104 protein-coding genes and 1 riboswitch (2 of these 105 cut by a window edge) are annotated in these 114,348 nt (G+C 70.2%); of the genes, 53 read left to right on the top strand and 51 right to left on the bottom strand.

Annotated elements, in window-relative coordinates:
- Positions 1-150 carry the 3' end of a GNAT family N-acetyltransferase gene (locus tag AFR_RS44215; RefSeq protein ID WP_023561373.1) on the top strand. 804 nt of this gene lie to the left of the window's left edge, so only the last 150 of its 954 coding nucleotides appear in the window; its start codon lies beyond the left edge, outside the window; it ends in the stop codon at positions 148-150.
- Between the two features lie 4 nt (positions 151-154).
- Here the strand turns inward: AFR_RS44215 and AFR_RS34035 are convergent, their stop codons facing one another.
- Together AFR_RS34035 and AFR_RS34030 are read right to left on the bottom strand one after the other, a co-directional pair.
- Positions 155-1,096, bottom strand: a complete 942-nt coding sequence (locus tag AFR_RS34035; protein ID WP_084298230.1) for a YhfZ family protein — start codon at positions 1,094-1,096, stop codon at positions 155-157.
- Entirely contained in the window at positions 1,093-2,487 is a 1,395-nt protein-coding gene (locus tag AFR_RS34030) for an FAD-binding oxidoreductase (protein WP_023561371.1), read from the bottom strand. The genes AFR_RS34035 and AFR_RS34030 overlap by 4 nt, the downstream gene beginning before the upstream one ends.
- Positions 2,488-2,685: 198 nt before the next feature.
- On the opposite strand from AFR_RS34030, the gene AFR_RS34025 reads away from it, so the two are divergent.
- The 8 genes from AFR_RS34025 to AFR_RS33990 all read left to right on the top strand — a co-directional run bounded on the left by AFR_RS34025 (position 2,686) and on the right by AFR_RS33990 (position 8,790).
- Positions 2,686-3,453, top strand: coding sequence for an ATP-binding cassette domain-containing protein (locus AFR_RS34025; protein ID WP_023561370.1), 768 nt, complete (start codon positions 2,686-2,688; stop codon positions 3,451-3,453).
- Positions 3,450-4,445 carry an ABC transporter permease gene (locus AFR_RS34020; RefSeq protein WP_023561369.1) on the top strand — a complete coding sequence of 332 codons (996 nt, stop codon included), beginning with the start codon at positions 3,450-3,452 and terminating at the stop codon, positions 4,443-4,445. Before AFR_RS34025 ends, AFR_RS34020 begins: the two co-directional genes overlap by 4 nt.
- A 23-nt stretch (positions 4,446-4,468) precedes the next feature.
- Positions 4,469-5,464: an ABC transporter substrate-binding protein gene (locus tag AFR_RS34015; RefSeq protein ID WP_023561368.1), complete on the top strand. Its 996-nt coding sequence runs from the start codon at positions 4,469-4,471 to the stop codon at positions 5,462-5,464.
- Positions 5,465-5,488: 24 nt separating this feature from the next.
- A complete protein-coding gene (locus tag AFR_RS34010; RefSeq protein WP_023561367.1) occupies positions 5,489-6,334 on the top strand; it encodes a class I fructose-bisphosphate aldolase in 846 nt (281 codons plus the stop codon).
- An 11-nt stretch (positions 6,335-6,345) separates the two neighbouring features.
- Complete coding sequence (locus tag AFR_RS34005) at positions 6,346-7,188, top strand: carbohydrate kinase family protein (protein ID WP_023561366.1); 843 nt, start codon at positions 6,346-6,348, stop codon at positions 7,186-7,188.
- Positions 7,185-8,042 carry a PfkB family carbohydrate kinase gene (locus tag AFR_RS44210; RefSeq protein WP_023561365.1) on the top strand — a complete coding sequence of 286 codons (858 nt, stop codon included), beginning with the start codon at positions 7,185-7,187 and terminating at the stop codon, positions 8,040-8,042. The genes AFR_RS34005 and AFR_RS44210 overlap by 4 nt, the downstream gene beginning before the upstream one ends.
- 101 nt (positions 8,043-8,143) lie before the next feature.
- Positions 8,144-8,428, top strand: a complete 285-nt coding sequence (locus AFR_RS33995; RefSeq protein ID WP_023561364.1) for a hypothetical protein — start codon at positions 8,144-8,146, stop codon at positions 8,426-8,428.
- Complete coding sequence (locus AFR_RS33990; RefSeq protein ID WP_023561363.1) at positions 8,425-8,790, top strand: MerR family transcriptional regulator; 366 nt, start codon at positions 8,425-8,427, stop codon at positions 8,788-8,790. The genes AFR_RS33995 and AFR_RS33990 overlap by 4 nt, the downstream gene beginning before the upstream one ends.
- Here the strand turns inward: AFR_RS33990 and AFR_RS33985 are convergent.
- Entirely contained in the window at positions 8,787-9,224 is a 438-nt protein-coding gene (locus tag AFR_RS33985; protein ID WP_023561362.1) for a TIGR03618 family F420-dependent PPOX class oxidoreductase, read from the bottom strand. The two genes, AFR_RS33990 and AFR_RS33985, sit on opposite strands and share 4 nt — an antisense overlap.
- Positions 9,211-9,921, bottom strand: a complete 711-nt coding sequence (locus AFR_RS33980) for a tetratricopeptide repeat protein (protein WP_023561361.1) — start codon at positions 9,919-9,921, stop codon at positions 9,211-9,213. The genes AFR_RS33985 and AFR_RS33980 overlap by 14 nt, the downstream gene beginning before the upstream one ends.
- A gap of 55 nt (positions 9,922-9,976) precedes the next feature.
- Between AFR_RS33980 and AFR_RS33975 the strand changes: the two genes are divergently transcribed.
- On the top strand, positions 9,977-10,882 hold the full coding sequence (locus AFR_RS33975; RefSeq protein WP_023561360.1) for a coiled-coil domain-containing protein: 906 nt from the start codon (positions 9,977-9,979) through the stop codon (positions 10,880-10,882).
- Positions 10,883-10,895: 13 nt separating this feature from the next.
- Positions 10,896-12,167, top strand: coding sequence for a HEPN/Toprim-associated domain-containing protein (locus AFR_RS46930; protein ID WP_023561359.1), 1,272 nt, complete (start codon positions 10,896-10,898; stop codon positions 12,165-12,167).
- Here the strand turns inward: AFR_RS46930 and AFR_RS33965 are convergent.
- The 6 genes from AFR_RS33965 to AFR_RS33940 all read right to left on the bottom strand — a co-directional run bounded on the left by AFR_RS33965 (position 12,164) and on the right by AFR_RS33940 (position 18,793).
- Entirely contained in the window at positions 12,164-12,805 is a 642-nt protein-coding gene (locus tag AFR_RS33965) for an SDR family oxidoreductase (protein WP_023561358.1), read from the bottom strand. The two genes, AFR_RS46930 and AFR_RS33965, sit on opposite strands and share 4 nt — an antisense overlap.
- Before the next feature lie 10 nt (positions 12,806-12,815).
- Positions 12,816-13,535 carry a hypothetical protein gene (locus AFR_RS33960; RefSeq protein WP_023561357.1) on the bottom strand — a complete coding sequence of 240 codons (720 nt, stop codon included), beginning with the start codon at positions 13,533-13,535 and terminating at the stop codon, positions 12,816-12,818.
- A gap of 33 nt (positions 13,536-13,568) precedes the next feature.
- On the bottom strand, positions 13,569-14,615 hold the full coding sequence (locus tag AFR_RS33955; RefSeq protein ID WP_052359533.1) for a LacI family DNA-binding transcriptional regulator: 1,047 nt from the start codon (positions 14,613-14,615) through the stop codon (positions 13,569-13,571).
- Between the two features lie 100 nt (positions 14,616-14,715).
- Positions 14,716-15,987 (bottom strand): DUF1996 domain-containing protein, encoded by a 1,272-nt coding sequence (locus AFR_RS48150; RefSeq protein ID WP_023561355.1) that lies wholly within the window; start codon positions 15,985-15,987, stop codon positions 14,716-14,718.
- A gap of 99 nt (positions 15,988-16,086) precedes the next feature.
- Positions 16,087-17,790 (bottom strand): discoidin domain-containing protein, encoded by a 1,704-nt coding sequence (locus tag AFR_RS33945; RefSeq protein ID WP_023561354.1) that lies wholly within the window; start codon positions 17,788-17,790, stop codon positions 16,087-16,089.
- A gap of 388 nt (positions 17,791-18,178) precedes the next feature.
- Complete coding sequence (locus AFR_RS33940) at positions 18,179-18,793, bottom strand: alpha/beta hydrolase (protein WP_023561353.1); 615 nt, start codon at positions 18,791-18,793, stop codon at positions 18,179-18,181.
- A 121-nt stretch (positions 18,794-18,914) separates the two neighbouring features.
- Here AFR_RS33940 and AFR_RS33935 point away from each other — a divergent pair, with 121 nt between their 5' ends.
- From AFR_RS33935 to AFR_RS33910, 6 genes are read left to right on the top strand one after another with little or no spacing between them, the layout of a single operon-like run.
- A complete protein-coding gene (locus AFR_RS33935) occupies positions 18,915-20,153 on the top strand; it encodes an NAD(P)/FAD-dependent oxidoreductase (protein ID WP_041843098.1) in 1,239 nt (412 codons plus the stop codon).
- Positions 20,147-20,824, top strand: a complete 678-nt coding sequence (locus AFR_RS33930; RefSeq protein ID WP_041841351.1) for a DUF1365 domain-containing protein — start codon at positions 20,147-20,149, stop codon at positions 20,822-20,824. Before AFR_RS33935 ends, AFR_RS33930 begins: the two co-directional genes overlap by 7 nt.
- Entirely contained in the window at positions 20,821-22,059 is a 1,239-nt protein-coding gene (locus tag AFR_RS33925; RefSeq protein ID WP_023561350.1) for an SAM-dependent methyltransferase, read from the top strand. The genes AFR_RS33930 and AFR_RS33925 overlap by 4 nt, the downstream gene beginning before the upstream one ends.
- Positions 22,056-23,327 carry a class I SAM-dependent methyltransferase gene (locus AFR_RS33920; RefSeq protein WP_023561349.1) on the top strand — a complete coding sequence of 424 codons (1,272 nt, stop codon included), beginning with the start codon at positions 22,056-22,058 and terminating at the stop codon, positions 23,325-23,327. Before AFR_RS33925 ends, AFR_RS33920 begins: the two co-directional genes overlap by 4 nt.
- Positions 23,324-24,103, top strand: coding sequence for a DUF1295 domain-containing protein (locus tag AFR_RS33915; protein ID WP_023561348.1), 780 nt, complete (start codon positions 23,324-23,326; stop codon positions 24,101-24,103). Before AFR_RS33920 ends, AFR_RS33915 begins: the two co-directional genes overlap by 4 nt.
- Positions 24,104-24,151: 48 nt before the next feature.
- On the top strand, positions 24,152-24,685 hold the full coding sequence (locus AFR_RS33910) for a DM13 domain-containing protein (RefSeq protein ID WP_238547172.1): 534 nt from the start codon (positions 24,152-24,154) through the stop codon (positions 24,683-24,685).
- On the opposite strand, the gene AFR_RS33905 is transcribed toward AFR_RS33910, so the two are convergent.
- A complete protein-coding gene (locus AFR_RS33905; RefSeq protein ID WP_023561346.1) occupies positions 24,682-25,248 on the bottom strand; it encodes a dienelactone hydrolase family protein in 567 nt (188 codons plus the stop codon). The genes AFR_RS33910 and AFR_RS33905 overlap by 4 nt on opposite strands.
- 55 nt (positions 25,249-25,303) lie before the next feature.
- Between AFR_RS33905 and AFR_RS33900 the strand changes: the two genes are divergently transcribed.
- The 4 genes from AFR_RS33900 to AFR_RS33885 all read left to right on the top strand — a co-directional run bounded on the left by AFR_RS33900 (position 25,304) and on the right by AFR_RS33885 (position 29,115).
- On the top strand, positions 25,304-25,873 hold the full coding sequence (locus AFR_RS33900; RefSeq protein WP_023561345.1) for an ArsR/SmtB family transcription factor: 570 nt from the start codon (positions 25,304-25,306) through the stop codon (positions 25,871-25,873).
- Between the two features lie 26 nt (positions 25,874-25,899).
- Positions 25,900-26,718: a DUF72 domain-containing protein gene (locus tag AFR_RS33895; protein WP_084298486.1), complete on the top strand. Its 819-nt coding sequence runs from the start codon at positions 25,900-25,902 to the stop codon at positions 26,716-26,718.
- A gap of 108 nt (positions 26,719-26,826) precedes the next feature.
- On the top strand, positions 26,827-28,374 hold the full coding sequence (locus tag AFR_RS33890) for a M1 family metallopeptidase (RefSeq protein WP_023561343.1): 1,548 nt from the start codon (positions 26,827-26,829) through the stop codon (positions 28,372-28,374).
- Positions 28,375-28,620: 246 nt separating this feature from the next.
- Positions 28,621-29,115, top strand: a complete 495-nt coding sequence (locus tag AFR_RS33885) for a hypothetical protein (RefSeq protein WP_148308144.1) — start codon at positions 28,621-28,623, stop codon at positions 29,113-29,115.
- A 14-nt stretch (positions 29,116-29,129) separates the two neighbouring features.
- Here the strand turns inward: AFR_RS33885 and AFR_RS33880 are convergent, their stop codons facing one another.
- The 3 genes from AFR_RS33880 to AFR_RS44205 form a co-directional block, all read right to left on the bottom strand.
- Complete coding sequence (locus AFR_RS33880; RefSeq protein ID WP_148308143.1) at positions 29,130-29,663, bottom strand: hypothetical protein; 534 nt, start codon at positions 29,661-29,663, stop codon at positions 29,130-29,132.
- Positions 29,664-29,729: 66 nt separating this feature from the next.
- Positions 29,730-30,380 (bottom strand): hypothetical protein, encoded by a 651-nt coding sequence (locus tag AFR_RS33875; protein ID WP_023561340.1) that lies wholly within the window; start codon positions 30,378-30,380, stop codon positions 29,730-29,732.
- A 31-nt stretch (positions 30,381-30,411) separates the two neighbouring features.
- Positions 30,412-31,497 (bottom strand): S1 family peptidase, encoded by a 1,086-nt coding sequence (locus AFR_RS44205; RefSeq protein ID WP_023561339.1) that lies wholly within the window; start codon positions 31,495-31,497, stop codon positions 30,412-30,414.
- Between the two features lie 142 nt (positions 31,498-31,639).
- Between AFR_RS44205 and AFR_RS33865 the strand changes: the two genes are divergently transcribed.
- Positions 31,640-32,185 carry a hypothetical protein gene (locus AFR_RS33865; RefSeq protein ID WP_023561338.1) on the top strand — a complete coding sequence of 182 codons (546 nt, stop codon included), beginning with the start codon at positions 31,640-31,642 and terminating at the stop codon, positions 32,183-32,185.
- Here AFR_RS33865 and AFR_RS33860 read toward each other — a convergent pair.
- Genes AFR_RS33860 through AFR_RS33850 form a run of 3 tightly spaced genes read right to left on the bottom strand, consistent with a single transcriptional unit; the run spans position 32,174 to position 37,545 of the window.
- Positions 32,174-33,487 carry an MFS transporter gene (locus AFR_RS33860; RefSeq protein WP_023561337.1) on the bottom strand — a complete coding sequence of 438 codons (1,314 nt, stop codon included), beginning with the start codon at positions 33,485-33,487 and terminating at the stop codon, positions 32,174-32,176. The two genes, AFR_RS33865 and AFR_RS33860, sit on opposite strands and share 12 nt — an antisense overlap.
- Positions 33,477-34,721, bottom strand: a complete 1,245-nt coding sequence (locus tag AFR_RS33855) for a type III PLP-dependent enzyme (protein WP_023561336.1) — start codon at positions 34,719-34,721, stop codon at positions 33,477-33,479. Before AFR_RS33855 ends, AFR_RS33860 begins: the two co-directional genes overlap by 11 nt.
- Positions 34,722-34,761: 40 nt before the next feature.
- Entirely contained in the window at positions 34,762-37,545 is a 2,784-nt protein-coding gene (locus AFR_RS33850) for an EAL domain-containing protein (RefSeq protein WP_023561335.1), read from the bottom strand.
- A 191-nt stretch (positions 37,546-37,736) separates the two neighbouring features.
- Here AFR_RS33850 and AFR_RS33845 point away from each other — a divergent pair, with 191 nt between their 5' ends.
- On the top strand, positions 37,737-40,979 hold the full coding sequence (locus AFR_RS33845; protein ID WP_023561334.1) for a GH92 family glycosyl hydrolase: 3,243 nt from the start codon (positions 37,737-37,739) through the stop codon (positions 40,977-40,979).
- 22 nt (positions 40,980-41,001) lie between these two features.
- Positions 41,002-44,124, top strand: a complete 3,123-nt coding sequence (locus AFR_RS33840; protein ID WP_023561333.1) for an NACHT domain-containing protein — start codon at positions 41,002-41,004, stop codon at positions 44,122-44,124.
- On the opposite strand, the gene AFR_RS33835 is transcribed toward AFR_RS33840, so the two are convergent.
- From AFR_RS33835 to AFR_RS33825, 3 genes are all read right to left on the bottom strand, one after another.
- A complete protein-coding gene (locus AFR_RS33835; RefSeq protein WP_023561332.1) occupies positions 44,121-44,486 on the bottom strand; it encodes a VOC family protein in 366 nt (121 codons plus the stop codon). The two genes, AFR_RS33840 and AFR_RS33835, sit on opposite strands and share 4 nt — an antisense overlap.
- A 3-nt stretch (positions 44,487-44,489) precedes the next feature.
- A complete protein-coding gene (locus AFR_RS33830; RefSeq protein WP_041843090.1) occupies positions 44,490-44,918 on the bottom strand; it encodes a PPOX class F420-dependent oxidoreductase in 429 nt (142 codons plus the stop codon).
- Positions 44,919-45,001: 83 nt separating this feature from the next.
- Entirely contained in the window at positions 45,002-49,231 is a 4,230-nt protein-coding gene (locus AFR_RS33825) for a GH92 family glycosyl hydrolase (RefSeq protein ID WP_041843089.1), read from the bottom strand.
- A 293-nt stretch (positions 49,232-49,524) separates the two neighbouring features.
- Here AFR_RS33825 and AFR_RS33820 point away from each other — a divergent pair, with 293 nt between their 5' ends.
- On the top strand, positions 49,525-50,460 hold the full coding sequence (locus AFR_RS33820; RefSeq protein ID WP_023561329.1) for an aminoglycoside phosphotransferase/kinase family protein: 936 nt from the start codon (positions 49,525-49,527) through the stop codon (positions 50,458-50,460).
- Here AFR_RS33820 and AFR_RS33815 read toward each other — a convergent pair.
- Together AFR_RS33815 and AFR_RS33810 are read right to left on the bottom strand one after the other, a co-directional pair.
- Positions 50,440-51,123 carry a response regulator gene (locus AFR_RS33815; RefSeq protein WP_023561328.1) on the bottom strand — a complete coding sequence of 228 codons (684 nt, stop codon included), beginning with the start codon at positions 51,121-51,123 and terminating at the stop codon, positions 50,440-50,442. The two genes, AFR_RS33820 and AFR_RS33815, sit on opposite strands and share 21 nt — an antisense overlap.
- A 1-nt stretch (position 51,124) precedes the next feature.
- On the bottom strand, positions 51,125-52,237 hold the full coding sequence (locus tag AFR_RS33810; RefSeq protein WP_041843088.1) for a sensor histidine kinase: 1,113 nt from the start codon (positions 52,235-52,237) through the stop codon (positions 51,125-51,127).
- 160 nt (positions 52,238-52,397) lie between these two features.
- On the opposite strand from AFR_RS33810, the gene AFR_RS33805 reads away from it, so the two are divergent.
- Positions 52,398-52,943: a hypothetical protein gene (locus AFR_RS33805; RefSeq protein WP_041843087.1), complete on the top strand. Its 546-nt coding sequence runs from the start codon at positions 52,398-52,400 to the stop codon at positions 52,941-52,943.
- Positions 52,944-53,103: 160 nt separating this feature from the next.
- On the opposite strand, the gene ligD is transcribed toward AFR_RS33805, so the two are convergent.
- The 3 genes from ligD to AFR_RS33790 all read right to left on the bottom strand — a co-directional run bounded on the left by ligD (position 53,104) and on the right by AFR_RS33790 (position 55,520).
- Positions 53,104-54,060, bottom strand: a complete 957-nt coding sequence (ligD, locus tag AFR_RS33800; RefSeq protein ID WP_023561325.1) for a non-homologous end-joining DNA ligase — start codon at positions 54,058-54,060, stop codon at positions 53,104-53,106.
- A 4-nt stretch (positions 54,061-54,064) separates the two neighbouring features.
- Entirely contained in the window at positions 54,065-54,418 is a 354-nt protein-coding gene (locus AFR_RS33795; protein ID WP_023561324.1) for a hypothetical protein, read from the bottom strand.
- Between the two features lie 79 nt (positions 54,419-54,497).
- The gene (locus AFR_RS33790) at positions 54,498-55,520 is read right to left on the bottom strand and encodes a LacI family DNA-binding transcriptional regulator (RefSeq protein ID WP_023561323.1); all 1,023 of its coding nucleotides are present in this window, start codon (positions 55,518-55,520) and stop codon (positions 54,498-54,500) included.
- 236 nt (positions 55,521-55,756) lie between these two features.
- Between AFR_RS33790 and AFR_RS33785 the strand changes: the two genes are divergently transcribed.
- The 3 genes from AFR_RS33785 (at position 55,757) to AFR_RS33775 (ending at position 59,250) form a co-directional block, all read left to right on the top strand.
- The gene (locus tag AFR_RS33785; protein ID WP_023561322.1) at positions 55,757-56,857 is read left to right on the top strand and encodes an acyltransferase family protein; all 1,101 of its coding nucleotides are present in this window, start codon (positions 55,757-55,759) and stop codon (positions 56,855-56,857) included.
- Between the two features lie 88 nt (positions 56,858-56,945).
- Positions 56,946-57,974 carry a MerR family transcriptional regulator gene (locus AFR_RS33780; protein WP_041841349.1) on the top strand — a complete coding sequence of 343 codons (1,029 nt, stop codon included), beginning with the start codon at positions 56,946-56,948 and terminating at the stop codon, positions 57,972-57,974.
- A gap of 58 nt (positions 57,975-58,032) precedes the next feature.
- Entirely contained in the window at positions 58,033-59,250 is a 1,218-nt protein-coding gene (locus AFR_RS33775; protein WP_023561320.1) for an FxsB family cyclophane-forming radical SAM/SPASM peptide maturase, read from the top strand.
- A gap of 2 nt (positions 59,251-59,252) precedes the next feature.
- On the opposite strand, the gene AFR_RS33770 is transcribed toward AFR_RS33775, so the two are convergent.
- The 3 genes from AFR_RS33770 to AFR_RS33760 are packed head-to-tail and all read right to left on the bottom strand — an operon-like array spanning position 59,253 to position 61,940.
- Entirely contained in the window at positions 59,253-60,515 is a 1,263-nt protein-coding gene (locus AFR_RS33770; protein WP_041841348.1) for an MFS transporter, read from the bottom strand.
- On the bottom strand, positions 60,512-61,063 hold the full coding sequence (locus AFR_RS33765) for a winged helix-turn-helix domain-containing protein (protein WP_023561318.1): 552 nt from the start codon (positions 61,061-61,063) through the stop codon (positions 60,512-60,514). The genes AFR_RS33770 and AFR_RS33765 overlap by 4 nt, the downstream gene beginning before the upstream one ends.
- Before the next feature lie 46 nt (positions 61,064-61,109).
- Positions 61,110-61,940, bottom strand: coding sequence for an NAD(P)-dependent oxidoreductase (locus tag AFR_RS33760; RefSeq protein WP_238547171.1), 831 nt, complete (start codon positions 61,938-61,940; stop codon positions 61,110-61,112).
- A 116-nt stretch (positions 61,941-62,056) separates the two neighbouring features.
- Here AFR_RS33760 and AFR_RS33755 point away from each other — a divergent pair, with 116 nt between their 5' ends.
- Positions 62,057-62,923 carry a dioxygenase family protein gene (locus tag AFR_RS33755; RefSeq protein WP_052359863.1) on the top strand — a complete coding sequence of 289 codons (867 nt, stop codon included), beginning with the start codon at positions 62,057-62,059 and terminating at the stop codon, positions 62,921-62,923.
- Here the strand turns inward: AFR_RS33755 and AFR_RS33750 are convergent.
- The gene (locus tag AFR_RS33750) at positions 62,920-63,168 is read right to left on the bottom strand and encodes an SCO4226 family nickel-binding protein (RefSeq protein WP_023561315.1); all 249 of its coding nucleotides are present in this window, start codon (positions 63,166-63,168) and stop codon (positions 62,920-62,922) included. The two genes, AFR_RS33755 and AFR_RS33750, sit on opposite strands and share 4 nt — an antisense overlap.
- A 112-nt stretch (positions 63,169-63,280) precedes the next feature.
- On the opposite strand from AFR_RS33750, the gene AFR_RS33745 reads away from it, so the two are divergent.
- Genes AFR_RS33745 through AFR_RS33735 form a run of 3 tightly spaced genes read left to right on the top strand, consistent with a single transcriptional unit; the run spans position 63,281 to position 67,352 of the window.
- On the top strand, positions 63,281-66,055 hold the full coding sequence (locus AFR_RS33745; protein ID WP_023561314.1) for an ATP-binding protein: 2,775 nt from the start codon (positions 63,281-63,283) through the stop codon (positions 66,053-66,055).
- A 32-nt stretch (positions 66,056-66,087) separates the two neighbouring features.
- Positions 66,088-66,960, top strand: a complete 873-nt coding sequence (locus AFR_RS33740) for a hypothetical protein (RefSeq protein ID WP_023561313.1) — start codon at positions 66,088-66,090, stop codon at positions 66,958-66,960.
- Positions 66,961-66,998: 38 nt separating this feature from the next.
- Positions 66,999-67,352: an MmcQ/YjbR family DNA-binding protein gene (locus AFR_RS33735; RefSeq protein ID WP_023561312.1), complete on the top strand. Its 354-nt coding sequence runs from the start codon at positions 66,999-67,001 to the stop codon at positions 67,350-67,352.
- Between the two features lie 11 nt (positions 67,353-67,363).
- Here AFR_RS33735 and AFR_RS33730 read toward each other — a convergent pair whose 3' ends face one another.
- The 5 genes from AFR_RS33730 to AFR_RS33710 all read right to left on the bottom strand — a co-directional run bounded on the left by AFR_RS33730 (position 67,364) and on the right by AFR_RS33710 (position 72,094).
- The gene (locus AFR_RS33730) at positions 67,364-68,017 is read right to left on the bottom strand and encodes a 4a-hydroxytetrahydrobiopterin dehydratase (RefSeq protein ID WP_041843084.1); all 654 of its coding nucleotides are present in this window, start codon (positions 68,015-68,017) and stop codon (positions 67,364-67,366) included.
- A 1,098-nt stretch (positions 68,018-69,115) separates the two neighbouring features.
- Entirely contained in the window at positions 69,116-69,616 is a 501-nt protein-coding gene (locus tag AFR_RS33725) for a carboxymuconolactone decarboxylase family protein (RefSeq protein ID WP_023561310.1), read from the bottom strand.
- Between the two features lie 12 nt (positions 69,617-69,628).
- Positions 69,629-70,726, bottom strand: coding sequence for an epoxide hydrolase family protein (locus AFR_RS33720; protein WP_023561309.1), 1,098 nt, complete (start codon positions 70,724-70,726; stop codon positions 69,629-69,631).
- The gene (locus tag AFR_RS33715) at positions 70,723-71,526 is read right to left on the bottom strand and encodes an LLM class flavin-dependent oxidoreductase (protein ID WP_041841346.1); all 804 of its coding nucleotides are present in this window, start codon (positions 71,524-71,526) and stop codon (positions 70,723-70,725) included. Before AFR_RS33715 ends, AFR_RS33720 begins: the two co-directional genes overlap by 4 nt.
- 10 nt (positions 71,527-71,536) lie before the next feature.
- On the bottom strand, positions 71,537-72,094 hold the full coding sequence (locus AFR_RS33710; RefSeq protein ID WP_041841345.1) for a TIGR03086 family metal-binding protein: 558 nt from the start codon (positions 72,092-72,094) through the stop codon (positions 71,537-71,539).
- Between the two features lie 52 nt (positions 72,095-72,146).
- Here AFR_RS33710 and AFR_RS33705 point away from each other — a divergent pair, with 52 nt between their 5' ends.
- Positions 72,147-72,566 carry a MarR family winged helix-turn-helix transcriptional regulator gene (locus tag AFR_RS33705; RefSeq protein WP_238547170.1) on the top strand — a complete coding sequence of 140 codons (420 nt, stop codon included), beginning with the start codon at positions 72,147-72,149 and terminating at the stop codon, positions 72,564-72,566.
- On the opposite strand, the gene AFR_RS33700 is transcribed toward AFR_RS33705, so the two are convergent.
- The 3 genes from AFR_RS33700 to rnhA all read right to left on the bottom strand — a co-directional run bounded on the left by AFR_RS33700 (position 72,567) and on the right by rnhA (position 75,056).
- A complete protein-coding gene (locus tag AFR_RS33700) occupies positions 72,567-74,090 on the bottom strand; it encodes a multicopper oxidase family protein (protein WP_023561305.1) in 1,524 nt (507 codons plus the stop codon). It lies immediately after the preceding gene.
- On the bottom strand, positions 74,087-74,527 hold the full coding sequence (locus AFR_RS33695) for a hypothetical protein (RefSeq protein ID WP_023561304.1): 441 nt from the start codon (positions 74,525-74,527) through the stop codon (positions 74,087-74,089). Before AFR_RS33695 ends, AFR_RS33700 begins: the two co-directional genes overlap by 4 nt.
- Before the next feature lie 67 nt (positions 74,528-74,594).
- A complete protein-coding gene (gene rnhA, locus AFR_RS33690) occupies positions 74,595-75,056 on the bottom strand; it encodes a ribonuclease HI (RefSeq protein ID WP_041841344.1) in 462 nt (153 codons plus the stop codon).
- A 213-nt stretch (positions 75,057-75,269) separates the two neighbouring features.
- Here rnhA and AFR_RS33685 point away from each other — a divergent pair, with 213 nt between their 5' ends.
- The 6 genes from AFR_RS33685 to AFR_RS33660 all read left to right on the top strand — a co-directional run bounded on the left by AFR_RS33685 (position 75,270) and on the right by AFR_RS33660 (position 80,521).
- The gene (locus AFR_RS33685; protein ID WP_023561302.1) at positions 75,270-76,184 is read left to right on the top strand and encodes an ABC transporter ATP-binding protein; all 915 of its coding nucleotides are present in this window, start codon (positions 75,270-75,272) and stop codon (positions 76,182-76,184) included.
- Entirely contained in the window at positions 76,181-76,948 is a 768-nt protein-coding gene (locus tag AFR_RS33680) for an ABC transporter permease (RefSeq protein ID WP_023561301.1), read from the top strand. Before AFR_RS33685 ends, AFR_RS33680 begins: the two co-directional genes overlap by 4 nt.
- A 201-nt stretch (positions 76,949-77,149) precedes the next feature.
- The gene (locus AFR_RS33675; RefSeq protein WP_023561300.1) at positions 77,150-77,986 is read left to right on the top strand and encodes an ABC transporter ATP-binding protein; all 837 of its coding nucleotides are present in this window, start codon (positions 77,150-77,152) and stop codon (positions 77,984-77,986) included.
- Positions 77,983-78,783, top strand: a complete 801-nt coding sequence (locus AFR_RS33670) for an ABC transporter permease (RefSeq protein ID WP_023561299.1) — start codon at positions 77,983-77,985, stop codon at positions 78,781-78,783. The genes AFR_RS33675 and AFR_RS33670 overlap by 4 nt, the downstream gene beginning before the upstream one ends.
- Complete coding sequence (locus AFR_RS33665) at positions 78,780-79,907, top strand: sensor histidine kinase (protein ID WP_023561298.1); 1,128 nt, start codon at positions 78,780-78,782, stop codon at positions 79,905-79,907. The genes AFR_RS33670 and AFR_RS33665 overlap by 4 nt, the downstream gene beginning before the upstream one ends.
- Positions 79,904-80,521: a response regulator gene (locus tag AFR_RS33660; RefSeq protein ID WP_023561297.1), complete on the top strand. Its 618-nt coding sequence runs from the start codon at positions 79,904-79,906 to the stop codon at positions 80,519-80,521. The genes AFR_RS33665 and AFR_RS33660 overlap by 4 nt, the downstream gene beginning before the upstream one ends.
- Here the strand turns inward: AFR_RS33660 and AFR_RS33655 are convergent.
- Entirely contained in the window at positions 80,518-81,381 is an 864-nt protein-coding gene (locus AFR_RS33655) for an alpha/beta hydrolase (protein WP_023561296.1), read from the bottom strand. The genes AFR_RS33660 and AFR_RS33655 overlap by 4 nt on opposite strands.
- 61 nt (positions 81,382-81,442) lie before the next feature.
- A complete protein-coding gene (locus AFR_RS33650; protein WP_041843081.1) occupies positions 81,443-84,160 on the bottom strand; it encodes an AAA family ATPase in 2,718 nt (905 codons plus the stop codon).
- 149 nt (positions 84,161-84,309) lie between these two features.
- On the opposite strand from AFR_RS33650, the gene AFR_RS33645 reads away from it, so the two are divergent.
- From AFR_RS33645 to AFR_RS33620, 6 genes are all read left to right on the top strand, one after another.
- Positions 84,310-84,573: a hypothetical protein gene (locus AFR_RS33645; protein ID WP_023561294.1), complete on the top strand. Its 264-nt coding sequence runs from the start codon at positions 84,310-84,312 to the stop codon at positions 84,571-84,573.
- A gap of 1 nt (position 84,574) precedes the next feature.
- On the top strand, positions 84,575-85,489 hold the full coding sequence (locus AFR_RS33640) for an FAD:protein FMN transferase (RefSeq protein ID WP_023561293.1): 915 nt from the start codon (positions 84,575-84,577) through the stop codon (positions 85,487-85,489).
- Positions 85,486-86,061, top strand: coding sequence for a ferric reductase-like transmembrane domain-containing protein (locus AFR_RS33635; RefSeq protein ID WP_041843079.1), 576 nt, complete (start codon positions 85,486-85,488; stop codon positions 86,059-86,061). The genes AFR_RS33640 and AFR_RS33635 overlap by 4 nt, the downstream gene beginning before the upstream one ends.
- Positions 86,058-87,266, top strand: a complete 1,209-nt coding sequence (locus AFR_RS33630) for an NADH-ubiquinone oxidoreductase-F iron-sulfur binding region domain-containing protein (protein WP_023561291.1) — start codon at positions 86,058-86,060, stop codon at positions 87,264-87,266. The genes AFR_RS33635 and AFR_RS33630 overlap by 4 nt, the downstream gene beginning before the upstream one ends.
- Complete coding sequence (locus AFR_RS33625) at positions 87,263-87,484, top strand: ferredoxin (protein WP_023561290.1); 222 nt, start codon at positions 87,263-87,265, stop codon at positions 87,482-87,484. Before AFR_RS33630 ends, AFR_RS33625 begins: the two co-directional genes overlap by 4 nt.
- A gap of 494 nt (positions 87,485-87,978) precedes the next feature.
- On the top strand, positions 87,979-89,502 hold the full coding sequence (locus tag AFR_RS33620; RefSeq protein WP_084298225.1) for a sugar transferase: 1,524 nt from the start codon (positions 87,979-87,981) through the stop codon (positions 89,500-89,502).
- Positions 89,503-89,542: 40 nt separating this feature from the next.
- Here AFR_RS33620 and phoA read toward each other — a convergent pair whose 3' ends face one another.
- Together phoA and AFR_RS33610 are read right to left on the bottom strand one after the other, a co-directional pair.
- Positions 89,543-90,904 carry an alkaline phosphatase gene (phoA, locus tag AFR_RS33615; RefSeq protein ID WP_041841343.1) on the bottom strand — a complete coding sequence of 454 codons (1,362 nt, stop codon included), beginning with the start codon at positions 90,902-90,904 and terminating at the stop codon, positions 89,543-89,545.
- Positions 90,905-91,005: 101 nt separating this feature from the next.
- Positions 91,006-91,332, bottom strand: coding sequence for a TfoX/Sxy family protein (locus AFR_RS33610; RefSeq protein WP_023561287.1), 327 nt, complete (start codon positions 91,330-91,332; stop codon positions 91,006-91,008).
- A gap of 42 nt (positions 91,333-91,374) precedes the next feature.
- On the opposite strand from AFR_RS33610, the gene AFR_RS33605 reads away from it, so the two are divergent.
- Both AFR_RS33605 and AFR_RS33600 read left to right on the top strand, forming a co-directional pair.
- The gene (locus AFR_RS33605; protein ID WP_023561286.1) at positions 91,375-92,589 is read left to right on the top strand and encodes a hypothetical protein; all 1,215 of its coding nucleotides are present in this window, start codon (positions 91,375-91,377) and stop codon (positions 92,587-92,589) included.
- A gap of 372 nt (positions 92,590-92,961) precedes the next feature.
- Positions 92,962-93,041: riboswitch (cyclic di-GMP riboswitch) on the top strand.
- Positions 93,042-93,055: 14 nt separating this feature from the next.
- Positions 93,056-95,941: a Calx-beta domain-containing protein gene (locus AFR_RS33600; RefSeq protein ID WP_023561285.1), complete on the top strand. Its 2,886-nt coding sequence runs from the start codon at positions 93,056-93,058 to the stop codon at positions 95,939-95,941.
- A gap of 56 nt (positions 95,942-95,997) precedes the next feature.
- Here the strand turns inward: AFR_RS33600 and AFR_RS33595 are convergent, their stop codons facing one another.
- The 6 genes from AFR_RS33595 to AFR_RS33565 are packed head-to-tail and all read right to left on the bottom strand — an operon-like array spanning position 95,998 to position 107,027.
- A complete protein-coding gene (locus tag AFR_RS33595; protein ID WP_148308334.1) occupies positions 95,998-97,920 on the bottom strand; it encodes an ABC transporter ATP-binding protein in 1,923 nt (640 codons plus the stop codon).
- A 32-nt stretch (positions 97,921-97,952) separates the two neighbouring features.
- Complete coding sequence (locus tag AFR_RS33590) at positions 97,953-99,689, bottom strand: ABC transporter ATP-binding protein (protein ID WP_084298224.1); 1,737 nt, start codon at positions 99,687-99,689, stop codon at positions 97,953-97,955.
- A gap of 3 nt (positions 99,690-99,692) precedes the next feature.
- Positions 99,693-100,328: a TetR/AcrR family transcriptional regulator gene (locus AFR_RS33585; protein WP_238547169.1), complete on the bottom strand. Its 636-nt coding sequence runs from the start codon at positions 100,326-100,328 to the stop codon at positions 99,693-99,695.
- 46 nt (positions 100,329-100,374) lie between these two features.
- A complete protein-coding gene (locus tag AFR_RS33580; RefSeq protein ID WP_023561281.1) occupies positions 100,375-103,485 on the bottom strand; it encodes an NACHT domain-containing protein in 3,111 nt (1,036 codons plus the stop codon).
- A gap of 15 nt (positions 103,486-103,500) precedes the next feature.
- Positions 103,501-105,732 (bottom strand): hypothetical protein, encoded by a 2,232-nt coding sequence (locus AFR_RS46925; protein ID WP_023561280.1) that lies wholly within the window; start codon positions 105,730-105,732, stop codon positions 103,501-103,503.
- Entirely contained in the window at positions 105,729-107,027 is a 1,299-nt protein-coding gene (locus AFR_RS33565) for a tetratricopeptide repeat protein (protein WP_158510588.1), read from the bottom strand. The genes AFR_RS46925 and AFR_RS33565 overlap by 4 nt, the downstream gene beginning before the upstream one ends.
- A 177-nt stretch (positions 107,028-107,204) precedes the next feature.
- Here AFR_RS33565 and AFR_RS33560 point away from each other — a divergent pair, with 177 nt between their 5' ends.
- The gene (locus AFR_RS33560) at positions 107,205-108,602 is read left to right on the top strand and encodes a DUF4331 domain-containing protein (RefSeq protein ID WP_023561278.1); all 1,398 of its coding nucleotides are present in this window, start codon (positions 107,205-107,207) and stop codon (positions 108,600-108,602) included.
- 19 nt (positions 108,603-108,621) lie between these two features.
- Here the strand turns inward: AFR_RS33560 and AFR_RS33555 are convergent, their stop codons facing one another.
- Genes AFR_RS33555 through AFR_RS33545 form a run of 3 tightly spaced genes read right to left on the bottom strand, consistent with a single transcriptional unit; the run spans position 108,622 to position 110,107 of the window.
- Positions 108,622-109,374 (bottom strand): alpha/beta fold hydrolase, encoded by a 753-nt coding sequence (locus tag AFR_RS33555; protein WP_023561277.1) that lies wholly within the window; start codon positions 109,372-109,374, stop codon positions 108,622-108,624.
- A gap of 8 nt (positions 109,375-109,382) precedes the next feature.
- A complete protein-coding gene (locus AFR_RS33550) occupies positions 109,383-109,724 on the bottom strand; it encodes an SRPBCC domain-containing protein (protein ID WP_148308141.1) in 342 nt (113 codons plus the stop codon).
- 59 nt (positions 109,725-109,783) lie between these two features.
- Positions 109,784-110,107, bottom strand: coding sequence for an ArsR/SmtB family transcription factor (locus AFR_RS33545; RefSeq protein ID WP_023561275.1), 324 nt, complete (start codon positions 110,105-110,107; stop codon positions 109,784-109,786).
- Between the two features lie 96 nt (positions 110,108-110,203).
- On the opposite strand from AFR_RS33545, the gene AFR_RS33540 reads away from it, so the two are divergent.
- From AFR_RS33540 to AFR_RS33525, 4 genes are read left to right on the top strand one after another with little or no spacing between them, the layout of a single operon-like run.
- Positions 110,204-110,728, top strand: a complete 525-nt coding sequence (locus AFR_RS33540) for a PadR family transcriptional regulator (protein WP_023561274.1) — start codon at positions 110,204-110,206, stop codon at positions 110,726-110,728.
- Positions 110,725-111,411 carry an ABC transporter ATP-binding protein gene (locus AFR_RS33535; RefSeq protein WP_023561273.1) on the top strand — a complete coding sequence of 229 codons (687 nt, stop codon included), beginning with the start codon at positions 110,725-110,727 and terminating at the stop codon, positions 111,409-111,411. The genes AFR_RS33540 and AFR_RS33535 overlap by 4 nt, the downstream gene beginning before the upstream one ends.
- On the top strand, positions 111,408-113,621 hold the full coding sequence (locus AFR_RS33530; RefSeq protein WP_023561272.1) for an FtsX-like permease family protein: 2,214 nt from the start codon (positions 111,408-111,410) through the stop codon (positions 113,619-113,621). Before AFR_RS33535 ends, AFR_RS33530 begins: the two co-directional genes overlap by 4 nt.
- Before the next feature lie 7 nt (positions 113,622-113,628).
- The gene (locus AFR_RS33525; RefSeq protein WP_023561271.1) at positions 113,629-114,135 is read left to right on the top strand and encodes a DinB family protein; all 507 of its coding nucleotides are present in this window, start codon (positions 113,629-113,631) and stop codon (positions 114,133-114,135) included.
- Here the strand turns inward: AFR_RS33525 and AFR_RS33520 are convergent, their stop codons facing one another.
- On the bottom strand, positions 114,136-114,348 hold the end of the coding sequence (locus tag AFR_RS33520; protein WP_041841341.1) for a TetR/AcrR family transcriptional regulator. The gene runs 348 nt beyond the window's last position; only the last 213 of its 561 coding nucleotides appear in the window; its start codon lies off the right edge, out of view; the stop codon is at positions 114,136-114,138.

Here is a 114,348-nt window from a genome sequence, read left to right as displayed (position 1 = left end):
GCCGCGGTCGAGGCGGAGCTGGTGCACCGCGGTGTCCGCAGCCTGGGTCTCAACGTGCACGGCGCCAACGACCGCGCCCGGAAGCTCTACGAACGGCTGGGTTACGAGCTGCTGGCCCAGCAGATGGCGAAGGATCTGCCGGCTCTGTAGGAGATCAGTGCAGGCGCAGCGAGCCGGCGTAGCTCTCGGTCGCGGCCACCTTGAGCAGGCGGCTCTGCGTGCGGGCGACGTCGGCCGGTTTCACCTGGCGCAGCAGCGCATTGACGCCCGGGTCGAGCGTCCGGGTGACGATCACCGCGGGGGAGATCTGGCCGACGACGGCCCGCCCCGGTGCGGTCGCGAGCGGGCTGAGCCGGAGCCCGGCCAGCTCGGGCGGGATGACGGTCGGCATCGAGTGCCAGACCGCCACGTCGACGTCGCCGGCCAGGACCGCGGCCGGTGCCAGCACGAAGGGGCACTGGACGTACTCGGGGTCACGGTCGCCGAACTCGGCCTCGCTGAGCCGCTGGTGGTCGTCGGAGTTGCGGTCGATGCCGACCCGGAGGCGACCCTGCGGCTTGCGACCGGCGTGCTCGACCACCACCAGCGAACCGTTCGAGTAGAACGTGCCCGGGCCCAGGTCGAGGCCGCTGAGACCGGGGAGGTTTTCCCGGTGCCTGTCCAGGGCGCCGGCCGAGGTGACCGTGGCGTGGAAACGCTCCTGGTAGACGTCCTCGAGCCGGGTCCGCGCGCCGGGCCGGAACGCGGCCACGACCGAGACGCCGACGTCGTGCAGCGCGGCCTGCACGACCTCGAGAATGCCCTGCTGCTCGACCGGCCCCTGCGGCGGCAGGATCAACCGGAAGTTGCCGAGGGCGGCGGCGTTCCACAACTGACCGACGTCGCGGCCGGTGACGATCGTGCCCTGATGACCGCGGGCGGTCAGCGTCACCGCACCGCTGTCCTGGAGGTTGCGGAGTGCCTTCACCACCGTGCCGGTGCCCGCACCCGTGCTGAGCTGCAACTCCTGCACGGTCGGGATGCGCTGGCCCACCTCGCGGGCCAGCAGCACCTGCGCGACGTGCGCGCGGACGTCCGGTTTCACGGATGCGGTCATCGGCGGCCGAATCCGAGCTTGCCGGGGTTGAGCAGGCCGGCCGGGTCGAGACCGTCCTTGAGCTTCTGCAGCACGGGATAACCGGTGCCGAGGGACTCGCGGACCCACGGCTGCCGGGCCAGGCCGCCGCCGTGGTGGTGGGAGATCTCGCCGTCGTGCGCGACGACCACCTTCATGGCCCGGGCCCAGATCTCCTCGAGGCGGGCGAGCGCGGTCTCGTCGTCGTCCGCGCGGCCGAGCAGGATCATGTAGAGCGACGAGCCCTGGTCGTAGACGTGCGAGAAGTGGCCGAGCACCTCGGTCGCCAGTGGTGCGAGGGTTTGCTTCAGCTCGGCGTACATCGGGGCGAGCCGGCTCCAGACGTTGGCGACCTCGACGGTCTCGGCGTAACCACCGGGCTCGGCGAGCAGGTTTTCCACCGTGGAGAAGTCATAACGACGGCTCAGCCAGGCATCGACGGGTGCCGCCCCCATGCTCGTCCCTCCCAGCGACGCGACGATCGCGGTGGCCGCGGCGTGCTCGGCGGTCGCCACGGACGTCAGGCCCTCGTGCCCCAGGAACAATACCGGTGCGGAGATCTCCTCGTGGGGCACCGCGTGTGCCGCCTCGTCCCGGTCGTAGAAGCGCACCAGGAACGGTCGTAGCCCGCACTGGCTGATCTGCCGCATGGCGGTCAGCCCGGCCTCGACGTCCGGCAGCGTGAACGCCTCGACCACGCGGTGCTCGGGGTGTGCGAACACCTTGCAGGTGACCCGTGTGACCACACCGAGCGTGCCCTCGGAGCCGAGGAACAGCTGCTTGAGGTCCGGTCCCATCGCCGCCCGCGGGCGCTGGCCCAGGTCGGCCACGGTCCCGTCGGCCAGCACGACCTGGTAGCCGACGACCAGGTCCTCGATGCCGCCGTAGCGCGACGAGAACTGCCCGGTGGCACGGGTCGCGATCCAGCCACCGACGGTCGAGCGTCCCAGCGACTGCGGCGAGTGGTTCAGGGTCAGCCCTCGTTCGCCCAGCCACGACTCGAGATCGCTTCCGCGTACGCCCGCAGCGACCGTGACCGTGCGGTCGATCTCGTCCAGCACGGGCTCCGAGACGAGGCCGGCCAGGTCGAGCACGATCCCGCCCGCCACCGGCAACGGCTGCCCGGTCACCGACGAGCCGAGCCCCCAGGCGGTCACGGGCGTCCCGGTCTGCGCCGCGATCCGCAGCGTGGTCACCACGTCCTCGACGCTGCTCGCCCGCACGACGGCGTCGGGGCGGTGCGGGTGCCGGCCGAGTTTGGCCCAGACGGTGGCCACCGGCCAGGTGTCGTGGCTGCGTGCGTCCCGGTCCGCGTCGTCGGTGAGGACTACGTCCCAGCCGAGGCTGTCGCGGAGCTGGTCGATCACCGGCATGGGCGTACTCCCTGGTCGTCAGGTGGCGTGTGTTTCACGCTCGCTCAAAACTCAATACTCAAAAAATTGAATTGTCAAGGCGGTGTTGGGCTCTTGACATGCCGGAAACACGACTCCTAGCCTCAGCTCAGTAGACAGATTTCTGAATTTTCAGCGAGGGCCCACGGGCCGCCACCCGGCAAGGGAAGGTGAGAAGCGGTGACAAGCAACGCACTGCTCGAGGCGCGCGGGGTCAGGAAACGGTTCGGCGCGGTCGAGGCGCTGCGCGGCGCGAGCTTCTCCGTGGGCACCGGCGAGGTGGTCGCACTCATGGGCGACAACGGCGCCGGCAAGAGCACGTTGATCAAGACGATCTGCGGGGTGCACGCGCCGGACGAGGGCGAGATCCTCTTCCACGGCGACTCGATCGCCGGGCGTACGCCCCGCGACATCCACGCGATGGGCATCGAGACCGTCTACCAGGACCTCGCGCTCGCCCCCGACCTGGACACCGCGGCCAACCTCTTCCTCGGCCGCGAACTGTTCGCCAAGGGCCTGCTCGGCAAGCTCGGGGTGCTGGCCAAGAAGCAGATGGCCGAGAAGGCGCACCAGGTGCTCACCGACCTGGACGTCAAGATCAAGGATGCGGCGGCGCCCGTCGCCACGCTCTCGGGCGGCCAGCAGCAGAGTGTCGCCGTCGCCCGCGCGGTCACCTGGGCCAACGAGCTGGTGATCATGGATGAGCCGACGGCGGCGCTGGGCGTACCGCAGACGCGGGCCGTGCTGGACCTGATCCGCCGGGTCCGCGACTCCGGCCGCTCGGTCGTGCTGATCAGCCACAGCCTGCCCGACGTGCTCGCCGTCGCCGACCGCATCGAGGTGCTGCGCCTCGGCCGCCGGGTCGCGCGGCTGGTCACCAGGGACACCAGCGAGGAACAGATCGTGGGTGCCATGACCGGCGCCTGGACGAGTGAGGAAGACGCATGACCGCCACGACCTCGCCCCTGAAGAGCCGGGGCAAGCGGCTGCTCCTCGGCTCGGCCACCGACATCACCGCGATCCTGCTGGTGATCGTGGCGCTCTTCTCGATCCTCGACTTCGAGTCGTTCTTCACCAGCGCCAACCTGATCAACATCCTGATCAACGCCTCGCTGCTGATCGTCATGGCGGTCGGCGCCACCTTCGTGCTGATCACCGGTGGTGTCGACCTGTCGGTCGGCTCGGTGCTGGTCTTCTCCGGGGTCATCGCCGGCAAGGTCATGATCGCGATGGGCCCGCAGGGCTGGGGCGCGAGCCTCGTCGGCATCGTCGTGGCGATGCTGGCCGGAGGCGTCTGGGGCGCGATCAACGGCGTGGTCATCACCAAGCTCAAGGTGCCGCCGCTGATCGCCACGCTCGGCTCGTTCGGCGCGGCGCAGGGCCTGGCCCAGGTCATCACCAACGGCAACGACCTCAAGGACATCCCGAACGAGCTCATCGACACCCTCGGTGTCGGCCGGTTCCTCGGCCTGCCCTGGCTGGTCGTCGTCGCGTTGATCGTCGCCCTGATCGGTGGGCTGGTCCTCGCCTTCACCCGGTACGGGCGGCGCACCTACGCCATCGGATCCAACGCCGAGGCGGCCCGCCGCGCCGGCATCAACGTCGACCGGCACCTGATCAGCGTGTACGCCATCGCCGGTCTGCTCGCCGGTCTCGCCGGAATCATGAGCTACTCCGAGTTCGGCTCGACCACCCTGTCCGGCCACGGCACCGACAACCTCTCGGTGATCGCGGCGGTCGTGATCGGCGGCACCAGCCTCTTCGGCGGCGTCGGCACGATGTTCGGCACCCTCGTCGGCACCATGATCCCGGCCGTGCTCGCGAACGGCCTGGTCATCGTGGGCCTGAACTCCTTCTGGCGTGACTTCGCCGTCGGCGTCGTCCTCGTCGCGGCCGTCTACCTGGACCAGTTGCGCCGCCGCTCCCGCACCTCCCGTTGAAACAGATAGAAAGGACTCCCCCCATGCGTCTCAACCGTCGGAGCACCGCCGTCGGGGCCGCGGCCCTTCTCCTCACCTCCTCGATCGCCGCCTGTGGTGGCGGTGACGACGCCGGCAGCGGCGACAAGACCAGCGGCTTCAAGATCGCGCTGATCCCGGGTGTCGCCAACGACGCCTACTACGGCTCGGTCGCCTGCGGTGTGCAGGCCGCCGCCAAGGCCAGCAGCTCGACGGTCGACGTGCAGGCGCCGAAGTCGTTCAGCCCCACCGACCAGATCCCGATCCTCCAGGCGGTCATCGCCAAGAAGCCCGACGTCATCATCATCGCGCCGACGGACAGCAAGGCCCTCTACGCGCCGCTCAAGCAGGCCACCGCCCAGGGCATCAAGGTCGTCCTGGTCGACACCACGCTGGAGGACCCGTCGATCGCCGAGGCGCAGGTCAGCTCGGACAACATCGAGGCCGGCAAGACCGCCGCCGCCAAGCTCATCGAGCTGCTCGGCAGCAAGGCCGGCTCGGTGCTCACGGTCAACCTGTCCGCCGGTGTCACCACCACCGACGACCGGTTCAAGGGCTTCGCCGAGGGACTCAAGGCGGCGCCGCAGCTCAAGGACCTGGGACAGCAGTTCTCCAACAACAGCGTGCAGACGGCCTCGTCGATCGTCTCCGCAACCGTGGCGTCCAACCCGGACCTGATCGGCATCTTCTCCACCGCCGCGTTCAACACCGAGGGTGCCGTCGCCGCCCTGCGCGCCGCCAAGGATGACCGGGTCACGATCGTCGGCTTCGACGCCAACCCGCCCGGTGTCAAGCAGATCCAGGACGGCGAGGTCGCCGCGCAGGTGGTGCTCAAGCCCTACGACGAGGGTGTCGCCGCGGGCGAGCAGGCCATCAACGCTCTCACCGGCAAGCCCGTCACCAAGGTCATCAGCACCGGCGCCGTGGTCGCCACCAAGGACAACCTGACCAGCCCCGAGGTCACCAAGTACCTCTACAGCTTCGACTGCCCCGCGGCCTGACGGCCCGATCAGAAGAGGGACGACATGGATTCCCGTACGGGAAAGAAGATCCGCCTCGGCCGGTTGCTGGACCCCCGGACCGGCCGGGCGGTGGTGGTCGCCGCCTCGCACGGCGTGATGAGCGGACCGCCCGCCGGTCTGCGGACCCGCGCCGAGATCGAAACGGCGTTCAGCAAGATGGGCACGGCCGACGGCGTGATGGTCTCCCCGGGCATGCTGCCGCTGCTCGAGGACTTCTACGTCGGGCGCGGCCGGCCCGCCCTGGTCCTGCACCTGGACTGGAAGAACCACGGCCGCAAGATCTACACCCCGGGCCAGGACGGGCGGGGCGAGGGAGTGCTCGCGCAGCTGGCGTCGCTCGAGGACGTCGCGGCTGCGGGTGTCGACGCCGTGATGACGTACCTCTACATCGGTCAGCGGAACAGTGAGCTGGAGCGGGCGGAGATCGAGCGGAACGCGAGGATCGTGGCGGACGCCGCCAAGGTCGGCGTGGCCGTGATCATCGAACCCCGCTCCGCGCTGGAGGCCGAAGGGCCCGAGGCGCTGAGCACCGAGGTGCTCAGCCTGTACTGCCGGATCTCCGCGGACATCGGCGCCGACCTGGTCAAGGTGCTGTGGAACGGCTCGGTCGAGGCGTTCGCCCCGGTCGCCCAGACCTGTTACGCGCCGATCCTGGTGGCCGGCGGACCGGGCGGCGAGGACGAGAAGGACACGCTGCAGCTGGCCGCCGACTCGATCGAGGCGGGGGCAGCGGGTGTCATGTTCGGGCGGCGCGTGTTCCGGGCCGAACGACCCGAGGCGGTGCTGGCCGGGCTGCGTGCGGTGACCCATGACGGCGTTTCGGTGGACGAAGCGCTCGCCCGGCTCTGAGGATGACAAGCATGTTGCTGATCGTGGGTGAGGCGATCGTCGCGTACCAGCGTGAGGACGACGGCCCGTTCACCGGGCCGTGGCCGAGCGGCTCGCCCGCGATCGCCGCGTACGTGGCCGGGCGTCTCGGCGTACCGACGACGTTCGTGGGTGGGATCGGGCGTGACGACCACGGCCGGGTGATGACGGACGGCCTCGCGGCCGGCGGCGTGGAGACCGGTCACCTGGCCGTGTCCGGCGACCGGCCCACCGCGACCGCCTCCATCACCTACCGGGGCGAGGAGCGCGAGTTCGACTTCCGGGTCACCGGCAGCGCCGCCGTGCAGGTCACCGACCGGGATCTCGGTGACCTGCCCGAACGCGCCGGCTGGCTCCACCTGTCGGGCTCGGCACTGATCTTCGGGGAACCGCTGGCGGCCACCACGCTCACGGCTCTCCGGCGGGCGCGGGCAGCGGGGGCCCGCATCTCCGTCGACCCGAACGTCCGCCCGTCGGCGCTGACGCCGGCGACCCGGGACGCCCTGGTCGAGGTCCTCGGCCTCGCCCACGTGCTCCTGCCCAGCGAAGGGGAACTGGAGGCGCTGGGGCTCGACCCCGCCGGCTTCGGCGACGCGGTCGTCTGCACGACCTACGGCTCGGGCGGCGCAACCGTCCGGGACGCGTCGGGCAGCGTGCACCTCGACGCGCTCCCGGTGGACGCGATCGACACGGACGGCGCCGGCGACTCGTTCGCCGCCGGCTTCATCGCCGCCTCGCTGGCTGGCGCTTCACCGCTTGACGCAGCACGGGAAGGCATCCGCGTGGCGGCCGAGGCCGTCCAAGTGGTCGGACCGATGACGGTGCGGCCGCGGTGAGCCGCCTGCTGATCGTCAGCCTGGCACCCTCCCTCGACCGGTACGCGTGGCTCCCGGCGATGCGCCTCGGCACGATCAACCGGCCGTCCTCGGTGCTCGTCCGCGCGGGCGGCAAAGGCCTCAACGCAGCCCGCGCGGCGATCAACCTGGGCGTGAACACCCGGATCGTCGCGCTGGCCGGACCCGCTTTCCAGGCTGTGGCGACAGACTTCGACATCCGTTGTGTGGACAGCGGCGCGGCGACCCGCCAATGCTTGTGCCTGCTCGACGACGCGGGCGTCCTGACCGAGGTCTACGAGCCGGTCCTGCCCGTGCAGCCGACGGTCTGGCCGGCCGTCCTCGAGGCCGTCGCCGCCGAACTCCCGGCGGCGGATCTGCTCGCCCTGTCCGGCCGTGTGCCGCCGGGCCTGCCGGTCTCGGCACTGGCCGAACTCGTAAAGCTCGCTCACGCTCATCGTGTTCCGGTGGTGGTCGACTCGGACGGCCCTGCGCTGGCGGCGGCCGTCGCGGCCCGGCCCACCTTGATCAAGGTCAACGAGGCGGAAGCCGCAGCGGCCGACCTGTCCGGCCAGCAAACGATCATCACGACGGGTGCCACGGGAGCCCGCTTCGGCAGATTCGCGGTGACCCACGAGGCGATCCCGGACGCGCTCCCGGTGGGCAGCGGTGACGCGTTCCTGGCCGGACTGGCTGCCGACTGGCTGCGTACCGGTGCCTTTGATCCGGTCACGGCCCTGCCCTTCGCTGCGGCGGCGGCCCGCGCCAACGCCCGCCACCTCCCGGCCGGCGACATCACCCCGGCCATGGTCGAGGCCGAGCTCCCCGCGGTGAGCGTGACTACGCTCGACAAATGACCAACGCATCGGTGCTGGCCGGCCGAGCAGGTCGGGATGCCGGCGGAATTCTGGGATTGAGGGTTGCAACCGGTACCTGAGTACAGGCTTACCGTCGTGGCATGAGACCCGACGCCTGCACGCTGCCGACGGCCGAGGTGCCGATGCGGCTCGCCGAGTTCGACGCGCTCCTCGCCACGGCCCGGCTCCGCGACCGAACCGGCTCGACCCGCCTGCGCCTCGTCCTCGACGCGCCGATCGAGACCGTGCGCGACCTTGCCGCCCGGGAGAGCGAGTGCTGCTCGTTCTTCGACTTCGGCGTCACGCCGCTCGGTGACGTCGTCGAGGTGACCGTGACGGTGCCGCCCGCGTACGTGGGTGTGCTCGATGCTCTGGCCGCGCGATGATCCGCTCGGGTGAGCTGGCCGCCGCGGCCGGGGTGAACCCGCAGACGCTGCGCTATTACGAGCGGCGTGGGCTGCTGCCGAGCCCGGACCGCAGCCTGGGCGGGCACCGTCTCTACCCGCCGGACACGGTCACGCTGCTGCGCGTCATCAAGACCGCGCAGCGCCTCGGCTTCACCCTCGACGAGGTCGGCGCGATGACCGAGGGTGGTTTGCGCAGTCGCGCGGCGGACAAGCTCGCCGCGGTCGAGGCGAGGATCGCCGGCTTGCGGGCGATCGCGGACACCCTGCGGGAAGCCGTCGCGGCCGGCTGTGACGACCTGGACTCCTGCGCAGCCGACGACCGCTGCCCGCTGCCGTTCTAGTTGCTGTAGATGCGGGTCGGGGTGATCAGGACGGCGGTGCGGCCCTGCTCGGCCATGACACGGTCGTACTCGGACCAGTTGTCGTGGGAGCCGCCCGCCGCGGTGAAGATCTCGCGGAGCAGCAGGCGGAGGCCCTCCGGGTCGAGCCACGGCTGCGGGTCGGACGGGCCGGCCAGTTCCGCCTGACCCTCCACGGTCGCCCACTGCCAGCCCTTGCGGAACGCCGTGGTCACCTGCGGGCGGGCGCGGAGGTTCGCGAGCTTGACCTTCCCGTACGTGACGAAGGCCAGCACGGGCTCGCCGGTCGACGGGTGGGGCAGGACACCCGCGTTGACAAGCGAGGACTGGATCGTGGTGTCCTCGCGTAGCGTGGAGACGATCGCCAGGCCGCTCTCGTCGCGGACCAGGGCCCAGGCGTCCTCAAGGGCGGACATCGCCGGCCTCCGCCTTCTGGAGGAACTGCTCCATCCATTCGATCCGCTGCTGGCTGAGGCCCGCCGCGTGCGCCTCGGCGACCGCTTGGCGGACGTGCGCGAGGCCCTGCTCGCGGAGGCCGTCGGCCAGCTCGGCGATCCCCAGGGCCACCGTCCCGCCGGGGATCCAGCGGTCGTCGCCCAGTTCGGCGCGCAGGTCGTGGGAGATGCGCAGGTGGTCGAGGGCCTTGTCGGACTGCAGGTCGGACATCGCGTAGTAGAAGCCGACGTGGCGGTGCACCTCGGAGCGCAGCAGCAGGTCGCCGTAGCGTTCGGCCAGGTCCAGGGCCTCCCAGTAGTACGGCATCGCGGCGTCCCAGTCCTGACGCAGGACCTGGTGGACCAGGCCGACGCCGAAGAGGGACTCGGCTGTGCCCGCCGGGTCGCCGAGCTCGCGGCGGATCTCCAGGGCCTGCTGGAAGAGCGCTTCCTCACCCTCGCTGTCGGCCTGCTGCAGGTCACCCTCGAGCGCCTGGAAGTGCATCAGCATGCCGAGACGGTCCAGCACAGCGGCCTCGAGCGCCCGGTCACCGTCGGCGCGGGCCTGGCTCAGCAGCTCCTGGAACGCCCGCTCGGCCTGGTCGTAGTCGCCGGTCCGGAACGCCGCCTCGAGCATCGCCTCGTTGCCGGCGGCCAGTGTTTCCCCCGTTGTCCCCATGCTTCGGAGGCTACTGCCCCGGCCGTTGTTGCGGTGCCCTGATCGAATCGGGGGCGTGACCGACACCATCGAGGCCCGTCTCACCGACCTGGCCGGCATGCTGCGCGAGAGTCAGCTCCTCGGGCAGCGCCGCGCCGAACTCGACGCTCGCCTCACCCAGCAGGCCGCCGAACTCCACGGTCTCCGCGACCGGCACGCCGACGAGGCCCGGGACGTCGAGCGGCTGGAGAACCTGTCGTTGTGGGGCACTCAGGCCCGGGAGCTCTCCCGGGAACAGACCGAGGCCCTGCAGGTCCGCTACCGCCTCGCCGAGGCGGAGAACAGGCTGGCCGCGATCCACGCCGAGCGCGAGGCCGTGGCCGCGCGCCTGGCCGCGTTCGCCGACCTCCCCTCCCGGTACGCCGCAGCCCTCGACGACAAGGAACGGCACCTCCGCGAGTCGGGCGGCCCGCACCTCACCCGTGTCCTGGCCCTCGCGGAGGAGCGTGGCCGCACCGAGGCCGAGCTCCGCGAGCTGACCGAGGCGGCCGGAGCCGCCGACGCCGCCCTGAGTGCCCTCGGCGAGGTGCGCCGCCAGCTCGACCTGGCCTCCAGCAGGCAGACCGCCGACAGCTGGCTCGGCGGCGCCCTCCTGGCCGGCAAGCCGCACTGGCTCGACGGCATCGCCTGGGCCGCCGGGCACGCGGACCGGTGCCTGGCCGTGCTGCACACCGAGCTGGGCGACGTGGGCCTGCAGCAGCCGCTCGGCCGGGTCCTGACCGTGGCTCAGCCGACCGGGCTCTCCCAGGTGTTCTTCTCCGATCTGACCCTCCGCGACCGGATCAACCACGCGATCCGCGCGACCGACGACTCGGCCTCCCGGGTGGAGCAGGTCCGCCGCCAGGTCGCCGCGGTGACCGCTGCCGCCCGCACCCGCTGGGACGCCCTCATGCGCGAGCGCCGCGACCTGCTCACCGCCTGACAAGATCGGACGCGTGGGTAGCTACGGATATCTGAAGGTCGACTCCCTTGTCCTCGGGACCTACAAGAACGGCGTGCCGGCTGAGCTGCTCGCCATTTTCCGGAACGACATGTTCGGCACCCGCCAGGTGTCGAGGACGGACTACTTCGACGACGCCGACGAGGACGAGGGTGTTCTCGACGTCGTCGAATTCCGCGCCCCGGCTGCGGTGATCGCCGACCGGCTGGACGTCATGGGCTTCGAGCCTGCTGCTGCCCTCACCCTGCTCGAGGAGGCACTCGACCGGCACAAGCTGCTCGACACGGATCCCGGGATGGACGTTCGCAGTGAGTATTCGCGTGCCTGGAGTGAGGCATTGCGGCCGCTGACCGCCGACCGCTGGGTGACACAGCTGGCGGCCGCGGTTCCGGGGACCGGATCGGCGCACGAGCAGGGCCGTGTCATCTCCAGTGCCGCCTGGCTGCTCGATCTTCTCGACGAGGAGTACGACCCGGACGGCCGGTTCCTGCTCCGCCTGGTCCTTCTGGCCCGGCCCGCCGGTGAGGTGATCCTGGATGTGACGGATCTGGCCGGTGGTGGCTGGGTCCCGGAACGGCCGGCCGAGTTGCCTTCCGCGGCGATGAGCGACATGCGCGGTGTCGCCGCCACCCATGCGCCCGTGGTCGTTCTGACCGAGGGCAAGACGGATGCCGAGATGCTGTCGGGGGCGCTGGCTGTCCTGTACCCCCATCTCACCGACCTGGTGCGGTTTCTCGACTTCGATCAGAAGCTCGAGGGCAGCGCCAGCGCGTTGGTCCGGATGGTGCGGGCGTTCGCCGCGGCGGGCATCGCGAACAAAGTTGTCGCGATCTTCGACAACGACGCGGCTGCCCGCGAGGAACTCACCACCCTGAAGGTGGCCGGACTGCCGGACAACATCCGCGTCCTGCGATATCCGGACATCGGGCTCGCCTCCGACTATCCGACTCTCGGGCCGCCCACTCTCGAATCGCCGGACGGTTCGCTCGCGCGGGCGGACGTGAACGGGCTTGCTGCCAGCATCGAGCTCTATCTGGGCGAGGACGTGCTGACGCTGCCGGACGGCTCGTTCCGGCCGGTGCAGTGGGGTGCGCTCAAGAAGAGCGGCTATCAGGGTGTGGTCAGCGAGAAGGGCGAGATCCAGCGCTTGTTCAGGGAGAAGCTGGCCCGCGCGGCCGCGGACAGCTCGATCGTGCCGAGCCAGGACTGGACCGGGATGCGGATGATCCTGGACCAGATCCTGACGGCGTTCCGGGCACCTCGCTAGAGCTTGAACAGGGCCTCGGCGACGGGGGTGTCGCCGGTGAAGAGCTCGAAGGTCTTGCCGATCGTGGCCGGGGTCGCCAGCGTCGCGGCGAGCACGGCGGCCACGTCGTCGCGGGCGACCGGGCCGCGGTTGCCGAAGGTGGTGGAGACCTTGACAAGGCCGGTGCCCGGGTCGTCGGTCAGCGAGCCGGGGCGCACGATCGTGTAGTCGAGACCACTGGCCTGCACGTACTCGTCGGCTTCGGCCTTTGCCTGGAGGTAGGCGCTCATCGACTCGCCGCCCGAGGCCGGGTCGTGGGCCCCGATGGAGGAGACCAGCACGTACCGGCGTACGCCGGTGGAGCGGGCCGCGTCGGCGAGCTTGACCGCGCCGCCCAGGTCGACCGTGCGCTTGCGGGCGGCCCCGCTGCCCGGGCCGGCACCGGCCGCGAAGACCACGGCGTCCGCACCCTGCACGTACGCGTCCAGGGTCTCGTCGTTCTCGAGGTCGCCGATGACCGGGACCGCGCCGACGGCGGTGAGGTCGCCGGCCTGGTCCGGCGAGCGGATCAGGCCGCGGGCGGTGTGTCCCTGGCCGGCGAGGAGCTTGAGCAGGCGGAGGGCGATCTGGCCGTGGCCTCCGGCGACAAGAATGTCCATGCCTACCGTTCTACCCCGCGGGGGCCGGGGCAGCCTCGAAGGCGACGTCGGTCACGTCGGCGACGACCTCGGTGAAGTCGGTCCCGTACGCGGCCGGTTCGACGATCCGCAGCACGAGGCAGAACGGCTGGTCGGCGCCGTACTGGCGTTCCAGCTGCCGGTGCCTGTTCGCCAGGTAGCGCGCGGCGGCGAGGTTCGCACCGGCGGTCAGCCCGGCGAGCAGGAAGACGGGACGCCCGCGCCCGGGTCCCCAGAAGCGCGCCAGCACCACGTAGGTCGTGTCGGGGGTGCGCACGTACTCCTGGCCGGCGGCGGTGAACGCCAGCCGGACGTCGGCCGCGTCGAAGGCCGCGAAGGTGATGCCGCGCAGGATGGTGCGCAGGTGAACCGTGCTGCGGGGGTTGGCGGTGCCGGGGCCGCCGACGCAGAACTCCGTCTGCCGGCCGATCTCCCCGGCGGGTTCCGCCTCGCCGACCCGGTCGGCGCGGGCGCCGCACTCGCGGGCGATCGTCGCCAGCTCGACCAGCGCGGCGACGTCCCGGCGGTGGACGCTGTTCTCGCTGGGGGAGGACGCGTGCCGGGAGGCCACCAGCAGGCAGCTCGCGCCCTCGGTGAGCCCGAAGAACGCACGCTCCCGGTCGAGCCGGCGGCGCCGGAGCAGGTGTCCGGCGAGCCACACGGCCGTACCGGCGATGACGCTGGCCAGCAGGTTGATCAGGAGGTCGGCCACGCAGTCATGATGGCCGATGCGGTCGAGCGCGGGTCAGGCGGACTCGCGGATCACCAGGGTCGGCTGGAAGGTCACCGAGCGCGGCAGCCGCCCGGGTGCGGCGATGTGGGCCATCAGCACCTCGGCCATCTCGGCGGCCATCTCCTCGACGGGCTGGCGGATCGTGGTCAGCAGGGGCCGGCAGTCGAGCGCCGCGCTGCTGTCGTCGAAGCCGACCACGGCGATGTCGTCCGGCACGCGGCGGCCGAGGTCCTGCACCGCTCGCAGGGCGCCCTCGGACATCAGGTCGCTGGCGACGAAGAGGCCGTCGATGTCGGGGTACAGGCCGAGCAGCTGCCGGGCGCCCTCCTCACCGCCGTTGCGGGTGAAGTCACCCTCGACGGCCGGGACGTCACCCATCCCGCGGTTGGCCAGGTACGACCGGAAGCCGTCCAGGCGGTCCTGCCCCGACGGGATGTCGAGCGGCCCGCTGATCGTGGCGAGGCGGCGGCACCCGCGGGCGAGCAGGTGTTCGGCCGCCAGCCGGGCACCCAGGCGCTGGTCGACGTCGACGAAGCTGGCGGCCAGCGGTGACGCGGGCCGGGCCGAGACGACTGCCGGGATGCCGAGCTCGTGGACCTGGCGGGGGAGCGGGTCCTGCTCGTGGCTGCTGATCAGCAGCACCCCGTCGACGTGGCCCTGGCGCAGGTAGCGGAGGACGTGGTGATGGTCCGTCGAGTCGGTCGGGATGATCACCAGGTGGATGTCGTGCGGGCGGAGCGCCCCCGTGGCGCCCGCCGTGACCCGGCCGAAGTACGGGTCGGTGAAGATCCGGTTCAGGAACGAGGAGTCGTACGGCCGGTCCGGTTCCGAGATCACCAGAGCGACGGAATTGGACTTGCGGGTCACCAGGGACCGCGCGGCGACATTCGGGACGTACCCCGTGTCGGCGATCGCCCGCTGGACGATCTCGCGGATCTTGGCGTCGACGCTGGGCGCTCCGTTGATCACCCGGGACACGGTGGCCCGCGAGACACCGGCCGCCTCAGCGACCTGGTCCATCGTCGGGTTCTGCCCTCCGCGGGCGGGCCGGGTATTCATGGCGTCTGTTATAGCACCAGGCATTTTTCGCCTGAGAGCGCTTTCACGCCCCCGCGAGCCGCCGGGGCCACCTCGCGCCCCGGCGGCTGCGGTGGTCATGTCACGGACGCCCGTTCGTGCCGCACTTGACGATGATCCGGATGCAGTCGTTGACCCGGCGGGCCATCTCCTCCACCGGCCACGCGTTGAAGAAGTCGCCGTGCATCGTGTAACCGGCACCGGACGCGAGGCGGAAGCCCGCCGTGCTGCCGTTGACCGGGTACCGCATGACCTGACGCAGCTTCGGCACGACCACCGGGTGGCTGGCCGGGCAGGCGTTGTTCACCGGGTACGCCATGTGGCTCTTGTGGTCGGGCGAGTCCAGGTTGACCCCGTCCCAGCAGTGCGGGAAGTCGAGGTACGACTCCAGCATCGTGCCGGCCGGGCAGGTCACGAAGTCGTGCGACGAGCCGACCTCACCGGCGTGCAGGCAGGACCAGCGCGAGATGGTGTTGTCGCTCGGGCCGGTCGCCTTGGCGTTGCCCGCCACGACCCGCAGGCCGAGGGGCAGGGGCTGGGTCTGCGCGATCAGCGCGTCGCTGACCCCTTCACCCAGGTAGTAGAAGATGCCCGTGGTCGGCTCGACCGGGACGTTGTTGTTGTAGAACGTCGGGATCCAGTACGAGGACTTGTCGATCGACGGGTTGCAGTTGCTGTTCGCGTTGAGCAGGTCGTTGACGTTCGAGTACGCGTTGGTCACCGTGCTGCCGAAGAAGCTGTGCATGTGCGACGCACCCGGCATGTTCGGGAACACGATCGGGTCGTCCGGCAGCCGGTGGCTGTACGGGCAGTCGGCCAGGAACTCCGACACACGCACGGCACCCGGTGGGATGGTCGGCGGGGGAGCCGTGCCACCGCCGCTGCCGTACACCTCGAACTCCGCCAGGGAGACACCCCACTGGGTGGCCCGGGCGGTCGACTGCAGGCGCACGTACCGGCCGGAGCCGCTGACGGCGACGGTCTGCCGTCCGCCCGTACCCGTGACGTTGGCCTTGATCGTGGTCCAGCTGCTGCCGTTGGCGGAGGTCTGCAGGTTGAAGGTGCGGGAGTACGCGGATTCCCAGTCCAGGATCACGGACGAGAGAGTCGCGGTGCCGCCGAGGTCGACCTGGATCCACTGCGGGTCGCTGAACGCGCTGGACCAGCGGGTGCCGGCGTTGCCGTCGACGGCGTTCGAGGCCGGGAAGGCCCCGGACTCGGTCGACGACGCGGTGGCGGGGCGGTTCTGGGAGAGCAGTCCGTCGGCGGCGCTGGCACCGGTCTGCGTGCCCACGACGTACGTGGTCAGGACGGCCGCGACGGCGGCCGCGATGGTCAGGGATCTTCTTCTCATCGGGGATTCCCTCCAGGAGTGGCGGTGGAACTTCTGGGAGGTGATGCGCCGGAGCGGGGATGGGGACCCCGCTCCGGCGCTGTGGACGCTGCCGTCAGCTCACTTGTAGACGCGGACGTAGTCGACGAGCATCCGGGCGGGGAACGGGGTGGAGGCGTCGACGGGTCCGGGGAAGTCGCCACCGACGGCCAGGTTCAGGATGATGTAGAACGGGTGGTCGAAGATCCACGGCCCGCGGGTCGCCTCGACGGTCGCCTTGCTGGCGTAGAACACCTGCGTGCCGTCGAGCAGGAACCTGATGCCCTTGCTGTCCCACTCGGCCGCCCAGACGTGGAAGCCCTGGGAGAGGTCGGCCGCACCGGGGGTCGTGTACTTCTGGCCGTAGCCACCGCCGCCGTTGTACTGCGGCGCGTGCAGCGTGGAGTATCCCTCGGTGGTGTTGCGGCCGAGGACCTCCATGATGTCGATCTCGCCGTTGTAGGGCCAGGGCCGACCGGTGAGGAAGTCGTTGCCCATCATCCAGAACGCGGGCCAGAGACCGTTGCCCTTCGGGACCTTGATCCGGGCCTCGACCCGGCCGTACTGGGCGGTGAACTTGCCACCGGTGTTCATCCGCGCCGAGGTGTACTCACGACCGTTGGAGGCTTCCTTGCGGGCCTCGATGACGAGGTTGCCGCCACCGTCCATCTGCGCGTTGTTGCTGTTCTCGGTGTAGTACTGGACCTCACCGTTCTGCGGGACGCCCGGGTCGTACGTCCACTTCGCCGTGCTCGGCTTGGTGCCGGCCGGGTCGTTGAACTCGTCGTTCCAGACCAGGTTGGTGGCCGGGAACGTCGGGTCGGCGGGCCGCGCCGGCGGGGTGTTCGGTGCGCCACCGGTGCCGTAGACGTTGAAGTCGTACAGCGAGTAGCCGTAGGCGCTGGACCGGGTCGTCCCGTACATCCGGACGTAGCGGCCGGTGCCGGAGACGTTCAGGACCTCCTTGAAGCCCTTGCCGGTCGTCGTCGAGTAGATGTCGGTCCAGGTGCTGGCGTTCGGCGAGACCTGGATCTTGTACGCGGTCGCGTACGCCGGGTCCCACTGCAGCTCCACGCGGCTGATCTGCGCGGTCGCACCGAGGTCGACGTAGATCCAGCCCGGGTCCACCCAGCCGGTGGTCGAACTGGTGGCCCAGCGGGTCGCCGGGTCGAGGTCGAACGCCTTGGGCACGGTGCACGGGTTGCAGTTGACGTCGTTCTGCTCGCTCGACGCCGCACCCGGCTTGTTGTAGGAGAGCAGCGTGGCGCCCCCGGCCGGCGGCGGGGTCGTCGGGTCGGTCGGCGGCGTGGTGCTGCCGGCGAACACCTGGAACTCCCACAGCGAGTAGCCGTAGATCGCCAGGGCCCGCTCGGTCAGGTTGAGCCGCACGAACCGCGTGTTGCCGGTGACGGCGATCGTCTGCTCACCGGCGTTGCCCCGCAGCGTGCCGGTGGCGTTGGTGAACGTCGTGCCGTTGGTGGAGAACTGCACGGTGAAGGCCGTCGCGTACGCGGCCTCCCAGTTGAGCTTCACGCTGCTGACGGCCGTCGTGGCGCCCAGGTCGACCTGGATCCACTGGTTCGCCGCGAAGGCGCTGGACCAGCGGGTACCGGTGTTGCCGTCCGTGGCGGAGGAGGCCGGGGTGCCTGCCCATTCCACGGAGGAGGCGGTGGTCGGCTTGCCCTGCGACACGACCACTTCGGCGGCGTCGGCGGTGCGGACCGTGGCGACCAGATAGGCGGCGAGCAGACCGAGCAGCGCGGTGGTGAGGGCGATGACCCTCACGGGCGCGAGCCTGCGCCCACCACCTCGGAAAACGGCGGAACTCATGAACGGGTCCTCCTTGCGGGGAATCAAGAAGTTGGGGATGGGGATGTGTCAGTGCGGTTACCGAGCGGCTACAGCTATGAGAAAGCGCTCTTTGGTACGTCACTTTGAACCCCGTGTTAACGAGTGTCAATGCCTGGTGGAGGCTCGGGAAGCGCTTCCTCGACCGCGTTCTTGGCAGGTTTCTCCGGACGCGCGCCGGATCGGCGCTCGTCTCCGCAGGTGGGCGCGCTGATGGCCGGCGCGACGGCCGATCAAGGCCGGGCCGCAAAGTCGTGGTTCCGGAACTTCGGGCACCCGCCCGCCGGTAATGTGAGCCCTGTCCGTAACAGGGCTTATGAGAGGGTCAGTGGGCGTGCGATTCCACGTCGAGCGCCGACGTCACGAAACCCGTGACGAGCCGGTTCCAGAACACCGGGCGGCGCAGCAGCGCGTGCGACTCCCCGGGTACCGGTACGAATGACGCACCGATCCGGGCCGCGTACGCGGCCGCCGACGCCGGGTTCGTCACCTGGTCGTCCTCGCCGTGCGCGATCAGCACGCTCGCACTGTGCTTCGGTGCCGGCTCGCCGGCCTCGATCCACGGCGCCAGCGCGCACACGCCGACGACGTCCGGCTCACCCGCGAGCCGCAGGGCGACCCGGCCACCCATCGAGTGCCCGACCAGCACGATGCGCGCGCCCGGATGCCGCCGCCGAGCCTCCTCGAGAGCCCAGCGGGTGTCGGCGACCGGGTCCTCGGCGGCGCCGTTCCAGCCGCGCACCCGGTAGCGCAGCGTCCAGACCGCGACCTTCCGGCCCCGGGTGGACCAGGCGATCGCCCGCGCGAACGGGACCATCCGCAGCCAGGCCAGCCCACGGCGTGCCGGCGCGACGCTCGTCGCCCGTCCGCCGTGCAGCACCAGGACCACGGCGTCCGCGTGCTCGCGAGGTCCGGAGATGTCCAGCTCAGGGGTCGTCACGGCAGGGATTCGACGCCGTACCCCGGTCGGGTGGGTGTTCATCCGGTTCCAATCCGTTGCGCGCCCGGTGCCGAATCGCCACCAGTCCTTCATCTGTACCCCGACCAGCTGGGAGAACTCCGTGAGATCCGTAGCTGTCATCGGTGCGGGTGTGTCCGGCCTCACCGCCGCGTACGTCCTGCGTGACGAATGGGACGTCACGCTCTTCGAGGCCGATACGCGCCTCGGCGGACATGCGCACACTCACGACGTCGCCGACGCGGGCGGTGCGCTGGCGGTCGACTCCGGCTTCATCGTGCACAACCGGCGGACGTACCCGCTGCTCCTGCGGCTCTTCGCCGAGCTGGGCGTACCGACGCAGGAGACCGAGATGAGCATGTCGGTGACCTGCCGCGGCTGTGGTCTGGAATATGCCGGGGCCAAGGGCCGGCAGGGGTTGTTCGTGCAGCCACCGAAGCCTCGCTACCTGGCCACGCTCGCCCAGGTCCCGGTCTTTCACCGGCGTGCCCGGGCGCTGCTCGCCGGCTCCGGCAACCCGACGCTGGGGGAGTTCGTCGCGGACGGCCGCTACACGCGGCACTTCGTGCGCCACTTCGTCGTGCCGCTGGTCGCCGCCGTCTGGTCCTGCGGACCCGAGGTGGTCGCGGACTATCCGGCCCGTTACCTGTTCACGTTCCTCGCTCATCACGGCATGCTCAGCGTGACCGGCTCACCGACCTGGCGGACGGTCAGCGGCGGCTCCCGCACGTACGTGGACCTGCTGGCCAAGGAGCTGACCACGGTCCGGGCCGCCACACCCGTACGGTCGGTGACCCGGTCCGGCACGGGTGTCACGGTCCGCGACGACGGGGACGATCTGCACTCCTTCGACGCGGTGGTGGTCGCCACGCACGCCGATCAGGCGCTGGCACTGCTCACCGACCCGAGTGACGCCGAGCGCCGCACGCTGGGGGCGTTCCGCTACTCCAGCAACACCACCGTGCTGCACGGCGACGAGTCCGTGCTGCCGTCGCGGGAGAACGCCCGGGCCAGCTGGAACTACGAGCTGCCGGGCTGCGCGCCGGACGCCGGGCCGCCCCGGGTCACCTACGACATGAACAGGCTCCAGCGCCTCGACGCTCACGGCCGCTACCTGGTCACCCTCAACGCCGGAGACCGCGTACGCGAAGACACGGTCCTCGCCCGCATGACGTACGACCACCCGATCTACACCCCGTCCTCGGTGGCGGCGCAGTCCGGTCTGCCGGGGCTGAACGACGGCCGGACGGCGTTCGCGGGGGCGTACCACGGCTGGGGTTTCCACGAGGACGGCTGCCGCTCGGGCGTCGCCGCGGCGCAGTCGCTGGGTGTGACGTGGTGAAACCCGCGGTCTACGAGAGCACCGTCCGGCACGTGCGCGTGAGCCCGCTGCGGCACGCGTTCAGCTACCGGACCTACCAGTGGCTCGTCGACCTGGACGAGCTGCCGCGCAACCGCTGGTACGCGTCGTTCGAGGCCCGCGATCATGTCGGAAATCCGCAGCACAGCCTCCGCCGCAATGCCGACGAGTACCTCGCCGCACACGGTGTAAACCTCGAGGGCGGCCGGATTTTGCTGCTTACCAACGCCCGGACGGCCGGTCATGTCTTCAACCCGCTCAGCGTCTACTGGTGCCGGCACCGCGACGGCAGTCTCGCCGCGGTCATCGCCGAGGTGCACAACACCTACGGCGGGCGGCACCGCTACCTGATCGAGCCCGGGCAGACGCGCGTCGCCAAGGAGTTCTACGTGTCGCCGTTCTTCGCGGTCGACGGCTCGTACCGGATGACCCTGCCCGAGCCGGACGACCGGCTCGCGCTGACCGTCGCGCTGGACCGGGCCGGTGGGCGGCCGTTCGTCGCCACCGTGCGAGGCCGGCGCCGGTCGCTGCGAACTGCCGTGCTGCGGAACCCGTTCGTGACGCTGGCCGTCGCGGCCCGGATCCGGTTCCAGGGCATCCGCCTCTACCTGCGCGGCCTGCCCGTCCATCCCCGTCCTCAGGAGACGCCGTGACCACCGTGCTCTCACCGGTCGCCGACCGGATCGACCCGGGCCGCTGGCCCGACGTCGCGGCCACACCCCGATCCCGTACCCGGGGAGTCGTCGCCGCCGCCGTGTTCCGCCGCATCGTCGAGCGGCTGCCGCTGCGGGTCGCGTACCCGGGAGGGGCGGTGACGGGATCGACCGGGCCGACCATGCGGATCCACCGGCCGCAGGCCTTCTTCGCGCGTCTCGGCGCCGACGGCCTGATCGGTTTCGGCGAGTCCTACCAGGCCGGTGACTGGGACGCGGACGATCTCGTCGGTGTGCTGACCGTCTTCGCGCAGCAGATGGGGACGCTGGTGCCGCCGCGGTTGCAGTGGCTGCGGCGCTTCCACGGCCCGCGGGCACCCCGCGCCGAACGCAACACGGTCGAGGGGTCGCGGCGCAACATCCACCGCCACTACGACCTGTCGAACGACCTCTTCGCGCTCTTCCTGGACGAGTCGATGAGCTACTCCAGCGCGCTCTTCGACCGGAGCCAGGACTTCACCCTCGCCCAGCACCGCAAGATCGACCGCCTGCTGGACGCGACTGGTGTCCGCTCCGGCACCCGCGTCCTCGAGATCGGTACGGGCTGGGGTGAACTCGCGATCCGTGCGGCCCGCCGTGGCGCCCGGGTGCTCAGCGTGACGCTCTCCACCGAGCAGCGGTCCCTCGCGCTGCGCCGGGCGGCCGAGGCCGGTGTGGCCGACCGGGTCGACGTGCGCCTGCGTGACTACCGCGAGATCGAGCCCGTCGCCGGCGGGTACGACGCGATCCTCAGCGTGGAGATGATCGAGGCGGTGGGGGAGGCGTACTGGCCGACGTATGCCGCGACGCTGGAACGCCACCTCGCCCCCGGCGGTTCGGTCGGCCTGCAGACGATCACCATGGCCGACGACCGCCTGGCCGAGACCCGCAACACCTACACCTGGATCCACAAGTACGTGTTCCCGGGCGGCCTCGTCCCGTCGGTGCCCGCGATCGAGGCCGTGCTGGGCCGGGCCGGTCTCGCCGTCCGCGACCGCCTCGACTTCGGGCTCGACTACGCGGAGACGTTGCGCCGCTGGCGGGCCACCTTCAACGCCCGCCGCGGCGATGTGGCCGCGCTCGGCTTCGACGCGACGTTCCTCCGCACCTGGAACTTCTACCTCGCCTACTGCGAGGCCGGTTTTGCCGCCGGATACATCGATGTCTCCCAGCTCGTGTCAGGACGTGTGAAGTGACCGCTCTCGCCGTGGAATCCGGGATCGCCGGACAGCTCGCCGCCCTCGTCTCACCCCTGGCCGGTGGTGCACTGCCCGTGCGGCTGCGGGCCTGGGACGGCTCGGAGTCCGGTCCCGCCGGCGGGCCGGTGCTCGTGATCCGCGACCGGAAAGCGTTGCGGCGCCTGATGTGGAGCCCGGACGAGCTGGGGCTGGCTCAGGCGTACATCGCGGGGGAGATCGACGTCGAGGGTGACCTCGGTGCGGGTCTGCGTCAGGTGTGGCAGCAGGCGCGGGCGCGCGGTCTGGCCCGCGGCGGCGTCCGCGTGGGCCTCGGCGACAAGCTCCGGGCCGTCCGGACGCTGCTGCGGCTCGGGGTCCTCGGGCCGAAACCGCCGGCGCCCGACGTGCAGGCGCGGATCGTCGGCGACCTGCACTCCCGCGAACGGGACCGCGCGGCGATCAGCTACCACTACGACCTCTCGAACGAGTTCTACGCGCTGATCCTGGACGAGCGGATGGCGTACTCGTGCGGGTACTGGACGTCGGACGCGCCCGGGTACGGCCTGGCCGAGGCGCAGACCGACAAGCTCGACCTGGTCTGCCGCAAACTCGGCCTCGAGCCGGGCATGCGGCTGCTCGACGTCGGCTGCGGCTGGGGTGCGCTCGGCCTGCACGCGGCGAAGAACTACGGCGTGACCGTCACAGGCGTGACGTTGTCCCGCGAACAACTGGCCTTCGCGCAGGCTCGCGTCGGTGGCCTCCCGGTGGACTTCCGCCTGCAGGACTACCGCGACGTCGCCGACGGCCCCTACGACGCGATCTCGACGATCGAGATGGGCGAACACGTCGGCCAGGGGCAGTACCCCGTCTTCGCCGCCCAGCTCCACCGCCTGCTGCGTCCCGAGGGCCGCCTGCTCGTCCAGCAGATGTCGCGCGGCGCGACCGCACCCGGCGGCGGCGCGTTCATCGAGTCCTACGTGGCGCCCGACATGCACATGCGGCCCGTCGGGCAGACCGTCGACCTGCTCGAGCAGGCGGGACTCGAGGTGCGTGACGTGCACGCGTTGCGCGAGCACTATGTGCGTACCGTCGGGGTCTGGCTCGAAACGCTCGAAGCGCGCTGGGACGCGGTGGTCGCGCTGGTCGGTGAGCCGATGGCCCGCGTGTGGCGGCTCTACCTGGTCGGCGGGGCGCTGACCTTCGAGGAGGGCCGGATGGGCGTCGACCAGATCCTCGCGGTCCGTCCGACGGAGACCGGCGTCAGCGGCATGCCGGCCACCCGGTGATCACCCTCTTCCTCGGTACGGCCGCAGCCGCGCTCGCGGTCCTCCTGGTGGCGTTCGTGATCGGTGTCCGCACCGGCAAGCACAAGGGTGTCGACGTCGCCTGGGGGCTCGGCTTCGCGGCCGTCGCGGTGACCGGCCTCGTCATCACCGGCTTCACCCCGGTCGGCTGGCTGGTGACGGCCCTGACGGTGATCTGGGGCGTCCGCCTCGCCACACACATCGGCCTTCGCGGCCGCGGCGCCCCGGAGGACCCCCGTTACGCCGAGCTGCTGTCTCAAGCCCCCGGCAACCCCACCTGGTACGCGTTCCGGATGATCTACCTGCTGCAGGGTGCACTGGTCTGGTTCGTGTCCCTGCCCGTCCAGCTCGCCCAGAAGTACGCCTCACCGTCGTGGTGGCTGATCATCGGGGTGGTGCTGTGGCTGGTCGGCTTCGCCTTCGAGACGATCGGTGACGCCCAGCTGGCACGCTTCCGCTCCTCACCGTCGTCGAAGGGCCAGGTGCTGGACAGCGGACTGTGGCGGTACACCCGGCACCCGAACTACTTCGGCGACGCGTGCGTGTGGTGGGGCCTCTTCGCCCTCGCGTGTCTGCATTGGACAGGCTGGCTGACGCTGCTGTCGCCGCTCGTGATGACGTGGTTCCTGGCCCGCAAGACCGGAAAACCGCTGCTGGAGACCCATCTCGCCCGTACCCGCCCCGGCTACCCGGACTACGTCGCCCGGACGAGCGGCTTCTTCCCGTGGCCACCGCGGCGTTCCGTAAGCGATCGGTAATCCGCCTGCCCCTGCCGCCGCCTGCCCGGCCCGTGTTGAATCAACGGTGTGAAAAAACGTCTCCTGGCTGTCGCGGTGCTGGTGCTCGTCGCCGGTGGTCTCTACTGGTTCCAGCCTTGGAGGCTGGTCACCAGCACGACGGTCGACGAGGCGCTCACGCCGGTCGCCGCACCTGTCTCGTCCGCACCTGTCTCGTCCGCGCCCTCTTCCTCTTCTTCTCCTTCTCCCGCTGGTCCTGTGGTGGTCAGCGAGGGTGACTTCGTCACTCACGAACACACCACCAAGGGCACCGCTCGGCTCGTCCGCAAGCCGGACGGCCGCCACCAGATCGAGTTCGCCGGTCTGGACACCTCGGACGGCCCGGACCTGCGGGTCTGGCTCACCGATCAGAAGGTCGGCACCGGGCAGTCGGCCTGGCAGGTCTTCGACGACGGCAAGTACGTCGAGCTCGGCAAGCTCAAGGGCAACCGCGGCGACCAGGTCTACACGGTCCCCGCGGACGTCGACGTGGAGAAATTCCGCAGCGTCAGCATCTGGTGCAAGCGCTTCTCGGTCTCGTTCGGCGCGGCCGGCCTCAGCTAGAGCGCGGCCAGGAAGTCCTTCACCCGGCGGCTGACCAGCTCGGTGGCCTCCGCGTCGAAATCCGCCAGGCCGGAGTCCAGGAACAGGTGCTCGTTCCCCGGATAGACGAACAGCTCCGCCCGCGGCGCCGAGGCGACCAGCGCCTGCGCGGCCTCGAGATCACCGTCGTCCACAAAAAACGGGTCGGCCTCCTTCGCGTGGATCTGCACGGGCACGTCCGCCGGCCAGGCGTCACCGAACTCCTCGACCGGCAGGCAGGAGTGGAAGAAGAGCGCACCCCGGGCACCGGGCCGGGTCTGCGCCAGCTGCTGCGCCGCCATGACACCGAGCGAAAAACCGCCGTACACGAGCCCGGTCGGCAAGTCTGCGGCGGCGCGAACCCCGCGCTCCTGCACGCCGACCTTCCGGGCGTACGCGAGGCCTTCGTCCACGGTGGTGAAGGTGTGGCCGTCGTAGAGATCCGGGGTGTGGACCGTGTGACCGGCCTGCCGGATCCCGTCGGCGAAGGCGAGAACACCCTCGGTCAGGCCCAGCGCGTGGTGGAACAACAACACCTCAGCCATGTCGCCTCCTCGGCTCTTGCTTACCGATGAACCAGAACTTTAGACTGATCCAACAATGTCGAGCAATCAAGAGTTCCCCGATTACGACCTGCCGGACACGGTCTCGGTGTCGACCCCCGCCCAGCTCCGGGCCATCGCCGACCCGCTGCGCACCACTGTCCTCGACTTGGTGCTCGAACGCGCCGCCACGGTGGCCGAGCTGTCCGCCGCGGTCGGCCGGCCCAAGAGCACGGTCGCCCACCACGTCAACGTCCTGCTCGAGGCCGGTCTCCTGCGTGTCGTCCGCACCCGGCGGGTCCGGGCGATCGACGAGCGCTACTACGGGCGTACCGGTAGGACGATCCATGTCGGTGTGGTCCGCCGCCCGGGCGAAACCGAAACCCCGGTCTGCGTCAACGGCCTGTCCGTCGCCGCCGCCGAGTCGGTCCCGGCCCACGAGGACGATCGCCTCTACACCACACTGCGCCACGTCCGGATCGCCCGCGAGGACGCCGCCGCCTTCTGGCAACGCGTCGAAGAACTCGTCCGCGACTTCACCCAGCTGCCCCGCTCCGGCGACACGGTCTACGGCCTGGTCGCCGGCCTCTACCCGACCGAACACCCCACCCTCCCGGAGTCCGCATGACCCAGAGTCTCCACGTGGGCTGCGCGATGTGGACCCTCAAGTCCTGGCAGGGCCGCTTCGTCGAACACCCGCTCCCTGCCCAGGAACGCCTGCGGGCGTATGCGGGCTGGTGCAACGCCGTCGAGGGCAACACGACCTTCTACGCCACCCCGTCACCCGACACGGTCGCCTCGTGGGCGGAGCAGACCGACCCCGGCTTCCGCTTCGTGCTCAAACTCCCGAAGCACATCACCCACGAACGCCGCCTCCTCGAAGCCGACGAGCCCCTCCGCATCTTCCTCGAGGCGATGTCACCGCTCGGCCCCCGGATCCACACCCTCTGGATCCAGCTCCCCGGCTCCTTCGGCCCCGCCGACCTCCCCACCCTCGACCGTTTCCTCCAGGGCCTCCCACCCCGTCACCGGTACGCCGTGGAGGTCCGCCACGCGTCGTTCTTCGAGAACCCCGGCCCCCTCGAAGAAGTCCTGTCGGCCACCGGCGCCGAGTGGATCCCCTTCGACACCACCGCGTTCTTCGAGACCCCACCCACCAGCGACGCCGAACGCGAAGCCTGGACCAAAAAACCCCGCATGCCCCGCCGCACGGTGGCCCTGACCGACCGCCCGATCGTCCGCTACCTCGGCCGCGACTCCACGGCCGAAACGGTCGCGGGCTGGCAGCCCTGGATCACCACCGTGGTCGACTGGCTCCGCGAAGGCCGCTCACCCACGGTCTTCCTCCACACCCCGGACAACGCCGACGCCCCCGACCTCGCCCGCCGCTTCCACACCGAGGTCCGCACCCGATTCCCGTCCTTGGCGCCCCTCCCGGACCCCACCCCCATCGCCCCTCTGACGCTCTTCTGACCGCAGGGCGGGTGACACCACCGGGACGGGGCGGCTACCTCGGTCGTGCCCGTCCGGCTCACGGACCAGCATCAACTCGACGACATTCGTCCGTTGAGGGGGATCACGATGCGACGCAAACTCCTGTGCGCGGTGCTGGCCGGCGGCTTGGCGATCACGCCCGGCGGTCCGGCGGGTGCCGCACCGGCCCGTGACTACCGGCCGGGCTCCGCCGGGTTGGGCGACGTCTGGTACCCGCTCGAAGGCAACGGTGGTTACGACGTGGCGCACTACGACCTCAGCCTCTCCTACGACCCGGGCAGCGGCCGCCTGGACGGCACCGCCCGGGTCGACGCCGTCGCGACCCAGAACCTGTCCCGCTTCGATCTCGACCTTCAGCAGCTCGACGTGACCAGGGTGCTCGTCGACGGACGCCCGGCCTCGTTCCGGCGTGACGGCCAGGAACTGGTGATCACTCCCCGTCGGGGCATCCCGGCCCGCTCCCGGTTCCAGGTGGCGGTGACCTACGGCGGTGTGCCGCAGCCGCTGGGCGGGCCGACACCGTACGGCTTCGTCCGCACCGGTGACGGCATGGTCACCCTGAACGTGCAAGACGGTGCCTCCACCTGGTTCCCCGGCAACGACCACCCGTCGGACAAGGCGACGTTCCGCTTCACGATCACGGTGCCGGACGGGCTGGACGTGGTCGCCAACGGTCGCCGGGTGTCGACGCGTACCCATGGGGGCCGAACCACCCACGTCTGGTCCGAAACCGCCCCGATGGCGACCTACCTGGCCACCGTCGACGTCGGACGCTGGCGGGTCCGGAAGGGCCGAACCCCGGGCGGCATCCCCGAGTACGTGGCGGTGGACCCGGCTCTCGGCACGGGGGCCGACGACCCGATGCCCCAGTTCTGGAACCGCACCGCCGAGGTGGTCGACCGGTGGACGCAGATCTTCGGCCCGTACCCGTTCGACTCGACCGTGGCGATCGTGGTGCTGGCCCGGCACAACGGCGTCCAGGTCCCGTTCTCCGCGGAGACCCAGACCCGGCCGGTCTACTCGGCGGCCGACAGCGACGAGATCATCGCCCACGAACTGGCCCACCAGTGGTTCGGCGACAGCGTCGGCATCACCCGCTGGAACGAGGTGTGGCTGAGCGAGGGCTTCGCCGTCTTCGCCAACTGGTACTTCGACGAACTCCGCGGCGGAACCACCGTCCACGACCAGGCCCGCCAGGTGTACCAGGCCCACCCGGCCGACGACCCCTTCTGGACCATCCCGCTCACCGGCCCGGACCGCCCCACCGACGCAGCCGGCGAACGAATCTACTTCGGCGGCGCCCTGGTGCTGCAGATGCTCCGTCAGGAACTCGGTGACCCGACCTTCTTCCGGGTGCTACGCGCCTGGACGCGGGACCACCGCCACGGCACGGCCACGACGACCGATTTCATGGAGACAGCGACCCGCACCTCCGGCCGAGACCTCGCCCCCTTCTTCCGCACCTGGGTCTACTCGCCCACCCGGCCCGCCCTCCCGGACAATGCCGAGCAACCGCGTTCCTCCGTCGCCCACGATGGCGCGGAACGTCAACCATTTCCCCGTCATCGTCAGTCTTCTAGCGACGCACCGTCGCCCGGACTTCATCCGGAAGGAACGCCACCTGGTCGATCATGACGGCACTCTCCTGACGACACAGGCCGGGCACAGCGCGTCCTGCGTCTGAAACGAGGTCCGCGCTTAATTCCCCGCCTTCGTCCCACTCCCGGCCCCCACCCCTCACACTCTTCTGATACGAATCCCGACCGGCCGTGGTGGCGCGCGACCGTGCTGCTCTCCGTCGCGGCTCACCTCCACGCCTACGGTTCGACCCCACCCACCACCGACTGACCGCGACTCGCCTGCATGCCCCACATTGGGGTCATGACTGCAGCGTTAATGATCAATGTCGTCTCGTTGCTGGTAGCCCTCATCGCGGTCATCGTGTCGTCGACACTGACCTGGCGCGCGCTCACGATCGCGCGGAACGCCAACCATTTCCCCGTCATCGTCAGTCTTCTAGCGCCGCACCGTCGCCCGGACTTCATCCGGAAGGAACGCCACCTGGTCGATCACCTGGGAGATCATGATCCCGAACTGACGCTGGAGGGCCTGCCGGAACCGATCCGGACCTATGCGATCGAGGTCTCCGAGCAGTACCACATGCTCGGTTACGTGGCGGCCAACGGACTTGCCGACGGCACTCTCCTCACGACACAGGTCGGGCATGGCGCGTCCCGCGTCTGGGACGCCGTTCAACCCTTCGTTGCGGTCGAGCGGCGCAACCGCGGCGGTGAGTACAGCTTTTTCAACTCGTTCGAACTCTTTGTCGAACTGGCCAGGAAGATCGACACCAGCGTTCCTGACGCGCGGCGCTAGATTCCGGGTTGTGGTCAGCGCAGGCGGAGTTTGCCGCTGCGGCGGACCAGGCGGCGGGTGGCGGCGTCGATGTCCATGGTGGCGACCAGGCCGGCGAACTCCTCGTAGGAGTTCAGGAACGTGTTGTGGCCGCCGCGGAGCACACGTTCGCCTTCCACGTGCTCGCGGAGTGCCTCCCAGGTGCGGAGGAGCCGGTAATGGGTCTGGACGGCGATGAATTCACCGTCCGCGATGCCGTAGAGCGACGTGTAGCTGAGAACCTGGTAATAGGTTCCGACCTCGATCGCATGACTCATGATCGGCTCGGGCAGGCCGAAGAAGCCCAACTCCGCCGGGTGGTCGGACAGTTCTTTCCAGAGCAGCGTCTCCTTGCGGACGAAGTCCGGTGTCCGGTGCGGTTTGAGGACTTCCAGAACTACCGGCATGTGATTCATGTTCTGGTTGACGCGGATCGCCTGCCAGGCGAGGAATGAGGAGGTGAGCGCCGCGATCACCGCCGACGTCAAAGCAGCCAGATTGATCAGATCTTGTCCCGACACAGTCGTCACCGAGCCCTTTACGCATGCAGTTGTCGAGTCCCGCGATCAGAGTGGGGCTCGGCGTCAATGCATGGTTCAGGAGGCCGGGATCGGAAGATCTCCGGCCGAGACCGTGATCGGTGCGTTTGCGGGGAGTTCGAGGATGCGCAGGATCGCCGCCCGGGCCGCGGCGGGGTCGTTCGGTGCGGTGACCGACGTCAGGCCGGAGCGGGGGTCCACACCGGTCGTGGCGATCCGGATCCCGGCGCCGCGCAGCGTTTCGGTGGAGGCCATCACCCGGTCGGCGAGCTGCCGGCCGGCCCGCTCGGACTGAACCACGGCGAAGACGTCGATCTGGGTGCCGCCGGCGAGCCGCCGCAGTGCTTCGCGATGCTCGCACCAGCCGGAGGTGAAGCCGGCGGAGATTCCGCTGCCGTTGATGATGAGGCTCCCGGCGACGTCCGGGTGCCCGTCGAGATAGCGCTGGACCCGGCCCACCACCGCGTCGTCCGGCGGGCTGCCCGCCGCCGGTGCTGTCGCCGGAAGGTCAGGCGGTGTTGTGGTGCAGGGCTCCGGTGACGCGGTCGCCAGATCCGGTCCGGCGGCGCCCGCGGCTCCGCTCGAAGGCGGCACAACCCGGGGTAGCTCGTCCTCGACCGGCGTACACGCGGTGAGCAGGAGCAACGCGGACAGCAGACCCGCCAGCCCCGGGAAGGGGCGGGCGGGCTGCCGCTGTGTGCCGGTCATCGTGGTGAGAGCCTCTGGGTGCAAGACGGGATCAAGGCGTGTACCGCGCGCTGAAGCCGACGGCCTGCATGCTGGCGTTGATCGTGCTGAAGTACGACCGTGTGCTCGACGTGCAGTTGCCGCTGGAGTTTAGCCCACCCACCGACGAGCTGATGCCGAGCAACAGCCCGCCGGAGAAGAGCGGCCCGCCGCTGTCGCCGGGAATCACGCAGGCCGTGGTCTCGAACTGGTTGGTCAGCTGCGTGACGGTGCCGTCCTCGTCCGCGACGTTGACACTGACGTTGAGCCGCGTGAGGGTGCCGCTCGTGATGCCGGTCGTGATGCCGCTCTTCTGCACCGCCATGCCGACGCTGCCGCCACCGCCCCCGGTGATCCGGCGGCAGTCGCTCGAATAGATGTAGACGCAGTTGTTGAGGTAGTTGTAGGCGGTGTTGCCGGTCGACCAGCGGATCGCCTCGGCGTCGACGTTGCCGGAAAAGCGGCGGCTGCTGACGGTGCCGAGCTGATAGCCGCCGATCTCGGGGTTGCTGCGGCCCGCGTAGACCGGGGCGGACTGGTCGAAGCAGTGTCCGGCGGTCAAGGTCGCATTGGCCGGGCTGCCGCTGACAGTGCCGAGGACGGTCGCGGTGCAGTGGTAGTAGGAACCACCCGACTGACCCTCCAGGAGCACGCCGCCCCGGGTCGGTGAGCAGTACGTCTCGTTCGCGCACAGCCCTTCGAGAAGCGGCGTGACGGCGTCGGCCCTGCTCAGCTGGGCCTGGCTCTTGCTGATGCGCAGCCGGGCCAGTCTCGGGAGCTCACCCGGCCGGACGACCAGATCCGCGCCGTAGCGGTCGCGGAGCTTGCCGGCCAGCTTGTCGCTGTAGTTGGCGAGCGTGATCGTGACAGCCCCGTCGGCAGGGTCGACACCGCTCGACGCGACCCTCGCCCCGAGCGCATTCTTGCCGTACGGCAGCTCGCCGAAGATCTGCTGGGCCCGGTCGTACGCCGCCTGAAGTGCGGTCGCGTCCGGGGCGGCGGCAGCGGTGGTGGCGACCGCGAACCCGCCGAGAAGGATGCCGGTGGCCGCCGCCGCGCCTGCGCGCAGGGCAAGGGCCTTCCATCGCAGTAATGACACTGGTGTCCCCCTGTGAATGTGTCCACTGTAGAGGCGCGCGCCGGGGCCGAGATTAACGGCACCCATAGCTACGTGTCAATGCGCTAAAGATCGAATTGCTTCACTTTCCTACGCTGGCGGTGGCGCGGAAAAGGGAGAGATCATGGATGTCGGGGCCCTCTACAATTCGATCACTCTGTCGGTTTCACTGACGGCATTGGCGATGTCGTCGGTGTTGACCGTGCGGCAGCTGCGGACAGCCCGGACGGCCAGTCAGGACGCCAATATCACGCAGGCGTTGCTGTGTCTGAACGGCGAATATCGCAGTGACGAGTTCCGGGAGAGCGAAGATTTTGTTCTGCATCGGCTGGCCGAGGAGTGCAGTTCCGATCTCGGCGTTGCGGATCTTCCGTTCGAGGCGCGGCGGCACGTCTGCCGGGTCGGCCATTTTTACGGGGACTACGGGATGCTGGCGGCGCTGCCCACTTACGACCAGGCCCGCATCCTCGGCTGTGTGCACTACCGGGTGCGGGAGGCCTGGTCGGTGCTCGAGCCCTTCGCCGTCGCGGAGCGGCAGGTTCGGGGCAACTCCTACTGGAGCTACTTCGAGAACCTGGCTTTCCTCGCGACGAAGGTCGACAAGCAGCAGGTGCTCGACAGCCAGGGTCTGCGCCGGTTCGACGGGGCCCGGTGGCCGTCAGTCGGCTAGGGCCGCGGGTCGGCGGTTGAGCCAGGGCATCGAGGTCAGTGCCCACAGCAGGAGCGACGCGATGCCGAGGACCAGGACCGCCGCGCTCACCGCCTTGTCGATGGCCTGGGCCGTGACCAGGACCGGGAGGGTCTTGACCGCGATCGAGCCGCCCAGTGCGCGGGTCGCCGCGCTGTACGCCAGAGCCGTCGTGATGCCGTCCGGGGGTGCCTCGTCGGCGACGGCCGCGTCCATGTCGCCCTCGAAGGCGGTCTGACTCAGGCCGGCGAGGAACTGCGCCGCGAGCACGTTCGCGGCGTGCAGGGGTGCGCCGATCCAGCCGACCAGCATGCCCAGGCCCCACAGGGACCAGCGGAGGACTGCGGGGAGGCGCATGTTGCCGATCGTCTCCACCGCGACCGTGGCGAGGAGGCAGCCGATGCTGAAGGCGACCGCCGCGCCGGCGACCCAGTGGCGGCCGTGGAGTTCGGTGGTCAGGGGGACGGCCAGGAGGGTGGGGCCGGAGGAGAGCAGCATGATGCCGCCGCCGGCCACGAGCAGGCGGGGTGACACGGGGAAGCGGCGGCTGCGGCGGTGTACGGCGGAGGGGCGTTTCAGGACGGGGCTGCTGAGGCCGTACCCGAGGATCCGGGCGGGAGCGATCCGCCCGGCCGCGCCCTGGGGGGTCATGCGGGCGCGGCGGGCGACGACGATCGTCGGGATCAGGGAGCCGGCGTAGACGATGAAGATCGCGATGAGGGTGCCGCCGGTGGGGTGGCCCTCGGGCCCGGACGGGAGGAGGGCGCCGAGGCCGGTGCCGGCGGCTTCGACGGCGGCGATCGCGAGGGCGTAACGGGTCATCGCGCGGGGGCGGGCGTCGACCGCTGCGACCTCGGCGCGCATCGCCGCGAAGCCGACCCAGGCCGCCACGTGCATGGCGACGATGAGGAAGGCGATCAGCCACGACGGCAGGCCCGCGATCAGGCCGGCGAGGGCGGCGACACGCAGCACGATCTCGATGCCGGCCGCGCCGCGCAGCAGGTGGCGGCCGGGCAGGCGCCGGGCCAGCCAGCCGGTGACCGGCGCGGAGAGGACAACACCGATGAGCATCGCGGCGTTGTAGAGGGCGGCCTCGGCGAGACCACCCCGGGAGACCGCGAGCAGGACGAGGATCGTCCAGCCGAGTGCCATGCCGAACGAGTCGGCGACACCGGAGACCAGCAGCTCACGGAGACGGCCGGCGCGGCGCAGGCCGACCGGTCCGGCGTGGCGGTGTCCGCCGCCGCCGTGGGGTTGCCTGCGCCGCGTCTGCTCAGCGCTCACCGGGGATACCGGCCCGGGCCGGCTCACCCGTCGTCTGCCGGGGGAGCGTGGCGGGGCCGCCGACGAAGAGCGGGGTCGGGGGCGGGAAGCCGTTGAACGCCGACGCGTAGCTCAGCGTGTAGGCACCCGTGGAGCCGATGTAGATGATGTCGCCGACGTCGATGCCCGCGGGCAGCAGCGCGCCGTAGAACATGGTGTCGGAGCTGTCGCAGCTCGGTCCGGTGATCGTGAACGGGAGCTCCGCGATCTCGCCGTGACCGGCCACCGACGTCCACATCGGGAAGTCCCAGCCGGTCGGCAGCTGGATGGTCTCCATCATGCCGTTGTAGGCGCCGACGTCGACGAAGAGCCAGTTCTCGGTCCCGCGGACCTCGCGGCCGATCACGCTCACCGCCATGACCGAGGCCTCGGCGACCAGGTGACGGCCGGGCTCGGCGACGAGCAGACCCGGACGGTACGGCAGCAGCTCGTCCAGTGCGGGCAGCACCATCTCGCCGATCTCGCCGATGGTCGGCACGTCCTCGGTGTAGCGGGCGGGGAAGCCGCCGCCCAGGTCGAGCAGGTCCAGCCGGATGCCCTCGTCGAGGAGGTCCGCCATGATCTGACCGACCGCGCCGATGGCCTCCCGCCAGGCCGCCGCGTTGCCGCACTGCGAGCCCACGTGGAACGTCACACCGTACGGGCGCAGGCCCAGCCGGCGCGCCAGGACGAGCAGGTCGCGGGCCTCGTGCACCTCGGCGCCGAACTTGCGCGAGAGCGGGAACGAGCTGGCGCTGTCGTCGACCCGCAGCCGCAGGTAGACCGCGCTGCCGGGCGCGTGCTCGGCCAGCTTGCGCAGCTCGTTGGGCGAGTCGAAGCTGAACCGCCACAGACCGGCGGCGTGCGCGGCCGCGATGTGCGCCGGCGGCTTGACCGGGTTGCTGTAGAGCACACCGGCCGGGTCGACGCCTTGGCGCTGCAGCATCTGCAGCTCACCGAGCGAGGCGATCTCGAAGCCGGCACCGTGATCGCGCATCGTCGCCAGGATCTCGGGCGCCGGGTTGCACTTCATCGCGTAGAACGGCAGCACCCCGGGCAGGGCGGCGGTGAACGCCTCGAGCCGGCGTACCACCGTGTCCAGATCGGTGACCAGGTACGGCGTCGGCATGTCGATGACCTCGAGGCAGTCCGGGGACAGCGCTGCGGGCCACTGGTCCGGAAGCTGTGAACGGGTGCCGGTGAGGGCGGCGGTCATGCAGAACTCCTGCACTGTGCTGAGGGGGTGGACGGGGGGATCAGGCGGCCGAGGACGCTTCGGCGCCCTGCAGCAGCAGCCGGCCGGCCTCGCCGGCGGGTACGGGGCGGGAGAAGTAGAAGCCCTGGGCGAAGGTGCAGCCCATGTCGCGCAGCGCGGCGAGCTGGCCGTACTCCTCGATGCCCTCGGCGACGGTCGACATGCCGAGGCTCTGCCCCAGCTGGACGATCGTGCTGGCCAGCGCGGCGTCGTCGCTCTGCTCGCCGAGACGCTCCACGAAGGAGCGGTCGATCTTGAGCGTGTCGACGGGGAAGCGGCGCAGGTACGCCAGCGACGAGTAGCCCGTACCGAAGTCGTCGATCGCGAGGGTGACCCCGAGCGCCTTGAGGCGGACCAGCTGGGCGAGGTTCTCCTCGGTGTCGGTCATCAGGACGCTCTCGGTCATCTCGAGGCAGAGCTGGTCGGCCGGCATGCCGGTCTCGGTCAGCACCTCGCGGACGACGGTCGGCAGGTCGCTCCGGTCGAACTGTCGCACCGACACGTTGACGGCCATCTTGATCGGGCGGCTGTTGTCGCGTTCGGCCCACTCGACGGCCTGACGGCACGCCTCGGTGAGGACCCAGCGGCCCAGCGGGACGATCAGGCCGGTGGCCTCGGCGATCGGGATGAAGTCGAGCGGGTTGATCAGGCCGCGGGTCGGGTGCTGCCAGCGGACCAGCGCCTCGAAGCCGATGACGCGGCTGTCGTTCATGTCGATGGTCGGCTGGTAGTGCAGCTTCAGCTCGCCGCGGTCCAGGGCCAGGCGCAGGTCGGCCTCGAGCTCGAGCCGCTCGACCAGGCCGGCCAGCATCTGCGGGTCGTAACTGGCGAAGCTGCTGCCACCGGCTGCCTTGGCCTTGTACATGGCCAGGTCGGCGTTGCGCATGAGCTGCTCGGCGTCGTCGGCGTCGTCACCCTCGGCCAGAGCGGCGAACGAGGCGAGGCCGATGCTGCCCCGCACGTGCAGGTCGCGGGTGTCGATGCGGAACGGCTCGTGCAGCCCGTCGACGATGCGCTGTGCGACCAGTTCGGCCTCACCGGCGTCCCGCGGCGAGGAGATCAGCACGGCGAACTCGTCGCCGCCGAAGCGGGCCACGACGTCACCCTCGCGGACGCAGGCGCGCAGCCGGTCCGCGACCTGCACCAGGAGCTGGTCGCCGGCCAGGTGGCCGAGGCTGTCGTTGACCTCCTTGAAGCCGTCGAGGTCGAGGAAGAGCACGGTCACGTCGTCGGCGTCGCCGCGGGTGTCGAGGGCGTCGGAGACCCGCTCGCGGAAGAGCGCACGGTTGGCGAGCTGGGTGAGGGCGTCGTGGTACGCCTCGTGCACCAGCTGCTCCTGGAGCTCCTTGCGCTCGCTGATGTCCCGCGTGTTGAGGACCAGGCCACCGACGTTCGGGTCGCCGAGCAGGTTCGTGATGGTGATCTCGGCCTGGCGCAGCCGGCCGTCGCGGTGCCGCACGGTCAGCTCGAGCACCGTGGTCGCGTACGGGCGGCCGCTGACCGAGCGCAGGGCGTCGGCGAGGCGGGTGGCCGCCTCGGGCTCGATGACGCTGGTGAGGCGGCGGCCGGTGAGCAGCTTCGGCGAATACCCGAAGACCCGCTGGACGGACTCGCTCTGGTAGAGGACCTCGGCGTCGGTGCCGACGACGGTCACCACGTCGGAGCTGTGCTGCACGAGGGCGTGGAAGCGCTGCTCGCTGGCGTAGAGCTCGGCGGTGCGGTCGGCGACGCGGGTCTCCAGGTTACGGGTGAGGTTGCGGTTCTCCAGCAGGGTGAGCAGCTGCCGGCCGACGATCAGCAGGATCAGGGCCGACCGCGTGTACGCGACGAACGCGCTGCTCTGCCCGGTCCGGGCGAACCACACGACGCTGGTCAGCAGGGCGGCGAGCACGGCCACGTACGGCAGCAGCACACCGAACGGCTGTCCGCCCTCGGTGTCGGCGACCTCCGCGGAGGGGGCGGTGGCGCCCGTGTCGACCGGCTTCGTGGCGGCCAGCAGGATCAGCGAGAAGCCCGCGAACCAGCCGATGTCGGTGACCCCACCGGAGTGGTACGCCCCGATCAGGCTCAGGTACGCGTACCCGATGTCGGAGATGGAGAAGGCAGCGATGCCGGCGCCGACCAGGGCGAGGTGGGCGAAGTTGCGCCCACGCCGCCGCTGCAGGGCGAGCATGTAGACCACGATGGTGACCATGACGACGTCGCCGAGCGGGTACGCGAGGCTGACGTAGAGCGCGAGGGCGCTGTCGCCACCCGCCTCGATCAGCGGCTCGATGACGAAGATCCAGGCCATCAGGACCAGCGACGCGGCGACCATCAGGCCGTCGAGCACACTGCGGGCGCGGTTGGCGAGGGCCTGCGCGGCGACCGGCAGCACGAGCAGCCCGGCCGAGGCCAGCAGGATCATGCCCAGGTAGCCGATGTCGGCCTGCGACGGCAGCGGGACCGAGCCGGTGAAGGTGTCCAGCCAGACGGCCGCCATCTGGCCGACACCCCAGGACAGGACGCCGAGACCGACGAGGGCCCAGCCGGCCCGCATCCGCCCGCGGAACAGCGCGGCCCGGAAGAGGCAGGCGACAGCGGCGGAGACAGCGGCGAGGCAGAGGCCGAGGTTGGAGATCGTCTTCGAGACCACGGCCCCGCCGGCACCGGTGCTGAGCACCACGCCGAAGGTGGCGACCACGACGGCCACGGCGATGCAGATCCGGGCCCAGCGTCGTACGGCGCTGGACGTGCGCCGCTCCGTGGCTCCGGGCGGCGCCGGCGATTGCTTGCTGGCTGCCATCAGCTCATCTCCGGTCGGTGATCCGCCCTGGGCAGGGTGGTCGTACCAGCAGAGATCGGGTCCGGACGGCCTGACATGAGGCGGACGCGGGTGCAACTCGGGTGCCCGGAGCTGGGATTTCATTGACACGGGTCACTGACACGTGACAACGTTGTCACCGGACGATGACGTCGTTAACCGGAGGTTTGTCGATGACCCGTCGGTTCCTGGTCGCGGTTCTGCTGGCCGCCTCCGCGCTGTATGCGAGCCCCGCGCAGGCGAGAGCCGCCGAGGACGACCCCGTGGATCTGGTGCACCCGTTCGTCGGGACCCAGAACTTCGGCAACACCTTCCCGGGTGCGAGTGCGCCGTTCGGGATGGTCCAGGTCAGTCCGGACACCGGCGGCCAGGGCGGCTACGACTACCAGCAGTCCAGCATCTACGGCTTCAGCCAGACGCACCTCTCGGGTGTCGGCTGCGGCGTCGCGGGTGAGCTGCCGATGCTGCCGACCACGGGCGCCGTCACCACCTCGGACCCGAACGCGTACAGGTCTCCCTATTCGCACGACGAAGAGGACGCCGAGCCGGGCTACTACCGCGTCGGCCTGTCGAAATATCAGACGAAGGCCGAGCTGACGGCGACGCCGCGCACCGGCTGGCAGCGTTACACGTTCCCGGAGACGGGCGCAGCGAACGTCCTGTTCAACACCGGCAAGGCCAACCAGTCCGTCTTCGACTCCGAGATCCACGTCGTGGATGACCGGACGGTCGAGGGCCGGGTCCACGCCGGCAACTTCTGCGCCGGCAAGGACGACCACACCGTCTACTTCACGGCGAGCTTCGACCGGCCGTTCAGCACGACCGGCACCTGGCGCGGCTCGACACTGACCCCCGGCGGCAAGGACGCGTCCGGCACCGGCGGGAACGGCGCCTGGGTCACCTTCGACGCCACCCAGGACCGCGACGTCGTCGTCAAGGTCGCCCTGTCCTACACCGGCCCCGAGGGCGCGCGGAAGAACCTCACCGCCGAGACGGCCGACTCCTACGACTTCGACGCCACCCGCGCGAAGCTGCGGGCCACCTGGGCGGGCGAGCTCGACCGCATCAAGATCGACGGGGGAGCCGCCGACCGGCGCAGCGCCTTCTACACCGCGCTCTACCACTCGCTGCTGCACCCGAACCTCGCCGGTGACGTCGACGGCCGCTACGTCGGCTTCGACCGCGAGGTGCACACCGCGCAGGGCTACACGCCGTACCAGAACTTCTCGCTCTGGGACACCTACCGCCCGCAGAACCAGCTGCTGGAGATGCTCGCACCCGACGTCGCCCGCAACGTGGCGCTCTCCGTGGTCGCGATCGGGCGGGACGGCGGCTGGCTGCCGCGCTGGGCGCTCGCCAACAGCGAGACCAACATCATGACCGGCGACCCGGTCACCCCCTTCCTCGTCGAGGCCTGGTCCAAGGGCCTGCTCTCCGGGTACGAGGAAGAGGCGTACGCACTGCTGCGCAAGAACGCCACCGCGCAGCCACCGGCGGACTCGCCCTACAACGGCCGTACCGGTCAGGACTACTACGCCGACCGCGGTTACATCCCGTCCGGGCTCGAGCTGGGCAAGGACTGTGTCGACAAGGGCGGCGACAACGACTGCGACCACCCGGCGTCCGCGACCCTCGAGTACGCCGCCGCCGACGCCTCCCTGGCGCTGATGGCCGAGGGGCTCGGCAAGGAGGCCGACGCGAAACTCTTCGCGGGCCGCGGCCAGTGGTACCGCAACCTGTGGGACTCCTCGATCCAGCAGTTCCGGCCGCGGACCGTCGACGGGACCTGGCTCACGCCGTACGACCCGATCGCGGCGGGGGAGCAGTTCCACGAGGGCGGCGCCCACCAGTACCAGTGGCTGGTGCCGCAGGACCCGGCCGGACTGGTCCAGCTGATGGGTGGGCGCAAGGCCACCGAGAAGCGCCTCGACGACTTCTTCGTCTACGACAAGCTGCTCACCGACCCCGCCGGCACCGCGCGCACCGACTGGATCGCCAGCCCCTACGACTACTACGCCAAGTCCACGTACAACCCCAACAACGAGCCTGACCTGCTGGCGCCGTACATGTATCACTGGGCGGGTGACCCGGCGAAGACCGCAACGGTCGTCCGGGCCGCGATGACGCTCTTCACCACCGGCCCCGACGGCATGACCGGCAACGACGACCTCGGCACGATGAGCGCCTGGTACGTCTTCTCGTCCCTGGGCCTCTACCCGACGATGAGCGGCGCCAACTTCCTGGCGGTGTCCAGCCCGCAGTTCCCCCGGGCCACGGTCAAGGTCGGCACCAAGCGGCTCGTGATCGACGCACCGGGCGCCTCGGACGCCAACCGCTACATCCAGCGCGTCCGGCTCAACGGCGTACCGGTCGCCAAGAGCTGGCTCGACTGGTCGGCGGTCGCCCGCGGCGGCACGCTCTCCCACACGCTCGGCACCAGCCCGTCCGGCTGGGGCACGTCACTCCTGGCCCAGCCGCCGTCGGTCAACAACAAGGCCCCGGCGGACAACCGCACCCACGTCGACGCCTCGGTCCGCCCGGCCAGCGCGGCTCTGGCCGCCGGGTCGGCCACCGCACAGAAGGCGGCCTTCGAGGTCGACGTCGTCGGCCAGGCGCCCCTCGCGATCGCACCCCGCGTGACCGCCCAGGCCCCGGCCGGCTGGAAGGTCACGGTCGCCCCCCGCGTCCCGACCCTCCTGCTCACCCGGCACCTCCCGGTCGGCACGACCGCCAAGGTCACCGTCGAGGCCCCCGCCGGTACGCCCGCAGGCACGTACCAGGTCGACGTGTCGGTCTCGGCGACCGGCACCGAAACGGTGAAACGCACCGTCACCATCACCGTCCGCGAACCGGTCACGTGCGCCTCCACCGCCGGCACCGCCTGCCTCGTCGACCTCGGCACCGAACGCACCACCGACGGCACCGCCACGGTCGCCGCCACCACCGAGGGCAACTTCGACGGCGGCGGCTGGAGCTACGACGCCGACCTGCTCCCCGCAGCCGGCCCGGTCACCTGGGGCGACGTCCCCTACCAGGCCCCGGACCCCACGGGCACGGCCAAGAACTTCGTCCAGTCCCGCGGCCAGTCCCTGCTCCTCCCACCCGGCAACCACCCGGCGGTCAACCTGGTCGCCACCACCCACAACGGCCCGGTCACCGCCGCCCTGACCATCGGCTACACCGACGGCACCTCCGCCGCCGCCACCGTGACCGTCGCGGACTGGTGCGGCACAGCCTCGGCCGGCACCACGGCCGTCCTGTCGATGTCCCACCGGATCAAGGCCGGCCAGGGTGTCGACGGCCCGCCGGTCAGCCTCTTCGGCCTCGACCTCCCGGTCACCCAGGGCAAACAGATCCGCTCGATCACCCTCCCGAACGACCCTCGCCTCTACCTGTACGCCGTGACTCTGTCCTGACCGTTGCGCTACGGTCCGTGAGATGGGTTCCCGGCCTCTCAGCTACGCCGACGCCGCCCGTCTCCTGGGCGTCCACAACAACGCCGTCATCAAGGTCCTCAGTGGGGTGAGCGGTGGCGCAACCGCCGCCCTCACTGCGGGTTCCTTGGCTGACGTCGACTTTTTCGCCCTGCGCGGTGAGGTCATCAGGTGGGGCAACGAGGCCGTCACCGGTCTGCGGGAGCGGGTCACCGGCGTTCGCCGCTTCGACCGCACTCTGAGACTCGAGGCGGCGCACGCCGTCGTCGTGGTGACCGCGTTCTACGAAGCTGTGGACGCTGTCCTGCCCGATGCGGATCTGACCGCGGGGGAACAGGTCGCCGTCATCACTTCGACCGCGCTCAGGGCGCGGTACGCGGATCTGCTGCAGATCCTGATCGAGACGCCGCCCCCGATGCCCGCACCGCACCGTCCTTTCGAGACGACGGTCGCCGACCTCCGGGTCTACTTCCGGTCGGCAGCGGTCGCGGTGCGAGGGTTCCTGAGCGGGCTGAGCGCTTTCGAGGACAGGGTGCCGGCGCGTCTGGAGGACGAGGTCTGCAAGATCGCCGTCCGCCGGTACATCGAGGCGTACCGGCGGCTGACCACCGAGGCGCCCGAGTTTGCCGTCTGGGCCGCGATGATCGAGGCCCAGGCGACCCGCACGCTGCTGCGGAACGCGCTGGACGACCTGCGTTCGGTGTCGGGCGGTGCGACTGTCGACGCCGTTCTGGCCGGACTAGGTAAGCGCTACCGGGCCGGGCTGGATCGCGCCATCATCACCTCCGCGTACGCCCCGGCCCACGTCGTGCTGCCGACCCTGAGCGAGGGTTACCTCGATCCGCACGGCCGTGTTGCGGTGGCCGGTCCGCAGGATCTCCCCGCCACCGAGAGCTGGTGGGAGCAGGCGGTCACGGTGGAGGACGTCCATGGTTTTCTGCTGGCCCACCTGACCGGGCCGGACGCGGTGACGGGTCCGCTCGTGGTGCTCGGCCAGCCCGGCTCCGGCAAGTCCGCGATGACCCGCATCCTGGCCGCCCGCCTGCCCCCGGCCGACTTCCTGGTCGTCCGGGTCGAGCTGCGTACCGTGCCGGCCGAGTCGTCGATCCAGTCGCAGATCGAGCAGGCGCTGTTGCAGATGCTCGGCGAGCACGTCTCCTGGGCGGACCTGACCCGGCGGGCCGGTCCGGCACTGCCCGTGGTGATCCTCGACGGCTTCGACGAGCTGCTGCAGGCGACCGGCATGAACAGGGCCGATTATCTGGAGGAGATCCGCCGGTTCCAGAGTCGTGAACAGGAGCTGGACCGTCCGGTGGCCGTCCTCGTCACCAGCCGGACCGTCGTCGCCGACCGCGCGCGGATTCCGGACAGCACCGTGGTGCTGCGTCTCGAACCGTTCGACGAGACGCAGATCAACGCCTGGCTCGCGGTCTGGAACGCCCACAACGCTGCCGGGCTCGCGGCTCGTGACCTGCGGCCCTTACCGCCGGCCGCCGCCCTGGCCCACGGTGAACTCGCGGTCCAACCACTGCTCCTGCTGCTGCTCGCGCTCTACGACGCCGGTGCCAACGCGCTCCAGACCGCGGGTGACGACCTGCGCCGGGTCGACCTCTACGAGCGGTTGTTCACCGACTTCGTCGTCAGGGAGGTCGGCAAGCACAGCCGAGATCTCACCGCGGACCAGCACGCGGACGAGATCGAGGTGGAATGGCGACGGCTCGGCGCGATCGCGATCGCGATCCTGAACCGGGGCAGTGACGTGATCCTCGAGCCGGAGCTGAACGACGACATCCCGCGTCTGCTACTGGAGTCCGACCTGCGCCGGGCCCACGACACCTCGGCCCATCGTGCCCTCGGTGCGGGCCAGCTGATGGTCGGCCGGTTCTTCTTCATCCACGAGTCCCGGGCCACCCGTGACACCGCGGGTCCGGAGCGCAGCTTCGAGTTCCTGCACGCCACCTTCGGTGAGTTCCTCGCCGCCCGGCGCATCGTCTCCCTCCTCGTCGACCTCGCGGAGGAACGCCTCCACCAGCGGCGCCGCCGGGGTGTCATCGATCCCGGCCCGCTGTACGCCGCCACCTCCTTCGTCACCATCGCTCGCCGTGCGCCGCTGTGGGAGATGTGCCGGGAGATGCTCGCCCACCTGGATCCGCAGCAGCGACAGGATTGCCGGGCACTTGCCCTCGAGCTCCTGGCCGACGCCGGGTACGCGCATCCGACCTGGACCGGCCAGGACTACGAGCCCCGGCGCACACCCCTGGCGGTACGCCACGCGGCGTTCTCGGCGAACCTGGTCTGCTTCGTGCTGCTGCTGAGCGACGGGCCGGTCGACGCGATCGACCTGGTCGGGGAGCCGGTCGTCACCAACTGGCGGCGGCAGGCGTTGCTCTGGCAGAGCCAGCTCGAACCGGAGGACCGCAAGCGGATGTGGCAGACGCTCCGCGTGGCCTGGGATCTGACAGCGGACCCGACCCGTCTGACGGTCCGCATCGAGGACGGCGCCGCGGTCGGTGTCTACGAGTCCGTTCCGTGGCCGCCCGATACGCATCCATGGACCGTGAGACCGGACGACCACCCGCATCTCCTGGCGCCCGACGTCTCGGTCCGTGCCGACAGCCGCATGGGGCGTTCGCTGCGGCGGTCGGCATTCGTGCAGACGGCCCACGACGTGCGGGAGATCCTCTACGACCTGATGCCGTACTGGGAGCACGTGGGCACACCGCGCCTGCATCGGCTCGACGATGAGCCGGTCCTGGTCTCCGAGGCCGCGCTGTTCTTCGAGCTGCTCCTGGCGCCGGCCGATGCGCACTCACCGGACGAACGCGCTCGCCGGTACGCCTGGGCCTTCAAGCTCATCCAGCTCCCGCGCCAGCGTGATCTCCTGATCCGACAGCTTCTGGAGGACGGGCCGGGCTTGACCGACGAGGGCTTGGGCCAGATCTTCCACACCCTCGGGACCCCCGACATCCACCGGAACTACGAGACCTTCGAGAACCTGCTCAGCGCCGTCCTGGAGCGCGACGACGGTCTCGCCGTGGCGGCCACCCTGCTGCTGAATGCGGACGAGGATCCGCTGGAGGAACGTATGGCGCAGCTTTACGGAAAGCTCGGCATCGAGGTCTACTAGTCGTCGGTTTTCAGCAGGCAGAACTCGTTGTCCTCGGGGTCCGCCAGCACGGTGAGCCCGTCCGTCTCCCAGAGGAAGCGGGCGCCCAGTCCGGTCAGGCGCTTCAGCTCGGCGACCGGGTCGTCGGCCGTCAGGTCGAGGTGGATGCGGTCCTTGACGGTCTTGGGTTCGGGCACCTGGGTGAACCAGAGGCGTGGGCCGCCGCCCGGGCCGGGCAGCACCAGCACCGTCGGGTCGTCGTCCGGGTCCGGGTCGTTCTCGCCGTAGGGTGCGATCTCGTAGTCGTCCAGGACCTGCACCCACCAGCGGGCCAGGGCCGGGGCGTATGCGCAGTCGACGACGATGTCCCTGATCCTGGCCATGGGTCACATCACCCAGCCGTAGAGGCGTTCGACGTGGAGGGTGAGGACGATGCGGCCGTCGGCGACCATCGCGCGACGGTAGTCGTCCCAGTCGGGGTGGTCCTCGCCGCGGATCGAGCGGTAGATGTCGACCAGTTCCTCGACCGTCGCGTCGTGTTCGTCGGCCGACGGCGGTGAGAAACTCGCGCGGACCTCGGCGGCGACATATCCGCCGCCGCCCGGGCCGATGACGCGGATGCTGCCGCGCGGGTCGCGGCGCAGGTTGTGGACCTTGGCGAGGGTTTCGCGGGTGGAGATGCGCAGGACGCGGGTGGGGGTGTCGGCCGTGTAGTTCACGTCGGACAGCTGGGGCCGGCCGTCGCGTTTGATGGTGGCGAGGGTGCAGAGGTCGGTCGCGGCGATCGCGGACCACAGCTTGGTGTCGTCGGACATGAGGTCCACGCTAGCCGTCCGGGAACGACACAGCCGCCCCTCCCCGAGTGACGGGAAGGGGCGGCTGAGGCGAGCAGCTCAGGTCAGAGCTTGCCGCATTGGCCGAGCCGGACGCCGGAGCCGGCGTTCGTGAGGCCGTTGTTCACCGGCGCCGGCTTGTTACCGGAGCAGGTGAGCGGTCCGGTGATCGTGTTGTCCGCGACCACCGTCGACTTCTTGTTGGTGAGCAGGGTGACCGCACTCTTGAGGGTGGAGTTCTCCAGGCTCACCGGGCCGGAGCCGGTCACCGTGACCGGGCCCGCGACCGTGGTGTTCAGCAGTGAGACCGTGCCGGCGCCGGTCGCGGTGACCGCTGCCCGCAGGTTGGCGCCGGTGGCGTAGAGCGACGCGCCCTTCGACACCGAGATCAGGCCGGTGACCTGAGCGCCCGCCTTGATGCAGGTGACTCCGGACCGCACCGACACCGCGCCGGCAACCTTGTCGGAGATCGTCGTGGTGCAGGCGGGTGCCGGAATGCCGAGCAGCTCGACCTCGGCGAGTGTCGTGCTCGCCTCGCCGGTGTTGGCGCTGACGTCGAGGCGGTAGTACGCGTACCGGCCCGGGCTCGTGATCTTGAACGGGCGGGTCTGCAGCCGCCAGTCGAACGTCTGGTCGCTGCGCTCGTCGATCGTCGTCCAGGTCGTGCCGTCGTAGGAGCCCTTCAGCTTCCATGCCTTGGCGTCACCGGCGACCGCACCCGAGGTGAGGGTGTAGTAGTCGGCCTGCTCGCCCGCGGAGGTGAACTGGTACTGCCAGCTCGGCGTGGCCGTGGCGAACGTCGCCGCCGTCGTGGAGGTGTCGTCGACCAGGGCCGGCTCCGACGACGTCCCGCGGCCCGGACCGGTCAGGTCCTTCAGCGGGGTGGGAACCGCGCTGCCCTTGGTGATCGACGGCGGTGCGGCGTCGTCCCCGGTGCCCCAGCTCGACGGCTCGGAGCCCATGGAGAAGTCGAGCGTCGCGCCGTTCGCGATCACCGAGTGCGGCAGCGCCGTCGAGTTGTACGCCTTGCCGTCGACCTTCAGCGACTGCACGTAGACGTTCGAACGGCTGTTGTTCTTCGCGTTGACGACGATCTTCTTGCCGTTGTCCAGGTTGACCGTGGCCTTGGTGAACAGCGGCGACCCGATGGCGTACTCCGGGCTGCCCATCTGGAGCGGGTAGAAGCCGAGCGCGCTGAAGATCTGCCACGCGCTCATCTCGCCGTTGTCCTCGTCGCCCGGGTAGCCCTGGCCGATCTCGCTGCCCAGGTAGAGCCGGGACATCGCCTCACGAACCAGCTTCTGCGTCTTGTACGGCTGACCCGCGTAGTCGTACATGTACGGGATGTGGTGCGACGGCTGGTTGCTGAAGCCCCACTGGCCCATGCGGACGTCGCGGGCCTCGTACATCTCGTGGATCGGGCCGCCGTAGGAGCCGTAGAAGGTGGCCGTCTCCGGGGTGTCGAAGAACTTGTCGAGCTTCTTCGCCAGGCCGTCCTTGCCGCCGTACAGGTTGGCCAGGCCCTGACCGTCCTGCGGGACGTGGAACGCCATGTTCCAGCCGTTGGTCTCGGTGTAGTCGTAACCCCAGACGCGCGGGTCGTACGTGTCCGGCGGGTTGCGCCAGACGCCGGCCGTGCTCTTGCCCTGGAAGAAGTCCACCGACGGGTCGAACATGTTGACGTAGTTGAGCGCCCGGTTGCGGAAGTACTCGGCCTGCTCGGCGTAGTCCTTCGCCTTCGGGCCGCCCTTCTTCGCCAGCGCCTCGGCCATGTTCGCGATGCCGAAGTCGTTGATGTACCCGTCCATGGCCCACGACATGGCCTCGCCGGTCGCGTCGCTCGGCGTGTAGCCCTTGAAGATCGAGCTGGACAGGCCCTTCCGGCCGACGTTCTGGTTCGGCGGTGTGACCGTCGCGTTCTTGAGCGCAGCCAGATAGGCCGTCTCGGCGTCGATGCCCGGGACACCCTTCAGGTACGCGTCCGCAAAAGCAACGTCGGAGCTGGTGCCGACCATCAGGTTCGCGTAGCCCGGTGACGACCAGCGGGAGATCCAGCCGCCGTCCCGGTACTGCTGGACGAAGCCGTCCACCATCTCGCCGGCTTCCTTGGGCGTGAGCAGCGAGTACGCCGGCCACGTCGTCCGGTAGGTGTCCCAGAAGCCGTTGTTGACGTAGACCTTGCCGTCCTTGATCGGTGCGCCGGTCTCGGTCGGTGTGCTGCCCGGGCTGGTCACCGCGGACTGCACGGTGTGCCGGTAGACCGGTGCCTCGTTGGTGCCGGTGTTCTCGTAGGCGGAGTTCGGGTAGAGGAACAGCCGGTAGAGGTTCGAGTAGAGCGTGGTCAGTTGGTCCTCGGACGCACCCTCGACCTCGACGGTGTGCATCTTGGCGTCCCACAGCGACTGCGCCTTGTCCCGCACCGAGGCGAGGGTGGCGTCGGCCGCGATCTCCAGGTCCAGGTTCTTCTTCGCCTGAGCCACGCTGATCAGCGAGGTCGCGATCCGCATCTGCACGGTCTTGTTCGTGGTCGTGTCGAACTTCAGGTAGCCCGTCGACGGCCGGTTGCCGCTGGCCAGCGAGCCGCTCGACGCGATCGGGGCGTCGACCGTGGCGTACATGAACATGCGGGTGAAGCCGGCGGAGAGGCCGCCGCTGTTGACGTCCGACCAGCCCGAGACGGCGTTGTTCGCCGCGTCGATGGTCAGGCCCGCGTTGTTGTTGACGTTGTCCAGGATGAGGTTCGAGCTGTCACCGGTGAACGTGAACTGGAACAGCGCCGCGTGGTCGGTCGGCGCGAACTCGGTCTTGAGCCCGTTGTCGAACGTCACCCCGTAGTAATAGGGCTTCGCCACCTCGTTCTCGTGACCGAAGGCCAGCGCGCGATTCGCCCGGTTCGCATCCGGTACGCCCGCAGCCGCGCTCGGCATGACCTGGAACGTCTGCCGGTCACCCATCCACGGGCTGGGCTCGTGGCTGGTGGAGAACGCCTGCAGGGTCGGCCGGTTCGCCGCGTTGTTCGCCCGGTGGTACTCGTACAGCCAGCTGGTGGTGCCGGCGTTGGTCACCGGGGTCCAGAAGTTGAAGCCGTGCGGCACTGCCGTGGCGGGGAAGTTGTTGCCGCGGGAGAAGTCGCCCGAGGACTGGGTGCCGCGGCGCGTCTCCGCGTACTCGGAGAGGTGTGCCTTGGGCTTGACCGGTGCGACCTCGGCGATGGAGATGTCGTCGAACCAGGACCGGAAGGTCGTGGGGCCGGACGGCTTGTCGTAGCTGACCAGGATGCGGTCGATGGTCTTGCCGGCGGCGACCGAGCCGATCAGCGAGGTGCGCTTGTTCCACTGCGCGGTGTAGAGCGTCTTGGACGCGCCCTGCGCGGGCGCACTGACCACGATGCCGTTCTGGTCGAGCGCCTTCAGGTCCGACAGGTAGGTGCCGTCGGTGAACGCGAGGTCGACCGCGGTGTACGTGGCGGGGTTCGACAGGTCCTCGCGGTTGAACTCGGGGAAGACCAGGTAGGAGAGCTCGGTCCGGTCGGTCACGGCCACATCGACGTCGAAGACCTTGTTGTTCGAGTAACCGCGGCCCTCGGCGGTGTGCCGGCCGGCGATCTGGAACGCCTTGAGCCCGGTGTAACCCACGCCCGCCTTGGCGGTGGGGGAGCTGGCGGGCCCGTTGCCGAGCCGGCTCTGCATCGGGCCGGTCGGCGGCGCGGTGACGTTGGCGTCGGCGAGCTCGAGCTCGGCCAGCTGTGTGAGGTTGCCCGACGGATGCCCGGTGATGTTCAGCCGGTAGATCGGGAACGAGGCCGGGTCGGCGACCGTGTAGGTCTTGGTCTGGAACCGCTCGGTGAACGTCTGCCCGGTCTGCGTGTCGACCGTCGTCCAGGTCTCACCGTCGGTGGAACCCTGCAGGGTCCAGTCCCGCGGGTCCCGCTCGGGGGAGTCGTTGGCGGACGTCAGGGCGTACTTGATGACCTCGGCGGGGGCGTCGAGTGTGTACTGCGCCCAGCTCGTCGGGGTGTCGACCAGCCACTTGGTGGCCGAGTCGCCGTCGTTGAGGTTGTTGGCGCCCTCGCTGCTGTTCGGCTGCGCGTTGACGGCGATGGCCGTGACGTGGCTGCGCAGGCTGCCCGGCATGCCGACGACGACGGTGCCGTCCACACCCTCGCTTCCGGCGTCCGCGTCGACCGTGTCGGTCCACGTCGGCTGTGGTTCGCCGGTCTCGAACGACGAGGTGAACGACTCCGCCGCGGCCGCCAGGGCGCTGCCGCCCGTGGCGACGGACGCGGCCGTCGCGATCAATGTGACGGATAACAGGGCGACACCCCATCGTGGCCGGTGCATGCCGTCTCCTTCTCGGGGCTGTGTGGCGGTACGCAGGAAACCTCCGCGACACATCGTCACGTCTAAGTCTCTCGATATGCAAGGGTTCTACCGAACACGATCGCCCATGATTGACATCGATGTCAGCTCGGGCCGCGGAACCCCTTGCAAACGGGCGCGAACCTGCCATAAGGTCGACCTGCGGGGTGCCCCGCCATGATCGATTGCGCCTCGATCCATGTTCGAACGTGTGCGGTTAAGCTGACACGATGGACCTTCCCTCCTGGACCTCGCGCTGGTGCCGCGAACACCTCGGCGCGGAGCCCGTCGCCCTGCTGCACCGCTCCGAGCACATGTCCGAGGTGCTGGGTCTGCGCCTGGCCGACGGCCGCGAGATCGCCGTCAAGGCCCGCCCCGGCCAGAACGGCCGCGAGGCCACCTGTGTCGAGGTCCAGCGTTCCCTCGCCCTTCAGGGCTTCCCCTGCGCCGCCCCGCTGACCGGGGTCACCGTGCACGAAGGGCTCGCCGTGCACGCCGAGGAATGGCGGCCGGGTGGCGAGATGCGGCGCGATGACAACACCGGCACGGCGGCCGCCTTCGCCGTGCTGCTCGCCGAGCAGGTGACGCTGGCCGAGGACATCGAGGTCGGCGGGACCGCGCCCGGAGCCGTCGAACCGCCGCTGCCCAACCCCGAGTGGGTGCGCTGGGACCACGACCGGCCCGGGCTGTGGCCACCGAACCCGTACCAAGACAGGCGGTCCGGGCGATCGCTGCCGGACGGGATCGAGGACGCCGCTCGTCGCGTACGGGAAAGGATGGTCGCGGCCCGGTTGCCCCGGATCCTCGGCCACGCCGACTGGGAGAGCCAGAACCTGCGCTGGCACGGCGACCGGCCCTGGGCCGTGCACGACTGGGACAGCCTGGCCTGGCTGCCCGAGGCCGCGATCGCCGGTGCGGCCTGCGGCGCCTTCGCCAGTCACGCGCAGCCGACGCTGGCGCCGATCGCGAGCTCCGAGGCGTTTCTCGACGCGTACCAGAGGGCTCGCCGGCCCTTCACCGCCGAGGAGCTGGAGGTGGCCTGGGCGGCGAGCCTGTGGCTGGCTCTGCACAACGCCCGCGGTGAGGCGCTCTGGGACAACCCGCCGGTGGCGATCACGGCGGTCCGTGAGCAGGGTGCCGAGCGTCTAGCCCGGGCCGGCGCCTGACGAGCCACCGACCAGACCTTCCTCGTACGCGAGGATGACCAGCTGCACCCGGTCGCGGACGCCGAGCTTGGTGATCGCCCGGGTGATGTGGGTCTTGGCGGTGAGCGGGCTGATCACCAGCTCGCGGGCGATGTCCTCGTTGGACAGGCCGGTCGCGACCAGCTGGACCACCTCGCGTTCACGGGCGGTCAGCGCGGCCAGACGCTCGCCACCACCGCCCGGGACGGCGGCCGGGCGGTGCGCGAACTGCTTGACCACCCGGCGGGTGACGCTGGGGGAGAGCAGCGCCTCACCGGCCGCCACCACCCGCACGGCGTGCCGCAGACCCTCCGGCTCGACCTCCTTCGTCAGGAAGCCACTTGCACCGGCCTCGAGCGCCGCGAACACGTACTCGTCGGTCTCGAAGGTGGTCAGGATGATCACCCGGCAGTCCCGCAGCTCCGGGTCCGCCATGATCTGCCGGGTCGCCTCGATCCCGTCCAGCCCGGGCATCCGGATGTCCATGAGCACGATGTCCGGCCGCAGCGCACGGGCCGTCCGCACGGCCTCGTCCCCCGTGGACGCCTCGCCCGCCACCACGATCTCGCGGTCGCGCTTGAGCAGGCTGCGGAACCCGGCCCGGACCAGGTGCTGGTCATCGGCGAGCAGAACGGTGACCGGCATGTCAGGCCGCGATCGGGATCAGCGCGCGGACCGTGAAACCGCCACCCGGACCCGGCCCGGCGGTCAGTGCTCCACCCAGCGCGGCGACACGTTCCCGCATACCCATGATCCCGTGGCCCTCCGTGGTCGTGGTCTTCCCGCCGCCGTCGTCGGTGACCTCCACGGTCACGTTCACGGCGGTGTAGTGCAGCGACACGGCAACCCGGGTGGCGCCGGCGTGCCGGACGGTGTTGGTCAGCGACTCCTGCACCACGCGGTAGACCGCCGTGGCGACGGGTGCCGGCACCTCGGAGCGGTCGCCGAGCTCGGTGACCGTGACGTCGACGCCGGCTGCGCGTACCTGGTCGGCCAGGCCGGCCAATCCTTCCAGGCCGGCCGCCGGGGTGGCGATCCGGTCGCCCTCGCGCAGCACGTCCACCAGGGACTTCAGGTCGGTCATGGCCCGGCCGCGGACGTCCTGGGCCAGACGCAGCGCGTCGCGGGCCTCGCCGGGTTCGTCGTCGAACGCGTCCAGGGCGACGTTGAGATGCACCCCGACGACGGCGAGGGTGTGCGACACGACGTCGTGCAGATCGCGCGCGATGCCGACCCGCTCCTCGGCCCGGCGGCGCAGCGCCTCGAGCTCCTGCTCGTGCAACGACTGCTGAAGCCGCGCCGCTACCTCGTCCTGCCACCGCCGCGTGTTCCGGTACGCCACCGCAGCGGCGATCACCGCGGCCAGGAACAGCGTCTCGCCGCCGACGTGGCCCAGCACCCAGTCGGTGGACTTCTGCTCGACAACCCAGTCCCAGACGAAGCCGTACGCGATGGTGATCGCCCCGGCGACAACAGCGGTCCGGATCCTCCCGGCCAGAGCGAGCGCGACAAACGCGGCCGTCGCGGGCCAGGCCCAGCCGGTCCCGATCAGCACCGAGGTCCGGAACGCGATCACGCTCAGGACCGAGACGACGAGCACGGTGAGTGGCCATCGGCGGACCGCGAACATCAGCAGGGCCAACGCGATCGCCAGACAGGCGGTCATCACACCCTGCACGTTGCCGCCGGTGATCGCCAGACCGGCCGGTACGCCGACGAGCGTGAGAGTGGCGGCGACCCACGGCAACGATTGCGGCACGGCCTCCACCCTTCCCTTCCTTGGTGTTCCCGTGATTGTCATGCCCTGGAAGTTAGGGTCGTGCAGGCTCCCGGCGCGTCGTCCCCGCGCTGTCTCCCGCAGCGACTCCGTTCGAGTACAGGCCTACACCGATCGCCGTATGTCGCTCTAGTCTGTGCCGGTGGTCGATGAAGGTACCGCCGCCGCTGATGTGCTTGCTTCCTACGGCCGTTTCACCCGCCGGCCCGGGCTGACCGACGAGGAGGCCGACGCGGTCGAGAAGGAGTTCGGCTTCTCGTTCGCCGACGACCACCGGGCCTTCCTCGCCGCCGGTCTGCCGGTCGGCCGCGGCTGGCCGGACTGGCGCGACGGCGACCGCGACCAGCTCCGCGACAAACTCGCCGAGCCGGTCGAGGGCGTGCTCTTCGACGTCGCCGAGAACGGCTTCTGGTACGAAGGCTGGGGCCCGCAACCGCAGTCGACGGCGGACGCGCTCACCATGGCCCGCCCGCTGCTGCTGATCGCGCCACGCCTGGTCCCGGTGTACTCGCACCGCTACCTGCCCGCGGGCCACGGCACGTCCGGGCATCCGGTGCTGTCGGTGATGCAGACCGACATCATCAGTTACGGCGCGAACCTGGCGACCTACTTCCAGGCGGAGTTCGGCGGCAAGCCGATCGAGCCCGGCCGCCCCACGGTCACCTTCTGGCGCGACCTCGTGTCCTAGGGGGTGTCTGGTGGATCACGACGGCCTGCGCCGGGCCCAGCTTCCGCCTCGCTGCGCGGTCCGAAAGGCCACATACAACACCGGTATGCGACCTTCCGGCCCACTGGCGACGCGAAACCTGGACCTCGCCGCAGACTCGCCGTGATCCACCAGACACCCCCTAGCTCTCGGCGCGTTTGGCGCGGGCGCGGCGCTTGCCCTCGTGCATCGCCGCGACCCGGGCCACGGGGATCGTGTGGCCCTCCTCGACCAGCCCGGGGTCCAGCGGTTGGGGATCCGGCATGGCCTGCGCCCACGGGTCGCCGTCCTTCAGCAGGCCGGGCGCGGTCCGCACGGTGAAGTCGCCCGGCGTCACGTCGCCGAGGTCGTCCCAGGCGACGGGGAAGGACACCGGCACACCGGGCCGGACGCGCGGACTGTAGGCAGCCACGACCGTTGCGCCACCCGCGCGGGTCGCGTCGAGGAAAACCTTCCCGTGCCGGTCCTCGCGGATGAACGCGGTGGTGGCGAGGGCCGGATCGAGGCGTTCGGCCCGGACCGCGACCGCCCGGGTCGCCGCCGCCACGTCGATGGTGGCCGCGCTCCCGTCGAGCGGCACGAAGATGTGCACGCCCTTGGACCCGCTGGTCTTCACCGCACCGGCCATGCCCGCGTCGGCGAGGGCCTGCCGGACCAGCCCGGCCGCCTTGACCACCACGTCGAACCCGGCGCCCTCGGGCGGGTCCAGGTCCATGATCAGGTGCGTCGGGTGGTCGCGGTCGCCGACGGTCATCAGCGTCGGGTGATATTCGACCGCGCGCTGGTTGGCGAACCACAGCAGCGTGCGGCGGTCGTTGCAGAGGGCGTACTGCACCTCGCGGTGGGACGCCTCGGCCCACACCGCGGTCCGCGGGACCCACTCGGGCGTGTACTTCGGGAGATTTTTCTGCATGAACTTGTCCTGGCCGCGCAGCACCCGGACCACCGACAGCGGCCGGTCACGCAGCACCGGGATCATCCGCTCGCGGACCGCGTCGAGATAGTCGACCAGCTCCCGCTTGGTCGCCCCGGCGCCGGGGAAGAGCTCCTGGTCCAGGTTCGTCAGCGGTACGCCGTCGCGCTCTTCCTTCTCGGCCATGCCCTCATCCTGCCCGGACCATGCTCAGCGCGGGAAGAACCATCGCCAGTGTCAGCACGACGTACACCCCGCCGAGGAAGAACTGGCCGTGCCGGGTGGCGATGACCGCACCGACGAACGGGCCCACCACCGCGAGCAGCGCGGCCAGCAGGACGGTCACCGGCTGCTTCTCCGGGCCGGTCAGACCCCACCCCAGCAGCAGCGAGACCGAGACCAGCCAGGCCAGTGTCACCAGCGTGATCTTCAGAATGACCTCGGTCCGCAGTGCGGCGGCCCGTCTTTCGTCGCGCAGCTCCTGCGGCGACTTGATGGCGACGTCGATGCGCGACAGCGGCGCACGTTCGATCTCCAGCGTCACCCCTGGAACTCTAGGGGAGCCGCAGGCCGCTTGCCCGGTGGAGGTGGGTCACAAAGAGACGCCGATCGGCGGGAGCCGTTCAGCGGGGCGGGCGTTCACCGCTTCCACGGGCGATGACGGAGGTGGAGATGACGATCGAGCGGGCCGGGCCGGCGTGGCCGCCGATCCGTTCGACCGCGAGCCGGGCCGCCTCGCGACCCATCACGACGGCGTCGTGGGCCACCACCGTCGTGCCGATGACGTCGGCCAGGTCGAAGTCGTCGAAGCCGATCAGCGCCGGTGGGTCCGGGTGTTCCTTGAGCGCCCGCAGGGCTCCGGTGGTCAGGCGGTTGTTGGTGGTGAAGACCGCGGTCGGCGCCGGGTCGAGCTCCAGCAGCTCGCGGACGGTCTGCTCGGCCCGGCGGACGTCGTGCACGTCCGTCCGCAGGTAGGGCTCCCACTCGCTGTTGCCGGCGGCGCGCATCGCCTGCTGGAAACCCTCGATCCGGCCGCGCTGCGGCACCATGCGGGCCAGGTCGGCGACCATGGCGATCCGGCGGTGTCCCCGGGTCAGCAGGTGCTCGGCCGCGGCACGGGCGCCACCGGCGTTGTCGATGACCACCACGTCGGCGGCGACACCGTCCGGCGGGCGGTCCAGGAAGACGAACGGCACACCCCGGCTGCCCTCGATCGCGAGGTACGCATGACGGTCGGCACTCGGCACGACCAGCAGCGCCCGCACCCGCCGCTCGAGGAACGCGTCGATCAGCTCGTGCTCGAGCTCGGCGTCCTCGTCGTTGTTCGCCGTCACCAGCTGGAGGCCGTGCTGCCGCAGCTCCCGCTCGATGCCGCTCGCGACCGCCGAGTAGAACGGGTTGGTCAGGTCGCCGCTGATCAGCCCGACCAGCGCGGACGTGGCGCCGCGGCGCAGCTCCCGGGCGATGCCGTTGAGCCGGTAACCCAGCTGGTCGGCCGCGTCGCGGACCCGGCGGCCGGTCTCCTCGGCGACGTTCGGCTCGCTGTTCAGCGCCCGGGACGCCGTCTTGAGGCTCACCCCGGCCAGGGCGGCCACCTGGGTGAGTGTCGGCCGGCGTGCGGCTTCGGCTGACCGGGCTGCGGACATGCTGCTCCGAACTCTTCGGCGATGGTGCGGCGGGGCGAATCCGGCGCAGAGGGTCATTATGACATCGATGTCGGAGGCCGGAACCGCTCGGCGCTTCCCCGGCCGGGCCGCCGCCCGGGTCACCGGAACGGCCACGGGGACCGTCCGTTCGGACCGCTGCGGTGATCACGAAAGACACTACTGTCTGTAGTCGCCGCTGCTTGCGGTTGGGGCGAGTAATGGCAGTTGGAGGCGTTATGGCTGAGGGCACCGTGGTCGGACGGGACCGCTACTTCGATACGCTGCGTGCGGTGGCCATCATCCGGGTCGTGCTGTTCCACGCCTTCCCCATCGCCGCCCTCGAACTCGTTTTTCCCTCTATGGGGGTCATGTTCGCGCTCGGCGGCTCGCTGATGGTCAAGTCGCTCGACCGGTCGGCGTCACGCGCCGTCAAGAACCGCGTCCGCCGGCTGCTGCCCGCACTGTGGGTGATGGGCCTCATCGCGGTGCCGCTCATGCTCCAGCAGGGGTGGCCCGACCGGCCCTCCTGGCCGCACCTGCTGCTCTGGGCGTTCCCGATCGCTGACCCGCCGTCGAGCGAGTTCGGCTACCCGGCCGCGGGTGTGCTCTGGTACCTCGTCACCTACCTGTGGCTCGTCCTGTTGTCGCCGCTGCTGCTGCGCCTCTACCGCCGGTGGAACCTGCCGACGGTGCTGCTGCCGCTGTTCGGGTTGATGCTGCTCACGGCGTACCCGAACACCTTCGGGGAAACCGCCGGCTGGGTCGTGCAGAACGTCCTCGCGTTCGGAAGCTGCTGGGTCCTGGGTTTTGCCCACCGCGAGGGTGACCTGGCCAAACTCAGGCCGTCGACCGTCCTGAGCCTGGCCGCCGCGTGTGTGGCCGGTGCGCTCGGGTGGGCCTACCTGCACCCGGGGGAGAACGGCATCGACCTGACCGGCATCCCGGTCGCGTACACGGTCTTCAGCATCGGTTTTGTCCTTGCCCTGCTGCGCTGGTCACCGCGCATGGAGTGGCTGGCCCGGGTCCGCCCGATCGACGGTTTGGTGTCGATGGTCAACAACCGGGCCGTGACGATCTACCTGTGGCACAACGTGGCCATCACGATCGCGGTGATGCTGTTCGACCCGCTCGAACTCTGGCGGATCCCCACCCAGGGGCTCGAGGACGTGGTCGACTTCTCGATCGCGATCACCGCCCTCGCGGTGGCCGTGCTCGCCCTCGGCTGGGTCGAGGACCTGGCCGCCCGGCGCCGGCCCCGCCTCTCGCCGTTCGTGAAACGGCCCGAACTTCAGCAGCCGGCAGCCCCGTCGCACGCCCCCGCGCCGGTGGCCGTCTGAGGTGCTGAGGACCGCGGGCCCCCGTTGATCGGCGGGGGCCCGCATCTTCCTTGACCTTGACCGTGGGGCAAGGTCGACGGTGATGGACATGGGTGGCGAGCTGCTGACGATCGGGGCCTTCGCGCGGGCAGCGCGACTGTCCCCCAAGGCTCTGCGTCTCTACGACAACCTCGGCCTGCTCCGGCCGGCCGCGGTCGATGTCGACTCCGGCTACCGCTATTACGCCCCGGCGCAGCTCGGCCGGGCGCGTCTGGTGGCGTGGCTGCGACGGATCGGCATGCCGCTCGCCCGCATCCAGGAAGTCTGCGACCTGCCGGGTCCCGCCGCGGCCGCCGCGATCACCGCCCACCTGGCGGAGGCCGAGGCCGAACTGGCGGATCGGAAACGGCTCGCGGGCTTCCTCGTCGATCACCTCACCGGGAAGGGAACCCCCATGTCCGAGAACCGGCCCACCCTGGGCCTCCGCTTCGCCGCCCGCTCCGAGACCGGCAAGGTCCGCGAGACCAACCACGACATCGCGTACGCGGGGAGCACCCTCCTGGCCGTCGCGGACGGTTCGGGGCCGAGTGGCACCCTCGCGGCCACCGCCGCAGTGGACGCGTTCCGGGCCCTGCCGGAACTGACGCTGGACTCGCTCGCTGCCGGCCTGCGTAACGCCTCGGCCGCCGTCGAGCAGTACGGCGACCAGTCCATCTCCACGCTGACGGCCCTGCTGTGGTCCGGCAGCCGCGTCGGCGTCGTGCACATCGGCGACACCCGGGCGTACCTGCTGCGTGGTGGCGTGGTGTCCCGCTTCACCGACGACCACTCCTACGTACAGACCCTGGTCGACGAAGGCCGGCTGGACGCCGCCGACCTGCTGACCCACCCGCAGCGCCCGGTGCTGGTCAGAGCCCTCGGCGCGAACGGCGAGGCGGACATCTCGCTGCGCACCGCCGTACAGGGAGATCGTTATCTGTTGTGCTCCGACGGCCTGTGGGCGGTGGTGGACCCGGCACCGGTGCTGTCGGCCGGCCTCGACCCGTCGGCCACGGTCAACCAGCTGGTCGACCTGGCCCTCGACGCCGGCGCCCCCGACAACATCGCCTGCGTCGTCGCCGACGTCGTCCCGGTGTAGGGCCTGACCCGGCTCCTTCTAGCATGTGATCGGACGTCCTCGGTCCGAAGGGAACTCCATGACCGTCCATCAGGTCGCCGTCGCGCCTCGATGGCCGGACCGGGAGCTCGACGTCGACGCGGTCCGCCGGTCCGGCCGGCGGCCCACGCCGTTCCGCGACGTGGTGCTCAAGGTTCACCAGCGCTGCAATCTCGCCTGCGACTACTGCTACGTCTACACGATGGCCGATCAGTCGTGGCGTGATCAGCCGCTGGTCATGACCCGGGAGACCTGGAGGGCCACCGCCGGGCGGATGGCCGGGCACGCTGCGACCCACGACCTCCCCACCATGCGCCTGGTGCTGCACGGTGGGGAGCCCCTGCTGGCCGGGCGCGACCGGCTGCGCGAGCTGATCACCGACTTCCGCGCCGCGTTCACCGGCGGCTGCCGGCTGGACCTGCAGATCCAGACGAACGGCACGCTTCTCGACGAGCCGATCCTGGACCTGTTCGCGGAGCACGGCGTGGGGGTCGGCGTCAGTCTCGACGGTGTCGCCGCGGACAACGACAGCCGCCGGCGTTATCCCGACGGCAGGGGCAGTGCCGGTGTTGTGGACCGTGGCCTGCGCCTGCTGACCGGTCCGCGCTACTCCCACGTTTTTGACGGTCTGCTCTGCACCGTTGATCCGTCGACGGATCCGCTGGCCTGCTACGAGGCGCTGCTGACGTACCGGCCACCGGCCATCGACCTGCTCCTGCCGCACGCCAACTGGTCCGACCCGCCGCACCGCCCCGCCACCGGCAGCGTCACGCCGTACGCGGACTGGCTCATCACGATCTTCGACCGCTGGTACGACGCGCCGAGCCGGGAGGTGTCGATCCGGCTCTTCGAGGACGTGATGGCGCTCCTCCTCGGCGGGGCCGGCCGGTCGGAGCAGGTCGGGCTGAGCCCGGTCGCGGTGGTGGTCGTCGAGACGAACGGCGCGATCGAGCTGGTCGACTCGCTGAAATCCGCGTACCCGGGCGCCTGCGCCACCGGTCTGACCGTCTTCGCCGACACGTTCGATGCCGCCCTGGACCACCCGGGTGTCGTCGCCCGCCAGATCGGTGCGGCGGCTTTGTCCGAGACCTGCCAGGCGTGCCCGCTGCACCGGGTCTGCGGCGGCGGGCACTACGCCCACCGCTACCGCGCTCAGGACGGATTCCGGAACCCGTCGGTGTTCTGCGCCGATCTGGCCGCCCTGATCCGGCACGTCCACCAGCGGATGGCGGGAGACCTGGCCCAGCGCGCCCGGTGAGGTCAGCCGGCCAGGACAACCTCGGACACCGGCAGGTCGCGGCGGCCGCGGAACGGGCCCAGGACGAGGATCAGGCCGCTCAGGGCGTACCCGATTGCCATGATCCACATTGCTCCGCGGGTGCCGGCGAGGCCGGCGGCGGCGCCACCGAGGACCGCGCCGATCGGGATGGCGCCGAAGTTGACGAACTGCATGCTGGTCAGCACTCGGCCGAGCAGGCCCGGTGGCACGTACGCCTGACGGAAGCTGGCACTGACCACGTTGCCCGCGATGGCGCCGGCGGCGATGCCCAGCATGCCCAGGACGAACATCGTCAGGCCCGGGCCGGGCTGCGTCAGGGGCACCAGCAGTGAGGCCACTCCGCCGAAGACTTTGCAGGCCACCAGGGAGCGCGCCCCGCCGAGACCACTCACCAGCCGAGGGGTGACGGTGGCCGCCGCGACACCGCCGAGGGCGATCGCCGCCATCAGCAGGCCGACGCCGGTGGTGCTCACGCCGACCTCGCGGACCAGGAAGACCACCGTGAGGGCGTTGATGCCGGTCAGCCACAGGTTCGACGACGCGCCGTAGAGGGTCAGGTTGCGCAGGAACCGGTCGTTGATCAGCCAGCGGGCGCCCTGCGCGATGTCGCTGCGCAGGCTCTGGCGTTCGGTGGCGGCCGGGCGGCGTTCGGGGCGGCGGATGCGCCACAGGCTGAAGGCGGAGATCAGGAAGGTGAAGGCGTCGACGACCAGACCCGCCACCGCGCTGACGGCCGTGATCAGCAGTCCGCCGACCGCCGGGCCGGCGACCTGGGAGGCTGATTCGGTGCTCTGCAGGGCGGAGTTCGCGCCGACCAGATCGTCCTTGTCGAACATCGCGGGCAGATAGGCCGTCCAGGCCACGGTGAAGAACACCGTGGCCACGCCGAGCAGCAGCGCCACCGCGAGCAGATGGGCCATGGTGAGGTGGCCGAGCCCGGCGGCGACCGGAACGCTGATCACCAGCGCCGCCGCGGCCAGGTCGCTGAGAATCATCACCGGTTTGCGGGTGACACGGTCGATCCAGGCGCCCGCGGGCAGACCGATCAGCAGCCAGGGAAGCCAGGCGGCCGCCGTCAGCAGGCTGACGCTGAACGCGTCGGCGTCGAGCACCTGCACGGCGATCAGGGGAGTGGTGACACTGGCGACCGACGTGCCGAGCTTGCTGACGGTCATCCCGGCCCACAGCTTGCGGAAGTCGGTGTCGCGCAGCACGCCGCGGCGTGTGTGCGCAGGGCTGGTCACGGTCGCGCCGGGAAGCCCCGGCCGATCACGAAGACCGGCTCCCGGTCCGGCGCCTCGGGACGTCCGGCGTACTTGTCGACGATCTGCTGGATCTCCTCGCCCATGGCGGCGAGCTCGGCCGGGCTCAGGCGCAGGAAGCCGTCCGTCGAGAACGCCGCGCCCGTCCACGGCTCCTCGCGGGAGGCCGGGCTGCCCAGCCAGGTCGAGATCAGCTCGACCTGGCGCTGCAGGCCGATGGCCATGGCGGCGTCGGCCGCGGCCAGGTCGGCCGGGTCACCGTCGAAGTCCGCCAGCTGCCAGCTGATGCTCCTGTCCGGCATGCGCCACCAGTGCTCCTTGCGGTTCCTGGCGAGCTCGGGGGCCTCCTCGATGAGGCCGGCCTCGGCCAGCACGCGCAGGTGGTGGCTGACGTTGGCGACCGCCTGGCTCGTGGTGCGGGCGAGCACGCTCGGCATCGAGGGGCCGTCGACCCGCAGGACATCGAGCAGGCGGCGGCGGACGGGGTGGGCGACCGCCTTCAACACGGCTGCGTCCTTGATCTGGGGCATGACCCCACCGTCGCATACTAAAGAAGCGTTGCGCAAGACTTCTTTACTAAACCTCCGGGGACAGGCGGCGGACGATCTCGGCCGGGCTCAGCGACCGGTCCGCCGACTCCGGATCACCCGCGGCCAGCACCGTCGTGGCCACCTCCGCATACACCGCGGCCAGGGCCTCGAACAGCGCCGGTGTCAGTCCCGCACCGGCCTGCGTCGCCGCGATCTCGCGCATCTCGTCCACGAAGCGGTGCGCCTTGGTCGCCGACACCGCCACCCCCGCCGACCCGTCCAGGTCGTTGCGGGCCAGATCCGCCAACACCTGATCGAGTACGCCGTACCGGCCGGCTGTTCGCATCGCCTGCGTGACCAGCGCGTTCAGGCCCTTGTAGACGCCGGCGGTGCACATCTTCAGGGCGCTCGCGGAGCCCAGCTCCGTACCCAGCACGATCGGCTCCACCTGGCTGTTCCACGGGAGCCCGGCCACGTCGGTCGCGCGTACGCCGGAAAGGTAGATCCTGGCACCCGGCCGGGTGGACGGCGGCGGGCCGGAGATCGAGCCGTCCACCACCGGCAGGCCGGCACAGGCCTCCGCGACAGCGGCCATGGTCGCCGGAGAGATCGCGTTCAAATCCGCCACGACCGGTGACGAACCGGTGGACCGGGCCGCGTCCGCGATGGAGCGGGCCGCGGCGAGCGCGGAGCCCGGCGGTGTCACCGAGAGCACAACGTCGGCCGCCGACACGACCTCGGCCAGCGACGGGAGCAACTCCAGCCCTTCGGCCAGCCGGCGGGTGCGCTCCGAGCGTCCGGCCACCGTGGCGACCACCCGTGCGCCGCCCTCCCGCAGGCTCTTACCCAGGCCTGCACCCATATGTCCCGGACTCACGATCGCCACCGTCACCATGCCGGTCATTAAAAACCCTGCCACAGCGAACGCACAGAGCGCCCACAGGTGGAAAGGCTTTGCTTACCGCACAGCGTTCACGAGGGAAGGTGCCGGTCGTGCAGGAGCAGAAGGATCAGGACAACGCCGCGTACGTGCGCCGGGTGCACGACAAGGGCCTGCAGTTCGACCTGCGGACGATGTCGCGGCGCCGGTTGCTCGCGGCCTTCGGCGGTGCCGGCGCTCTGGCCCTGGTCGGCGGTGTCGCGGCGTGCGACAGCACCGCGGAAGAGGCGACGGGCACCACCGGTGATCTCACCGAGGTCGAGTCGGAGACGGCCGGCCCGTTCCCCGCGGACGGCTCGAACGGCCCCGACGTGCGGACCGAGCAGGGCATCGTGCGCAAGGACATCCGTCCCTCGTACGGCGACGCGTCCGGCACCGCCGAGGGTGTGCCGCTGGAGTTCTCCCTGGTCGTCACCGACCTCGACGGTGCTGCCGTGACCGGCGCCGCCGTCTACGCCTGGCACTGTGACCGCGAAGGCAACTACTCGCTGTACTCCTCGGGGGTCACCGACCAGAACTATCTGCGCGGCATCCAGGAGACCGACAGCACCGGCAAGGTCAGCTTCACCAGCATCTTCCCGGCCTGCTACTCGGGCCGCTGGCCGCACATCCACTTCGAGGTCTACTCGTCGCTCGTCAACGCCACCAGCGGCGACGGCCCGATCGTGAAGACCTCGCAGATCGCCCTCCCCTCGACCGCCGCCGACGCGGTGTATGCGACCGACGGCTACAGCCGGAGCGTCAGCAACCTGAGCCAGGTCTCGCTCGCCACCGACACCGTCTTCGGTGACGACTCCGCCGCCACGGAACTCGCCACGGTCACCGGCAGCGTCACCGACGGTTACCTCGCCACCCTCACGATCGCGATCGACGGGGGCGCCCCTGGCAGCGCACCCCCGTCGCGAACGGCGGCTTCCTAGACCTCTTCAGTCAGTTCGTAGATCTCCGTCGTGGGATGACCGGCCCGCTCGTGGATGCGCAGAATCGCCTCCTTGCTCGGACCGGTCGACAGGCAGAACACCTTGCCCAGCTCGGGGTCGAGCCAGGCGCGCTCGAAGTGCACACCCTCCTCGGCCTCGATCTTCAGATCGGCGCAGTGCGCCGCGTCGAGCTCCTCGTGCGTCACGCCGAAGAACCCGCTGTGCACGTCCATGAACTTCGCCATCGGAACCGTCCCCCTCGTTGTGGTTACCGGCATCAGCCTGCAAGAACGCGGAGCGTCGGACATCGGTCATTACACCTAGGAACGCTCCCGGTGTCGGCCTAGAGTCACGCTCATGCGCGCCCCGAGCCCGGTGCTGGTCGGCCGCGACGACCTGCTGGCCCTCGCGGACCGCCGGCTCGACGCGGCCGCTTCCGGCCGCGGTGGGCTGCTCTTCCTCGCCGGTGAGGCCGGCATCGGCAAGACCCGCCTGCTGGCCGCGATCTCCGCACGGGCCGCGGCCCGCGGTTTCACGGTGGCCGGCGCCGGCGCGTTCCCCTCGGACGCCGACGTCGCCGGCGCGCTCATCGCCGACGCACTCTCCCTTTTCGGTACGCGCACAGCAGAGCTCCTCCGGCGCGCCTACGACGGCGACAGTCACCGTCAGCGGCGACTGCTGGTGACCGACCTCGCCGATGCGCTGGCCGAGATCGGCGCGGGTCCGGAGCCGCTGCTGCTCACCCTCGAGGACCTGCACTGGGCCGACGACCTGACCTGTGAGGCGCTGGCCCGGCTCGCCCGCCGGCTGCCCGCACTGCCGATGCTGGTCGTCGGCACGTACCGCAGCGACGAGCTGTACCCGCGGGTGCCGATCCGCGAGTGGCGGACCCGCCTGCTCAACCAGCGGCACGCCGAGGAGGCACGCCTGTCCCGCCTCGGCCCGGAGGACACGGCCGTCCTGGCCGCCGCGATCTCCGACGCGGTCCTGCCGGGTGCGGTCACCGGGGCGATCTTCGCCCGCAGCGACGGCATCCCGCTGCACGTCGAGGAGTTCCTCGCCACGGTCGGCGACGCCACCGGCCTGCCGGAAACCCTGGCCGAGGCGGTCCTGTCCCGCGCGGCGGCGCTGAGTGCGCCCGCCCGGGATCTTGCCGGTGCGGCGTCGGTGATCGGACGCTCGTTCGATGTGGACCTGCTCACCGCGATCACCGGCGACAGCCCGCACCTCGTCGACGACGGCTTGCGGGAGCTCGCCGAACGCTTCTTCGTGTCACCTCACCCCAACAAGATCACGTACGACTTCCGCCACGCCCTCATCCGTGACGCGCTGCTCGCCGACCTGCCCCCGCACCACCGCCGCGACCTGCACGCACGGGCGGCCGGGGCGGCCATCGCGGCCGGACTGCCCGGCGCGTTCGTCAGCGACCAGTTCGAGCAGGCGGGCCGCCCGGCGGACGCGTACACGTATGCCCTGGCCGCGGCCGGTGAGGCGGTCGAGATGTCCGCACACCGCGAGGCCGTCGAGCTCTACCGGCGGTCACTGCGCACCGTCCCCGTGGCCACACCGGCGAGCACCCGCGCCGGCCTGCTGACCCGGTACGCCGCCGAGCTCGCGGCCGTCGACGAGAACACCGAGGCTGTGGAGACGCTGCTGCGGGCGTACAGGATGCGTCTGGATCTGGGTGACGATCTGAGCGCGGCCGCGCTCGTGCCGGACCTGGTCGCGGCCCGGCACCTGCTCGGCGCCGGCCTCGACGAACGGCTGCGCCTGCTCCGGGAAGGGCTCGCCCTGATCGAGGCGCGCAGCGACGAGCCGGCGCAGGAGATCCGCGCGGGCCTGCACGCGGCGCTGGCCGCGGCCTACATGCTCGACCGGAGGCTGGAAGAGGCGACCGAGGTCGGCGTGCTGGCCGAGGCGTTCTCCGTCGAGGACTGTGATCACCAGCTGCGCTGCCACCTCGGCGGCACCCTCGGCTCGATCCTGGTCTTCGGCGGCCGCATGCACGAGGGCTGGCAGATGCTCGAGAACGCCGTCACCCGCGCCCGTCGCACCGGCCTGGAAGCCGAGGCGGCCCGCGGCTACCGGATGCTCGGCTCGTCCGCGTCGGTGCTGGTCGAATACGACCTGGCCCGGGAATGGCTGGGCGCCGGCATCGAGTACGCCGAGTCGGTCGAACGCTTCAACGACCGCCACTACATGACTGCCCATCTGGCTCACGTCGACTGGGCCGAAGGCTCCTGGCCGGCGGCCCACGCCGGCGCCGCGCACGCCCTGGCCGACGGGCAGGGGATCACCACCCGGATCACGGCGCTGCACGTACTCGGCTTTGTCGCCCTCGGCCGCGGCGAATGGGACAGCGCCGAGAGGAGCCTGACCGAGGCGGCGGCGCTCGGCGCCGCGATGGGCGAGCTCCAGCGCGTCTCCCCGGCCTGGTGGGGCCTGGCGTCGGTCGCCCAGCTCCGCGGTGATTCCACCGCCGCGATCGCCTGGTGCGAGCGCGGTTACGCGGCGTCGGCCAAGGTCCGGGACGCCGCCTACCTTTTCCCGTACGTCGTGACGGGTGTGCGCGCGTACCTCGCCGCACAGGACCTCACCGGCGCCCGCGACTGGCTGGCACGCACCTCGGCCCTCCTCCGTGATCGGGCGATCCCGGGCACCCTCGGCGCGATCGATCACGGTGCCGGCCTGGTGCTCCTGCACGAAGGACAGACAGGCAAGGCGCGGGTGGCCCTGTCGGAAGCGGCCGCGTTCTGGGACGGGCGACGGCGGTTCTGGGAGGGTACCCAGGCCCTCCTGGACCAGGCCCGCTGCGCCACCCGCTCACGAAGGCCGGCCGACGCATTCTCGACGCTGGCGGCATCGCGGATGGTGTCGGCCGGGGCTGCTGCGCTGTCCACCACGCCGCCGTCACCGACCGGCACACTCCTGACCTCCCGCGAGGCCGAAGTGGCCCGCCTGGTCAGCGAAGGCCTCACCAACAGGGAAATCGCCGCCGCCCTCACGATCTCACCCAAGACCGCCGCGGCCCACATCGAACACATCCTCACCAAACTGGGCGCCTCCCGCCGCGCACAGATCGCCACCTGGGCGGCCTTGTCGACCGAACGGGGTACGTCAAACGGTCTATAGTCTCCGGTCGATGCACTGACCAGAATCGCACCATGACCGACAACGCCGTCCTGATCACCCTGCTGGCCGCCCTCACGGCCGGCGCCGGGTACGCCGCCGGCCGATGGCACCAGTGGTACCGCACCGGGCCGGAACGCGACGAGGCCTACCAGGCCGGATACGACACGGCGACCCGCAGCGTCTTCAGCATGGCCGCGCGACTGATCGGTGCCCGCAAGGCGGCCCGGGGGACGGCCGCGGTCGTTCCCGCTGCCCCGGCGCCCGCATCTCCGGAGGCTGCTGGTCCGGCACCGTCGGCTTCGCTCCGGTCCAAGGCGGCGTCCCGATCAAAGCGGCCGGGCTTCGCACCCACGCCGCGTACGGCTTCCGTGCTTTCGTCGCTCGAGTCGGCGGCGCTGATCTCTCCGCCGACGCCTGCCTTCGGATCGCTTTCCCTGCCTGTGTCAGCCTCCTCGCCTTCCGCGGCGACCTCCCCTTCCTCGGCCTCGTCGACTTCGCCTTCCGCGGCGGCCTCGCCTTCCTCGGCCTCGTCGCTCTCCCCGGCCTCGCCTTCCCCGGCGTCGTCGCTCTCCCAGGCGGCGTCGTCGACCTCGACCTCGACCTCGGCCGGGTCTGCTGCTGCGCCTTACCGGGCGACTGCCCCGGAGGCGGCCGGTTCACCGGTTTCCCCAAGGCTGATCGACACGCGGTCCCCGGCCGCTGCGAAGCCGGTCGAGGCGCCCGCGGAAACCGACGGTGAGACCAGGGCGGGACGGCATCTGGTGCCGGACGAGTTGGTCAAGGCCCCGACCTACCGCCTGGCGCCGGACCGGGTGGCCCGCGCCAAGGTCCGCGAGGCGATCCCGCCCGAGGAAGGCGAGGACACCACCCGCCTGCCGGCGGTCCCGCGACCCCGCTCCTCCTGAAACGCTCGGATGTCACACCCCGGCGCTACCGTGCCGGAATGGTCACCGTCGAAGACGTCCGCGAGGTAGCCCGGCGCCTGCCCCGCACGACCGAGCACCTGATCCACGACCGGGTCAAATTCCGCGTGGGCAAGATCGTGTACGTGGCTTTCTCCCGCGACGAGGAGACCATGGGCTTCGCCTTCCCGAGGGAGGAGAGGGAAGCCCTGGTCGCCTCCCAGCCCACGGTTTTCCACCTGCCGGGTGCCACCGACCTACGCTTTGCCTGGGCCCAGGCCTGGCTGGCGACGCTGGATCACCGCCAGATGCACGAGCTGGTCACCGATGCCTGGCGGATGGTTGTCCCCAAGCGGGTGTCGGCAGCCCACGTCGCCGCTCTCCCCGACCCCTGACACTCATCGGGTCAGCCGCGGTCCTGCCAGGTGCAGATGCAGACCTTGTTGCCTTCGGAGTCGGCCAGCACCCAGAAGCTCGGTGCCTCGGCGTCACTGACCAGCGTGCCACCCGCCGCAACCGCAGCGTCGATGCGGGGCTGGACCTCCGCCGGGTCCACCCAGATGTCCGGGTGCCAGCGCTGGCGCGGCTCGTCGGTGCCGGACTCCTGGAACCAGATGGTGGGCAGGGTGCCGGCCGGATCGCGCAGTTCATCGCCGAAGTCCTCGCCGGAAAGGTGCTCCAGGCCGAGCACCGCACCCCAGAAGGGAAGAACCCGGTCGAACGCCGGCGAGTCCAGGGCCAGTTCGAGCCGCGAAACACCCGCGGCGGTGGTCCCGGTGTTCGCGCCGTCAGCAATCGTGGAGATCGTGCGGGCCAGGTCGACGTCCCGCTCGGTAACGCCCCGAACGTCGTGGGACGTGAGGCGCACACCGACGTGGTCCTGGCGGAGATCCAGGTCGGGATGGTGGCCCAGGTCCACGGCGGCCGCCCCGATGGAGGTGACGATCGCCAGACCGGCGGCAAAACCGGTGGTCGGGATCCGCGTCTGCAGCCCGCCGATGAGATGAACCCACCCGTCCAGATCCGCCTCGGCGATCTGCTGCCCTGTCAGCTTGGTCATCAGGCCATCCTCGCCCACCGGTACCCGGGCCGCGGCGGACATCCACGCCGGGTCACAGTCGAGGTGGTGCCGGTCAAGGTCGAATCCCACCGGGTTGCCCGCGCCAGGGACTGCTGCCCCGCCGGGCAACAATCGGTATGAACACTCGCGATCTCCTGGGGCTTGGCGCGATCAGTGCACGAGATGGCCGGGGCCGGGGGTTCGCTGCCTGCGTTTGCCGGCTCGGCGGGACCAGTGGCCGCGATGGGCCGGGTCGAGGGCGCTGCCTACGGTCGCCGGCTTGGCGGGACCAGCGCGCGCGATGGCCCGGGCCGTGGTTTCGCTACCTGCGGTTGCCGACTTGGCGGGATCACTGCGCGCGATGGCCCAGCTCGGGGGTTCGCTGCCTGCGGTCGCCGGCCTGGCGCGGTCAGTGCCCGCGATGGTCCGGGTCGAGGGGATTTCTGCCTGCGGTCGTCGGCTTGGCGGGATCACTGCGCGCGATGGCCCAGCTCGGGGGTTCGCTGCCTGCGGTCGCCGGCCTGGCGCGGTCAGTGCCCGCGATGGTCCGGGTCGAGGGGATTTCTGCCTGCGGTCGTCGGCTTGGCGCGATCGCTGCGCGGGATCGCCCAGCTCGGGGGTTCGCTACCTGCGGTCGTCGGCTCGGCGGGATCACTGCGCGCGATGGCCCGGCCCGGCGGGATCGCTGCCTGCGGTCGCCGGCCTGGCGCGATCAGTGCCCGCGATGGTCCGGGTCGGGGGATCGCTGCCTGGGGTGTCGCCGGCTTGGCGCGGTCAGTGCTCGCGATGGCCCGGCCCGGCGCAGTCGCTGCCCGCGATCGATCGGGCCGGGTGATCACTGTCGGCGGTCGTTTGGGCCGGCGCGATCACTACCCTGCCGGCTTGATCAGCAAGGCGTGGCCCGCCCGCGATCGCCCGAGGGCCAGCGCGATCACTGCCCTGCCCGCCTGGTCAGTAGGTCATGCCGGCCCGACGACCAGCACGTCGAGCCGGGCGGCGGCGAGCATGGCCTCGACCGGTTCATGGGCACGATGCCGCGCGGGAGAGCCGCGCCGGAACGGGCCCTCGTCGGGGTTATGTGCGAAGCGCGGCGGGTCGTCAGGGTTGTGGGGTGGTCAGGTAGCCGCCCTGCGCCAAGTTCTTGGCGTGCTGGGCATAGGCCGCCGGGTTTTCGGGGGTGAGGGTTGCGAGGCCGTCCACGTAGCGGTTGAACATGCTGAAGGCGGCCGCGATCAGCACCGTGTCGTGGATGGTCTTGTCGTCGGCACCTTCGGCGCGGGCCTGGTCGATGTCGGCCGGGGTGACGCTGCGGCCGTCGACGCGGACCTTGTCGGCCAGGGCGAGCAGGGCCTGCATTTTCGGGCTGTGCTCTTCCGGCTGGCCGAGGTGGCGGGCCACGGCGCCGTGGGTTTCGGCGCAGAAGGTGCATTTGTTGCGGCTGGAGACGTACGCGGCGATGGTTTCGCGTTCGGCTGGTGTCAGCGGGGACGGGCCGCGCAGCAGGGCGTCCGCCAGGCCGTTGAGGGGGCCGGCCGTCTGGGGGAACTGCACCAGCAGACCGACGATTCCGGGCAGGTTGGGCAGGTTGATGTGCGGCACCGGTCCATAGTGTCATGACAACAGCGCGCGGAAGCAGGCTTGAACCTCGGACACGAAGAGCGCCGGCTGTTCGAAGGCGGCGAAGTGGCCGCCTCGGGGTGGTTCGTTCCAGTAGCGGATGTTCTTGAAGCGTTTTTCGGCCCAGCGGCGAGACGGGTGGGGATTTTCGCGGGGGAAGATCGAGCAGCCCGTCGGGACGGTGATCTTGTCGGTGGTGCCGACGCGGAAGCGGTCGCGGACCTCGGCGAAACTCTCCCAGTAGAGGCGGGCGGCCGATGCACCTGTGGCCGGCAGCCAGTAGAGCATCAAGTTGTCGATCAGCGCGTCGCGGGAGATGGGCTCGCCATCCGTCCAGGCCTCGAACTTCTCAAGGATCCAGGCGGCGAGGGCCACCGGGGAGTCGACCAGGGCGTACCCGATGGTCTGGGGCCGGGTCGACATCTCGTGCGAGTAGCCGTCGCCGCTCTCGCCGGCTGACAGGTCGTTCCGGGCCGAGCGTTCGGCGTCGGTGAGGGTGTCGAAGGTTGCCGGGTCGGGCGCCACCAGGGGTGGGAGCAGGTGGATGCCGAGGAGTCGGTCGGGGTCCTGCTGGGCCATGCTCGTGGTGATGCTCGTGCCCCAGTCGTGGCCGGCCGCCGCGAAGGTCGGATAGCCGAGGCGGTCCATCAGCACGACCCAGGCGCGGGCGATGCGTTCGACCGTCCAGCCGGGACCGGTGGGGCGGTCGCTGAAGCCGTAACCGGGCAGGGACGGGCACACCACGTGGAAGGACTCGGTGAGCGGGCCGACCACCTCGGCGAACTCCACGATCGAGCCGGGCCAGCCGTGAGTGAGGATCAGGGGGACGGCATCAGGGTTGGCCGAGCGGGCGTGCACAAAATGCAGCCCGAGGCCGTCGATCGTCGTGCGGAACTGGGGCAGGGCACCGATCCGGGCCTCGAAGGCACGCCAGTTGTAGCCGTCCGCCCAGTAGTCCCGCAAGTAGTCCAGTGGCACACCCTGCGTCCAGCCGGGGACGGTGGCGGGCTCGGGCCAGCGGGTGCGCCGGAGCCGGTCGCGCAGGTCGGTGATCGTGTCGTCGGCGAGGTGCAGCTCGAACGGCGTGATCATGCGGGCGGGCCCGCCGCGATCCGGGCGCGGATCTCCCGCATGCGCTCGGGGCTGTGGTGCGGCAGCTCCCAGCGGGTCTCCATCCACCACGTGCACCCGGCGTCCGCCCAGGGCGCCACCTGTGCGCGGGCCGCGGCCGGGTCGTCGCCCGGCGTTTCGCCCTCGGTGAGGATGTCCAGGTCCTCCGGTGCGCCGCGTTCGACCAGCCAGGCTCGCATGGCCCGCATCTCGTCGGGGCCGCCGCCGTGGCCGGGGATCACGCCGTCGCACTTGAGGACGCGGCGCAGCGATTTGGGCCGGGGCCAGACGGCGACCACCCAGATCGGAACGCGGTCCTGCACCGGACGCCCGACCTCGGCCGGGTCGTCACGCTCGACCTTGTAGTCGTAGTGCGGCCCGTGATGGCTCGTGCCGCCGGCCCATAGTGTGCGCATGAGGTCGATGCCGTCATCCATCATGGCGGCGCGTTCGCGGAGGTCGGTGGTCTCGCCGGTGAGCGGGAGGTCGTCCGTCACCGCGCCCACGCCGATGCCCAGCACCGCCCGGCCGTTCGACAGCTGATCGACCGTGGCGACCTGACTCGCGACCTTCCAGGGGCGGCGCCACGGCAGTGGTGTGAGCATCGTGCCGAGCCGGACCCGGGTCGTCACGACGGCCATCGCGGCGAGCAGACTCCAGGCGTCGACCCCGGATGCTGCTTCCCAGACAAAGACCCCGTCCCAGCCCGACTGCTCGGCCAGAACCGCCTGCTCCACCTGCTCCGGCGCCGTGCCACCCGGCAGAACCACCCCGAATTTCATGCCCAGGACGCTAGCCCCGGGGTCCGACACTTCTGCCGAGCCGCGTGAGAATCCGGTCGAACGTGGAGCCGCCAGGATCGGGGAGCGGTGCCGCGAAGGCGGTGGATCCTTCGGGCACGGCCTCCGCGATCGGCAGTGCCGCCGCCAGAACCTCGGTGGGCAGGTCGTATCCGAGACCCAGCGCGGTCGCGACATCCCAGCCGTGCACCACGTAATCGACCAGGTGAAAGCCGATCGCCATCCGCCGGGGAACCGGCCGCGCCGTGATCTCCGGCAGCAGAAAATCGTTGTCGTGAGCGGCGAAGGCGGCAATGACCTCATCGGCCGAGCGAAGGTAGGCGTCGACCGAGGGCGTGCCGGCCCGCCAGACCTCCGGGTCGCCGCCGCGCCCCGCGGCCGCGGCGGCGAATCCCCGGTGCTGGACCGTCATGTGGGCCAGCAACGCGCCGAGGTCCCACTCCGCGCACGGAGTCGCAAGTGCCAGGTCCGACGGCGAGATCCGGGCGACCACTCTCATGCTCGCCCGCACAGCCTGCTCGTCACAGCCCAGCAGTTCAATCGTACGCATACGCTTACGATGTGCGCTCGCACACGATATGTCAAGGTGTATGTTCCGGCCCGTGCCTGATCGTCCTGACCTCGCGGCCATGGTGGTGCGGCTCGGCCGTTCCCTGGTCACCGCCGAACGGCCGGTGCTGGCCGCCCACGACGTGTCGATGTGGGGCTACATCGTGCTCAGCGCTCTCGCCGACGAGCCGATGCGCACCCAGACCGCACTCGCCCGTGCCATCGGCGCGGACAAGACCCGGATCATCGCAACCCTGGATGAGCTGCAGGAACGCTCGCTCATCGAGCGGGAGCCCGACCCCGGGGACCGTCGTGTACGCCTGCTGCGGCTCACACCCGCCGGCCGTTCCCTGTACGCGGCAGTACGCGCCGACATCCGGACCGCGGAGGAGGAGTTGCTGGACGTCCTCACCGCCGCTGACCGGCGCACCTTCCTGCGCGTGCTGCAGCTGCTCGACCCCGCGGGCGACTGATCAGACGACGTCGAAGTTCGCCATCATCGCCATATCCTCGTGCTCGAGGTTGTGGCAGTGCAGCATGTACCGCCCGCGATAGCCCGCGAACTTCACCAGCACCTCGACCGCTTCGTACGGCCGCACGTCGACGGTGTCCTTCCAGCCGCCCTCCCACGGGTCGGGGTCCCGCCCGTTGCGCGACAGCACCTGAAAGTGTCCAAGGTGGACGTGAACCGGATGGTGGAAGTCGCTCGTGAACCGCCACAGCTCCACCGTGCCGAGCCGGGGTGCAGCGACCGACCCCGCCGGGTCGTACGGCTGGTTGTTGATCTGCCAGCGCCCGGCCCCGAAGCGGAAGTCGAACTGCCGCACCTCGACGGCCTCCGACCGCTCCAGCACCGGCACGTCGGCGAGCTTCGGGGGCACGCGGGTGTCGTCCGTCGCCGATCGGGTGACGGCAAAACGCATGATCTCCGCCGCTGGTCCCGTACCGAGAGTGTTGGTCAAAGTCACTTCGGACCCGATCGGGTACGCGGAGAAGTCGACCAGCACGTCACAGCGTTCTCCGGGCGAGAGGACGATCTCGCGGTGCATGACCGGCGCAGCGAGAAGGCCGTCATCGGTGCCGATCTGGATCAGGTCTGTTCCGGGGGAGAGTCCGAGCCGGTAGCGACGGGCGTTCGACCCGTTGACCAGTCGCAGCCGGTAACGGACGTTCGCCACTTCGTGCCGCGGCCAGGCAGCGCCGTTGACCAGGATGACGTCGCCGAAGATGCCGGAGAGGAAGTCGCCGTCCGCGCCCGGGTGGTGCATCGCCATGTCCCGCAACGGATACCGCAACGACCCGTCGGCCTCGAACGCCCGGTCGCAGATCAGCAGGGGCAGCTCGCGGTCGCCGCGCGGCAGCGGCAGGGCGTCCTCCTCGTCGTCCGAGACGATCATCATTCCGGCCAGGCCCCGCCACACCTGCGGCGCGGTGAAGTCCATGCGGTGATCGTGGTACCAGAGCAGCCCGGCCCGCTGGTCCATCGGATAGCGGTAGTCGCGGCTGACCTCGTGCACGCGGGCGCCGGTCCCGTGCTGAACGGGTGGCGCGGGCGAGTAACCGGCCGGGGTGATCAGGTCCAGCGGGAAGCCGTCGGAGTCGGCCGGGACGATGCCGCCGTGCAGGTGGGTGGAGGTCGGCACGGGAAGCTGGTTGCGCATGGTGACGGTCAGCGGCCGGCCGCGGCGGGCGCGGATGATCGGCCCGGGGAAGATCCCGTCGTAGCCCCAGATCTGCGTGGTCACACCGGGGAGCAGGTGCGCGTCGGCGACACGTTGGGTCAGGACGATGTGGTCACCGGCCGAGTTCGTGAGCACCGGCCTGGCCACGGGTGGGATCGGCAACGGCGTACGGAAACGCTCCGGCAGGGGGAGCGAACTGGTCAGCAGTGACCCGGTGCCGGGTCCGTCGACGGGACGGCCGCAGCCGGCCAGACCGGCCAGGCCCGCCACGCCGGCCAGGGTGAGGAGCCCGCGCCGCGACAACGGGCCGGTCACGACGGCCCGCCGGCGGTGAAGGGAGCGGACGGCCCGCCGGCGGGAACGGGAGCGGGGGTGCGGTAGGCGAAGGCCCACCAGCACAGTGCCGCGGTCAGGCCCATGATCGCCATGCCGAGCGGGATGTGCAGGCCCACCTGCCGGGCGAAGCCCAGCCCGGCCTGCATCACGATCGCCCACCACAGCACCACGCCGAAGACGATCGGCCACCACGGACCCCGGCCCGGGCGGACCAGCAGGATCGTGGCCGGGAGCAGCGCCGTGGAGGTGAGGATCAGCAGGATCGCGTTGGCGCTGTGCAGGCCCAGCAGGTTGACGTCGCCGGTGACAAAACCACCGGCCAGCGCCCCCTGGATCAGGACCTGGAGCAGGACGATCGTGGTGAGCGTACGGAGGAGGGCGATGGGCCATCGCCGGGCAGGACGGATCTCGGGCACGCGCTCATCGTGCTGGGCGTGGTGACTTTCCGGATCCGGATCCCTACGTAGGGGCTACCCGGGTGTTTCAGGCTCCGGCGATCGCTTCCTGCAGACCCCGGGCGGCGAGACGGTCGGCCCGCTCGTTCTCGGGGTGACCGGCGTGGCCCTTGACCCAGTGCCACTGCACGTCGTGACGGGTGACCGCCGCCTCGAGACGCTGCCAGAGGTCGACGTTCTTGACGGGCTGCTTGGCCGAGGTCTGCCAGCCGTTGGCCTTCCACCGGGGAAGCCACTTCGTGATGCCGTCGCGCACGTAGATGCTGTCGGTGTAGAGCATGACCAGCAGCGGCGCTCGCGTCAGGCTTTCGAGGGCCTGGATCGGCGCCATGAGCTCCATGCGGTTGTTCGTCGTCGAGCCGGCCTCGCCACCGCAGAGGTCCTTCTCGGTCGTGCCCCAGCGCAGAACCGCTCCCCAGCCGCCGGGTCCGGGGTTGGGAATGCAGGCGCCGTCGGTGTAGATCTCCACCGGAGTGGCGGGGGCTGTCATGGCGAGCACCCTACCGACGGGCGTCAGGCCGCCGTTCCGGGGCCTGCGTGACGCCGCAGGCAGCTCCGGGGGGAACCGGTACCGGACCGGCGGCCTGCCCCCGCCTTGCAAGGAGCGAATGGGAGCGCTCCCACGCACAGAGTAGCGAACTTCCGCTCCGGCGCAAAGTGGAGGCCTCCGAGGGCTGTCCGACCCAGCCAGTACAGTTTCGGCATGCGTGAGGCAGCCGTCGAGGTGCAGGACGTCGTCGTCAGATATGGCGACGTCACCGCGGTCGACGGTGTCTCTCTCACGGTCCCGCGCGGCGCGATCCTGGCCCTGCTCGGCAACAACGGCGCGGGAAAGACGAGTCTGCTGCAGGTCTGCGAAGGCTTCCGCGGTCCCGACGCCGGTTCGGTCCGCGTGCTCGGCCTCGACCCGGTCGCCGGCCACGACGACCTCATGCCGCGGCTCGGCATCATGCTGCAGTCCGGGGGCGTCTATCCCTGGGCCACGGCGGGCGAGATCCTGCGCCTCTTCGCGTCTTTCGCCGCAAACCCGCTCGACACCGACATGTTGCTCGACCGGCTCGGTCTGCGAAAGTTCGCCAAGACGACCTTCCGCCGGCTCTCCGGCGGTGAGCAGCAGCGGCTGTCCCTGGCCCTCGCCCTGGTTGGCCGGCCCGAGCTCGTCTTCCTCGACGAGCCCACCGCGGGCATGGACGTCGGCGCCCGGCAGACCACCTGGGAGCTGGTCGAGACGCTCCGCGCCGACGGCGTGTCCGTGCTGCTCACGACGCACCTGCTCGACGAGGCCGAGAGTCTCGCCGACCACGTGGTCATCATGGACAACGGCGTGGTCGCCGCGACCGGCACCCCGGCCGAGCTCACCGCCGCGGCCGGCATCGACCTGCTCCAGATCCGTGCCGACCCGGCCCTTCCGCTGACCGATCTCGCCGCCCGCCTCGATGCGAAGGTCACCGAGGACAACCCCGGTGAGTACGCCGTCGCCGGTGCGCTCGACACCGAGGCGATCGCCGCCGTGCTCGCCTGGTTCGCCACCGCGGGTGCCCAGGTCACCGCGGTCAACACCCGCCGCCGCACCCTCGAAGACGTCTACCTGGCCCTGACCGCGGGAGCGGCACGATGACTGCGACAACCGGCACGTTCACCCCCGCTCCGGGCCGGGCGCCCAAACGAGCGATCCTCCGCCGGCAGATCCGCATGGAGCTGATCCTCACCGCCCGCCGCGGCGAGGCCGTCGTGCTGGCGATGGGCGTTCCCCTGCTGGTCCTGCTCGGTGCCGGGCTGACCCGCGCGACCAACCTGCCGACCGACGACCGCCTGGGCTACGTCGTCCCCGGTGTCCTCGCGCTGACCGTGATGTCGACGGCCTTCACCGGCCAGGCCATCACCACTGGATACGAGCGCAGCTACGGCGTCCTCAAACGCCTCGGCGCCTCACCCCTCACCCGCTCCGGCCTGCTCTTCTCCAAGACAGCCGCGATCCTGTGCCTGGTCGGCCTGCAGATCCTGGCCCTGGGCATCGTCGGTGTGGTGGTCGGCTGGCGCCCCGAGTTCTCCCAGCTGCTGTCCGCGGCCGGGGTGACAGTCCTGGCCACCGCGGCCTACTGCGGCCTGGCCCTGCTGCTCGCCAGCGTCCTGCGCCCCGAGACGACCACCGCGGCGGCCACGCTGATCTACGTGCTGATGCTGGCCGCGGGCGGCATCATGTTCGCGGCGCCGGATCTCGGTCCCGCCGGTCACTTCCTGCTCCCGCTCGCCGCGCACGCCGAAGCTCTCCGGGCCACCCTGACCGACGGCACGACCGTGCCCGGAAGCATCTGGCTCAGCCTCACCCTGTGGGCCGCGGTGTCGCTGACCGTCGCCGCCCGCAAATTCCGCTGGGAGTGAGACCCCGCCTCCGCTGGGTGTGAGGCCCAGCTTCCGCTGGGTGTGAGGCCCAGCTTCCGCTGGGTGTGAGGCCCAGCTTCCGCTGGGTGTGAGGCCCAGCTTCCGCTGGGTGTGAGACCCCGCGTCCATCGATCGGTGGACACGGCGTGACAGCCACGCGGTCGTCCCGGGAGGGCACCGCCAACCGTGACGCTGTGAGGCATGACAGCGATCGAGGTAAGCGGACTCCGCAAGGCCTACGGCGGCAGACCGGCCGTCGACGGCATCAGTCTTTCCATCGAGCACGGCGAGGTTTTTGCCCTGCTCGGCCCGAACGGCGCCGGCAAGACCACCACCGTGGAAATCCTGGAGGGCCACCGGCGGCGTGACGCCGGGGCGGTGCGCGTGCTCGACGCTGACCCGGGCAATGCAGGACGAGCCTGGCGCGCCAAGATCGGCATTGTTCTGCAGTCGGCCACCGACGCCGCCGACCTGACCGTCACCGAGATAGTCCGGCACGTGGCCGGTTTCTACCCTCGCTCCCGGCCGCCGGCCGAGGTCGTCTCCCTGGTCGGGCTGACGGACAAGAGCCGGGCCAGGGTGCGGTCGCTCTCCGGCGGTCAGCGCCGCCGCCTCGACGTTGCGCTCGGCATCGTGGGACGCCCGGAGGTGGTCTTCCTCGACGAGCCGACCACCGGCTTCGACCCGGAGGCGCGGCGACAGTTCTGGGATCTGGTCCGGGCGCTGGCCGCCGAGGGCACCACGATTCTGCTCACCACTCATTACCTGGACGAGGCCGAGGCGCTCGCGGACCGGCTGGCCGTCATCGCGGACGGTGTCATCGTCGCCGAGGGCACTCCCGCGACGCTCGGTGGCCGGGCGGAGGCGGGGGTGCTGGTCACCTGGGTCGACCGGAACGGCCGGCATGAGCAGCGGACCGACGACCCGGCCGCGGTGATCGCCGAGCTGACGGCCGCGGGCACCGATCTCGGGTCGCTCACGGTCGCCCGGCCCAGCCTCGAGGACACCTACCTGCAGATGATCGGAGAAAAGAAATGACCGACGTCGCCCTGATCGGACTTCGCCGCGGCGGGATCGAGATCCTGCAGTTCCTCCGGGACAAGACCGCACTGATCTTCAGCTTCGGGTTCCCGGCGCTGCTTCTGCTGCTGTTCGGGACGATCTTCTCGGACGATTACGACCATCCGGGTCTGAGCGCGGCGCGGGTCTTCTCGGCCAGCATGATCGCGTACGGGATCGTGTCGACCGCGTTCATCACGATGGGCGTCGGCATCGCGACCGACCGGGAGGACGGCACGCTCAAGCGGCTGCGGGGGACACCCGTCACCGCGGGTTCGTACTTCCTGGGCAAGCTGGTGCTGGTCGCGGCGCTGACCGCCGCCGAGGTGGTCGTGCTGCTGGCCGTCGGGGTGTTCGTCTTCGACGTGCCGCTGCCGGACGATCCGGGTCGCTGGTTCACGTTCGGCTGGCTGTTCGTGCTCTCGGTGCTCGCCTGCGGCCTGCTCGGCATCGCCGCCAGCGCGCTGGTCCGCTCGGCCCGCACCGCCGGGGCCGTGCTGAACGTGCCGGTCGTCGCGTTGCAGTTCCTCTCGGGCGTTTTCATCCACCCGATCACGCAGCTGCCGGACTGGATGATCACCGTCGCGTCGATCTTCCCGGTGAAGTGGATGGCGCAGGGTTTCCGGTCGGTGTTCCTGCCCGACAGCACGGTCGGGTTCGAGGCCGGCGGCGCGTGGGAGCACGGCCGGATCGCCTTGGTGCTGGGAGTCTGGTGTGTGGTCGGATTGGTGCTGTGCCTGGTGACCTTCCGCTGGACGAACCAGCGCGACGCATGACCGGCCCGGAGGTCGCACGATATTCGATCTCGTGGGACCTCTGTTACGCCGTGGTCGCCCTGGCGGTGGCCACGGCGGTCGCCGCCCAGTCCGAGACGCCGTCGGCCAACCGGCTCGTCGCGACCGGCTCGATCATGGCCATCGCCCTGCTCTACGCGGTTGCCGGTCGCCGCGCGGATTCCGGCCCGCTGTTTGTCGTCGCCACCCTGGTGATCTTCGGCATCGGCACCTACGCGGTGTCGACCGTCAGTTATCTCCTCTTTGCCCTGTGCCCGATGATTTTCATGCTGCTGAGGGTCAGGCCCGCCGTCGTCGCGGTCATCGGCGCGAACGTGGTGCCGCTGATCGCGGGCTTCCTGCGCGGCGGCGCCGACTGGTACTTCGTCACCCACCTCGGACCGATCTTCGTGATGTCGGCGGCGCTGGCGGTCTGGCTCGGCATCTGGATCAACCGCGTGATCGAGCAGAGCACCGAGCGGGCCGCGCTGATCGCCGAGCTGGAGAGCAGCCGCGCCGAGGTCGCCCGTCTCTCGCACGAGACCGGTGTCGCGGCCGAACGGGCCCGGCTGGCCGGCGAGATCCACGACACCCTGGCCCAGGGCTTCACCAGCATCATCACCCTGCTCCAGGCCGCCGATCCCGCGCTCGCCGACGAGCGGCTCGCGCTGGCCGTGCGGACCGCCCGGGAAAACCTGGCCGAGTCGCGGGCACTGGTCGCGGCCCTGGCGCCCGCGGCGCTCGGTTCCGGTTCACTGCCCGATTCGGTACGCCGTCAGGCGACCCGCCTCACCGAGGAGTCCGGCATCCCGGCGACCTGCCGCGTGTCCGGTGACGCCCGCCCGCTGCCGACCGCGGTGGAGGTTGTGCTGCTCCGTGCGACCCAGGAGGCCCTGACCAACGTCCGCCGGCACGCCGCGGCACACGAGGTCGCGGTGCTGCTGGCGTACGGGGAAAGGTCTGTGCGGTTGGTGGTCCGTGACGACGGGCGCGGCTTCGATCAGGGTGCCGCCGACGGTTTTGGGCTGCCGGGCATGCGTGCCCGCGCTGAGCAGGTGAACGGCACGCTGACCGTGCGCAGTGACCCGGAGACGGGCACTCTGATCGAGGTGGAGGTGCCGGTGTGATCCGGTTGATCCTGGTGGACGATCATCCCGTCGTCCGGCACGGGCTGCGCGGCATGCTCGAGGCCGAGCCGGATCTGGCCGTTGTCGGCGAAGCGTCGTCCGGTCCCGAGGGTGTGGCGGTGGCGGCGGAGTTGCGGCCCGACATCGTGCTCATGGACCTGCGGATGCCCGGCGGTGACGGCGTCGAGGCCACGGCACGGATCCTCGCGACCGTGCCCGGCGTCCGCGTGCTCGTGCTGACCACGTACGAGACGGACCGTGACATCCTGCGCGCGATCGAGGCCGGCGCCGGGGGTTATCTGTTGAAGGACGCCTCGCCGGCGGAGCTGGCGGACGCCGTGCGGGCCGCGGCCCGGGGTGAGACCGTGCTGTCGCCGAGCGTGGCGTCGACACTGGTCCGGCAGGTCCGCAGCCCGGCCCCACCGGCGCTGTCCGCCCGGGAGACGGAGGTGCTGCGCCTGGTGGGGCAGGGTCTGACCAACGCGGACATCGGCCGTGCGCTCTTCATCACCGAGGCCACGGTGAAGACGCACCTGTTACGCGCCTTCACCAAGCTCGACGTCGCCGACCGCACGGCCGCGGTCACCCGGGCGATGGGCCTGGGTCTGATCTAGCGTTCGGTGAACCGCTCCACGAAGGCCAGGGAGGTCTGCGCGACCTCGAGCCAGCCGTTGTCGATGGTCAGCGAGTGGCCGCGGCCCGGGATTTCGGCGAACTCCGTGGTGCCGGGGTTCTTGAGCTGCTGCTTGTAGGCGGCGTCCGAGATGGCCGGCGGCACGGTGTGGTCCTTCTCGCCCGAGACGATCAACAGCGGTCCCCGGTACGGGTTCTCGGTGTCGACCTTCACCTCGGTCCACGGGTTCAGGTTCGCGGCGGCGGCCTGGAAGAGCGGTGCACCCGGCGCCGGTACGCAGTACGTGTCGTAGAGCTGGTGCGCCTCCTCTTCGGAGACGGCGTTCGCGAACGCGTACCGGAACTGTTCGTAGGTCAGCGGAACGGCCTTGTGCCTGTTCGACGGGTTGGACAGGGCCGCGGAGGCCGCACGCAGCGCCGAGATCGGCAGCGGCAGCACACCCCGGAACGGCGCGGCGTCGATGGCGACGGTGGCCGCGGACAGGGCCCGGCCCGCCACGATCATCGCGAGGAGGCCGCCGAACGAGTGGCCGACGACGGCCGGCTTCTTGTCCAGCTTGCCGATGACCTCGGCGTAGTGGTCCGCGACCTGGCCGACGGTCTTGTTCGCGAAGACCTCGGGGTGGGCCTTGGCCTCCTCGACGGTCTCCGGATCATCGGGCCAGCCGGGGGTGATGGGCGCGTAACCGGCGGCCTTGAACACCTCGGCCCAGCGGTCCCAGCTGCTCGGGAGCAGCCACAGTCCGTGGATGAAAACGACCGGTGTCAGCCCGGTGGCGTTGACCTCGGCGATGTCCTCGAGGGTGTGTGCGGGGATGACGGTGGCGGGGTGGTCGGACATCCGGTGCTCCTTCGTCGGAGTGCGTGCGCAAACTCAACGTAGGACCGCCGGCGACGGGGAGCTATACGTCACCTGACGTAAAGCTCTGCTGCAGCGACCGGCTCAGCTCGGCCCGGGACCGGATGCCCAGCTTCGGGAAAATCCTGTACAGATGGGTGCTGATCGTCCGCGGTGACAGGAAGAGCCGCTCGCCGATGTCGCGGTTGCTGAGCCCGGTCGCCGCCAGCTCGGCGATCTGCAGCTCCTGCGGGGTGAGCTCGTCGAGGGCGTCCGGGCCGCGGTGGACACGTTCACCGGCGGCGCGCAGCTCGGCCCGGGCGCGCTCCGACCAGGGCCGGGCGCCGAGCGCGGCGAAGGTGGCGGTGGCGGCGCGGAGGTGGTGGCGGCTGTCCACGTTGCGCCGCTGGCGGCGTAACCACACCCCGTAGGCGTACTCGATGCGGGCGCGCTCGAACTGCCACGCGGACAGGTCGGCGTGCAGCGCCTGCTGGAAACACGCCTCGGCCTGGTCGTCCGGCGCGAGCAGGGCGGTGCAGTAGCGCAGGGCCACCCCCAGCACCGGGAAGTACGCCCACGGCGCGAGCTCGTCGGCCAGGTCGCTCAGATCGTCGAGACGACCGCACCCGGCCGCCGCCTCGGCCAGATGCCCGATCGCCCAGAACTGCACGTACGGGTGGTACGGCACCTCCGCCGGGTCGAAGATGCGGTGCAGGTGCGTGTACGCCTCGTCGTACCGGCCGTCGGCGAGGGCGTCGACCCCGCGGACCAGCTGGACCAGTGCCAGCATCGGGTGGGCGCCGATCGGCAGCAGGGCGCGTTCGCCGGTGTCGGCGAGCTCACGGGCGATCGGGCCGTTGCCGCGCAGGGCCTCGGCCTGCCCGCGGGCGAGGTCGGCCACCACGGCCCACCGTGGCTGCCCGGTCTCCAGAGCCAGCGACCGCGCCTCGGAGGCCGCCGTGATCGCCAGCCGGACGTTGCCAAGCTGGGCGGCCACGGTCGCCTGCTCGACGAGCGCCTCGGCCAGCGTGCCCAGGCGGCCCTGGGACCGCAGCGCGGAGACAGCGGCGGCACTCAGGACGGTCGCCTGACCGAGCGCGCCGACCGCCGACGCGCCCACGGCGAGCAACTCGAGGTCCTCGGCGAGGGTGGTCAGCTCACCGGCGAGCCGGTCGATCTGATCGAGGACCAGCCGGCCGCGTTCCAGCGGGGCGACCAGCGCCAGCACCGAGACGAGCCGGGGATCCAGCGGGTCGACCGGCAACCGTTCGGCCGCCGCGACGATCAGGTCGCGGGTCGCCCGGTCCGGATTGGACCACCAGCAGCGCAGGCTCACGTTCACCAGGGAGTCCAGTGCCAGCTCGGTCTCGCCGTCCTTGCGCATCCGCTCGATGATCTCCACGAACGCGGGCATCCGCGACGCCCCGGTCCAGCCCACGGTCAGGAAGATCTCCCGCAACCAGGCGAGCCGCGCCTGTTCGATGCCGGACAGCGGCTGATTTTCCAGACTGTGCAGCAGCCGGACGACGGTGGCGCCGTCACCGGCCTCGTGGGCGGCGACAGCAGCCCAGAGCACCCGGCTCGACCGCTCGTGCCTGTTCTCGCTGAGCTGGGCGGCACGTTCGAGGGCCGTCACCGCGAGCGCGATCGCGCCGCGGCGGCGGGCGGCGTTCGCAGCCGTGGTCAGCTCCGCGGCGAGCTGCTCGTCCGGGCCGGAGGCCGCCTCGGCGCGATGCCAGATCCGGCGTTCCTGATCGCCGGTGAGCACCTCGGCCAGGGCGGCGTGCACGGCCCGGAGCCGGGCGACACCGGTGCCCTGGCGCAGCGCCGAGCGCACCAGCGGATGCCGGAACCGGATCAGCAGCGTCCCGTCCACCTCGATCAACCCGGCGGCGGTGGCCGGGAAGAGGTCGTCCGCGGTGGCCGGGAAACCCTGCAGCCGCGTGGCGGCGGCAACAACCTCGTCGACCCCGGCGCCGTCGTTGACCGCGGCCACCAGCAGAAGTGTGCGCACCGTCCCGGGCAGCTCGGCGACGGCCTGGGCGAACGCCCGCTCGAGCCGGTGCGGCAGCGGCAGCCAGGCCGGGAGCAGACCGTTGGGGCCGTACCGGCCGGCGACGGCGGCGAGCTCGACCAGACCCAGCGGGTTGCCGCCCGCCTCGCCGAGGACCCGGCTGCCCAGGTCTGCCCGCAGGCCGGGGGAACGCGCGTCCAGCAGACCGGCGGCCTCGGCCTCGGGCAACGGCTCGATCCGCAGCTCGGCGAGCCCGCTGCCGTCCAGCCGGGAGGTCGCCTCCTCGCCGTCGCGCATCGCCATCAGCAGCACGACCGGATCGTCCTGGAGGCGGCGGGCGACAAAGGCGAGCGCCGACCAGCTCGGGCCGTCGAGCCACTGGGCGTCGTCCACGGTCAGCAGCAGGGGACGCTCGGCGGCGGCCGCCGTGAGCAGCTCCAGCACTGCCAGCGCGACCTTGGCCGGGCGGACCTCGGGACCGTCGGCGCCGACCGCGTCCAGCACCGTGCGATGCGCCGCGGCGGTGGACTCCAGGACCGGCACCTGCGCGACGAGGCGGTGCAGTCCGGCGTACGCGATGGTGAATTCGGCCTGGACCCCCGTGCTGCGGGACAGGCCCGCGTCGCCGGCGGCCGCCGCCCAGTCGAGCAGGGTCGACTTGCCCACGCCGGCCTCGCCCCGCAGCACCAGGACGTTGCTGGGTGTGCCGGTGTGCTGCAGCAGAGCGGTGAGCCGAGCCTGTTCCGGCTCCCGTCCGAAGATCTTCACCACACCTCCGAGCTGTGGGAACCCTTCCACACCCTAGCGGTGTCTTGTTACGCCCCCGGTTCACAGAAATCGCTCAGGCGGACCACAGGGCACGGAGAGGTCGGTAGGACACATTCGTTGAGTCGTCAACAAATGAGGGGGACGATCCGATGGACCGGGACAAGGGACTACGCCGCACCACGGCGATCACCGGGGCGCTGGTCGCGGCCAGCCTCGCGGGGACACTCGCGGTGGGCCTCGCCGCCCGCGCCGCGGAGTCCACCCCGCAGAAACCCGAGGCCGGCACCGAGGCCGGCACCGAGAACAGCACGGGTACCGACGCGGACAACGACAGTGCGACGACAAGCACTGATTCGCCGCAGTTGTCTACCGGGAGCGACGACTCCGGCCAGGCCACCTCCGGGGGGTCCTGAGATGCCGCTCGTCGAGACTCTGCCGGTCGGCGCCGGCACCGCCCAGTGGCAGGCCTGGGGAACCGTGGCCCGCATCGTCGTCACCGACCCGGCCGCCCTGGACGACGCCCGCGAGCTGGTCGAGGCGGAACTCGCCGCCGTCGACGCGGCGTGCAGCCGCTTCCGTCCCGGCTCCGAGCTGAGTGTTGCCTGCCGTGCCGGTGGCCGGCCGGTGACCGTCAGCCCGCTGCTCGCCGATCTGGTCGCCGCCGCCCTGGAAGCGGCCCGGCAGACCGCCGGTGACGTCGACCCCACCGTCGGAGCGGCGCTCTGCGGGCTCGGCTACGACCGCGACTTCGCCGCCATCACCGGACGGCAGGTCGCTCCGGCGGTCCGCATCTTCACGGCGCCGGACTGGCGGGCGGTGCGCCTGCACGACCTGTCGCTCACGGTTCCGGACGGTGTGCTGCTCGACCTGGGGGCGACTGCCAAGGCTGCTGCCGCCGACCGGGCCGCTGCCCGCGTCGCCCTACGGATGGGCGTGGGGGTGCTGGTGGCGCTCGGCGGGGACATCGCGACCGCGGGCCCGGCGCCGGAGGGCGGCTGGCGTGTGCTCGTGCAGGACCGGCCCGGTGATCCGCGCTGCACCGTGCACCTGCCCGCCGGTGCCGCCCTGGCCACGTCGAGCACGGCCGGGCGCACCTGGGGGCGGCCGGGTGAGCTGCTGCACCACATCCTCGACCCGCGCACCGGGCAGCCCGCCGAAAGCGTCTGGCGCACGGTTTCCGTCGCGGCGTTCTCGTGCCTGCGGGCCAACACCCTCAGCACCGCCGCGATCGTCCGGGGGCAGGCGGCGCCGAACCTGCTCCACGGCGTTCCGGCCCGGCTGGTCACCGGTGATCTCGACGTGCTGCGGCTGGGCGGGTGGCCGGCATGACCGACGCGCTCTGGTACTTCGGGCGGGGAACAGGGCTCGTCTCGCTGGTGCTGCTTTCCGTGGTGGTCGCGCTGGGCATCGGCGCACGCTCCGGGCGTACGGCCTTCGGGCTGCCCCGCTTCGCCGTGAACCTGTTGCACCGCAACGCCGCGCTGCTTGCCGTGATCCTGCTGGCCGGGCACGTGCTCAGCCTCTACTTCGACCCGTACGCCCAGCTGCGCTTCTTCGATCTGGTCGTCCCGTTCGCAGGCCAGTATCGCCCGTTCTGGTTGGGTCTGGGCACTCTCGCGTTCGATCTGGTGCTGGCGCTGATCGTGACCAGCCTGCTCCGCCACCGGCTCGGCGCGCGGACGTGGCGGATCGTGCACTGGCTGGCCTACCTCAGCTGGCCGATCGCCCTGCTGCACGGCCTGCAGACCGGAACGGACGGCGGCACCTGGTGGCTGCGCACTGTCGCCGGACTGTGTGCCGCGCTGGTGCTGGCCGCCGTCGCCTGGCGGGTTTCGCCGTCGTTCGCCCGTTTCCCCGCCCGCGCCCCGCGGCGGGCCCGCATCCTCGAGGAGGTCCGATGACCACCGTGGACGCCCCGCCCGGCGTGGGACGGCGACTGCTCGCCGGCCCGAACGACGGCCGGCTCGACACCCACCTGGGCCGCTACGGCCGCCCGCCGGCACTCGACGCCGACCGGCTCGTGGACCTGCTCCGCGACTCCGGCCTCACGGGTCGTGGCGGTGCCGGCTTCCCGGCCTGGCGGAAATTCGACGCGGTCCGGCGCGCCGGCGGTACGCCTGTTGTCGTGGCGAACGGGTCCGAGGGTGAACCCGCCAGCGGCAAGGATCGGGCGCTGCTCGCGTACCAGCCGCATCTGGTTCTGGACGGTCTGCAGCTCGTGGCGCGGGCCCTCGGCGCTCGCACCGCACACGTGTATGTCGCCGCGGCCTCGGCGGCCGGTGTCCGGGCTGCCCTCGCCGAGCGACGTGGCGCAGGCCTCGATCCGATCGCAGTGACCGTCACCGTGGCGCCGGAGGCCTTCATCTCGGGGGAGGAGTCAGCCGTGGTCGCGGCGGTCTCCGGGCGGCCCGCGCTCCCCGCCGACAAGCGGGTCCGCATCACCGAGTCCGGCGTCGGCGGCGCCCCCACACTGGTCCAGAACGTCGAGACCCTGGCGCACCTGGCACTGATCGCCCGGTTCGGCCCGGCGTGGTTCCGCGCGGCCGGCACCACGGACGAGCCGGGCACGTTCCTGGCCACGGTGAGCGGCGCGGTCGGGGCTCCCGGCGTCCTCGAGGCCGGGTACGGCGTGCGGCTCGGCGACCTGATCGAGGCCGCCGGTGGTCCCTCCGCACGGTTGCAGGCCGTCCTGCTCGGTGGGTACCACGGCGGCTGGGTGCCCGCGTGGCCGGACGTGGAGCTCAGCCGGGCCGGGCTGGAGCAGTTCGGTGCCTCGCCGGGCGCCGGTGTCGTGGTCGCCCTGCCGGCGGACGTCTGCGGTCTGGCCGAGACGGCCCGCATCGCCGGTTACCTGGCCGGAGAGGTTGCCGGCCAGTGCGGTCCGTGTGTCAACGGCCTGCCGCGACTGGCCACCACGCTGGGCGATCTTGCGCACCACCGGACCCGGCCCGGTCTGCCGGCCGAGGTCGAGCGGCTGTCCGCACTCGTCGCCGGGCGCGGCGCCTGCCGGCATCCGGACGGCACGGTACGCATGGTCCGCAGCGCCCTGCGCGCCTTCGAAACGGACGTCGCCGCTCATCTCGCCGGCGGGTGCGTGGCCCGATGAGCACCGAACGCCTGCACGTCGACTGGACCGCCTGCGACGGCCGCGGGCTCTGCGCCGAGCTCCTGCCGGAACTGCTCGTGGAGGACGACTGGGGGTACCCGGTCGCGCGCAGCGGCGAGTCCGAGCCCACCGTGCCGCCACACCTCGCCGGCCCCGCCCGGCGTGCCGTGGACCGCTGCCCGGCGCTGGCGCTGCGACTCGTCCGGTCTGCCCTTTGACCCGTCCCGCGGAATGGGGCAGGCCGCTTTCTTTTCCGGATGTTCGGCGCCATTTTCTCCACTTCGGAGGATTGCGTTCTGCCGTTCGGGCAGCCTGAGGCGTGCCCGCAGGACGTACCCGCCGTGCGTCCGTCGTGTTAACGTGCCGTGCCGTGGGCGGACGTATCGGGGCAATCATTGCCGCCAATGCCAGGAAATCGGACAACGATTTCCTTCGCGGTTGCGCACTTCCGGCGGACCGGGAACGGCTGTACTTTGTCCGATGTGGAGCCGAGTTCGACCGCAATGCATGGTGATGCCGTCTGATCCGGCATCCGAAAAAGTAGTGCTGAGTCAGTCAGGATAACGACCTAGGTATCGGTATTTCCTGAGCCTCGTCTAGCGTTCACCGCCTGGCGTCCCGACGCCCGGTGCTGTGGGCCGGGGTGGGACGTGGTCAGGATGTGGGTGGATTTGCCGAGTGGGCGTGGGGTCTCACTGGAGGCAGGGGCGTCGTGACAACGACGGAAACAACGGCGGACAATGCCGCGACCGGACCGATTCCGACAACTTCATCGTTTGCCGGCTTCACCGACAGGGATCTCGGTGTCGCCGGCGTGCAAGATCACGAGCACGCCGACCGCTGGGCCTGGGAGGCGCGATACATCAAGCTGCTCCTGGGCATCGACTTCGGGGCGACGCTGATCGCCACGCTGGCCGCGTTCGCGCTGCGCTTCCGGGGCGCGTCGTACGCCAACTGGTACCTCGCGCTGTCCGTGCTCATCCCGCTGGTCTGGGTGGGGCTGCTGGCGCTGTCGCACGCGTACGAACGGCGGCTGCTGTTCGTCGGCGGTGAGGAATACCAGCGGGTGCTGCGGGCGGGCGTACGCCTGACCCTCGTCCTGGCTCTGGCGTCCTATGTGGCCAACGCTGATCTCGCCCGGGGTTATCTGGTCATCGCCCTGGTGCTGACCACCGTCTTCTCACTCGCCGGCCGCTTCGCGCTGCGCAAGGTGCTGCACAGGGCCCGCAGACGCGGCGACTGCATGCACCGCGTGCTGGTGCTGGGTCACGCCATCGCCGTCTCGCAGGTGACGAGTCAGCTGCACCGCCGATCGCATCACGGCCTCCAGGTCGTCGGCGCCTGCCTGCCCGCCGACCAGCTCGGTGACGCGGCGCGGGTGGTGGACGTCCCGGTCTTCGGATCGCTGGCAGCGGCGGCCAACTCCGCCGCGGCGGCGGGCGCCGACACGGTGGTGGTGCTGTCCTGTCCCGAGCTGGACGGCCCGATGCTGCGCCGCCTCGCGTGGGACCTGGAACGTGACGACATCGACCTGATCGTGTCGTCGGCCCTGGTCGACACCGCCGGCGACCGCATCACGGTCCGTCCGGTCGACGGGCTGCCGATGATGCACGTCGAGCACCCGCGGCTCTCCGGTGGGCGCCGGCTCATCAAGTCGGTGTTCGACGTGTCGGTCGCGGCGCTGCTGCTGGTGGTGTTCGCGCCGCTGTTCGCGCTGGTCGCCCTGCTCATCCGGCTGGACACGGGCGGTCCCGTGTTCTTCCGGCAGGTCCGCGTCGGCCGTGGTGGTCAGTCCTTCGGGATGTACAAGTTCCGGACGATGCACACCGACGCCGAGGCGCGCCTGCAGGCGATGCGCGCGGAGAACGAGTTCTCCGACGTGCTGTTCAAGATCCGCGACGATCCGCGGGTGACCCGCTCCGGGCGCATCCTGCGCCGCTACTCGCTCGACGAGCTGCCGCAGCTGTTCAACGTCCTGCTGGGGGAGATGTCGCTGGTCGGGCCGCGTCCGCCGCTGCCCGCCGAGGTCGAGCAATATCCGCAGGACATGCGCCGGCGCCTGGTGGTCAAGCCGGGCATGACCGGGCTGTGGCAGGTCAGCGGGCGGTCGGACCTCTCCTGGGAGGACTCGATCCGGCTCGACCTGCGCTACGTGGAAAACTGGTCGCTCACCGTCGACCTGGTGATCCTGATGCGGACCGCCATGGTGGTCCTGCGGGGATCCGGAGCGTACTGAAAAGGGGCTGCCCGCGTGGGCAGCCCCTTCTCGCGCTGAACTACCGGACGCCGAGCGCCCGCTTCATCGTGAAGAACAGATCGGTCTGGTTGGTCACGCCGAGCACGTTGGCCGCCTGCGGCCCACCGGCCGCGATCCGCACCTCGGTGCCGGTGTGCTGCTGCGAGCCGGTGATCTCCGACGTGGCGTAGCTGATCGTCATGTTCGCGCCGTCGTGCGTGGTCAGCGTCGCCGTGTAACCCATGGTCGGCGCCTCGACGATCTGGCTGGTGTGGCCGTGGTCGGCCGTGACGACCACCAGGGTGTCCGGGTGGGACTTCTGGTAGTCGAGCACCTTCTTGATCGCCGCGTCGAAGGCGACCGTCTCACCGATCTGACCGCACGGGTTGGCGGCGTGGTCCTGCTTGTCGATCGAGGCGCCCTCGATCTGCAGGAAGAAGCCCTTGCGGCTGTTCCGGGTCTGCTTGTCGAGCACGTCGATCGCCTTGCCGGTCATGTCGACCAGGTGCGGCTGTGTCGCCGTACGCGCGGTGTTGACCGCGCACTTCGCCGGCGCCGTACCGGTGCGGGTCGGGGCCGGGCCGACCCACTCGAGGTCCATGTTGTTCTTGGCGAACGCGCCCAGGATCGGCTTGCCCGGCTTGGCAGCGGCGAGACCGGTCGCGTCGGTGACGATCTGGTAGCCGTTGACCTGCGCCTGCTGAGCGACGGTCAGACCCTGGTAGCGGCCGGCCTTGACGGTCTGGTCGAAGAACTGCTTGCCACCACCGAGAAGCACGTCGGGCTTGGTCTGCACGAGCTGCTCGGCGATCGAGCCTGCGCCACCGTTGACCTTGTCGTTGACGGCGCAGGTCGCCATCGCGTCCGGGCCCTTGCAGTCGCGGTTGACGACGTGCGAGCCGAGCACGGCCGGGGTGGCGTCCTGCAGCTCGGCCGTGGTGACGTCACCGGTCCGGAAGCCGGCCTGCTTGGCCAGTTCGAGGATGGTCGGCTTCGGCTTGCCGTCCGGCGTCACCGAGATGGCCCCGTTGTAGGTCTTGTGGCCGGTCGCCCAGCCGGTGCCCGACGCGGCCGAGTCCGTCACGTACTCCGGCAGGCTCGGGTTTTCCTTCTGCACGGCGTACGTGGTGTAGGCGCCGGTCAGCGGAAGCTTGTCCATGGCGAGCCGGCCGGCCGCGCCGACCTGGTAGTTGCGGGTGATGGTGATCTCACTGTCGCCCATGCCGTCACCGATCAGCAGGATGACGTTGCGGGCCTTGCCACCCTGGATGGCGTGCTTGGCGGCCTGCGTCCGGTCCGGGTGCGAGTCACCGGCGAGCGCGACGGCCGGCACGGCCACGATCGCGGCTGCGGCCAGCACCACGGCGGCCCGGCGGCCGCGCAGTTGACGAAGTACATTCATGCGCCATACAGCATCAGTCGCAAACAACGCCGCCCTGGACGGCAGGCGAAGGGGCGGTTAAATCCGCCGGTCCGCGACCTCGGAAATGAACCAAGGGTGAACTACTTGGGCGGAAGCGCCCGAACGAACACCGACGCGCGGTCCAGCCACCCGTCCAGGACCTCGTCGTCGAGCTCGGCGCCGTCGACCACCACCCAGCCGCGCATCGGGCGGCCGGACATGTCGACCGGGCGGACACCCGGCAGTGTCAGCGCCTGGTCGTAGGTGTCCTTGCCGACCCGGACCATCAGGTCATCGCCGGTGACACACACGGTCAGGTTGCCCTCGGTGAGGAAGGCCAGCCCGCCGAACATCCGCTTGTCGCTCACCCCGGGCAGCACACCGAGCCGCTCCCGCACCCGCTCGGCCAGGGCCTCGTCATACGCCATCGGCCGACCGTACCGCTGGCGCGGCGTTCCTAGGCTGACGCCATGCTCCGCAAGGTCACTGCCGTGGTGGTCACCCTGATCGCCCTGGTGGCGGCCGGTCGCCTGGCCACACCCCAGGACCGGTCCGGCGTACGCCCGCAGCTGGCGTTCCTGCGCGCCGAACTCGACGACGGTGCCGCCGCGGAAGCCCAGAAGCTCTTCCCCGAAGGCTATTTTTTCCTGTACGCCCTCTACGGCCTCGCCCGCGCCGAACTCGGTGACGCCGACGAAGCCCGCTGGGCGCTCTCCCGGCTGGAGACGCCGGCCGGCCGCGAGCCGTTCAGCGCGAGCCTCACCCCGGCGTACGGCGTCTTCTACCAGGGCTGGACCAACTGGCTCCGCGGCGCTGTGCTGTCCCTGCGCCCCGACCCGGCGCTGCAGCGCGACTTCGAGACCGCGTCGGCGGCGCTGGCTGCGGCCTTCGACGCCTCGCCGACGCCCTACCTCGCCGCCTACCCGGGCCAGGCCTGGCCCGTCGACTCCACCGTCGCGATCGCGTCCCTCTCCCTGCACGACAAGATCCTCCCGCCCCGGTACGCCCCGACGAGAGCACGCTGGCTCGCCGGTGTCCGCGACCGCCTCGACCCCGTCACGGGCCTGCTGCCCCACACCGTCGACGTGCGGACAGGCGCACCCACGTCGGTCGCCCGCGGCACGTCGCAGAGCATCATCCAGCGGTTCCTGGTCGACATCGACCCGGCGTTCGCACGCTCCCAGTACGAGCTTTTCCGCTCGCAGTTCGTGGTGCAGCCGTTGCGGCTGGGCCCGGCGGTCCGCGAGTACCCGCTGGGCACCGACGGCCCGGCCGACGTCGACTCCGGCCCGCTGCCCCTGGGCATCAGCCTGTCGGCCACCGCCGTGACGATGGGCGCGGCGGCGGTGCAGGGGGACAGCCAGCTGGCACGGTCCCTGGCCAATTACGGGGAGCTGGTGGGCGTACCGGTGGAAACGCCCTGGACGAAACGGTATGCCGGCGGTGTCCTCCCGATCGGTGACGCCTTCGTGGTGTGGTCGAAGACCGCCCGCCCCTGGGTCGCCGGCCCGCCGGCGCCGTTGCCGCGGGCGCTGACGTGGTGGTGGCGGGTGCCCTTCCTGGCGCTGCTGGCGCTCGTGACTCTCCTGGCCTGGCTGCAAACCCTCCGCCCTCGCTCAAATGAGCCGCCGGACCGGAACGTCACTTCTTTACGCCTGCCGAAAGGCCGCCGGAAAGCCGTATGACCGACGCGGAGGCCGGCCGCTCTCACAGCGCCGCCGCCGATCACCTCCCGCGGATTCCCGTGGTGATAACCGGCCATCCGCGGGAGTTACCCATGGACACCCGTCGCCGCCGAGATTGATCACAAGATCACTCGCTGGGATGCATTTCTGCAGGTGAGAGCCCTGCGAGCGCATGATCAAGTAGAGAAGAAATCAGTACAAGACCGTGCTGACGGGGCTATCCGACCTAAAAGTCCAATTCCCTCACACCCACTCAATTCGCTGGTTACAGTACGGACGGCGCAACTCCCAAGTGCGAGCTTTGTCCCCGCGCTAGGTGCCCGCGCCACCCGGTCCGCACAAGACCGGCGCACCACCAGCCGTCGCGTGCGGCACCGAGAAAGGCAAACCCGTCGAGAGGCGGGGACGCAAAGCCAGGGACCTCCCGAGCGGGAGGCGGCCCAGCCGCCGAAGGAGACAGAAACACATGCGCTATTCACCAGCCCATGCGGCCAAGAGCGGCTCGGTTCCGTTCATGCTGCGTGGCCCGAAGTCGGCCAAGACGATCCTCTCGGCCGCAGTCGCCGGCGTCGTCGGACTCGTGCCGGCCGTCCTGATCGCGTCGCCTGCGATGGCCGCGGTGACCTATACCTGGACCGACTCGACACCGAATGCTACGGAAGCGCAGCCGGTGACGGCCGAACTGACGTGGGCCGACAGCGACCCGTTGGGCACGGCTCCGACCACGTACACCTGGAGCACCGCCGAGGGCACTGCGAAGGCTGGCTACGACTTCACCCCGGTGACGGGCGCAACCGTCACCTTCACCAATGGCAAGGCGAACTTCTCAGTCACGACTCTCGCGGACACTGTTTACGAGGGCGATGAGTCGTTCGACATCGTGGTCAACAACGGGAACGTTGCCGTTGCGACCGCGACTGCCACCATCAACGACGAAGATATCGCTCCCACCTACACGATGACCGCTAACAAGACGACGGTCACGGAGGGCACTGACACGGCAGTGACCGTGACGGTAAAGCTGGACGCGGCATCAGCCGCGCCGGTGTCGATTCCGATCACGACCGAAGACGGCTCCGGCGCAAACGGCGCTAAGGCCGGCAGCGACTACACCACCTACTCCACGCCGGTCACCTTCGCGCCCAGCGAGACCACGAAGCAGTTCACTGTCCCGATCCTGAATGACACGACGGATGAGGACGACCAGACCTTCACCATCAAGGCCTCTGCGGGAACTGGTGTGACGGGCACTGCGAGCCCCATCACCATCACTATTGCCGATGAAGATGCGGCGCCCGCCGTCAAGTTCAACAGCGCGACGGCGTCGATCGAAGAAGGCAAGGACCTGAAGTTCCCTGTGTCGCTAACTGCTCCGTCTGAGAAGACGGTTACGGTGAAGTACGACACCAGCGATCTCACCGCAGGTGCGCAGCCAAACGGCGAGGGTCTGGCGTCTGCGGGCAAGGACTACACCGCCGTGAGCGCCGGCGTCGTCACCTTCGCACCTGGTGACACCCTCAAGGACGCCGTAGTCAAGACGACGACGGATGACCTGGACGAGATCACTCCCGAGGACTTCCAGGCGACGCTGTCGGCGCCTACAAATGCGACTCTCGGCATGCCGGCTACCTCTATCGGCAAGATCGCGGACCCGAACACGACCACTTCGCCGACCGTGACTCTCACGCCGACCACGGTTAAGGAAGGCAACGCCACCGCGTCGCAGACCTTTACCGTGAAGCTTTCTAAGGCCTCCGGCAAGACCCAGGTCGTTCACTGGATCGCGGGTACGGGGCTTGGGCAGACTGCCACTGCGAACGCTGACTACAAGTCAGCCAGCGGCGACCTCACGTTCGCGCCGGGGGACCTGGAGAAGACTTTCTCCGTCGATATTCTGGGTGACCTTACGGACGAGCCCGACGAGAACTTCACTCTCACCCTGAGTAATAAGGACGTTGCCAGTACGCTGTCCAACGTCTCCGGGGATCTCAAGGCCAACACAATCCTCATCACCGATGACGACGATAAGCCGACGTATTCGGTGAACAACGTGTCGATGGCTGAGGGCAACACGGCCTCGGTCGCCCTCTACACGCTGAAATTGTCGAATCCGACCAGCACCGCGCTCACCTTCAACGTGACTAAGGTCGACGACACCGCGAAGAGCGCGCCGGTTGGTGACCCGCTGACGGTCTTCGGCACTGACGACTACTCGGTGCCGGTGGGAACTGTCACCGTCCCAGCGGGTCAGCCGGCCGGTTATGCTTTCGCGCTGGTGAACGGTGACGGGATCTTCGAGCCCGATGAGGCAGCGTCCCTTAAGTTCACCCCTGCTGACGTTGCTACCACGGGAGCCGTCACCGGAGCATCCGCCACCGGCACGCTGACCCTCACCAACGATGACACCGCGCCGGTGCTCAACGTCGTACCTGTGAGCGGCAATGAGGATGACACCGTAACAGTCAAGGGAATTGTGATCGGGCAGTCGCAGGCTGAGGTTAGCCTGAACGTCAGCTTCGAAGGCAAGTCAGTTGGTGGCACCAAGGCTGCCTCGGCGGACGACTTCACCAACCCAGGTGCTCAGCTGGTGAAGATTCCAGTCGGGACACCGGTCGGTGCCCAGATCAAGATCGCCGATGTCAAGCTGACCAAGGACTCGGTGGCCGAGCCCGCCGAAACGATTCTGGTCTCTGGCTTCGGCCTGAGCAATACGGGTAGCGTCAAGGACGGCGCTATCACCATCGCTGCCAACGGCACCACCACGCCGGACCCCGACCCGGAGGAGCCGGGTGAGGACAGCATCACGCTGGACTCGTCCTCGGACTTCCGTCTCGGCGTCGGCAACATCACGCTGAGCGGCAAGACCACCCCGGGTGCCAAGGTGCAGCCGTGGGCGCAGCCGCTCGACAGTGACGCCGGACTGGTGGAGTACGGCAGCGAGGTCACCGCTGACTCGTCCGGTAACTTCTCCTTCGTCGGGAAGTTCACCAAGACCGGGTACAAGTTCGCCGCCAGCATCAACGACGGTGACCTGACGTCGGACCCGGTGACCGTCTTCCTCAAGCAGGACCCGGACCTGTTCCTCCGGTCGTCCAGCCGGGGCCAGGCGACGCTGAGCGTCTTCGGTGACCCGCGTGTCGCCGGCCTGTCGGTCCGCTTCCTGCGCGCCAACAGCAACGGCACCTGGAGCACGGTGGCGACCGGTTCGCTCGACAGCACCGGCAAGCTCAGCAGGACCCTGACGGGCCTCAAGTCGGGTGCGTCGTACCTCTACAAGGTCACCGTTTACGGTGACGGCGACGTCGGTCTGCTGACCAACACGTCGAAGAGTGCACGCGTCACGATTCGCTGAACCAAGCAGTAACAGGAGCGGGGCGGCCCATCGGGCCGCCCCGCTCTGCTGTGTGCTCAGTCCATGTCGACGGCGGCCTGGGCGAACTGCGCCGAGTACAGCCGGGCGTAGGCACCGTTCGCGGCGATCAGGTCGTCGTGGGTGCCCTGTTCGACGATCGCGCCCGACTCCATCACGAGGATGACGTCGGCGTCGCGGATCGTGGACAGGCGGTGGGCGATGACAAACGACGTGCGTCCGGCCCGCAGGGTGTTCATCGCCCGCTGGATCAGGACCTCCGTGCGCGTGTCGACCGAGCTGGTCGCCTCGTCGAGGATCAGGATGCTCGGCTTGGCCAGGAACGCGCGGGCGATCGTGATCAGCTGCTTCTCGCCGGCCGACACGTTGGAGCCTTCGTCGTCGATCACGGTGTCCATGCCGTCCGGCAGGGACCTGACGAAGCGGTCGACGTGTGCCGCCTCCGCGGCCGCCGCGACCGATTCCGGCGTGGGGTGGTCGGCCCCGTACGCGATGTTGTCGTAGATCGTGCCGCCGAAGAGCCAGGTGTCCTGGAGGACCATGCCCATGTGCTCGCGCAGCTCCTCGCGGGGCATGGTGGCGATGTCGACGCCGTCGAGGGTGATGCGGCCGGACGTCACGTCGTAGAAGCGCATCAGCAGGTTGACCAGGGTGGTCTTGCCGGCGCCGGTGGGTCCGACGATGGCGACCGTCTGGCCCGGTTCGACCGCCAGCGACAGGTTGTCGATCAGCGGCTTCTCCGGGGCGTACCGGAAGGAGACGTCCTCGAAGGCGACCCGGCCGCGGACCGGGCCGGTGACCGGTGACGTCTCCGGCTCGGCGGACTGCTCCGGTGCGTCCAGCAGCGCAAAGACGCGCTCGGCCGACGCGACACCGGACTGCACCAGGTTGGCCATGCTCGCCACCTGGGTCAGCGGCTGGCTGAACTGCCGCGAGTACTGGATGAACGCCTGCACGTCACCCAGCGACAGTGAACCCGACGCCACGCGCAGACCACCGACCACGGCCACCAGCACGTAGTTGACGTTGCTGATGAACATCATCGCCGGCTGGATCAGGCCCGAGATGAACTGGGCACGGAAGCTCGACGCGTACAGGCGGTCGTTGTGGGTCCGGAAGGTCTCCGCCGCCTCGTTCTGGCGGCCGAAGACCTTGACCAGCGAGTGGCCGGTGAACATTTCCTCGATGTGGCCGTTGAGCTTGCCCGTCGTGGCCCACTGGGCGACGAACTGCGGCTGCGACCGCTTGCCGATCGCGGTGGTCAGCCAGACCGACACGGGCACGGTGACCAGCGCGATCAGGGCCAGCAGCGGCGAGATCCAGAACATCACCACGAGGACGCCGATGATCGTCAGCAGGCTGGTGACCAGCTGGCTGAACGTCTGCTGCAACGTCTGCGCGATGTTGTCGGTGTCGTTGGTGGCCCGGCTCAGGACCTCGCCGCGCGGCTGCTGGTCGAAGTACGACAGCGGCAGCCGGGACAGCTTCTCCTCGACCTGGTTGCGCAGCCGGAACACCACACGCTGCACGACGGTCGCGGTCAGGCGGCCCTGGAACACCCCGAAGACCCAGGCGAACAGGTAGATGACCAGCACCCAGAGCAGCACGTGCTGCAGACGGGTGAAGTCGATGCCCTGACCGGGGATCACGTCCATCGAGGCGAGCATGTCGGCGCGGTTGGTCTGGCCCTCGGCGCGCAGCCGGGCGATGATCTCCGCCTTGCTGACCCCCGCGGGCAGGCCCTTGCCGACGATGCCGTCGAAGATGATGTCGGTGGCGTGGCCCAGCAGCTTCGGCCCGATCACCGACAGCGTCACGCTGGCGATGCCGAGCAGCGTCACCAGGGCGACGAGCATCCGCTGCGGCTTCAGCATCTTCAGCAGCCGCTTGGTGGAGCCCTTGAAATCCTGCAGCTTCTCGGTCGGCATGCCGCCGGCCATCATGCGGCCGGGCCCGCCCATCGGCGGCCCCGCCGGCCTGCGTGCGGGCGCGGTCACGCTGCCGCCTCCTGCTCAGTGAGCTGGGACAAGACAATTTCCCTGTACGTGGGGTTGGCGTCCATGAGTTCGGTATGGGTGCCCGACCCGACCACGTGCCCGTCGTCGAGCACGATGATGCGGTCGGCCTCGCGGATCGTGCTGACCCGCTGCGCCACGATCACCACGGTCGCGTCGGCGATGTGTGCGGTCAGCGCGGCCCGCAGTGCGGCGTCCGTGGCGTAGTCCAGCGCCGAGAACGAGTCGTCGAAGAGGTAGATCTCGGGCCGGTGCACGAGCACACGGGCGATCGCGAGTCGTTGCCGCTGACCGCCGGAGACGTTCGTGCCGCCCTGGGCGATCGGTGCGTCGAGGCCGCCGTCCATCCGCTGGACGAAGTCGCGGGCCTGCGCCACCTCGAGCGCCGTCCACAACTCCTCGTCGGTGGCGTCCGGGTTGCCGTAGCGCAGGTTCGAGGCGACCGTGCCACTGAACAGGTACGGCTTCTGCGGCACCAGACCGACCGTCTTCGACAGCAGCGCCGGGTCGAGCGCACGCACGTCGACGTCATCGACGAGCACGGTGCCGCCCGTCGCGTCGAACAGCCGGGGTACGAGGTTGAGCAGTGTCGTCTTGCCGCTGCCCGTACTCCCGATGACCGCGGTGATCTCCCGCGGCCGGGCCGTCAGGTTGATCCCGGAGAGCACGGGCGCCTCGGCGCCCGGGTAATGGAAGTCGACGTCACGCAGCTCGAGATGACCGTGCCGGCTCAGCTCGGTGACCGGATGCTCGGCGATCTCGACACTCGACGGGGTGTCGAGCACCTCCTCGATCCGCTCGGCGCAGACCTCGGCCCGCGGGATCATGACGAACATGAACGTCGCCATCATGATCGCCATCAGGATCTGCATGAGGTAACTGAGGAACGCCGTCAGCGCACCGATCTGCATGCTGCCGTCGTCGATGCGGTGCCCGCCGAACCACAGCACCGCGACGCTGGAGATGTTCACCAGCAGCATCACGGTCGGGAACATCAGCGCCATCAGCTTGCCGACGCGCAGCGACACGTCGGTGAGCTCCTCGTTGGCACCGCCGAAGCGGACCCGCTCCCGGTCGTCGCGGACAAAGGCACGGATCACCCGGATGCCCGCGATCTGCTCGCGCATCACGCGGTTGACCTTGTCGATGCGGACCTGCATGGTCCGGAACAGCGGCCGCATCCGCACGATGATCGCCGCTACCACGGCGACGAGCAGCGGCACGATCACCAGCAGCAGCGACGACAGCGGCACGTCCTGGTGCAGGGCGAGCAGGATGCCACCGACACACATGATCGGCGCGGAGACCATCAGCAGGAACGTCATCAGGACCAGCATCTGGACCTGCTGCACGTCGTTCGTGGTCCGCGTGATCAGCGAGGGTGCGCCGAAACTGTCGACCTCCCGCGCCGAGTAGGACAGCACCTTCGAGAAGATCCCGGCCCGGATGTCACGGCCGACCGCCATGGCCGTCCGCGCGCCGAAGTAGACGGCCGCGACCTGCGAGGCGATCTGCAACAGCGTGATGCCGAGCATCTCCAGGCCGACCTGCATGACATAACCGGTGTCACCCGGGACCACACCGTTGTCGATGATGTCGGCGTTCAGGGTGGGCAGATAGAGCGTGGCGAGCGTGGCGACGAACTGGAAAAGCACGACCAGCAAGATCGATTTTCCGTACGGCCTCAGCTGCGCCCGTAACAATCGGACAAGCACCGTTCAGGCACCCCCGTGGTGGTGTCGGTGGGCCGGGGCGATCAGGAGTCCGTCGAGCAGCAGCGACACGATCTCGTCGCCGTCGAAGCTCCTGGGGTCGCCGAACGGCCCGTACGTGTTGGCTCCGCAGAAGAGCAGAAGCATCCGGGCAACGGTCGCCGGTGACCGGCGCAGCTCCCCGGCATCGGGCGCGATGACCTCGGTGAGGCCCTCGAGCAGGTTGTGACGCGACCGGGCCATCCGCTCGGTCGCGTCGGGATGCGAGTGCGGCGACAACGCCAGGCTCCGCGCCGCCGTCATGAGCCGGGCATTGCGGGCGAACCGCTCGTTGATCAGCGTGGCGGCGGCACTGAGCCGCTCCCGCAGCCCGGCGCCGGCGTCGATCGCCGCCATCGCATCGAGGGTCGGCTGCGGGTCGAGCGCCTCCATCAGCGCGGCGACCACCAGCGAATGTTTGTCGTTGAAGACTCCGAAGATCGTCCCCTCGGCCACACCGGCCGCCTGCGCGATCTGCCGCGTGCTGATCTCGAGCCCGTGCTCGTACAGAAGGGGCACGGTGGCAGCGATCAGCGCCGCCCGCCGATCCTCGGGCGCCATCGCAGGCACCCGCCGCCGCCGCTGTCCCTGCTCCGCACTCACTGCACCGACTCTACTGAGCGAGCACTCACTCAGCCACTGACATTTGTCACGGGTACTGCCTCGCGAGGATCGACTTGGCGAGCTCGGGGATCAACCGCCGACCCAGCTCGGGCGGCAACGAGGCGACGGCGCGGCCCTCGGGTGTCTCCGCGATCCCCCTGTTGGCCTCGGAGGTCTCGATGAGCTCCTCGAAGATCTCCCGGCCGTCGTCGGGGACCAGCCGGGCCAGCGCGAACATGATGTTGATCAGACCGTACTCGTCGCGGACGGCATTCATGTCCGGCACGTTCATCAGGAGCCGTGGGTGCTGTACGACCAGCAGCGCGCGGTCGAGGGTGGGGATTTCGGCTTCAACATCGACGCGGTCGATCATCCGGACGACATCGGCGTAGGAGAAGTCCGCGGCAAATTTTGCCATCACGCTTATCTCGAGTCGCCGCAGCTGGGTCAAGTCCGGATGATTCTCGTCCTCGACGACGAAAGATTCCTCGATATGGGGCCCACCGAAGTGTGAGCGAAGAGCAAAACCGAGGTTCTCGGCCGCATCGGCGATGTCCGACCCGACCGGGGCGATCAGCTCCTCGTAGTAGTGAGGCTGCAGGAGCCCTCGGGCGGCCGCGCTCCGGATGACGTTTTTCCGATCCAGAGCCAGCCACGGCAGAGTGTCCTCGTAGTAGCCCTCCGTGCTCTCCCAGGTGATGGTGGGCACGCCGGACCTGTCCAGGCTCAGATAGTCGATCGTCGTTTCCAGTTCGGTCTTGGACAACACTGCTTCCCAGAGCCGGACCTGAGCCGGCCACCAGGTCTCGACCTCGACATCGTCAGGGCAGAAAGCTGCAACGGCGACTGGTCCCTGCTTCAGGACGACCCGCAAGCGGACGAGGTTCGAGGTGTAGACAGCGATGCGCTGCACCACGGTTCGTCCCGACGGATCGTAGGAGTCGAACTGGTTGTCCCGGCGGCGATAGTGGGCCGCCGCAACAAGATGCTCCAAAAACGGGCCCAGTTCTTCGGGGTCGTCGGTGATGTCCCAGAAGAAGTCGATGCTCTGCGAACCTGATCCGCCCAGGACCACGTGGGACAGCAGCGCGAAGAGCAGATCGTCGTTCCAGCCCTGGGATTCGCCGCTCGTGCGCCAGCTGGTGGCGGCTTCCCGCAGCAGCCGGGCTGCATGGTGGGCGATCAGATAGTCGGCGAAGGTCGCGTGCAGGAACTCGTAACTCCGGCCACCGGCGCCACCCTCGGCCTCCGAGGTGTGGACGAAGAAGAAGCGCCCGATGACCCGTCGTGCCGGGTCGGGCGGGCGGGCGGATCTGCTCGAGCTGAGTCCCCGGAGGTCCTCGGCCAGATCGTCCTCGTGCAGGAACTGCTTACCCCGGTTCACCATGCCGAACGCGACGACGCCGAGCTTCCACAGCTCGTCCCGACGTTTTTGCTCGGGATTCGTGTCGTCGCCGGTCACGTCGGGCCGGTCGAGTTCCCGGGCGACGAACTTGTCGAGCAGAGTCCGGTACAACCCGGCCGAGGTGGCACCCTCCGGCAGGTCCTGCTCCGAAGCCAGCATCGCCAGCAGGAGCAGCAGCAACGGCTGCCGGGCGAGCTCGTCGTGCGTACGCAGAGCGCCGGGATAGATGCGGCGCACGTGGCCCTCCCGGATCGCCACGGCGTTGGCCTCGGTCCACCGCTGCACCCAGGTGTCGATCTGCTCGTCGGTGAAGTCCATCAGCTTCACGACCAGGCAGCCCTGCGGGATCGTGGCCGTGTCCGCGACCACCGTCCGCGACGTGACCAGGGCGGCGACCGGCGAATCCATCTCCAGCTCGGCCCGCTGGAAGTCGGCGACGTCCCGCAGATAGTTCGACTCCGTCGCACCGGTGGCCTGCATCAGCTCGTCGAGGCCGTCGATCAGCAGCACGCGTACCCGCTTTTTGCTCGCCTCGCAGAGCTGCCGCCACTCGACCTTGCCGTGTGTCGTCTCGGTGAGCACGTCCTCGACCTGGCGGTAGATGCGTCCGGCGGGTGCGTCACGCAGCGGGATGCGTACCGTGGTGAAAGCGTCCGTGGAAAGGCGGGCGGCGCAGACGCGGGTGAGGAGACTCTTGCCCGCGCCGGGGTGGCCGAGCACCACGAGCGGCAGGGTCGCCGCGCGCGGCGAGGCAAAATGGGCGGCGAGGAAGCCGGCCAGATCGGTCCCCTCCGGCTGCAGGCTCCACCAGTCCTCGCGGGACGGCTGAGACCGGCGGTCCATCACCGCCCAGCGAAAATGCGGCTCGACGTACCCGCGGTCGACGGTCGGCGAGCGCACCGCTGTCAGACCGTCCGCCTCGACGACCGGGCGGCCGAGAACACCCCGGTTGAGGGCGGCGAGGGTGTCGCGCGCGGCATCGGCCCGGGTCCTCGGCGCCGCGACAAGACCACCGACCAGCTCCTCGAGACGCCCGAGCGCGTTCTGGGCGGCCGAGTGCTCGCCCATCACCGTCCAGATGTGGAACTCCGGCACCTCGGCGGCCAGGGCCAGATATTCGGCGCGGTACCGCTCGACGGCGTGCTCGACGATCTGCGCGTGCAGCGGTCGGGGTCCGGTCCCGGTGCCGAACCGTTCCGTCCAGGCCGCGAAGTTGCTCATCCAGCTCAGGGTCCGATGAGCCAGCGTCATGTAATAGGGCCGGATCGAGGAGTGGACGGTGGCGTCGAAACCGCTGCCGGCCCACGGCAGGTCGATCTCCACAGCCAGCAGCTGCTCCACCGCATCGTGGAAAAGCTGATCCGTGCCCGGCTCACCGACCAACCGCCGGCGGTCGTCATCGCTCAGATCACCGGTGGCCGGCCCGGCAATCGCCTGCAGCGCCTCGAAAAACGCCGCGGTGACCAGTGCGGTGTGCGTGGCGGCGAGCAGTTCGTGCCGCCGCCGGCCGGTGGCCTTGCCGAGCTTCTTGCGCCCGGTGGCGACAAGACCGTCGAGGTGGACCATCAGTTCGTTCTTCTGATCGACCCACTGCCACGCCGCGAGGAGCCACGGGTGGCCGGTGGCCAGACCGAGCGGACCGGCCGCCAGAATCCCGTAACCGAGCAGCTTGTCGAGCGCCTTCACCACCGGTGATCGCTGACCGGCCAGGATCTCCCGGGCAGTCTCCAACGTGTACGGCGATCCGCTCATCCCGCCACCGTAGGCTCAGGCGCCCAGCAGCCCCAAGGTCGCGACGGCCGCCATACCCACACCGACAGCCAGAATGATCGTTGCGGTGACGGCCGGCAGGCGGCGGGTCAGGAGGTGGCTCCAACGGCCCGCGGTCACCCGGTGCAGCCGCTCACCCCACCGAGCCAGAACAAGACCGATGCCCGCCAGCGTCGCAGCCAGCCCGATCCCGTACGCGGCGACGAGCACCACCCCGTACCAGGCCCGCCCGAGCGCCGCCGCGCCCAGCAGGACAACAACCGCCGACGGGCTGGGGGAGAGGCCACCGGCAAAGCCCATCGCCAGCAAGGTGCGCAGCCGGAGCGGCTCGTCCGGGGCGGGGATGTAGTGGGTGTGCGAACTGCCGCCATGAGAGTGCACATGGGCGGTGACCCGCGAGGCGGTCGCGACGGCCTGGCCCTGGGAGTGGCCGTGGTCGGGGCTTGGGCTGTGATCGTGGTCGTGGCTTGAGCTGGGGTCGTGGTCGTGGTCGTGGTCGTGGTTGTGGCTTGAGCTGGGGTCGTGGTCGTGGTCGTGGTCGTGGTCGTGGTTGTGGCTTGAGCTGGGGCCGTGGTCGTGGCCGTGGCTGGGGCCCCAACCGTGGCCGTGGCTGGGGCTTGAGCTGGGGCCGTGACCGTGGGAGTGGCCGTGGCCGTGGCCGTGGCCGAGGTCATGGCCGTGGTCGGGTTCCGCGGCTGCGCCCGCGGTTAGTAAACGCTCACCAACCGGAAGCGAGTCGCTGTGGCCGACCCCGGCCGGGGTTAGTGAGTGTTTACCAACCAGGGCGGGAACAGGGACCGCGTGGGGATGCGCGTGGTGGTGCTGGTGTTCCGGTTCCGCCTCGTCCCGAGTTGGTAAACGCTCACTAACCGGGTGCGGGAGCTGGTGTTCGTGCGGGTGGTCGTGGTCGTGGTGGTGCTCGTGTTCTGCTCCGACCAGCGTTGGTAAACGCTCACTAACCGGGTGCGGGAGTCGGTGTTCGTGCGGGTGGTTGTGGTCGTGGTGGTGCTCGTGTTCTGCTCCGACCAGAGTTGGTAAACGCTCACTAACCGGCTCCGAGTGCGCGTGCGCATGCACGTGGTTGTGGTCGTGCTCCGACCCCTCCCCGGTTGGTAAACGCTTACTAACCGCAAGCGGTCGGTCGAGGCCGTCGCCGCCGTGGTCGTGGTCGTGGTCGTGCATTTCCTGCCGCGCACGCATGTTCTTGAGTGCACGCAGCAGCAGATGCCCACCCACCAGCGCGACCAGCACCCCGCTGGCCAGTTGCAGCCAGCGGTACATCGCATCCGGCGCCAGCTGGACCGAAGTCGCCAGCACGATGCCCAGCGCGAGCACCCCCACCGTGTGAGTCGCCGCCACCGTCACCGCGACCGTCAGGGCCTGCCGGAGCCGGCCGCGCGAGCCCACCAGGTACGCCGCCATGATGGTCTTGCCGTGCCCCGGGGCCACCGCGTGCGCACCGCCGAGCACCACCGCGATCAGGAACGCCAGGACGCCCACGCCCAGCGTCAGTTCGGGGCGGCCCACCAGGTCCGTGAACCAAGCGGTGAAGCGGTCGACGTCCCGCGCCTGCGTGCCGGCGCTGACCGGGAATGGGGCAGGAGCAGCCGCCGGGCCGCCGGGGCGGACGTCCAGGACCACACTGCGGACGTCGGAGGTGGCCATGCCGGTCGGGTACGCGGTCAGCCGCGCGCTCACACTGTCGGCGGGTACGGCCGGGGTGTCCAGGGTGTAGCGGTCGCCGACCGCGGTGACCTCGCGCCAGCCGATGCGGTCGGGGAAGAGGTTTCCGCGGTAGCCGATCTCTGTCCGGCTCTCGATCCGCGCGTCGGCATGCAGCACGCATTGCAGCCGCAGGGTGGCCAGGCCGCCGGTGCCGGGCGGAAACGTCAGACCGGCCGGGCGGGCGTCGAGGGCCACGCGGCGGCCCGCGATGGTGATCTCGGTGGCTCCTGCGGCGGCGGCGCAGGTGCGTTCCGCGTACGCGTCGCGTTCGGGGCGGGACTGTTTGCCGTCGCGGTCGGTGTCGATCTCTTCGTGCTGGGCCTGGTACGCCGGGAGTTCAGCCAGATCGAGCAGGTAGTCGACGTCGACTCCGGTGCCGCTGATGCGCAGGCCCGCGTACTGGTTGGTGGTGAAGTTACCCAGCGGGTGGGCCTGCGCAGGTGCGGGGAGCAGGAGCGCCCCGGTGAGGGCAATGGCGCCGGCGGCGAGCAATTTGCGGATCATGCAGGTCCGTCCAGGTCGGCGAGCTGCGCGCGGGCCTTCGGGGCGTAGCGCAGGGAGAAGTGGGGGTTGATGCGGAGTGCCTGCGTGAGGTCGGTGCGGGCGCCGGCGCGGTCGCCGAGTTCGAGGCGGATCATCGCCCGGTAGTAGTGCGCGCGGGCGTCGCGTGTGCCGAGGCGCAGACCGCGGTCCGCGTGCTTCCGGGCCTCGCGGTCGCGGCCCGCCGAGTGCAGGGCCCAGGCGTACGCGGTCTCCACGGTCACGCTCGGGCGGGCGGCCAGCAGCGCACGTCCCTGGGCGACGGCGGCCGCACCTTCGCCACGGTCGGCGTGGAACAGCACCAGGTCGATGTCGGTGGTCGACGGGCCGGCGCCGGGGAGACGGGTGCTCACGCGTACAAGATCGTCTGTCGCGGTGCGGGACCGGCCCGCGGCCTCGAGGGTGTCGGCCAGGGTGACCAGGTGGTCGACGGTCGGGAGGGTCGCGGTGGCGGCGCGGAGATCGGTGAGCGCCGCGTCGAGATCACCGCGGGCGGCACTGACCTTGGCGCGGTCGGCCAGCAGCGCGGGTTCGCCGGGGCGGCGGGACAGGCCCTCGGTGAGGTAGCCGGTCGCGGTGCCGAGGTCGCCCGCGTTGAACGCCAGCTCGGCCAGGTGTGTCAGCGCGAAGGTGATGTCGGCCGGGTCGACGGCGACGTCGAGGGCTCGGCGCATCAGCTCGTTCGCCTTGGGCAGGTTGCCGCGGAGCTCGAAGAGGTAGGAGGCGCGGCCGAACGAGCCGGTGTCGGGGCGCAGATCGAGCATCCGTTGCACGGCCCGCGTGGCCTCGGGATAGCGGCCGAGTTCGACGTACGCGTCGGTGAGCACGCCGTACGCGTCGGCGGAGTAGTGGTCGGCGGCGACCGCCCGCTCGGCAAATCCGGCCGCCTCACGGAAGTTGTGCCGGGCTGCCGCGAGCGCGCCGAGACCGGTCAGCGCGGCTGCGTTCCGCTGTGGACGTACGGTCAGCGATCGGCGCAGAGCCTTTTCCGCCGCCGGATAGTGCCCGGGGTCGTAGGTGATGCGGGCGAGCTGGACGTGCGCCAGGCCGAGCTGCGCCCACGCCTGCCAGTCGCCCGGCACGTCGGCGAGATGAACACTCGTCCGGGTGACGTACGCGTCGAGGTCCCGCGTGGGTGAGACCGGGGCCGCGGTCTCGGCCGGCGGCTTCCGCAAGGGGCCCAGCGCCACCCCCGCGCCGACGAGAGTCGCCGCGGCCAGGGTGATGACCAGTGCCGGCCGGGTCCAACGTTTGCGCACGAGCACAGGGTCCTTCCGCCGGTGTCGGTACTGATCGTGCGGTACAACCTCATCAGAAACATTCGCGACACGGCTCTTTTATCTGTGGAAATGCCTCCAATCCGCCGCGAATAGGGCTACGAACGCCTGAGGAGCGTGCGGCATCGAAGCCGTCCGCCATCCGATTTCGGGGGAAGAATGCGATTCACCGAGTTCAAGCGGCGCCGGGGGCTGGTCATCGTGACCGCCGCCGGTGTCACGGCCGCCTGCGTTGCCTCGCTGGCGCCGGTACAGAGCATTGCGTCCTCGCACCGGGAGGCGCCGCTGATTGCGAGCACTCCCAGCCTGGACAACACCGACCTGTACGCCTTCGTCAGCCCTGACGACGCGAACACGGTCACCATGGTGGCCAGCTGGCAGCCGTTCGAGGAGCCGAACGGCGGCCCGAACTTCTACCCGTTCGCCGAGAAGACGGCGCACGACATCAACATCGACAACAACGGTGACGCCAAGCCGGACATCACGTACCGGTGGATGTTCACCACCTCGTACCAGAACCCGAACACGTTCCTCTACAACACCGGTGTGGTCTCGTCGCTGCAGGACAAGGACCTCAACGTCCGGCAGACGTACAAGCTCGAGCGGATCACCCCGTCGGGGACCAAGACGATCCTGTCGAGCGCGCGCGTGGCGCCGTCGTTCACCGGCAAGGCGTCCATGCCGAACTACGAGTCGCTGTCCAACGCGGCTGTCACCTCGGCGGGCGCGGGCGCGAAGTCGTTCGCGGGCCAGTCCGACGACGCGTTCTTCGCCGACCTGCGGGTCTTCGACCTGCTCTACGGCGGCGACCTGACCGAGGTCGGCCAGGACACCCTCAAGGGTTACAACGTCAACACGATCGCCCTGAAGGTGCCGAAGTCGGAGCTGGCGCTCAAGGGTGACGCCACCCGCAACCCGGTCGTCGGCATCTGGTCGACCACCTCGCGCATGGGCGCCAGCATGCACGGCAAGCCGGCCACGATGAACCAGGTGTCGCGTCTCGGCATGCCGCTGGTGAACGAGGTTGTCATCCCGCTGGGCAAGAAGAACGAGTTCAACGCCACGAAGGCGGACTCCGACGCCAAGTTCCTCAGCTACGTGCAGAAGCCGGAGGTGCCGAAGCTCATCAAGGCGATCTACAACATCCCGGCGCCCGCCGAGCCGCGGAACGACCTCGTCGAGGTCTTCCTCACCGGTGTGTGCAAGGCCTGTGGCCCGGTTGCCGCGGACCTGAACTCGCAGAAGCTCAACAAGGACGTCAACCCGAAGGCGTTCGCGCCGAGCGAGCAGCTGCGTCTCAACATGGCGGTGCCGACGACGGCCACCCCGAACCGGCTCGGTGTGGTCGGCGGTGACCTGGCCGGCTTCCCGAACGGACGCCGGCTCTCCGACGACGTCATCGACATCACGCTCCAGGCGGCCGAGGGCATCCTGCTCCCGAACCCGCCCGCAGCCGTGGCGACCCTGGGCGACGGTGTCAACACCAACGACCACGCGTTCCGGAGCAGCTTCCCGTACGTCTCGCTGTCGAACATGACAACGGTCAGCAAGTCCTGAGCTGGGCGGGGGCCGGGTCCTACCGGGGTCCGGCCCCCGCGTTCCGCAGGAAGTCGATCAGCACGGGCGCCAGGGCGGCCGGTTGCACGTCGTGCGTCTGGCCTTCGAGCGTGCGATGGTCCGCCCCCGGGAAGGCCTCCGCCGTCATTCGCGCCGCTTTCTGCAGGCTTTCCGGGCTGGCACTGCCGGACACCACCAGCAACGGCACTCCCTGGTCGGCCGGCATTTCCGTCAGCAACTCGTCGTCGTAGGCCAGTGTGGGTGCGATCGCTTCCACCGACGCGAACCCCGGCTGGTTCCGCATTCCGGTCACCACCGGCTCGGGAACGCCGACATTGCGCATGAACAGCGCCACGGCATCACCATTTGATCCGGCGGCGAGCAATTCCCGCAGCCGATCGGTGTACTCCCGGGAGCCGAGCCCGAACGGCGGCTCGTAAAGAACCACACCGGCCGCTCCGGGCGTCCTCAGCGCGACGGCGCCACCCGAGGACATCGCATACAGGTACGCCGTACCGCCGGCCTCGGCGATGAGCGCCTGCACGTCCTCGGCCTCCCGCTCCGGTGCGTAGGGCGCGGTGTCCCCGCTCTCGCCCCGTCCCCGCCGGTCGTAGGTGTAGACGGTGAAGTGATCGGTCAGCAACGTGGCCAGCGCTTGCATCGGCCCCGCCGAGCGGTGGCACATCGCCCCGTCGATCAGGATGAGCGCTGGTCCGGCGCCGCTGCGGTCGTACACGATGGTGGTGCCGTCCTGGGAAATGACTTCCGGCATGGTGCTCCCTAGGTGAGACCGGCGACGTATCCGGCGTAGCGGTCGAGACTGCTGAGGAAACCGGCCGACGCCTGCGGCGCCTCGGTCTGGTGCGTGACAACCTCGGTGCGCCCGTCGCGCAGATCGACGAAGGTCACCGTGGTCCTGATGCCGCGGTCCAGCCACACCAGCCGTTCCGGCCGGTGCACCACTTCATAAACAGCCCGCATCGTGTACGCGCTGCCGTCCGCGTCGTTCACCATCGTGGTCTCGAAAACACCCCCGGGCCGCAGGTCGACCACGATGTTCTCGAGGGGTGTGGTCGTGCCGTCGGGACCCCAGAAATGTGTCAGGTGCTCCGGCTGCGTCATGCAGTCGAACAGCAATTCGGGTGACCCGTGATGCACTCGCCGGAGGAGCAACTCGCCGCTCACCGCTCGCCTCGCAGCCGGGCCAGATGCTGCTCGAGACGGTCGTGGCGGTCGGCCCAGACCTGCTTGTTCTCGGCGACCCAGCCGACCGCGGCATCGAGCCGCTCGGCCTCCAGCACGCAGGGCCGCGACTGCGCGGACCGGGTGCGCGAGATGAGCTGCGCGTGCTCCAGCACCTTGAGGTGCTTGGAAACCGCCTGCTGGCTGATGGCGAACAGCTCGGCGAGCTCGGTGACGGTGGCATTGCCCCGGGCCAGCCGCTCGACGATCGTCCGCCGCGTGGGATCGGCCAGCGCGCCGAAGACCAGGCTCAACTCGTCCATGCCGGAAACCTACCCACAACCCTGAGGTTGCACAACCTATGAGTTGTCAAAGGTCGGTATTCCCTTGGCGTATACCCCGAGCGTATAGTCGGCCGCATGACGGTGCCGTTGACACTTCTGGGGCTGCTCGAGCGGGAGCCCAGCCATGGTTACGACCTCAAGCGGGATTACGACGCGTTTTTCGGGCGGGGCAAGCCGCTGTCGTTCGGGCAGGTCTACGCGACGCTCAGCCGGCTCGCGCGGGACGGCAAGGTGGTCATCAGCGACGTCGAGCCCGGTGAGGGGCCGGACCGGAAGCGCTACATCATCACCGATGTCGGCGCCACCGAAGTCGACACCTGGCTCAAGGAGCCCGTCGCCGCCGAGCCGCACCTGCAGACCGTGCTCTTCGCCAAGGTCACCCTCGCGCTGATGCTGGGGCGTAACGCCGAGGCCTATCTCGACACGCAGCGTGCCGCGCACCTGCAGCGGATGCGGGAGCTGACCGAGATCAAGCGGAACGGAAGCCTGGTCGACGCGTTGCTGGCCGACCACGGGCTGTTCCACCTCGAGGCGGATCTGCGGTGGATCGAGCTCACCTCGGTGCGGCTGGAGTCGCTGGCGAAGGCGGTGCGGGGATGACGGAGATGCTGCTCGAGGCGCGGGACGTGGTGCTGTCGTTCGGGCGTACGCAGGCGTTGCGTGGGGCCGAGCTGAGGGTCGCCGCCGGTGAGATCCTCGCGATCATGGGACCGAGCGGGTCCGGGAAGTCGACGCTGCTGCACTGCCTGGCCGGGATCCTGGTGCCGGAGAGCGGCGAGATCCACTTCGACGGCCGGCGGATCGACAACCTCGGTGAGACCGGGCGCAGTGCGCTGCGCCGCGACAGGTTCGGGTTCGTGTTCCAGTTCGGACAGCTGGTGCCGGAGCTCAGTGCGGAGGAGAACGTGGCGTTGCCGTTGCTGCTCAACGGCGTACGCCGCACCAAGGCGCTCGCCGAGGCCCGGCCCTGGTTCGACCGGCTCGGACTGGACGGCCTCGAGGAACGCCGCTCGGGTGAACTCTCCGGCGGCCAGGCGCAGCGGGTCGCCCTGGCACGCGGGCTCGTCGCCCGGCCGCGGGTGCTGTTCGCCGACGAGCCGACCGGCGCGCTCGACACCCTCACCGGCGAGCAGGTCATGGACCTGATGGTGTCGTCGGCCCGGGAGCAGGGCACGACCGTCGTCCTGGTCACCCACGAGCCGCGGGTGGCCGCGTACGCGGATCGGGAAGTGATCGTCCGTGACGGCCGGGTGCATGCGCTGACCGCCGAGGCCGTCGCATGATCCGCTTCGGGCTGAGGCTCACGCTCGCCGGCGGTCGCGAAGCACTCGTACGCCTGGTGGTCATCGCCGTAGCGGTGGCGCTGGGCGTCGGCATGCTGCTGACCGCGCTGGCCGGTGCCGGGGGAGTCACCACACAGAACGACCGGTACGGATGGGCGAACTCGGCTTTTGCGCCCGGAGCGGAGGACGGACCGGATCCACTGTGGTGGCAGACCCGCATCGACGGCTTCGACCGCCGTACCGTCGGACGGGTTGATCTTGCCGCGACCGGTGCGGCCTCGCCGGTGCCGCCCGGCCTGCCCCGGCTGCCCGCCGCAGGCGAATACTTCGCCTCACCGGAGCTGGCGCAGCTGCTCGCCACCACACCGGCCGCGCAGCTCGGGGACCGGTTCCCGGGCCGCCTCGCCGGCACGATCGGCCCGGAAGCCCTGCCCGCGCCCGACTCCCTGGTCGCCGTCGTCGGGTACGCCCCGGAGGTGCTGTCCCAACGCCCCGGCGTCTCGCGCGTCGGCAAGATCCAGACAGTCGCACCGACGTCCTGCCCTCAGGGCTGCTGGAGCGGCATCCCGGCGGCCGGGCTGCAGCTGATCCTGGCCGTGGTGGCCGCGGCGCTGATCTTCCCGCTGCTGATCCTCATCGGCTCGGCCACCCGGCTGGCCGCCACCCGGCGTGAACAGCGCTTCGCGGCGATGCGCCTGGTCGGTGCCACACCCCGGCAGGTGTCCGTGGTGTCCGCCGTCGAGTCGACCGTGTCGGCGTTCGCGGGTACGGCCCTGGGGTTTGCCCTGTTCTTCCTGTTCAGGGACACGCTGGCGGCGATCCCGTTCACCGGGTCGCCGATGTTCCCGTCCGATCTGGCGCTCGGACCGGTCACGGTGATCGGCGTGGCGCTCGGGGTGCCGGTCGCGGCGGCACTGGTCGCCCGGTTCGCGCTGCGCCAGGTGCAGATCTCACCGCTCGGCGTCACCCGGCGGGTCACGCCGAAACCGCCGCGCGTCTGGCGGGTGATCCCGCTCCTGCTCGGGCTCGGCGAGCTCGCGTACTTCATCGGGCGCAGGCCGGACACCACCAGCGGGCAGCTGCTCGCGTTCCTGCCGGGGATCCTGGTCATCATGCTCGGCCTGATCATCGCCGGGCCGTGGCTGACGATGGCCGGTGCCCGGCTGGTCGCCCGCCGCGCGAGCCGGCCCGCCTCGCTCATCGCCGCGCGGCGGCTCGCCGACAACCCGCGGGCCGGTTTCCGGACGGTCAGCGGGCTGGTGCTCGCCCTCTTCGTCACCACCGTGGCGGTCGGCGTGATGGGCAGCATCGCCGCCGAGCAGAACGTCTCCCGGGAGGACCCCAGCGCCGCCGGTCTCTTCACCCTCTTCCGGGACGAGGACCGCGCACCGACCGGAGATCCGGTCCCGGCCGCGCTGACCTCGCTTCCGGGCGTACGGGGAGTGGCGGTGACCAGAGTCCCGCCGGAGAGTGTGCCGGTGCCGCACGTCGAGATCGGTGAGCTGGGCTGGCCCTACGCGCTGGTGTCCTGCGCCGACGTCGCCCGGATCCCCGACGCGAGGCAATGCGCACCCGGCGCCGAGGTCGCCTGGACCTGGCCCGGGCTGGACGGCCCGCCCGGCTGGCAGGGGACCTGGCCCCGCGCGGACGTGGATGCCGCGGCGCTGACCGGCTTCAAGGTGATGGCCATCCTCACGGTCACCGACGGCTCGACACCCGCGCTCGAAGAAGCCCGGACCGTCCTCCAGAACGCCCACCCGATGCTCTACTCGCCCTACTCCGGGGTCGAGTTCCAGGCGGACTCGGCGCGGGTCTTCAACGGCTGGAAGCAACTGGCCAACGTGGTCATCCTGACCAGCCTGGCCATCGCAGGCTGCAGCCTGGCGGTGAGCATCGCCGGTGGGCTCAGCGACCGGCGCCGGCCGTTCAGCCTGCTGCGGCTCACGGGTGTGTCCCTCGGCACGTTGCGCCGCGTCGTCGCGCTGGAGAGCGTCACTCCGTTGCTGGTCGCAGCCGTGGTGGCGCTGGGATCCGGTCTGCTCGCCGCGCAGCTCTTCCTGACCGCTCAGATGGATTCGACGCTGTCCCCGCCCTCGGTCTCGTTCTATGTCATCGTGGTCGCCGGGCTCGCGACGTCGCTCGCCGTGATCGCCTCCACCATGCCGCTGCTGCGGCGCATCACCGGGCCGGAGGCGGCCCGCAACGAATGAGGATGCCGTGACCGACGACCGGATCGGACCACCCCTGCTCGGCGGGGAGCGCGAGACCGTCCGCGCGTTCCTTGACTACCACCGGGCGACGCTGGAGATGAAGTGCGCGGGACTGTCCGACGACGAGCTGCGGCAGCGGTCGATGCCGCCGTCGACCCTGACGCTGATGGGTCTCCTGCGGCACCTGGCGGAGGTGGAACGCACCTGGTTCCGCCGGGTCATCAACGCCGAGGACATCCCGCTGATCTGGTCGGACTCCGGTGACTTCCAGGCCGCGTACGACCCGGCGGGCTCCACGGGTGCGGAGGCGTTCACGGTCTGGCGCGAGGAGGTCGAGCACTCGCGCCGCATCGAGCGGGAGGCCGAGTCGCTCGACGTGACGGGATACCAGGCGCGGTGGGAGGAGAAGGTCTCACTGCGCCTGGTGATGCTCCACATGATCCACGAGTACGCCCGGCACAACGGTCACGCCGACTTCCTCCGCGAGGGTGTCGACGGGACGGTCGGAGCCTGACTACTTCTGGAAGGCGGCCAGGGCCAGATCGACGACGCCGTCCGCGTATTCGTCGGTGAGAGGTCCGGTGCGGAGCATCCAGCGGTGGTAGGGCGGGCCGATCAGCAGCTCCACCGCCTGATCCAGGTTGATCTCGGGTCGTAGGGGCCCGGTGCGCAGCCGGTCCTTGATCGCCTCCATCTGGGGGCGCAGCACCCGGTCGCGGACCTGTTC

It is taken from the genome of Amorphoplanes friuliensis DSM 7358, assembly GCF_000494755.1.
Classification (GTDB): Bacteria; Actinomycetota; Actinomycetes; order Mycobacteriales; family Micromonosporaceae; genus Actinoplanes; species Actinoplanes friuliensis.
The sequence above is the reverse complement of the archived record's forward strand: the minus strand, read 5'-3'. Positions and strand labels throughout refer to the sequence as shown.

Coding starts and splice junctions, on each gene's coding strand:
- AFR_RS33605 (WP_023561286.1), top strand. CDS start 91,375: ATGCTCCGCAAGGTCACTGCCGTGGTGGTCACCCTGATCGCCCTGGTG.
- AFR_RS33835 (WP_023561332.1), bottom strand. CDS start 44,486: ATGGCCAGGATCAGGGACATCGTCGTCGACTGCGCATACGCCCCGGCC.
- AFR_RS33775 (WP_023561320.1), top strand. CDS start 58,033: ATGACCGTCCATCAGGTCGCCGTCGCGCCTCGATGGCCGGACCGGGAG.
- AFR_RS33890 (WP_023561343.1), top strand. CDS start 26,827: ATGCGACGCAAACTCCTGTGCGCGGTGCTGGCCGGCGGCTTGGCGATC.
- AFR_RS34020 (WP_023561369.1), top strand. CDS start 3,450: ATGACCGCCACGACCTCGCCCCTGAAGAGCCGGGGCAAGCGGCTGCTC.
- AFR_RS33655 (WP_023561296.1), bottom strand. CDS start 81,381: ATGTCCGACCACCCCGCCACCGTCATCCCCGCACACACCCTCGAGGAC.
- AFR_RS33785 (WP_023561322.1), top strand. CDS start 55,757: ATGGCTGAGGGCACCGTGGTCGGACGGGACCGCTACTTCGATACGCTG.
- AFR_RS33905 (WP_023561346.1), bottom strand. CDS start 25,248: ATGGCTGAGGTGTTGTTGTTCCACCACGCGCTGGGCCTGACCGAGGGT.
- AFR_RS33710 (WP_041841345.1), bottom strand. CDS start 72,094: ATGCGTACGATTGAACTGCTGGGCTGTGACGAGCAGGCTGTGCGGGCG.
- AFR_RS33830 (WP_041843090.1), bottom strand. CDS start 44,918: ATGTCCGACGACACCAAGCTGTGGTCCGCGATCGCCGCGACCGACCTC.
- AFR_RS33630 (WP_023561291.1), top strand. CDS start 86,058: ATGACCACCGTGGACGCCCCGCCCGGCGTGGGACGGCGACTGCTCGCC.
- AFR_RS33730 (WP_041843084.1), bottom strand. CDS start 68,017: ATGACCAAGCTGACAGGGCAGCAGATCGCCGAGGCGGATCTGGACGGG.
- AFR_RS33685 (WP_023561302.1), top strand. CDS start 75,270: ATGCGTGAGGCAGCCGTCGAGGTGCAGGACGTCGTCGTCAGATATGGC.
- AFR_RS33865 (WP_023561338.1), top strand. CDS start 31,640: ATGGATGTCGGGGCCCTCTACAATTCGATCACTCTGTCGGTTTCACTG.
- AFR_RS33530 (WP_023561272.1), top strand. CDS start 111,408: ATGATCCGCTTCGGGCTGAGGCTCACGCTCGCCGGCGGTCGCGAAGCA.
- AFR_RS33790 (WP_023561323.1), bottom strand. CDS start 55,520: ATGTCCGCAGCCCGGTCAGCCGAAGCCGCACGCCGGCCGACACTCACC.
- AFR_RS33840 (WP_023561333.1), top strand. CDS start 41,002: ATGGGTTCCCGGCCTCTCAGCTACGCCGACGCCGCCCGTCTCCTGGGC.
- AFR_RS33815 (WP_023561328.1), bottom strand. CDS start 51,123: ATGCCGGTCACCGTTCTGCTCGCCGATGACCAGCACCTGGTCCGGGCC.
- AFR_RS33845 (WP_023561334.1), top strand. CDS start 37,737: ATGACCCGTCGGTTCCTGGTCGCGGTTCTGCTGGCCGCCTCCGCGCTG.
- AFR_RS33995 (WP_023561364.1), top strand. CDS start 8,144: ATGAGACCCGACGCCTGCACGCTGCCGACGGCCGAGGTGCCGATGCGG.
- AFR_RS33625 (WP_023561290.1), top strand. CDS start 87,263: ATGAGCACCGAACGCCTGCACGTCGACTGGACCGCCTGCGACGGCCGC.
- ligD (WP_023561325.1), bottom strand. CDS start 54,060: ATGGCCGAGAAGGAAGAGCGCGACGGCGTACCGCTGACGAACCTGGAC.
- AFR_RS33715 (WP_041841346.1), bottom strand. CDS start 71,526: ATGAAATTCGGGGTGGTTCTGCCGGGTGGCACGGCGCCGGAGCAGGTG.
- AFR_RS33675 (WP_023561300.1), top strand. CDS start 77,150: ATGACAGCGATCGAGGTAAGCGGACTCCGCAAGGCCTACGGCGGCAGA.
- AFR_RS33900 (WP_023561345.1), top strand. CDS start 25,304: ATGTCGAGCAATCAAGAGTTCCCCGATTACGACCTGCCGGACACGGTC.
- AFR_RS33850 (WP_023561335.1), bottom strand. CDS start 37,545: ATGGCAGCCAGCAAGCAATCGCCGGCGCCGCCCGGAGCCACGGAGCGG.
- AFR_RS33645 (WP_023561294.1), top strand. CDS start 84,310: ATGGACCGGGACAAGGGACTACGCCGCACCACGGCGATCACCGGGGCG.
- AFR_RS33600 (WP_023561285.1), top strand. CDS start 93,056: ATGCGCTATTCACCAGCCCATGCGGCCAAGAGCGGCTCGGTTCCGTTC.
- phoA (WP_041841343.1), bottom strand. CDS start 90,904: ATGAATGTACTTCGTCAACTGCGCGGCCGCCGGGCCGCCGTGGTGCTG.
- AFR_RS33980 (WP_023561361.1), bottom strand. CDS start 9,921: ATGGGGACAACGGGGGAAACACTGGCCGCCGGCAACGAGGCGATGCTC.
- AFR_RS33875 (WP_023561340.1), bottom strand. CDS start 30,380: ATGACCGGCACACAGCGGCAGCCCGCCCGCCCCTTCCCGGGGCTGGCG.
- AFR_RS33735 (WP_023561312.1), top strand. CDS start 66,999: ATGGTCACCGTCGAAGACGTCCGCGAGGTAGCCCGGCGCCTGCCCCGC.
- AFR_RS33745 (WP_023561314.1), top strand. CDS start 63,281: ATGCGCGCCCCGAGCCCGGTGCTGGTCGGCCGCGACGACCTGCTGGCC.
- AFR_RS34005 (WP_023561366.1), top strand. CDS start 6,346: ATGTTGCTGATCGTGGGTGAGGCGATCGTCGCGTACCAGCGTGAGGAC.
- AFR_RS33545 (WP_023561275.1), bottom strand. CDS start 110,107: ATGGACGAGTTGAGCCTGGTCTTCGGCGCGCTGGCCGATCCCACGCGG.
- AFR_RS33560 (WP_023561278.1), top strand. CDS start 107,205: ATGCGATTCACCGAGTTCAAGCGGCGCCGGGGGCTGGTCATCGTGACC.
- AFR_RS48150 (WP_023561355.1), bottom strand. CDS start 15,987: ATGAGAAGAAGATCCCTGACCATCGCGGCCGCCGTCGCGGCCGTCCTG.
- AFR_RS33640 (WP_023561293.1), top strand. CDS start 84,575: ATGCCGCTCGTCGAGACTCTGCCGGTCGGCGCCGGCACCGCCCAGTGG.
- AFR_RS33720 (WP_023561309.1), bottom strand. CDS start 70,726: ATGATCACGCCGTTCGAGCTGCACCTCGCCGACGACACGATCACCGAC.
- AFR_RS33535 (WP_023561273.1), top strand. CDS start 110,725: ATGACGGAGATGCTGCTCGAGGCGCGGGACGTGGTGCTGTCGTTCGGG.
- AFR_RS33965 (WP_023561358.1), bottom strand. CDS start 12,805: ATGGACATTCTTGTCGCCGGAGGCCACGGCCAGATCGCCCTCCGCCTG.
- AFR_RS33985 (WP_023561362.1), bottom strand. CDS start 9,224: ATGTCCGCCCTTGAGGACGCCTGGGCCCTGGTCCGCGACGAGAGCGGC.
- AFR_RS33665 (WP_023561298.1), top strand. CDS start 78,780: ATGACCGGCCCGGAGGTCGCACGATATTCGATCTCGTGGGACCTCTGT.
- AFR_RS33955 (WP_052359533.1), bottom strand. CDS start 14,615: ATGAATACCCGGCCCGCCCGCGGAGGGCAGAACCCGACGATGGACCAG.
- AFR_RS33780 (WP_041841349.1), top strand. CDS start 56,946: ATGGGTGGCGAGCTGCTGACGATCGGGGCCTTCGCGCGGGCAGCGCGA.
- AFR_RS46925 (WP_023561280.1), bottom strand. CDS start 105,732: ATGATCCGCAAATTGCTCGCCGCCGGCGCCATTGCCCTCACCGGGGCG.
- AFR_RS33820 (WP_023561329.1), top strand. CDS start 49,525: ATGGACCTTCCCTCCTGGACCTCGCGCTGGTGCCGCGAACACCTCGGC.
- AFR_RS33635 (WP_041843079.1), top strand. CDS start 85,486: ATGACCGACGCGCTCTGGTACTTCGGGCGGGGAACAGGGCTCGTCTCG.
- AFR_RS34015 (WP_023561368.1), top strand. CDS start 4,469: ATGCGTCTCAACCGTCGGAGCACCGCCGTCGGGGCCGCGGCCCTTCTC.
- AFR_RS33740 (WP_023561313.1), top strand. CDS start 66,088: ATGACCGACAACGCCGTCCTGATCACCCTGCTGGCCGCCCTCACGGCC.
- AFR_RS33855 (WP_023561336.1), bottom strand. CDS start 34,721: ATGACCGCCGCCCTCACCGGCACCCGTTCACAGCTTCCGGACCAGTGG.
- AFR_RS33990 (WP_023561363.1), top strand. CDS start 8,425: ATGATCCGCTCGGGTGAGCTGGCCGCCGCGGCCGGGGTGAACCCGCAG.
- AFR_RS33895 (WP_084298486.1), top strand. CDS start 25,900: ATGTGGACCCTCAAGTCCTGGCAGGGCCGCTTCGTCGAACACCCGCTC.
- AFR_RS33885 (WP_148308144.1), top strand. CDS start 28,621: ATGACTGCAGCGTTAATGATCAATGTCGTCTCGTTGCTGGTAGCCCTC.
- AFR_RS33670 (WP_023561299.1), top strand. CDS start 77,983: ATGACCGACGTCGCCCTGATCGGACTTCGCCGCGGCGGGATCGAGATC.
- AFR_RS34030 (WP_023561371.1), bottom strand. CDS start 2,487: ATGCCGGTGATCGACCAGCTCCGCGACAGCCTCGGCTGGGACGTAGTC.
- AFR_RS33550 (WP_148308141.1), bottom strand. CDS start 109,724: ATGACGCAGCCGGAGCACCTGACACATTTCTGGGGTCCCGACGGCACG.
- AFR_RS34010 (WP_023561367.1), top strand. CDS start 5,489: ATGGATTCCCGTACGGGAAAGAAGATCCGCCTCGGCCGGTTGCTGGAC.
- AFR_RS34035 (WP_084298230.1), bottom strand. CDS start 1,096: ATGACCGCATCCGTGAAACCGGACGTCCGCGCGCACGTCGCGCAGGTG.
- AFR_RS33680 (WP_023561301.1), top strand. CDS start 76,181: ATGACTGCGACAACCGGCACGTTCACCCCCGCTCCGGGCCGGGCGCCC.
- AFR_RS33610 (WP_023561287.1), bottom strand. CDS start 91,332: ATGGCGTATGACGAGGCCCTGGCCGAGCGGGTGCGGGAGCGGCTCGGT.
- AFR_RS33765 (WP_023561318.1), bottom strand. CDS start 61,063: ATGCCCCAGATCAAGGACGCAGCCGTGTTGAAGGCGGTCGCCCACCCC.
- rnhA (WP_041841344.1), bottom strand. CDS start 75,056: ATGACAGCCCCCGCCACTCCGGTGGAGATCTACACCGACGGCGCCTGC.
- AFR_RS33595 (WP_148308334.1), bottom strand. CDS start 97,920: ATGGGCGGGCCCGGCCGCATGATGGCCGGCGGCATGCCGACCGAGAAG.
- AFR_RS33580 (WP_023561281.1), bottom strand. CDS start 103,485: ATGAGCGGATCGCCGTACACGTTGGAGACTGCCCGGGAGATCCTGGCC.
- AFR_RS33540 (WP_023561274.1), top strand. CDS start 110,204: ATGACGGTGCCGTTGACACTTCTGGGGCTGCTCGAGCGGGAGCCCAGC.
- AFR_RS33555 (WP_023561277.1), bottom strand. CDS start 109,374: ATGCCGGAAGTCATTTCCCAGGACGGCACCACCATCGTGTACGACCGC.
- AFR_RS33750 (WP_023561315.1), bottom strand. CDS start 63,168: ATGGCGAAGTTCATGGACGTGCACAGCGGGTTCTTCGGCGTGACGCAC.